Genomic DNA, 95,605 nt, shown 5'->3' with positions numbered 1-95,605 from the left:
GGAAGCGAACAGACCGAAGTTTTGTTTGATAAAAAAACAAAACTCCGGAAACCCGAGCGGAAGCGAACAGACCGAAGTTTTGTTTGATAAAAAAAACAAAACTCCGGAAACCCGAGCGGAAGCGAACAGACCGAAGTTTTGTTTGATAAAAAAACAAAACTCCGGAAACCCGAGCGGAAGCGAACAGACCGAAGTTTTGTTTGATAAAAAAACAAAACTCCGGTAATCAGCCGGAGTTTCAATCATCAATCAAAAAACGAACAGTTTTGAACTGTTGTTGCGTTAAATATTATAATATAAGGGTGTCAATTTTTTGGGAAAACAAGATACAAATAAAATTTAATAATCAAAATGATTTTAAAATTTTTGCAATTTGTTATCCTAAATAGGTCTTCAAGATTTTACTTCTCGAAGTGTGTTTCAGCCTGCGGATTGCTTTTTCCTTGATTTGGCGTACACGCTCACGAGTTAAATCAAAAGTTTCACCTATTTCTTCCAAAGTCATTGGGTGCTGGTCGCCCAATCCGAAATACAAACGAACTACATCTGCTTCTCTAGGAGTCAGGGTTTCTAATGAACGTTCAATTTCAGTACGTAAAGATTCATGGATCAGCTCTCTGTCCGGATTTGGAGATTCTCCTGAACGTAAAACGTCATAAAGGTTAGAATCTTCTCCTTCAACAAGAGGAGCATCCATTGAAAGGTGACGTCCAGAATTTTTCATAGATTCCTTAACGTCGTTTACAGTCATGTCAAGCTCTTTTGCAATTTCTTCAGCAGATGGTGGGCGTTCATTGGATTGTTCCAACAAAGCATACATCTTGTTGATTTTATTGATAGAACCAATCTTATTCAATGGCAGACGAACAATACGAGATTGTTCAGCCAAAGCCTGCAAAATGGATTGACGAATCCACCAAACAGCATAAGAGATAAATTTAAAACCACGCGTTTCATCGAAACGTTGCGCAGCTTTGATAAGACCTAAATTTCCTTCGTTAATTAAGTCAGGAAGTGTTAGTCCTTGGTTTTGATATTGTTTCGCTACCGAAACCACGAAACGCAAATTGGCTTTCGTCAATTTTTCTAATGCTCTCTGGTCTCCGGCTTTTATTCTTTGAGCTAATTCTACCTCTTCATCGGCTGTAATAAGATCAACTTTTCCAATTTCTTGTAGGTATTTGTCTAAGGAAGCAGTTTCACGGTTTGTTACCTGCTTGGTAATTTTGAGCTGTCTCATTTAGTTTTCCTTAATTTAGGTATTCAGGTTGTTATACGTATTGAGTTGCAAAAAAGTTACAAAAAGGTAAATAAAATATTTTTATTTTTAGCGGTATGTTATATTTCTAAGTCTAACTTGTTGATTTTCTGTAAATAAAAATCAATTTTTTGATGTCCTTTTCCAAAGAAAATTTTTCGGTCACGGGTTCCGGAGAGATTAAGAGACTTTGAATTTTTGATTTGGTGCAAGAAATATTCAGACGCATTCAGACAAGTCGATTCATCTTCGGTAATAAAATATCCGAGCATGGTATAAGGGATAAATAATGATTTTTTCTCCGCATTCGATAAAAGCACGTTGTTGTTCAGGATTAATAGCTCGTTATAATAAAGATGGTATCCTGAAGAATTTTTGCTGGATTTTTCTTCTGCCTTCTGCAAAATCTTTCTCACATCTTCATACAGCAGCTGTGCATTAGTCTGTGACAGTAATCTCGATTCAAAAAAATATAAGATTTGCTGTAACGTACTGTTGATGGTTGTGTCATTCCATATCTCATGAACTTCGGTATTGTCATATACATTCTGGAGCTGTGAACTGTATGCTAAAAGCGACTGGTCTAAAACAAACTTTTCAAAATGTTCCTGATTCTCGATACCTATAAGCAGGTTGAGCCAAACATATAGTTTAAATTTTGAAAGTAATGTTCCTCCAATAGTATAAAAAAGAGGAATATCCTTGGAAGAATAATACATTTTTGAGCCGGTTGCATACGATTTCAGGTTTTGTGCCGACTGTTTAAAATAGAGTGCTAAATCTTCTGACGAGCGTATTTCTTTTGTCTTTTCTGCAATGACCTGGTTTTCTTTTCCGCCAAATATCTTATCCATAGAAATGGAGAAATGCTGGCAGAGTTTTACCGTTTCCTCAATTGAAAATTTACTTTTTGAAGAAACTCTTCGGTGTGAAGCGTCATAACTTATTTGTAAAACGGCTGCTATTTCCTCAATTAGAGAAGAATTCTTGTCCAGACGCTTCCTTATATTTCCTAATAAAATCGTTTGGTTGTCCATTTTTTTTGCGATTATCACAAATACGAAAGTACGAAATATTGTTTAGCACAATAATATTTGCGATAAACAAAAGAATTTTGGGTCATTAAAAACATAAATCATGAAAAAAAGAATTGAAAATTTTTACGGCTTCCAAAAACACCTCGCTAGGCGTTTGAAGCAAAATTGGCCAGTTTTATTTGTGTTTTGTATCACTTCCTGTACGATTCAAAACAAGATTAATCGAGATGGTTATAAAAGTATTCCTCCAAAATTTTCGGGTAAATTCTATGGCCAATTGGATACGCTCCGGGTTCAGTATGATAATCGGATTTTTACCACAAGTTTGATGAAGAAAATATCCAATATTGATAATGTGGATTATTTAAAGCCGATCCAGATCGATATAAAAGATAAGGAACTGTTTTTGAGTTATGATGATGCCCAGGCAAAACGACATGTCTTGAAATTTTATGGAAAGCGGTATAAAAACAAATTTGTTTTTTATACCAACTATGAAACGATTTCATTTCCAATCATTTTTATATCCAAAGAGATGACCAGGTTTTCTATTTATTTGCCTAGTGACAAAGAAATAATTTTTGAAATGCACAGTGTAAATGAAGCAGCATTGCTGTTTTTTGGAGGAGACACTTCTCACAGGTCAGATAATAAATTTAAACTTTTGCCAAATGAATAAAATGCTTTTTTTGGTTTTGATCGCATTCCAGATGAATGCGCAAGACACTATTGTTTTTCCAAAGGTAGATCTGTATACAAGAAATATTGTGGAAGTAAGTTACGGAACTCCGCTAGGTGCTTTAGCAGATAAATATGAAAGTTCGATTAATACGGCGTATTATATGAGAACAAAAATTGCAAGACGCCAGTTTATCGATTTTGGTGCTGAACTTAGCGGCATTGTAAAAGGGAAAAGTGTTTCGTATAAATGGAATAATGAAAATATAACGTTGTCAGGAAGCAAATCTTCTTTTTTGTTGGGTTTCAGGTACACATGGTTTTTATACCAATCTCCAAATGAAAATTTCCACATTGAATCAAACTCCGGAATCGGTTGGAAATACCTGCATTACAGCAAACCTGAAGGAGAAGATTTTGATCAAAAGGATATTAAGCCAACGCTTCACACAATTGCCTTCTCGCAAGGCGTGAAAATTATGTTTTACGGATTCGGCGTTCATTGCAATTATAATTACGCGCCTTATGGCTTATTCAATTCAAAAGCGGAGCGAAATTTTGGAGCATCTTCCTTAAATATTGGTTTGTCGGGAAGTTGGAATTTTTAGATAGAGAATAAAATATTTATTTAAAAAAGTGGCTGCTTATTAAGCAGCCGCTTTTTTAATTTAATTATAGTGATGGTTCAATATAATTGAATGGTTCTGAAGAACTTTTTAATGTGCCGCTTTTTGCAGGAACAAATTTTCCGCTTTCCGAATCATAAGCTATGGAAATATCAGTTATGTTGCCTCCAAATTTTAATTCGGTTATAGGTGATGTTATATTGGTAACAACTGAATTACCGACAACTTGAGATTGTAACCAGATCTGAATAGTCGTATTTGGATTCATTATCGCGTTACTTTGCATTAACACAGGAGTTGCGGAAACAGCATTATTGGTAATATTGATTCCGTTAATAATAGCGTCTTGAAAAAGACCGGCTACCATATAGTGCATGCCGGAATATTGATTTGACAACATAAATGCATTTGGAAAACCTCCACCATGAGGTCCTATTATTGCTCCGCTGCTTTGCAATATATATTGTTTTCCTGTTTCGATTCCTATAAGGGTGTTGGCTAACTGGCTTAAAACCGCACCATTTCTAATTTCAGCAGTTGATGCATAAATTCCATATTCTTCTTTCCATGACACACTGTTAGTTTGCATAGGTCTGATAACCTGCCAGGCGACAGAAGGAGAACGTCCGTCAGATTGTTTTGCGATGATAACGTTTGTCCCTGTTGTATATAGGATTCTTAATTGCTCTGTTGTAAATGCGATTTTTAAATTGAATTGTGACATGATAGTATGATTTAGTGGTTGTTCCTACTCATATGGCTTTTCGGTGTCCGCCGTTGTTGCTTATTTTTCTTAGTAAAAGTAAAGGCAATGCGGTTTTTTGCAGAAGAAAAAGACACGAGCAGGAGAATTCATGTCATGGGAGCAAGAAAAAGGAGGTATGGGTTATAAAAATAAACCCGACACTCAGGAATGCAGGCTTTTGTTGTGTAAGATATCTGATACAAAATGCCTATAATTTAAAAGCCCCATTTCAAGTAAATGAAACGGGGCTTCAGTTGAATTAACCTTATATAAGAATTAATTATTTCTTATCCTCTTCTCTAGGAGGTCTTTTTGTCTCGTCTCTAGGAGGTCTTGGCAATAAAGCTTTTTTCGAAACTTTTTCTTTTCTGGTTTTTGGATCAACTCCAAGGTATTTCACCTCGAATACATCACCCATTTTTACCACATCAGCAACATTTTCGGTTCTTTCCCAGGCTAGTTCAGATACGTGAAGCAATACTTCATTGCCCGGAGCGGCAGTATATTCTACTACTGCACCAAAATCAAGCATTTTGATAACTTTTACTTCGTATGTTCCGCCCATTTCCGGTTTGAAAATGATAGAGTCGATCTTTGCCATTACTGCTGCCATTCCGTCTGGATCTGTTCCAAGGATTTCTACAACGCCTTGTTCGTCAACTTCGTTAATAACGATAGTTGTACCCGTAGCTTTTTGTAATTCCTGGATTACTTTACCACCAGGTCCGATCAATGCTCCAATGAAGTTGCCAGGAATAATTCTGGTAACAATTTTTGGTGCATGTTTCTTCACTTCTAATTTTGGTGTCGCAATAACTTCAGTTAATTTTCCTAGAATGTGCAAACGTCCATCGCGAGCCTGCTCAAGAGCTTTCTCCATGATGTCATAAGCAAGACCTTCGATTTTGATGTCCATTTGGCAAGCTGTGATTCCGTCAGCAGTTCCTGTAACTTTAAAGTCCATATCACCCAAGTGATCTTCATCACCTAAGATGTCAGACAATACAGCCCATCTTCCTGTTTTATCATCAGAAATCAATCCCATTGCAATACCTGAAACCGGTTTTGTCATTTGGATACCAGCATCCATCAAAGCTAAAGTTCCGGCACATACTGTAGCCATAGAAGAAGAACCGTTAGATTCTAAAACTTCTGAAACAACTCTTACTGTATATGGACAATCTGCAGGAATCATGTTTTTCAAAGCACGTTGTGCTAAGTTTCCGTGTCCTACTTCTCTTCTTGAAGTTCCTCTTAGCGGTTTTGCTTCACCTGTAGAGAAAGGAGGGAAGTTGTAGTGTAGGTAGAATTTTTCTTCGCCTTGTTCTGATGGAGTGTCAATTTGGTTGGCTTCTCTTGAAGTTCCCAAAGTTACAGTCGCCAAAGCTTGAGTTTCACCTCTTGTGAATAAAGAAGATCCGTGAACAGATGGAAGATAATCGATTTCACACCAGATTGGTCTGATTTCGGTAGTTTTTCTTCCGTCAAGACGTAGTCCTAATTGAAGGATAACTTCTCTTACCGCTTCTTTGTTAACTTTTGAATAGTATTTTGAGATCAGATCTCCGTTTTCTAGCAATTCTTCTTCAGTAAAAGCAGCTTTTACATCTTCTTTTACTTCGGCAAATTTTTCAGAACGTTCTTGCTTAGCTGTTCCTTCCTGAGCGATAGCGAAACATCTGTCGTAAGCCAATTCTCTTACTTTGTTGTAGATAGTTTCATCATTTCGTTCTTCTTCGTAAGTACGAATCTCTTTTTTGCCAACAAGGTTTTGCAATCTTTCTTGTGCTGCAATCTGGATTTTGATAGCCTCATGCGCAAATTTGATAGCTTCAACCATTTCTTTCTCTGAAATCTCTTTCATTTCACCCTCTACCATTGCGATAGAGTCTTTTGAAGCTCCAATCATCATGTCGATGTCAGATAATTCCAATTGTGCACGACTTGGGTTGATTACGAGTTTTCCGTCAATTCTGGCAACACGTACTTCCGAAATCAAAGTTGAGAAAGGTACATCAGAAACTGCTAATGCTGCTGATGCAGCCAAACCAGCCAATGCATCCGGCATTACAGTTTCGTCGTGAGACATCAACTGAATCATTACTTGTGTTTCAGCGTGATAGTCATCTGGGAAAAGTGGACGTAAAACACGGTCAACTAATCTCATAGTAAGGATTTCACTGTCGCTTGGACGAGCCTCACGTTTGAAAAATCCGCCAGGAAAACGTCCTGCAGCTGCAAATTTTTCACGATAGTCAACTGTTAAAGGTAAAAAGTCAACTCCAGGAGTTGCTTTTTTTGCAGATACTACGGTAGCAAGCAACATTGTATCTCCCATTCTTACTACTACAGATCCATCGGCTTGCTTTGCCAGTTTTCCTGTTTCGATTGAGATGCTTCTTCCATCTCCTAAATCGATAATTTCTTTTGAAACTTGTGGAATCATAAAATTTTCCTCTTTTGATTAAACAATGGGTTTTAGTTGTGTTGTAGTTGTTGTTGTGTGTAGTTGTCTAAAACCCAATGAAAAACCAAACTTTTTTTCAGCAATATGTAAAAACAAAAAGAGGCGCGTGAGCACCTCTTTTCTATTGAATTATTTTCTAATATTCAATTCTTTGATAATCTCACGATATCTGTTGATCTCTTTTTTCTTTAGATAATCAAGCAAGCTTCTTCTTTTACCTACTAGTAGTACAAGTGAACGCTCAGTGTTGTAATCGTGACGATTTTTCTTCAGGTGCTCAGTTAAGTGACCAATTCTGTGCGTGAATAACGCGATTTGTCCTTCAGCTGATCCTGTGTTTGTAGCAGATCCTCCGTGCTTAGCGAAAATTTGCTCTTTAACTTCTTTAGTTAAGTACATGCCAATATTTGTTTAAATGATTATTATGTAATGAATAAGTTTTTCTTATTCGAGTGCAAAGGTAATATTTATTTTCAGAAAAAATAATTTTCAGAAAAAAGATTTTAAAAAATACGGTATGTAGATTTTCTTTGGTTTAAACTGCTGTCAACTAGCTTTTTTGGATTTGAGCGCTTAAAATAATTTGGCTACTTCAGCATTCACAGATTCTAAGAAGCGTTCGTCCATTTCTGTAAAAGGATCGAGTACATTGGAATCAATATCAATCTGGCCAATATTTTTCCCTTCTACAAAAAGAGGAATCACGATTTCAGATTTTACCGTAAAGCTGCAAGCAATATAGTTGTCCTGAGCTTTTACATCCGGCACTACAAAGTTTTGGTTGGAAACGGCAACCTGTCCGCAAATTCCTTTTCCAAATGGAATGACCGTGTGGTCGGTCGGTTCGCCGGCATAAGGCCCTAGAATAAGTTCTTCTTTGTCGCCATTCCTGAAATAGAATCCAACCCAGTCGTAATAGTCAATATTATCTCTTAAGAGATGGCAAATTTGCATTAATTTGTCTTCTCTTAAAATGTCTTTATGGTGGAGTATGTCCTGAACCTTCGGTCTCAATTCTTCAAAAGTCATAATGATGGTTTTTACTATACAAAAGTATTTAATTACGGAAAGCTAAAATTGTATAGTTTTGTTAAAAATATTTTTTTGAAAAGCTACTTCGTTCAATATCGGCCATTTTTTATATTCCTACTCAAGTTCTTTCTGACTTATGGAGTGCTGATGTTTGTATATCAGCTGTATCTCAATAGTTTTGATGCTGATAAATTTGAAGCAGACAGTTTTACAGAACTTGTCGCTTCCCAAACTAATACCGTGCTCCATCTCTTTGGGCAGGATGCATCTATAGCGCCACATGAATCGCAGCCTTCCGTAAAACTTTTTTTAAACGGTAAATTTATCGCAAGAGTAGTAGAAGGCTGTAATGCAATGAGTGTTATGATTCTTTTTGTGGCCTTTGTAGTTGCTTTTAAAGGAAAGACAAAGCAGACGATAGTGTTTGTGCTGGCTGGAATTCTAATTATCCATTTATTGAATATTCTTAGAATTGCACTGCTTGCTATTGCACTGTATCATTATCCGGAATACGAGCATATTTTACATGGCGTTGTTTTTCCATTGTTTATTTATGGGGTAGTATTTGGATTGTGGGTTTTATGGGTTCAAAAATTTTCATTACATGCAAAAGTTTCTTAAATATAAAAAAGAAATTGTCTTATCGGTATTGCTGGTTTTCCTGCTGGCATTGGTTCGGCTTTTTGAAGAAGATTTTTATGATCCGTTTATGGACTATTTCAGAAGTGATTATTTGAAAATGCCTTTTCCGGAATATGACTCCCTTAAATTGTTTTTCAGTCTTTTTTTGAGATATGCCCTGAATAGTCTGATTTCAATTGCTATCATTCAGGTTCTGTTTAAAGATTTTGGATTGTCAAAGTTTGCAGCTATTCTATATCTGGCCTTTTTCTTTATTTTAATAGTAGCCTTTTTTTCTATTCTTAATTTTTCCGACCAGGAAAACAACCTTTTACTTTTTTATGTGCGAAGGTTTTTAATTCAGCCACTATTTTTATTGTTATTTGTCCCGGCCTTTTTTTACCAGAACAAGATTTCTAAAAAAAATAACAATTCTTAAATAGTTTTGTGTTGGCAATTTTAATAGTTTTGCACCTGACAATATATAAGTTGATGAATTTAAGAAAGAGCACAAGTTTGATTTTAGCACTTTTCCTGTTGGTTTCCAACATGGGATTTGCTTTCAATGTGCATTTCTGTGGAGGAAAGGTTTCTTCTATTTCTGCTGCTTATAAAACTTCGGAAGTATGTGCCCTGCCTAAAAAGGAAACTACTGAAAAGAAGTGTTGTGCTAAAAAAGCAGAAGAAGGAAAAAAATGCTGCTCCGATAAAAAAGTTGAACTTAAGAAGAAATCGGAACAGGTTGTTGTAAAAACCTTTTCATTCCATTCAGCGCCTGCTGTTATATTTCAGGATTGGAAACCTATCGTTTTTGGAAAGCCACTTCAGACTCCAAAACAAGAAAACATTGAATATTATTGCGATGCCAATGCACCGCCCTTATTCAAACTTTATTCCCAGTATATTTTCTACGCGTGATTTGATAGATAATTCCGGAAAGCCTTCGATGGCTTAACTACAATTATACTATTAAATCATTTTTTATGCAAAAACAATTCATACTGCTGTTATGTCTTATCGTTTCTGCCACCTCTTTTTCACAGGAGTTGAAAGGGAAAATAACAGAAGCATCTGCTACAGGACAGCCAATCATAGGAGCCAGCGTACAATGGCTCGACACCAAAATAGGTACAACTACAGACGAGAATGGAAACTTTTCCATTTCTTATAAGCCTGAATTTACAAAACTCGTAATCAGTTATGTAGGATTCACGACTGATACGATTGCAGTAAGTTCATCAAACTTCATCAATCACGTTCTGGTTCAGAATAATGATCTGGAAGAAGTTACAATCAGCAAAGAGCGAAAAAGTCTTCAAAAATCGTATATGAAGACGGCGAATGTTACCACAATGTCCAGTAAGGAATTACTGAAAGCGGCTTGTTGTAACCTGGCAGAGAGCTTTGAAACGAATCCGTCTATTGACGTTAACTTTTCAGATGCTTTAACAGGAACAAAACAGATTAAAATGTTAGGTCTTACAAGTCCTTACTTAATGATTACGGAAGAAAACATTCCTTCGGTAAGAGGTGCTTCACAGGCTTACGGACTTTCTTTCACGCCTGGAACCTGGGTAGAAAGCATACAGATTACAAAAGGTGCAGGGTCAGTTGTCAACGGTTTTGAAAGTATTTCGGGACAGATCAATACAGAATTGATCAAGCCTGTAAATGACATTCCTTTTTTTCTGAATGCTTACGGTTCTACCGACAGCCGTTTTGAGCTTAATACCCACTTCAATAAAAAAGTTTCCGACAAATGGAGTACAAGTTTGTTTCTTCACGGTAATGCCAGATTGGGTAAGAATGATATGAATGACGACGGCTTTTTAGATAATCCGCTTTCAAAACAAATCAACGTATTGAACAGATGGCAGTATACAGACCTTGAAAAAGGCTGGGTGAGCTTTTTGAATTTCAGGTATATGAATGATGCAAAACAGACTGGAGAGCTTGATTTTGATAAAAACCGAGATAAATTCACAACCAATTATTGGGGTTCTGAAATCAAAACACAACGTTATGATGTTTCGGCAAAATTGGGCTATGTTTTCCCGGATATGCCATATCAGAGTATTGGATTCCAGACTGCTTTTAATGGACATGACCAAGAATCCTATTTCGGGTTAAACAAGTACGATATCAATCAGAAAAGTTTTTATTCGAACCTGATCTTTAATTCCATTATCAACAATACGTTGAACAAATTTGCGACAGGATTGAATTTTACGTATGATAAATACGATGAGTTTGTTGGCGTTCCAAATATTTCAAGAGATTTCAACCGAATCGATAATTCTGTGGGTGCATTTTTTGAATATACGTATGACAATACTACAAATTTCAGTTTGGTTGCCGGTGCCAGAGTTGATAACCACAACCGTTTAGGAACTTTTATTACACCAAGAATCCATGCAAGATACAATCCGTGGGAAAGAGCCGTATTGAGAGCTTCAGCGGGAAGAGGAAAACGTTCGGCTAATATTTTTGCAGAAAACCAGCAGCTTTTTGCCAGTTCAAGAGTTTTTGATATTCTGAATACTGGAGGCAAAATCTACGGATTGGATGCAGAAATAGCATGGAATTACGGAGTCAGCTTTATGCAGGGCTTTACACTTTTCAACAGGCCGGCAGAAGTTACTTTTGATTTTTACAGAACCGATTTCCAAAATCAGGCAGTTGTAGATTTGTATGCCAGTCCGCAGCAGGCTTTATTCTATAACCTGGACGGAAAATCATTTGCCAACAGCTTACAGCTTGATTTTAATTATGAATTGGCAACACATTTCAATTTAAGAACGGCTTATAAGTTTTATGAAATAGAAACCGATTACTTAAGCGGGAGCGCACAAAGACCATTACAGGCTAAACATCGTTTCTTTGGTAACTTAGAGTATGAGACACATATCACGGATAAAGGACAGCAATGGAAATTTGATTTTACGTATAACTGGCTTGGAAAACAACAGTTGCCAAATACTGCGTCAAATCCAGCATCTGACAGGCTTCCGGATTATTCGCCATCTTTTTCTCTGATGAACGCACAGATCACCAGAACTTTTTCTTCTACCTTTGAAGTATATGTTGGTGGTGAAAACATAGGAAATTATAAACAAGACAAGGCAATTTTGGGTAGCGATAACCCTTTTGGACCTAATTTTGATAGTTCCATAATTTATGCGCCAATTTTTGGACAGATGTATTATGCCGGATTGCGATTCAAGATAAAATAAGTTTAAAGTAAATAACTATAAAAAATAGAAGTATGAGAAAAATAATGATAATGCTTTTCATTTCCATAATCGGATTTGCAGCACAAGCACAGGAGAAAAAGAGTAAAAATGCAAAACACACTGTTGAAGTTAAAGGTAACTGTGAGATGTGCAAAAAGCGAATCGAAAAAGCTGCTTTTTCAGTTCCAGGCGTAAAATCGGCTAGTTGGGATATTGGAGACAAGCAGTTGCATCTTATCCTGAATGAAGAAAAAACATCGGATATGGAAGTGCAGAAAGCTATTGCAAAAGTTGGGCATGATACTGAAAAAGTAAAGGCAACTAATGAAGATTACGAAAAACTTCATACTTGCTGCGCTTACGAAAGAGACTAAAAATGACAAAAATACCTTGAATTTTTTCAAGGTATTTTTTACATCAGTTGTCTGATGAAATAGGGTAATAGATATTGAACTGATAGGAGAAATCCTGTCAGGATTTAGATATTGGGATTGAAATAAATAATTATACAGGATGAAATCATTGAAGTACACACTGGCCTTTTGCGGACTAACGGCTTTTTTTCCGTTGCAAAAAACTCAGGCACAGGAGCAACAGCCAACAGAAGAAAAACCAAAACATGAATTTTGGCACGATAAGAAATTGTACCTGAATGAGGACGGTTCCAATTATCTGAAGTTTGCAATGCTTTCTCAGGTTTGGATTAGAAACCAGGAATACAATCCGGGAACTACAATTTTTGATTCTCCAAAAACTGCCGGAACTGATATCGGTATTCGAAGATTCAGGATTCAGATGTACGGACAGATTGCTGATCGTGTTTTTATTTATGGGCAAATAGGACAGAACAACTTCAATAATATTTCTGACAGAAAACAAGGTTTTTTTATCCATGATGCGCTGGGAGAATATGCTGTCGATAAGGAAAAATTGTCTTTGGGAGCCGGTTTGTCTTCATGGACAGGCTTGTCCCGATTTTCTGCTTCGTCTGTAGGCTCCATTATGGGTGTCGATATTCCTTTGTTCTTAGAGTCGACAAATGATGTTACAGATCAATTCGTAAGAAAGCTTTCATTTTACGCTAAAGGTAAGTTGGGCAAATTGGACTATAGGGTAGCTTTTGCACAACCATTGGCAATACAGAAAAGTTCTAGCTATATTGCTGCAATTAGTGAAAGGTCAAATTTTTCTCCAAAGCCGCCCCAAATGCAATTCAATGGTTATTTTCAATACCAGTTTAAAGATCAGGAATCCAATCTGACGCCGTATGCTACCGGAAGTTATTTAGGAAAGAAGAAAGTATTGAATGTAGGAGCGGGGATTGTGTACCAGCAAGATGCAATGTGGCATAGAAATGCTGTTAATGACACTATTTATACCGACATGCTTCATTTGGCAGCAGATGTTTTCTATGACGCGCCAATTGGCTCAAGAGGTGAGGCCATAAGTTTCTACGGGAATTTCACACATTATAATTTCGGGACGAATTATATCCGAAATGCGGCGCCAATGAATCCTGCCAATGGGAACAGTGATCCTACTGTTTTAAATGGCAGCGGAAATGGTTTTCCGGCCTATGGAACAGGAAATGTTTTGTATGCTCAATTGGGTTATAAACTTAAAGATAATCTGATAGGGACAACGACTCTAATGCCCTATGTTGCGATTCAACATGCTAATTATGAAAGATTGAACAAAAATATGAGTTTTTATGATATTGGCGTAAACTGGCTGTTAAACGGACAGACTTCGAAGTTTACGATTTCCTATCAGAATCGCCCGATATATACTACTTCGGGCAATCTGACAGACCATAAAGGAGCTTTTATTGCACAATACCAGGTTTCTATTTAATTAGTTAGTTGGTTGGTTTTAGTTGGGAAAATCCGAAGTTTAGGCTTCGGATTTTTTATTCCAGACTGATGGTTCGGATTTCTGAAATTAATTGTCCTTCGGCAGAAAAACCTTCAATAAGCAATTTCACTTTCTTTTGTCCCATGTTTGGAATCTGGAACCTGAATTGCTTGCTTTCATGGCTGTAGATGTTAGGAATCCAATGGATTAAACCGAAATTTTGAAAACCTTTATTTTCAGTCGATGCATACAGTTTGTTTTTAAAAGGCTCAATCTTAGAAAAAGCATTTTTTATTTCATAAGGAACAGCATTGCTTTTTTGTGGTGAACTGCTACCGCCTTTTTTCATATAAATTTTTATTACTCCGATATTGTTATTCACAGACGGTACTATAGCGTGCGCATTGATGTAAATTTCATCTACTTCATTCATTCTCATATTCAGAAGCAAATCAAAACTCATTTGTTGGAGACAGTCAATAAAAAGTATAGGAGTGCTTCTTGCTCCATTTATGGTGGTTATGGAACGGCTATAAATTTCTACCGTATTAGAAAAACCGTTAATTGTAGGAACTTCAAAACCGTTATTTCGGATAAAGTTCAATACATCTGTCTGATCATTTTCATCCACTTTATGACCTCTGAGATTTCCGTTTCCTAAGCTATTGGAATATTTTAGCTTCTTTTTTTTCTCAACCGCGATTTCAACATCTTCAAGCATAATGGTTCCATTTACAAAGCTAGGAGTTTCATATTCTATCTTTTCGCCAATTAGGGCACATTGTTTTTTTTCTGCTTTAAAAGGTTTGTTGAATGTTCTTCGTCCGTTTAAAATCTGAGGATATAATTTTAAAACAGTTGGTTTGTTCTTATCATCCGTCAATGTAAAGTTTACCCAGGTTGAATCGGCCAGAACCATATTGTTAAAATAAAATTCATTCTTATCATTGATTTCTGCTGATTCGCTGATGCTGGATTGCAATGAAAATAATTTTACCCTGAATTTTTTCCGATTATTTAATTCCTGATTTATCGTTCCTTTTATTGTAAGTCCAAAATCAAAAGTATTATTGTCTTTGGGAGGTGTAGTAATGATGTTTTCCCATTTGTATTTTCCGGTACCTTGAGTCAAGAGAAGAAGGTCAAGCTCAAACTCTTTGGCTTTTGATATTCCTTCGAAATAATAATTTGCGTTGGCTACATTTTTAGTCAAATAAGGGTTTAGTAGAAAAGAGGCCCGAATTGAATAGTCCTGATTTGTGGCGATCGATTGCTCAGGGACAACTGCAATACTAAGGCTACTGTTGATTGAGTTTAGATTTCCTGAAAAATGGATAGAGTCTTTCCCTTTTTTAAAAAGTTTTATATCAAGGTTTAAGGTCTCTTCGGGATATTTAAAAATAAATCGTTCAGCAAGTTGTTTCATATCAGAATCAATTATTCTAATGGTATTGACACCTTCAGAGAGATTGTCTTTGGAAAAAGCGATATTCTGTTCTAAAGTATTCTTGAAGTCAATATTGAAGATTATGGATTTGTTATCCTGATGTACTACCAGATAGTGTTTTTTTGATTTAAAAGAAGCAACACTTTTTTCATTGGTCCTGATTTTGACAATCGCTTTATCTTTTAAAGCAAAGTTGTTGATTTCAATCGTTAGGCCATTTGGTATGGCAAAAGGCAGGTTTTCTTCTACTTTTTTGTCATGGATTAAAAATGATATTTTTGAAGTTCTAATATCGCCAAAAACTTGAAATTTCCCCAAACCGAATTTGTTTAGTGTCACTTTTTGAATACTCTTCCCTTCCGGGCTGATAATATCACCAACAATCGAAGGCAAAGGATTGCCATAACAATCACTTACTTTTATAGCAACGGTATTTTGGATGCCTTGAATGATAGAGCCTCCTTCGGGATAAAACTCAATGTTTATTTTGGAATAATCCAATGTGCTTGTGATAGAAGCCGTTTTGTCATTTTTGTTGACGACGCTGAATTCAAAAACAGAAGATTCATCTTCTTTGAAGTTGTTCATCCAGTTGGTAAAAACCTGAATGTAATACTTGCCGCTTTTAAACGAATCTCCCAATTCAAATTTTCCGGAAAAACTGCCCATACTGCTGAATAATAGCTTGTCTTGCATCTTGGTTCCGTTTTCGTCATAGAGCGTAGCATACACATTGGTAGTGGTAAAGAAAGGAACTTCTTCTTTTCGATGGTATACATAACCTTTAAACCAAACGTCTTCATCGGAGATAAATACGGATTTGTCAAGCTGTAGATGGATGTTTTCTCTTTCCAGAAAGAAATAGTCTTCAAGGTTTTTAGAGATGGAAGTTTTTTGAGGGTCAGTCTCTTGAGAATAGGAAGAAAATACGGCTGTGAAAAAAATTAAAATTACATGGAAACGAAAGATAGGTTGCATAATGTTATAGTATAGGTGAATAATTCATGCAATATATGTATTAAATTAAATATTTTACTGTTTGCCTAAAATAAAAAAAGGACGCCATTATGGCGTCCTTTTTGAAAATATAAACTGATTTTTACATCATTCCTGGCATACCGCCACCCATTGGGCTAGCTCCGGCATTTTCTTCTTTGATTTCAACCAAAGCGCATTCTGTAGTTAGGATCATTCCTGAAACAGAAGCTGCATTTTCTAAAGCAACACGTGTTACTTTTTTAGGGTCGATGATTCCTGCTTTCAACATATCAACATATTCGTCTGTTTTAGCATTGTAACCAAAATCTCCAGAACCTTCAGCAACTTTAGCAACAACTACAGAACCTTCAAGTCCGGCATTTTCAACAATTGTTCTCAAAGGAGATTCAATTGCGCGAGAAACAATCTGGATTCCTGTAGCTTCATCTGCATTGTCAGCTTTGATGTCTTTCAATACACTTTTAGCTCTTAACAAGGCAACACCACCACCAGCAACGATTCCTTCTTCAACAGCTGCACGAGTAGCATGCAAGGCATCATCCACTCTGTCTTTTTTCTCTTTCATTTCTACTTCTGAAGCAGCACCAACATAAAGAACGGCAACACCACCGGCTAATTTAGCCAAACGTTCCTGTAATTTTTCTCTATCGTAGTCAGAAGTTGTAGTTTCCATTTGGCTCTTAATCTGGTTGACACGATTTTTAATCATTTCGATGTCGCCAGCTCCGCTAACCAACGTAGTATTGTCTTTATTGATTGTTGCACGTTTTGCTGTTCCAAGCATTTCAAGCGTTGCATTTTCTAAAGTATAACCTTGCTCTTCAGCGATAACTGTACCTCCGGTTAAGATTGCGATATCTTCTAACAATGCTTTTCTTCTGTCTCCAAAACCAGGAGCCTTTACAGCTGCAATTCTAAGAGCACCTCTTAGTTTGTTTACAACCAAAGTTGACAAAGCTTCTCCGTCAACATCTTCAGCAATAATCAATAATGGTTTTCCGGATTGTGCTACTGGTTCCAGGATTGGAAGTAATTCTTTTAATGAAGAAACTTTTTTGTCGTATAACAAGATGTAAGGGTTTTCTAATTCTGCCTCCATCTTTTCTGAATTAGTCACAAAATAAGGGGAAAGGTAACCTCTGTCAAATTGCATACCTTCAACTACATCAACATACGTATCTGTTCCTTTTGCTTCTTCAACGGTAATTACACCTTCTTTTCCAACTTTTCCGAATGCTGTAGCGATCAATTCACCAATTACATCGTCGTTGTTTGCTGAAATAGAAGCAACTTGTTTGATTTTGTCAGTATTTGTTCCAACTTCTGTTGCTTGTTTTGCCAAGTTGGCTACGATAGCTTCTACAGCTTTATCGATACCTCTTTTCAAGTCCATTGGATTTGCACCGGCAGCAACGTTTTTCAGACCTTCTTTTACGATAGCCTGTGCTAAAACAGTGGCAGTTGTAGTACCGTCACCGGCAAGGTCATTGGTTTTAGAAGCTACTTCTTTTACCATTTGTGCCCCCATATTTTCAAGCGTATCCTGCAATTCGATTTCTTTTGCGACAGAAACACCATCTTTTGTGACAGTTGGGCCACCAAATGATTTTCCTATAATTACATTACGTCCTTTAGGGCCTAGGGTAACTTTTACTGCATTTGCTAAAGCGTCAACACCACGTTTTAAACCGTCGCGTGCTTCAATATCAAATTTTATTTCTTTTGCCATTTTTATTTGTATTTGTTATGGGCTTTAAGCCGTTGGTAAAATTAATTTTTGTTTTAAATTGTAAATTTTGCTTTTTATAGAATTGATTTTATCAAGAAGGTCTGCCGCAATCTCACTATATGATATAATGCAAATCTCTGGATAAGATCAAAAGATATTCGGTTTCATTAGCTGATCCCAATGCAATGTTGAGAAATTGGTTGAATTCTTTATCACTATTTCTTCCACAACCTTCACTGATATTAGTCGGAATAGAAGAAGAAGCTCTTCGGATTTGGCTTGTCAAATTATAAGTTTCTTCTTTCGGAAAATGTGAAGTGATTTTATAGACTTCTAAGGTGAAAGAATGACTTGATTGCCAAATGTCATACTTTTAAAATCTCTCATGTTTTTTGGCGTATATTAAATGTACTTCTTAAGACTTATCACTTTTAGCTTTTTAGATTATCGCAAGAATATCATCTTCTCTCATAATCAGGTAATCTTTTCCTTCCAATTTTAGTTCTGTTCCGGCATATTTTCCGTAAAGTACAGAGTCACCAACTTTTACAGTCATATTGTGGTCTTTTGTTCCGTTTCCTACAGCTACAACGGTTCCTTTTTGAGGTTTTTCTTTTGCTGTGTCAGGAATAAAAATTCCAGAAGCAGTTTTTGTTTCTGCTGCTGCCGGTTCAACCAATACACGGTCTGAAAGAGGTCTAATGTTTAAAGCCATAATTATAAAATTTATATTTATATGTATTTTTTAGGTTTTCTTCTAGTAGTCAGAAATTGTGCCAATCACTATTTATGACATTTTGGTCAAAAAAAAATGCCAACACGTCAGATGTTGGCATTTTAACTATATTTTTTCAGAAAAATTATTTTGCTGTGTCTTGTGTAGTAGCTGCTGGCTGTGCTGTTGTTGCGGGAGTTTCAGCTGCATTTGTTTTTGCCGGAGCGGCAGCCGTTTTAGGAGCCGGAGCAGCATTTTGGTCAATTGTTTTTAATGAATTACCACCAAAAGTTCCAGTAAAGCTCAGACTTGATAATAAAATCAAAATAATTAGCAATCCCGCCAATGTCCAAGTACTTTTATCTAAGAAATCAGTAGTTTTCTGAACTCCGCCCATTTGTCCGCCGCCACCTAATGTAGATGACAAACCGCCACCTTTAGGGTTTTGTACCATAATAACTACGATTAGTAGAAAACAAACGATTGTGATTAAAACCAAAAAAATTGTAAATGTGCTCATTGTTTTAATTATTGTTATTTTGTTGTAATGTCTTAATATCCAAAATTCGGTCTGCAAAGAAATGACTTTTTTCTGGATATTTCAAAATTAATATTTCATAAGCTTGAATTGCTTTTTGATATTTCTTTTGTTCCAGATAAACTTTTGCCAGGGTTTCTGTCATCAGATATGAATTATCTTGGGAGTTTCGCTCGGAAATCAATGAAATTGTCGAGGTGTTTTTGACAGGAGAAATTTTTGGATTGGCTTCAATAAATCGATCAATTATTTCTAATTTTTTCTTTTTTTCTGAATCTGTTTCTGAAATTTCTTCCGAATTAGTTGTTTTTTCAGATACAATTGGAGCTTCTTCTCTTTCGATTGGCTTAAAGGTTGACAATTGAAGCCATTCTTGAAAGGAGTGTTTCTCTTCTCTTGAAAAATCTAATGGTTTTCCAATTTCCAGTTTTTCTTCAATACTTTCTTCCTGAATTTCCAGTTTTCCTTCTTCTTGCGGAATTTCTGCACTTTTTTCTTCTTCGTGTTGAAGTTGTGAGGCAGAGGCTTCACGTATAGAAGTAAGTATTGATTGCTCCAGAGGATTAACTTTTACTACAGGTTCTTCCTCCTTTTTCTCTGGATTAAGGATTTCAATTTCATGAACTTTAATTGCATTAATTCGGGCTTCTTTTTCTGCAAAAAAGGCTTTATTAATAGCCATAAAATTTTCTGAGGTAATATATTCGAATAAAACGCTTCTGTCTGTCGTATGGGCAGCGGTGATTTTTAGTTCGCTATTGTATTTGAAACTGTCCTGATTGTATAATCCTTTTAGGCGCAACGCTCTTGCACTTTGGAAATAAGGAAATTCTTCCACTATTTTTTCCAAAGCAAATACCTGTCTTTCACTGACGGCATTAGGGTGGCTTAGCAAGGATGTAAATTCAGTCAGATTCAATTATGAATGTATTATTTGGTTACCATTTGGCTAATGACTCGTTGAAGATGTCTTGCGTAATTCTTTCAAAAATCACATCCAATGCACTAGTCAGTTGAGATCCTACGAGCTGGCTGGTTCCTGGAAAATCATAAAAGAAAGAAAATCTTTTTTCAAAATCGTCTTCTTCTTTGTTTTTGTTCGTAAAACGCACCATTACTGAAACTGTAAGACGGTTCTGAGCAGCTCTTTGATCGGCTGTGGCCGTCATTGGAGAAATCCTGTAATCTACAATCTCACCTTCATAAACCAAATCGCCTCCTGAATTTGTCAAGCTGAGGTTTGTCTGGTTCTGAATCAGGTTTTGCAAATCCTGTGTAAATTTACGTTCAATTCCCGGCTCGATAAGATCAGCGTTATTTTGAAAATAATTTACCTGAAATGTTTTGGCATTGATAGGCTTTGCTCCTGTAAAATTATATACGGAACAGCCGTTGATGGCAAAGAATAGGACCGGAAGGATTATGTATTTAATGTGTTTCATGCTTTATCTTGTCAAATATAGGCAGTTTTTATAAATCAAACTGTTTGATTTTTCGGTATAATGTCCTTTCGGAAATTCCAAGCTCGTCTGCTGCAGCTTTTCTTTTTCCTTTATTTTTTTCCAAAGATTTTTTGATTAGCTCAATTTCCTTTTCTTCCAGTTTTAAGATTTCTTCTTCTTCAACGGTTTCTGCAAAGGTGAAGTTGTCATCGTTTTCTTCAAAATGCTCTTCAACCTTAGGTTTGGTAATCAAGGCTACACTTGGTTGTTCTTCAAAAGAAATTTCGCTATCAGAAGGGTTGCTTCCGTAAATTTTCTGGATCAGATTTTTGTTGTTTTCCTGAACTTTCGTGTTTCCATTTTGCATCAATTCTAACGTCAGCTTTTTCAGGTCATTAAGGTCGCTTTTCATATCAAAAAGCACTTTGTATAAAATCTCCCTTTCGTTACTGAAATCGCTTTCGCTTTTCTTATCCTTGATTACAGATGGCAGTTGACTGCCTTCTGACGGAAGATACGATTGCAATGTTGCTGCTGAAATGTCTCTGTTAGTTTCTAAAACAGAAATCTGTTCGGCTACGTTTCGAAGTTGTCGGATGTTACCGCTCCAGCGAAACTGTAGCAAGAAATGGACAGCATTGTCATCGAGCTTGATTGGTGGCATTTTATATTTGTGTGCAAAATCTGCTGCAAATTTTCGGAACAACAGGTGGATGTCGTCTTTTCTTTCTCTCAAAGGGGGAAGGTTGATATCGACAGTGCTTAATCTGTAATAAAGATCTTCTCTGAATTTTCCTTTTTCGATAGCATCAAACATATTAACGTTGGTTGCTGCTACAATTCTGACATCTGTTTTTTGGACTTGTGAAGAGCCCACTTTTATAAACTCTCCATTTTCTAAAACACGGAGTAGGCGCACTTGTGTTGTCAAAGGAAGTTCTCCTACTTCATCTAAGAAAATAGTGCCTCCGTCAGCTACTTCAAAATAACCTTCACGAGTTGAAGTTGCTCCGGTAAAAGCGCCTTTTTCATGGCCAAACAATTCACTGTCAATGGTTCCTTCGGGAATTGCACCGCAGTTTACGGCTATATATTTTCCATGTTTTCTGTGCGAAAGCGAATGGATGATTTTTGGAATGCTTTCTTTCCCGACGCCACTTTCTCCTGCTACCAAGACGGAAATGTCTGTCGGTGCAACCTGGATTGCTTTTTCTATTGCGCGATTCAATTTCGGGTCATTTCCGATAATCTCAAATCGCTGTTTTATGGCTTGAACTGATTCCATTTAAATTATTTTAAATGATGATTTTTCTTTAAACTCTATCTTTTTTGCCGCAGATTACACAGATTACACAGATTACACAGATTTTTTCTCTCAACGTCTTCCTAAAATCCCAAATCTTAAATCCTAAATCCTAAATCTGCAATCTAAAATCTCAAATTAATTCATGTCGCTATACCCAACAGCTTCTCCAATCAAGGTGCCGCTAGTACAACTGTTGATTTTTACATTTACAAAGTCGCCTATCTTATAATTCTCTCTAGGAAAGACAACGGTTATGCTTTGTGAATTTCTGCCGGATAATTGTTCTTCAGATTTTTTTGAAGTTTTTTCTATCAGGACTTCAACAGTTTGACCTAAGAATTCCTGAGTTCTGAAAGCACTGTGTTTTCTTTGCAAGTCAACTATTTCCTGAAGCCTTCTTAGTTTTGTTTCTTCCGGCACGTCATCTTCCATTTTTCTTCCGGCCAATGTTCCCGGACGTTCGGAATAAGCATACATATACCCGAAACTATATTTCACATGTTCCATCAAGCTCAAGGTATCTTGGTGATCTTCTTCTGTTTCTGTAGGAAATCCGGAAATCATATCTTGAGTAACACTACAGCCTGGAATAATACTGTTTATTGTGTTAATCAGCTGGATATATTCTTCTCTGGTATGCAGACGATTCATTGCTGCCAATATCCTGTCACTTCCAGATTGTACGGGAAGGTGGATGTGTTTGCAAACATTTGGATATTTTGCAATGACATGCAATGCGCTTTCATGCATATCCTGAGGATTTGAAGTTGAAAAACGGATACGCATTTTTGGGAATCCTACAGCGACCATTTCCAGCAACTGTGTAAAATCAACTGCTGTTGCTTTTTCGAATTCACTAGCCTTGACAAAATCTTTTTTCAAACCTCCACCATACCAAAGATAGCTGTCAACATTCTGTCCTAATAGCGTAATTTCTTTAAAACCTCTGTTTGACAAATCTGTGATTTCTTCCATGATACTTTGCGGTTCACGGCTTCTTTCACGACCACGGGTAAAAGGAACTACACAAAAGGTACACATATTGTCGCATCCTCTTGTTATAGATACAAAGGCAGTAACGCCATTGCTGTTCAGACGAACAGGAGAAACATCACCATAGGTTTCATCTTTGGAAAGAATCACGTTGATGGCATCATTTCCAGCTTCAACTTCTTGTAAAAGGTTTGGCAGGTCTTTATAAGCATCTGGTCCAACAACCAAATCCACAATTTTTTCTTCTTCTAAAAACTGACTTTTGAGACGTTCCGCCATACAGCCCAATACACCAACCTTCATCTTTGGATTGACACTGCGTTTTACGGCATTGTACTTTTCCAATCTTTTTCGTACGGTTTGTTCTGCTTTGTCGCGGATGGAACAGGTATTGACTAGTACCAAATCAGCTTCTTCCAATATCTGAGTGGTATTGAAGCCGTTTTGAGATAGGATGGAGGCAACGACTTCGCTGTCTGAAAAGTTCATTGCGCAACCGTAACTTTCAATAAAAAGTTTTTTAGTATTCCCCGTTTTATGTTCTAGCACAAGGCTTTCTCCTTGTTTGTTTTCTTCTATTATCTTTTCCATAGTCTCCAAAAGAGAAATTTAATCAGTTTGCAAAGATACAATTATTTAGGGCAATATGACAAGATGTCATATTTAGATTTAACAATGTTTTTGGAATGTTTTTCCCCGTTTTTTAGGATCTGCGAAATAAATCTCTAAACTGATAAAGCAGCCTTTCTATTAATCGCAAATCTTGTGTGATAATGTCGGCAGTTCCGCTCATTTCCTGACGGAATGCAATTTTTTTATGGTACGAAGTTTCCAGTTTGTTTGGAAGCGATACGTCAATAAGCAGATTTCCATCTTTATCAGGAGTCAATGACATGGATTGTATTTTTCCCCTGATGACACCAAATTCCCGATCCGGATAGTTTGCCAGGCGAATATTTACGTTTTGCCCAACCTTGATTTTTCCAGAATTTTGAGCTTTGGCTTTTATTTTTCCGATATAATTGTCAGCTTCTTTTGGGATAATAGAAAAAACATTATCACCGGCCGTAATGGTTTGGTTTTCTGTCCATACTTGCATGAAAGAGACTTCACCTGCAATCGAAGACCGAAGTACATAAGCTAATTCCCAATCGGCAATTGCTTTTTTCAACTGGTTATACGATTGTATGACATTTCTGAAAAGACTAACATCATCTTTAGTTTCGTTAATTTTAGTCGATTTGCTGTTTTTATTCAAATCATTCAGCGATGATTTCATTTGTGAAATAGACGAACTGAGTCCTCGTAAGGTTTTTTCTGACTGAAGGTAATCCATGTTTTTGGTTTCCCATTCCTGCGTAGATATGATGCCTTTTTCGTAAAGTTTCTTATAACGGTCAAGCTCTTTCTTTTTAAGTTGAATCTCGGTTTCACTAATCTGCTTTTGCTGTTGTAAAAGATTTAGTCTTTCCTTGATTTCAATGACTTCATAATTTTGGGCAGCACCTTCCACTTTATAAGGTTGCAGATTCTTGTTGAGACTGTAAGCAATAAAGTCTTTTTCAAATACGGCAAAAGAGCCTTCTATTTCACCCAATTGCATTGAAGGAAGCGATTCAAACGGGAATTTGATAAAGTTTTTATTTATTTTCAGTGTGTCAATGATACTTTTTAGCAAGAACACATCCTGATAATGTGCCGTATTTTCAATCACAGCCAATGCTGTATTTGCGGAAACAGTTTCACCGTTTTTGATAAAAATTTTTTCGATACGTCCAGAACTTTTAGTAATGAGTCTCTGCGGTGGAATTTGCGTAGTTATGGTAATTTCTGATGTGATGATGTCGGGATATCGTACAACCCATGACATTATAAGTAAGGATAATAATACGGTCAGAATAACAACATTTCCCCATCGGATCATCCAATGAGGTACTTTGGTCAGGATTTCCTGAACGTCTTCGCTTCGCAGTTCTATGTGTTTATTGTCTGGCATATTATGTTCCGAGTTGCAGTTGGTTTTTAACAAGCTGGTAATAGCTTCCTTTCAGTTTTACTAATGCTTCGTGATTGCCTTGTTCGATTATTTTTCCATTGTCGAGTACTACTATCTGGTCGGCATTCATTACAGTACTTAGTCGGTGTGCGATGACTACAACGGTTTTGTTTTTAAAGAAAACATCTAGTTTTTCCATGATTTCTTTTTCATTGTTGGCATCAAGTGCCGAGGTAGCCTCGTCAAAAAATAACATTTCCGGGTTTTTATAAACGGCTCTGGCAATCAATAGTCGCTGTTTTTGCCCGGTGCTCATACCAATGCCTTCCATGCCTATTTTGGTATTGTATCCCAAAGGTAATCCGGAAACATAATCTTTGATATTTGCTACGTCCGTAGCGTATGCCAGTCTTTCTTTGTTTATAATATCAGCCCCAATAGCAATATTATTGGCTATGGTATCATTAAAAATATAACCTTCCTGCATTACGGCTCCAATGTTGGCACGCCATGTTTTTTGGGCAATATTTTTAAGTTGGGTATTTCCTACCAAGATTTCTCCTTTATCGCAATCATAAAACTTCAATAGTAGCTTCATCAACGTTGTTTTCCCGCTACCGCTGGTTCCTACAATTGCCGTTATTTTATGGGCTGGAATGACAAGATTTAAATTTTCGAGCACAGGCACATCTGTACCCGTATATCTGAAACCGACATCTTTTAACGTGATGTCAGCATCAGTAGGAAATTCGTGTGACTGATGTTCTTCCTGTTGGCTTTCGTCCTCTTTTTCATGGATTTCCGATAAACGGGAAAGTGAGATTTTTGCATCTTGTACTTCGCGGATGAATTGGATGAGTTGTGTGATTGGACCATCCAGACTACCTACGATACTGGTAATCGCCATCATCATACCTAAAGTAATTTCTCCGTCAATGACTAATTTGGCAGACAGGAAAATAATAAAGATGTTTTTAAGCTGATTGATGGTTGAAGAACCAATGTTTTGTGTCTGTTCCAGCACTAATCCTTTCATAGAAACTTTGAAAAGCCGTGCCTGAATATATTCCCAACTCCAACGTTTTTGTTTTTCGGCATTGTGGAGTTTGATTTCCTGCATTCCGTTTATAAGCTCGATGACTTTGCTTTGTTCCTGGCTTATTTCTGAAAAACGTTTGTAATCTAACGCTTCTCTTCGTTTAAGAAATAAGATAATCCAAAGAAAATAGAGCAGGCTTCCTATGAAGAAAACAAAAAAGATTTTCAGGTTGTAATACGCTAGGACTCCGCCCATTATAATCATGTTGATTATTGAAAAAAGCACATCCAGTGATGAGGTTGTAAGCAGTCGTTCAATCCTGTTGTGGTCATTGATTCGCTGCATAATATCTCCGGTCATTCTGACATCAAAGAAGGAGATAGGCAGGTTCATCAATTTGATAAAGAAATCAGAAATGAGGGAGATGTTTATCCTGGCAGAAAGATGGAGCGATATCCAACTTCTGATGAGTTCAAGTGCTGTTTTTCCGGCAAACAGAAATAATTGGGCAAATAAGACCAGATATACAAAGTGAATATTTTGGTTCTGGATACCAATATCAACGATACTTTGTGTAAGAAAAGGGAAAATCAGCTGTAACAAGCTGCTTGCCAAAAGGCCTATTCCCAATTGGATGATAAAAGATTTGTATCGGAAGACATATCTTGAAAGCAGTCCGAATCCAAAAACGCTTTTTCCTTCTTTCTCGTATTCGTTTTGGTAGAATTTAGGCGTCGTATCAAAAAGAAGAGCAATTCCTTCCTGAGTTGAATCATTGGCGTTATTCCCAATCCAAAGTTTTAAAAAATCTTCCTTGTTGTATTGGAGCAGACCAAAAGCAGGATCCGAAACATAATAGGTTCCTTTTTTGATTTTATACAGTACAACATAGTGATTGTTGTTCCAGTGCAATATGCATGGCAATGGTGCTTCTTCCAGCTTTTCAAGGCTTAATCGTACGCCAAGCGTCCGAAATCCTATTTTTTCTGCGGCTTCGCTTAATGACAGTAAATTGCTTCCCTCACGGGTAGTTTCGCTAAGACTACGTAGCTTTTGGATGTTGATGTTTTTGCCATGATATTTGGCAATAATCTTCAAGCTGGTAGGTCCGCAGTCTTTTTGGTCGGCTTGTTTGAAAAAAGGGAATTTCTGCATTAATTTTCAGAATATTAGTCAAATATATTTCTTATTTCTTTAGGATGGAACAGGCATTCAATAATTTATAGCTAAATGGTGGCTGTCTTTTGATCTTCCAATTCTGACAAGAAATATTTTATTTCTTCCAATTCATATTCTTTAGGTAGTAGTTTGTTGTCAATTATTTTTACAGGTGTATAATTAAATTCATTTTTTATGCACCATTCGTATTGTTTATTGAGTTCTGCTTCTGCTTCCTGGCCGATAATTTCCTGTTTCCATTTTTTTAACCATTCTTCTATACTCAGATTCCTGATATGCCAATCGTCAATAGCTTGCCTGATATTGCCCTTGCTAAGATGTATCTGTTGTAGGTTTTTTGCAATGGGGACATAAGGATTTTCCAAATTTTCAATATTCAGATTGAAATAAATTGCCAGCCTGATTTTTTCAGGATATTTTTCTATAAAATCTTTAGCTTTTTGATAAGCCATATGGCAATGGCCACAACTAGGACTAAGAAATAGCCGTAAAGTCAGGGAGGCTTCCGGATTCCCAAAATGAATTGGTTTCAGACTTGCTAATTGCAGAGGCTCCTGAACCTCTGAAGAAAGAAATTCAAATAGGTTGAAATCTCGTTTGAATCGGTAGAGTTCTTTGTTTTTATCAGCGAGGTCTTTTCGTTCTGACATGATTTTTTTTAAAGGAAACCAAATAGCAGAGCAAATCATGGCTATAATAAGATAATGGACGATTGCCATAAGAGTTATACCCAAACTGCCGATGTTGAAAATATACAAAAGTGATTGTGCTAAAACCAAAGACGAAATAATTAGGCAGAGCATACACCATTTTTTGAGCTTTGTCTTTTGAAGATATATCGAATACAGGCAAATTGGCAATGAGACTAAACTGAGCAATCCGATGATACCAAATGAAAGATTGGTTAATGAGCCGGCAATAAAGTTTATAGAAAAAAATAAAATAGGCAGGTCTGTAAAGTCAAGCCATTTGGTAATTCGGCTGTCTTTTGATTTTATTACGGAGTCACAAGAGGTTTTAGGATTAAAACTACAGATTTTCGAAACTAACTCATTTCCGCTTTCATTTTTTTCTAAAAGAATAAAGATGCCGATAAGCAATCCTATAAATGAAATTGTTCGGAAGAAGAATTCGTAAATGTCAAATTCGTATGCAAAATTAGAAATCAGCAAAATGGCTGTCAGCAGTCCAAAAATAACAGTTGATTTTATTCCTGATTTTTTTATGTCGGTCGTTTTCTCATTTTTTTCAACTGCTAAAATCAATCCGTTCCATAATTCTCTAAATTCTTCTATAGTTAAGGTATGCTTTTTATCATTTTCGGTATCATAAACAATAGTGTCATGACTTTTGTTGGCAAAGACAAAAATTTCTCCATCCTTATGTTGAATGGCAGCTATAAAATGTTCGGGAAGATTTTCAAGCTGATTTTTTGGAACATTTGCGGCCATGTTTTCAATGCGCAACACGTCTAAAGTATCAGTAACAGAAAATAAACTTGGATAGTTGGGGTGAGAGAGGTAAATATCTTTAAACTCCTCAATTAGAGCTCCATGTCGATTGTGTTCTAGGTATTTTTTTAGGACTGAAATCACGCTGTTTTTCGTTTTAGTTCAAATTCATAGTAGGAAAAATCTGCTGTTGTTTTAGTATAAATTTATAAATAAGAAATGAAAATGCGCTATGAAATCGGATTGTTTAACATAAAAAGAAAAGAAAATGACAATCAAGGCGAGTGTTGGTAAGGCTTGGTTATTGAAAATTATATAGTATTTGCAATCTTTTAAAAATCAGTGCTTTTCTTTTTTAAAAAAGTCGCTTGTGAGTTAATAATTTTACTTTTAAAATTTTCTAAAATGCAATATTTAAAAAATTCATATACTTTTGCGACACAAACAAAAGCATTATGGCAAAGAATTTAGTGATCGTTGAGTCGCCTGCAAAGGCAAAAACCATTGAAAAGTTTTTAGGAAGTGAATATCAGGTAGAGTCCAGCTACGGACATATAGCAGATTTGCCTTCTAAAGAAATAGGGGTAGATGTTGAAAATGGCTTCCTTCCAAAATATGAAGTTTCTCCTGATAAAAAAGCATTGGTGAAAAAACTCAAAGATCTTTCTAAAAAAGCCGAAACGGTTTGGTTGGCGAGTGATGAGGATCGTGAAGGAGAGGCCATTTCGTGGCATTTGTCTGAAGAATTGAAATTAGAGCCATCTAAAACAAAAAGAATCGTTTTTCATGAAATCACCAAATCGGCAATTCAAAAAGCGATTGAAAATCCGAGGGGAATTAATTACGATCTTGTAAATGCACAGCAAGCGAGAAGAGTACTGGACAGATTGGTGGGTTATGAGCTTTCTCCGGTTTTATGGAGAAAAGTAAAAGGCGGACTTTCTGCCGGAAGAGTTCAGTCGGTTTCTGTACGATTGATTGTAGAAAGAGAAAGAGAAATCCAAAACTTCAAAGCTGTAGCTTCTTATTCTGTTGTAGCAGAATTTTCGAATGAAGCCGGAAAAACATTTAAGGCAAAACTGCCAAAGAATTTCAATACAAAAAAAGAAGCCGAAGATTTTCTGAGTAAAAATATTGGCTCTATATATAAGGTATCGGATTTAGAAACGAAGCCTACAAAAAAATCACCGGCAGCACCTTTTACTACTTCTACTTTACAGCAGGAAGCAGCCAGGAAATTATATCTTCCGGTTGGGATAACGATGCAGCTGGCGCAAAGGCTTTATGAAGCGGGATTGATTACTTATATGAGAACGGATAGTGTCAATCTTTCAAATGAGGCGATAAATGCAGCTGAGGCTGAAATTATCAAATCATACGGTAAGGAATTCTCGAAACCAAGAACCTTTACCAATAAGAGCAAAGGTGCGCAAGAGGCTCACGAAGCAATTCGTCCAACGGATATGTCAAGACATACGGTAAATATTGATAGAGATCAGGCACGTCTTTATGACCTGATTTGGAAAAGGACACTGGCTTCACAGATGAGCGATGCTGAATTGGAAAGAACCAATGTAAAAATTGAAGCCAATAACCATTCAGAAATATTTGCAGCAACTGGAGAAGTTTTGCTTTTTGAGGGATTCCTTAAAGTATACTTGGAAGGACATGATGATGAAGATGAAGAGCAAGAAGGAATGCTTCCTGCTTTAAAAGTGAATGAAAGACTTCAAAATAATTATATAACCGCAACGGAGCGCTATTCCAGACCGCCGGCAAGATACACAGAAGCTTCTCTGGTTAAAAAACTGGAAGAATTGGGGATTGGTCGTCCGTCGACATACGCGCCTACGATTTCAACAATTATTAATAGAAATTATGTTGAAAAAGGAAATCTTGAAGGACAGGAAAGAAAATATACTCAATTGACCCTGCAGTCCGGAAAAGTTGATGAAAAACTACTGAAAGAGAATACAGGTTCTGACAAAGGAAAACTCGTTCCAACCGATATTGGCGCAATCGTAACGGATTTCTTAGTGAAGAATTTTGAAAGAATATTAGATTACAATTTTACGGCAAAAGTTGAGCAGGATTTTGACGAGATTGCAGAAGGGAATGTAAACTGGGCAAAGATGATGCAGGAGTTTTATGACCAGTTCCATCCAAATGTAAAAGATGTTGAAGCAAATGCGGAGAGAGAATCAGGAGAAAGAATCCTGGGAACAGACCCAAAAACAGGAAAGCCGGTAAGTGTCCGTTTAGGTAAATTTGGACCAATGGCACAAATAGGCGATGCAGATGATGATGAAAAGCAGTTTGCAAGTCTTATGGCTGACCAAAATATTGGGAATATCACCTTAGAAGAAGCATTGAATTTATTTTTATTGCCTAAAAAATTAGGTAATTATAACGGAGAAGAAGTAGAAGTGAACAATGGCCGTTTCGGACCGTATGTGCGATTTGGAAAAATGTTTATTTCACTTCCAAAAGGAGAAGATCCTTTGGATGTTACTCTTGACCGTGCCAAAGAGCTAATCGCTGAAAAAGAACAAGCCGATGCTCCAATCGGAACGTATAAAAATGAACCGGTACAAAAAGGAGTGGGACGTTTTGGACCGTTTATCAAATGGAACGGGATGTTTATCAATGTCAGCAAAAAATACAATTTTGACAATCTTTCACAGTCGGATATCACAGAATTGATAGAAGACAAACTTCAAAAGGAAATCGATAAGGTGATCCATAATTGGGAAGAAGATGGAATACGTGTTGAAAAAGCACGTTGGGGACGTTCGGTTATTACCAAAGGAAAAGTCAAAATTGAATTGAGTAAGGATGTCGATGCAACCAAACTTACCTTGGATGAGGTAAAGGATATGATTGAAAAGAAAGCTCCTGCAAAAAAGACCGCGGCAAAGAAAACAACAGCTGCTAAAAAGCCAGCCGCTAAAAAAACTACTGCAAAAAAGAAATAAGATATGGAATTTGATTTTCTGTCTCCTTTAGACGAAGAGATACTGGAGTTTATTAATGGATTGTCTTCCCAGAATTTAGGAAGCAAGATAGTACTGCATACTAGAGAAGACTTTCCTGATTTAAGCAAAATCAGGCTCGCGATTGTGGGAGTGAAGGAAAACAGAGGCGCTCATATTGAAATTGAAAATACAAAGCTGTCACATATTCGAAAAGAACTGTATGGATTGTTTCCGGGTAACTGGGAGGCATCAATTGCAGACTTAGGGAATATTTTAGCGGGAAACGATATTGAGGATACTTATTTTGCTTTACGAAAAGTGGCTGCCTATCTGTTGAAAAACAAAATCATTCCGATAATTATTGGCGGTTCGCAAGATTTGACCTATCCGTTGTACAGAGCTTTTGATGAACTGGAACAGATGGTGAATGTCGCGTCTATAGATAGCAGATTTGATTTCGGTGCTGCGGATAAGCCGCTTTCGGCGAATTCCTATCTTACTAAAATGATAGTTGAAGAACCAAACAATCTTTTTAATTATAGCAATCTGGGTTATCAGACGTATTTTAACTCTCAGGAGGAGATCGATTTGGTTGAAAAATTGTTCTTCGATGCCTACCGTTTGGGTGAAGTTTCTAACAACATCTCAATAGCCGAGCCGGTTTTCAGAGATGCAGATATTGTGAGCGTAGATTTAACATGTGTGAAATCTTCTGATTCCGGTAATTTTATTACTTTTACACCCAACGGATTTAACGGGAAAGAAATCTGTTCTTTATCAAGATATGCAGGAATCAGCGATAAAGTTTCAATATTTGGCATTTTTAATCACAATAATTCAAAACAAGAAGCAGTTCTGATTGCCCAAATCGTGTGGTATTTTATTGAAGGTTATCATTACCGTTCTAACGAATATCCGTTCGGAAGCCGTGATAATTATTTAAAATATATTGTGCCTTTAGAAGACGAGGAACTGGTATTCTTTAAAAGCCACAAAACAGAGCGTTGGTGGATAGAAATACCTTTTATTTCAAATGTTAATAATAAATTAAAAAGAAATACGTTATTACCTTGCACTTATGAGGATTATCTGGGTGCTTGTGCCAACGAAATCCCTGAAAGATGGTGGAAGGCACAAAGGAAAAATATAGTATAGTCGGCACGTTCCTATTTTTTTTAACACATCCTTAGGTCAATGTTATACTTTATTTAAGGATTTTTAATAAAAAAATTGTTTTTTAGAAAAATAATAAATAGGTTTACGCCCTTAAAAAATAAGAATATATCATAACCCAAATTTATATGAAGAAGTTCATTGCATTAGCAGCATTAGCATCAATATTGACAAGCTGTGGTTCGAGCGATAAAGGGGAGTTAGTAGGTGTGAAAGGCAGGAAATGGCATCCGGAGAAACCATACGGTATGACTCTGGTTCCAGGAGGTGCTTATATCATGGGTAAATCAGATGATGATTTAGCCAACGTACAGGACGCTCCAACAAAAACGGTTACCGTTCGATCCTTTTATATGGATGAAACAGAAATTACGAATAGCGAGTACAAGCAATTTGTGAATTGGGTTAAAGACTCAACGATCAGAATGCGTTTGGCTATTCTTGCTGAAGAAGTAGGTCAGACTAAAGGAACTGGTGGTATCGGTGAGTTTGCGTTTGATGATACAGATCCGGCAACAATGTCTCCATATGACAAATATATGTATGAGAATTACTATAGTGTTGGTACAGGAGATGATCCGTATGCAGGAAGAAAGCTGAATAAAAAAGTAAAATTAATTACAGATCCTCAAAAATATCCTGATGAATATTATGTTGAGGTTATGGATTCAATGTACTTGCCAGCTGCTGAATCATACAACGGATTGAGAACCATGGATGTTTCAAAACTAAAATTCCGTTACTCTGAAGCGAACCTGAATGAGGCGGTTAAGAAAAAAGGAAGAAAAGACTTCTATAAAAAGACTGAGCCAATCGGAATTTATCCTGATACAACAGTATGGATTAAAGATTTTGCTTACTCTTATAATGAGCCAATGCATAATGATTATTTCTGGCACCAGGCTTATGATGATTATCCGGTAGTAGGTGTTACCTGGAAACAGGCTAAAGCTTTCTGTGCTTGGAGAACATTATACAAAAACGCATTTATCAAGGCGAAGAAAAAAGGAAGAAACCAAATCAACTCTTTCCGTCTTCCAACAGAAGCAGAGTGGGAATACGCTGCTAGAGGTGGTCTTGAGTCAGGAACTTTCCCATGGGGAGGTCCTTATGCTAAAAATGACAGAGGATGTTTCTTGGCTAACTTCAAGCCTAACCGTGGAGATTACGCTGCTGACGGAGCTTTATATACTGTAGAAGCTAAATCTTACGAGCCTAATGATTATAACCTTTATAATATGTCAGGTAACGTAGCGGAATGGACAAACTCTTCTTATGATGCATCATCTTATGAATATGTTTCTACAATGAACCCTAACGTGCCAGATGCTAAAAATGAACGTAAAGTAACACGCGGTGGTTCTTGGAAAGATGTTGCCTATTTCTTGCAAGTAAGTACAAGAGACTTTGAATACGCTGATTCAGCAAGAAGTTTTATCGGTTTCAGAACCGTTCAAGATTACATGGGTGTTCAAAATACAGGGAACAGACCTAAATAAGAAAATTTAACCAACTTTATAATTATTATATTTACTTAACTAACTAAAAACTATTTATTATTATGGCAATTTTAAGCAAAAAAGCAATGAATTTCGCTTACGGTATGGGAGCGGCAGTTGTAATCGTAGGGGCATTATTTAAGATTATTCACTTCGAAATAGGACCGTTAACAGGAAACGTGATGTTGACTATCGGTCTTGTAACAGAAGCGGTTATCTTTGCTTTGTCTGCGTTCGAGCCTGTAGATAACGAAATTGATTGGACTCTTGTATATCCTGAATTAGCAGGAGGAGAAGCTAAAAAGAAAGAAGCTAAAAAAGAAAACCCAACTGAAGCTCAAGGATTACTATCTCAAAAATTAGATAACCTATTGAAAGAAGCTAAAATTGATGGTGAATTAATGGCTAGCTTAGGAAACAGCATCAAAAATTTCGAATCTGCTGCTAAAGGAATTTCTCCAGCTGCTGACGGAATTGCGGCTACTAAAAAATACAGTGAAGAATTATCTATGGCTGCAGCTCAAATGGAATCACTAAACAGCTTGTACAAAGTACAATTGGAAAGTGCTTCTAGAAATGCTGAGGCTAACAAAGAAATCGCTGATAATGCTTCTAAATTAAAAGAACAAATGCAATCTATGACTGCAAACATTGCTTCATTGAACAATGTTTACGGAGGTATGCTTTCTGCAATGAGTAACAAAGGATAATTAGTTTAAGACTATTTCATTAACAAAATAAAAATAAACTAATTAGAAAAAATGGCAGGAGGAAAATTAACCCCTAGACAGAAGATGATTAACCTGATGTATCTGGTTTTCATCGCGATGTTGGCACTAAATATGTCCAAAGAAGTTTTATCTGCTTTTGGACTAATGAATGAAAAATTTGAAGCAGCAAACGAAGCAGCAAAATTGACTAACGAGCAAATGATGCAATCGTTAGATACTAAAGCTGCTGAAGCTAAAGGTGAATTTGCTGTTGCTGCAGAAACAGCACATAAAGTTCAAGCTGCTACGAAGAAATTTTACGATTTTATCGGTACTTTGAAAGCAGAGACTTTAAAGCATGTTAAGCCAGAAAATGGTAAATTACCATACGAGTCAATGGATAAAGGTGATAACCTTGATAACAGCTGGTTTATTGGTGATGGCTACACAAAGAGAGGTAAAGAAGTTATGAGTGCTATCGAAACTTACAAGGCAGATATGAAAAATGCTCTTGGTAGTGAGAAAAAATACTCAGCAATCTTAAACCAAGTGAATAAATCATTTGATGTTTCTGATGTTACTACTAAAGATGGTTTGAAAGATAAATTCTTGAACTACCACTTTAAAGGTTTCCCAGCAATTGCTTCTTTGGCTAAATTATCAGCTTGGCAAAGTGATGTTAAAAAAGCAGAATCTGATGTAATCAGTGCTGCTTTAGGAAAAGCGGCTGTACAAGCGGCTTCATACAGTAACTACCAAGCAATTGTAGTTTTAGAGAAAAATGCTTATTTCCAAGGTGAAAACGTAAAAGGTAAAGTAGTATTAGGTCGTTATGACGAAAACACTAAGCCTACATCTTTCCAAGGTCCTGGTAAATTAGAAAACGGACAAGCTGTTATTTCCTTAACTGCTGGTGGAGTTGGTGAGCAATCAATCAACGGTCAATTTACTTTCTTGGAAGACGGAAAATCGATTCCTTTGAAATTTGAAGGAAAATATGTTGTAGTTCCAAAACCAAATGAAGCTACTATTTCTGCTGATAAAATGAATGTTGTTTACCGTGGTGTTGTAAACCCGATATCAATTTCGTTTGCAGGAGTAGCTGATAACAATGTTACAGCTTCTGCTCCTGGTTTAGTAAAAGCAGGTAGGGCTGGTGCTTATAACATGAGCCCAGGTGCCGGACGTGAGGTAGTTATTAATGTTGTAGGAAAATTGCCTGACGGAACATCAGTAAATTCTAAAAAACTTTTCAGAATCAAGAACATTCCTGGACCAACAGGAGCTTTGAGAGGAAGAGAAACAGGTACTGTTAAAGGTCCTAAATCTAACTTGGAAGTTCAAACTGTTAATGCAATCCTTGAAGATTTTGATTTCGATGTTACATTGAATGTAGTTGGTTTCAACATCAAAGTTCCTGGACAACCAACAATCGTTGTTTCTGGTAACAAAATGGATGCAAGAGCGAAATCTGCAATTCAAAAAGCCAGTAGAGGTGATGTAGTCATTATTTCTGAAATCAAGACTAAATTAGAAGGTAGCGCAATCATGCTTCCTAAAACAGCACCGGTTGCTTACGAAATAACACAATAATTATTGAAAGTTTGAGTTTTTAACTTAACAAACTAATAAATTACAAGAAAATGAATTGGAGAAATTTTTCATTAGTAGTAGCATTAAGCTTAGTTTCTAGTGTGTCTTTTGCACAGTCTAATCTTTTGAATGCGAAAACTCCTCAAGAAATCGGAAAGAAAACAGAAGCTCAGCTTAAGTCCGATAATGATAAGCCACTACCGTATGGATATGTTCACGATCGTGACGTATTGATGGGTAAAATGGTTTGGGAATTTATTGATCTTGATGAGAGAATCAATTTTCCAATGTATTTTCCAGTTGAGGGTAACCTTGGTCCAGACAGAAAATCGTTGTATGCAGTTCTTGTAGAGAATATGAAGTCAGGAAAAATTGCTGAAGTATATGACGACAGTTATTTTACTACTAAAAAATCACTTAAAGACATTGAATCATCATTGTCAAAAATTGATACAACAGATGCTGGTCGTGAGCAATACAACGCAGGTGAGAAAATCACAGAAGATAATATCGTTAAAACTGATATTACACCAGCTGATGTAATGGGTTACAAAATCAAAGGTTACTGGTATTTTGACAAACGCCAAGGCGAATTAAAATACCGTTTGCAAGGTATCTGTCCTGTAGTTCCAGACGTTTATACAATGGGAACTGAGCAAGAAGATCCAATCGAATTGTTCTGGGTATATTTCCCAGCAGTGCGTGATGTTCTTCATGAAGCAAAAGCTTTCAACGACAAAAACTCTGCACTTCCAATTACGTTTGACCACCTTTTAAATTCGCGCCGCTTTAATGGTGTGATTTACCAAGAAGAAAACGTGATGGGTGATAGAAAGATTGAAGAATACATGAAAGACAATGCACAGATGCAATTGTTAGAATCAGAAAGAGTAAAAGATAAGATCCGCAACTTCGAACAAGATATGTGGAATTATTAATAAAAATTTCTCCAATACAAATAAAACTCTTGCCTTTCAAAGGCAAGAGTTTTTTATTTTTGCATTATGATTGATTATTTGATTGTCGGTTGCGGATTGGCTGGAATTGCATTTGGTGAAACAGCCTCACAGCACAATAAATCCATTTTGTTTTTTGAAAATAATTCACAACGCTCTTCTAAAGTTGCAGGCGGATTGTATAATCCTGTAATTCTTAAAAGATATAGTGGAGTATGGAGAGCACAGGAACAGCTCGATCTATTGCAATCTTTTTATACAAATCTGGAAACAAAGTTGAATGCCAAATTCAACTTCAATACTCCAGTCTACAGAAAGTTATTTTCTGTCGAAGAGCAAAATGATTGGTTCTTGGCAACAGATAGAGTTGGATTAGCTCCTTTTCTTTCTTCAAAATTAGTTTCTAAGAAATACAAAGCAATTGATTCACCATTTAATTTTGGTGAAGTTTTGCAGTCTGGTTATGTTGATACTGATGTTTTATTGTTTGGTTATCGCAATTATCTGAAAGAAAACAACCTGCTGCTGGAAGATACTTTTGACTATTCAGCTATAGAGTTTAAAGAGAATTACATCCAATATAAAGATGTTCAGGCTCGGAATATTGTTTTTGCGGAAGGCTATGGCATGGTTGATAATCCTTATTTTGGACAATTACCTCTAAAGGGAACCAAAGGAGAACTGCTGATTATTAGAGCTAAAGATTTAGATTTAGACGCCATAATCAAAGCATCTGTATTTGTACTGCCTTTGGGCAATGATTTATATAAGGTAGGAGCAACATACAGTTGGGAGGATAAGACCAATCAGCCTACAGAAGAAGGTAAAAAAGAACTTTTAGAGAAAAGCAAAGAAGTACTTCAGTGTGATTTTGAAATTGTTGAACATCTGGCAGGAATCAGACCAACAGTAGCTGATAGGAAGCCATTAGTAGGGACACATCCAAAACACCCAAACCTTCATTTGCTCAATGGACTTGGTACAAGAGGAGTGATGATTGGCCCAGATATGGCAAAACAATTATTTGAAAGTATCGAATTGGGGAAACCGATAGATATTTCTGCAGATATTATGCGATTCAAAAAAATAAAGTGGTAGCCTATTTTTTATCCCAGTCTTTGTCGTAATCTACAAACATGTTGATCCAGATATTTCGGGAAATCCTCATAATAATAGGCATGAAAATAACGAGTGTGGCAATAATAGCTATAAAAGAAACTTTAAGATTAGTGCCCAGGAATAAATAGGAGATAACAAAAGCGGCTACTCCAAAAGCAATTCCTACGCCATAGCTAACATACATTGCCCCATAAAAAAAGGAAGGTTCTATTTTATATTTTAAACCACAGTGACTGCATTTTTCATGCATTTTGAAAACGCCAGGCAGATTATATGGGTTTCTATCCACATACATCTTATCATTCTGACATTTAGGACAAGTTCCTGTTAAAATACTATATAATTTGGATCCTTTTTTTAACATTTGCAAAAAATTTTGGTTGCCATATTCGACACCACAAATTTACACATACAATTACAAAAAAAATATAATAAATGCTTAATATACATAATTTATCAGTTTCTTTTGGTGGAACCTATCTCTTTGAAGAAATTACTTTCAGACTAGGCGCTGGCGACAGGGTAGGTCTTGTTGGTAAAAACGGAGCAGGGAAGTCTACCATGCTGAAAATTCTTGCACGTGATATTGCTCCGGATACAGGAAGTATAGCGACAGAAAAAGAAGTAAGAATAGGTTTTCTTCGTCAGGATATCGACTTTGAGCAAGGACGAACTGTCTTGGAAGAAGCGTATGAGGCATTTACAGAAATAAAGATTGTAGAAAAAAAGCTGGAAGAAATCAATGAGCAATTGGTTACACGAACCGATTACGAAAGCGAAGAATACAATCAGATCATTGAAGATCTATCCGATTATACGCATCGCTTTGATCTGCTAGGCGGATATAATTATGTGGGCGATACCGAAAAGATTTTATTAGGACTTGGTTTTAAGAGAGAAGATTTCAATAACCAGACCGAAACTTTTTCAGGTGGTTGGAGAATGCGTATAGAATTGGCGAAATTGCTTTTGCAGTCTAACGATATCTTGTTGCTGGATGAGCCTACGAACCACCTGGATATTGAATCGATTATTTGGTTGGAAAATTTCTTGCGTAATTTCCCGGGTGTTGTAGTAATCGTTTCGCACGATAAGATGTTTTTAGATAACGTCACCAACAGAACCATCGAAATTTCTCTGGGTAAAGCCTATGATTTTAATAAGCCTTACTCACAATATTTGCAATTGCGTCAGGAAATTCGTGAGAAGCAATTAGCGACACAAAAAAATCAAGCCAAGAAGATAGAAGAAACGGAAAAGCTGATTGAAAAGTTCCGTGCCAAAGCTTCAAAAGCCTCGATGGCACAGTCGCTTATCAAAAAACTGGATAAGGTTGAAAGAATTGAAGTGGACGAAGATGATAATTCTGTAATGAACATTTCGTTTCCGGTTTCTGTAACTCCCGGAAAAGTAGTCATCGAAGCAGAAGACGTAACCAAAAGTTATGGCGATAAGACTATCTTAAAAGATATTTCACTTTTGGTAGAGAGAGGAAGCAAGATTGCTTTTGTAGGTCAGAACGGCCAGGGAAAATCAACTTTTATCAAGGCTATAGTAAACGATATTGATTATACTGGTACTATAAAATTAGGACACAACGTACAATTGGGTTATTTTGCCCAAAATCAGGCAGAATATCTTGATGGTGAAATAACGCTGCTTCAGACAATGCAGGACGCTGCAAATGACACCAACCGCTCAAAAGTACGCGATATGCTGGGTTCTTTTCTGTTTAGGGGAGATGATGTCGAAAAAAAGGTAAAAGTGCTCTCAGGAGGCGAAAGAAACCGTCTGGCGCTTTGTAAATTGCTATTGCAGCCTATAAACGTGCTTGTAATGGATGAACCTACGAACCACTTAGATATCAAATCAAAAAATGTTTTGAAAGCCGCATTGCAGCAATACGAAGGAACTTTGCTTTTGGTTTCTCACGACAGGGATTTCCTGCAAGGAATGTCGAATATTGTATATGAGTTCAAAAACCAAAAGATAAAAGAATATTTAGGCGATATTAATTTCTTTTTAGAGCAGCGTAATCTTGAAAACATGCGTGAGGTTGAAAAGAAAGATGCTGTCAAGAAAGAAGCACCGAAAGATAAATCGCTGTCTTACGATGAGCAGAAAAAAAATAAATCGCTTCAGAATAAATTGAGTAAAGTCGAGAGCCAGATCAAACAGCTTGAAATAGACATTCAGAAAGATGACAAGCTTTTGGAATCAGAATATGATAAACATATAGAAGATGCTTCTTTTTTTATTGCCTATAATAAAAAGAAAAAGGATCTCGATAATCTGTTGGAAGAATGGGAAGCCGTTCAGATGGAAATTGAAAACTCTTAAAAGTAAAAAGCCGGAAGTTGTTTCCTGCTTTTTTATAAACGCTCATGAAAATCTTGTGAGGTAATGCCTATTCGTTCAGAATGCTCAATGGCTTCTTTGCTGTTTTTAAAATAACAGGTATCTACTCCCATCGATTCCATGTTTGCCATAGCTTCTTCAGCTTTGTTCTTTTTGCTTTTGCCAGTCTGCCTGATATAAACGGCTTTTACCGTAACCGGAAAAATTTTGCAGATGTTCTCATATAAAAAAGGGTCATGCTGAGAATCGTCTCCAAGCAGTACATATTTCAAATGCGGGTAAAATTCCAAAACATGTTTAATCTTTTCAAATTTATGATTGTGACTGCCTCTACCGGTAAAGAAAAAATCAGTCAGACTGGTTTTAATGTCTTTTAAGAGCAATACGGCTTTGGGAAGCCCATGCAGTTCCGTAAATTGAGTAATAAGCCTGTAGAGGTTCCATTCGCTGCTGGAAACATAAAAAAAAGCATTCTTCTCTGCGTTGCTATCTCTGCCGGCAGAACTTAAAGCCTGGTAATGTGGTACCACGTCTTCAAATATCTTACGGTCATTCACATTCCTAAAAAGAAGTATGTACAGTTTTTTGAAAGGATTTCGGGTATGAGAAACCAGAAAAGTATCATCAATATCCGATATAAAGCCCCAGTTTCCTTCATGAGGTCGGATATAGCTGCCTTTACTTGAAATTTCTTTATTATTGTGGTAGGTGCTGACTTTGTATTCGTTCCAGCCATAAGCCAAATCTCGTGACAGCGGAATGCAAAATTTGAAATAACCATCATCCATACTTTTCGTATGGATTTTCATTCCGTGATGTTCCAGATAAACAGAAGCATTCTTTTGTGTCTTGATCCGAAACATACGGATAACAGATTTGGCATTTTTGAAATTTTTCTTCTGGAAATCGTAATCTTCTTTCGTTGTCGGCTTAAAAATATGCCCCATCACAATCAGTTCCTGATCATTTGCATAACCTCGGTATAACTTTAGGATTGGCTTCATAAATGTTTTATATTTATATAACGAAATAACAAATTACAAAAATTATAGCATACATAAGCCATGAACACGCAAAAGAATTATATACTGGTAGTTAACCCAATATCCGGTGATGTTGATAAAACTGAAATTATTGACGAAGCTAAAAAATTTGCGGCAAAGGGAAACATACATCTGGTTATTTATGAAACAACCGGTAAAAATGACGAGTCCGAAATCCAAAAACTCCAGGAAAAAAACAAGGCAGAAAGAATTATAATTGCGGGTGGTGATGGTACAATTAAAATGGTTGCTGAAGCAGTAGAGAATTATGAAGTCATTTTGGGGATACTGCCTGCGGGTTCTGCTAACGGACTTTCGGTAGATCTTAATCTTCCGGATAGCCTGGATGAAAATCTGGAAATTGCATTCAATAGCAATTATATGGAAATGGACATGATTTCCATTAACGGTAAAAAAAGCCTGCACCTGAGCGATATTGGAATCAATGCCGAGTTGATTAAAAATTATGAAAATAGCAGTATTCGTGGCAAATTAGGATATGCTTTGCAGGCCATCAATACGCTAGCAGGACTTAAAGCTCCTTTTCAAGCCGTTATAGAAACGCATCTGGGGCGTATTGAAACGGAAGCCAGGATGGTAGTAGTCGCCAATTCTCAGAAATATGGCACTGGCGTTGCAATTAATCCGAATGGCATAATGAATGATGGCAAATTTGAAATAGTAATCCTAAAAAACCTTGATCTGATTGTTTTTAGTAAAATATTGTCAGGAAATATGCCTGTAGAAAATGGCGACGTAGAAATCATATCGACAGATAAAGCAACGATTACAACGAATTCGCCGGTAAGTTTTCAGATTGATGGCGAATATTGCGACGAAGTGACTCGTTTGGAAGTGGAAATTCTTCCTAATCAGATGTGGGTGGCGGTTCCTTAAAAGAGGTTCTGAGAGGCTAAGTTTTGTGTTTTATATGTAAGAGAGGGAGTTGATGAAAATGGACTTTTTTGTGTTCGTTTTCTTTGGTATCAGCTTCTCAATAATTATTTAAAAGGATTTCGTTCTTTCCAGGCGAGTTCAGGTTCTAAATAGCCAAAAACACGAGAGATAAAAAGATTGATAAAAGAATTGTGGTGTTTGATAAACCCGTACATTTTTTCAGGGATGGCGCCCACAGAACTTTTGATTTCCAATGCTGTCCTTGCAAAAATAATTTGCTTGAATCCTTTGTTTATGGAATGGCAAACCATATCATACAGCATATTGAGATAGAGCATCTTTTCTTTTTGGTGATTCTCATCATACCCTAAAAAGTAAGTATCCACGGCGTCACCATTTTTAATAAGAGTATTGAAACCAATCATCTTTTCGTTTTCAAAATAGCCATAAAACAGAAAATTATCTTTAAGATGCATTTTGAAGTTGGAAAAATGATGCTCAGGAAGATAGAAAGTATTGAACGGTGCATTTTTAGCCACGCAGTAATACAGGTCATAAATAGTTCTTTCCTGTTTTTGAATTTCTTCCAAAGAGAGTTTCTTTTTGGTCAGGCTTTCCGATTTTTTTCGTGCCCTTTTATACTGGTCGCGGTATTTTTTATTTAGTGCGTTTATGTAATCAGCTGCATCTTTCCAGTTTTCCCTAATAGAAAATACCATATTGGGTTGTGTGCTGAATTGGTAAAACTCGTCAAATTCAGCCAGCTTAAAATATTTGGTGTCTTCTTTTTCAAAATCTTTGAATACCGTGATATGGGTGCTGATTCCTTTCTCACGTAATCTCTTTTCAATGGCTACGGATGCTTTTTTTAGCAACTTTAAGCCGTCAGTATAGGGAAGATCAGGGCTGAATACCAAAGCATTTTGTCCTGTGAACATATTATTCCCAATAATCAATACCTTAGAACTGAAGTTCTTGAAAATGAATTTTCGAATTGACGTTTTTGCGCAATTGTCTCTTTCTCCATAAGAATTGACCTGACTCAGATCTAAAAATTGCGAAAGCGCAATTCCTAAAAGTTTTTCTTCCTTAAAAAGGCCGATAAAATGACAAGTCATATTATTTGGTGCTGCCGTCTCCAGTATGTTTAAATATGATTTTGAAAGAAAAATGTTGGCTGATGCGAGACTATCCCAATCATTAGGAAGTTCAGAAGTTGAAGTAAAAAGCCTGAAGATTAAAGTTGTTTCCAATTGCAAAAAAATAATAAATCTCGCCCTAAATAGAAATAAGGCGAGATTTTATGATGATATTAAATTTAAATCCAGGCGCAGATAATTCCGCCCATGATCGTCAGGTTCACAATCCAATAACCGGAATTGATAAAAATAAATTTCCAGCTTTTTCTTTCAAACATAGCATTGATGGCAACCAGTGGGAATGTGAAAAATAATCCGGTCATAAAACCATGCAAGGCTCCATGTTTGAATGTTCGGAAGTTTGTTCCGTATTGAGCCATGAATGCATCATAGGCCGGGCCAGCTTTATCAGGATCTCCACCTGTAGCTCCTAAAACTCCCCATTGGTGGATAACCAGAAATTGTAAAATAAAAGCCATAAAAAAGGCAAATAAGATACTGAGCCCAAAAATTTTAGCCATGTTGGCACCTTTTAATTTTTCTTCTGTAAGTCCGGCTGAATTCATCCAGGCGGTTCCAAAGACTTTTGGATTATACCAGATAAAACCGACAACCAGTGTCGATAATGCTGCAACGAGCAATGCTAAAAAATTTACTTCCATGATTGATTTGTTTAAGAGTTTGTCATTCAAAGATAAGTAAATAACTTAACATTAAATTAAGAATATGTTGGTTAAAAGGCTTAATTCTGAGAAAGTGATAAATTTCCTGCCAATTCTTTTAGATTAATTTCGGATACTTTAGCGGCGTATTGTGCATTGCTGTTTCTAACTTTTGCGTTGACATAATTGAGTTGCGCTTCACGGAATTCCAATGGTGCAATTGTACCGATTTTGAACTTAGCCAAAGTGATGTCAAGGTTCTCTTTTGCAATTTCTTCGTTTTTAGATTCAAGCTTGGTCAATTCCAGATTGGTCAGGTAAGTTTGGTAGGCAGAAGACAGTTGAGATCGTAAGGTTTGTAATTGTTGCTCGATAACAATATTGGAGTTTTCCACTTGAATTTTGGCCGCTTTTTCATTCCGATTTTGTAGCCCACCATTAAAAATATTCATACTTGCATTAAAGCCATAGGTAAATCCTTGTCCGGTAGACTGCGTGATAAAGCCCAAAGAAGCTTCGGTTCGTGAAAAATTGTAACCCGATGTAATGTTTACAGTTGGATAGCGGCTCGCCTTGACTTGTTTGAGCTGTAATTCGCTAATCCGTTTATTAATAATCTGGGTTTGCAGCTGCGGATTCTGTTTTTCTGCTAATGTCATTAGTTCTGGAAGTAGGAGCGTTTCGTCAATTGCAATTTCATCTTCTACAGTAAATTCTGTTTTTACGTCCCTGCCTAAAATTTCGTTCAGATAGATTTTAGTATTGGCATACAATTCTTTTTGTCGAAGCAAAGTAGTGGTATCGGTATTCAGGTCAACCTTGGCATTCAATACTTCCAGTTTCGAAGCTTTTCCAATCTTATAACGATTGTCGGCTGTAGTAACCCTTAAGTTGGAAATTACGATAGTCGTATCAAGCGCCTTTAGTTGCTGTTGCTGTTGTACCAGATTATAGTAAGTTGTAATAACATCAGAAACTTTAGTAAAGATGGCAAGTTTAAGCTCGGCATCGCCTAATTTTTCTAATTCTTTAAGCTGATCATAACGGGCAAACATACGTAGTCCGTCAAAAATAGTCCAGTTTAACGCAACACCATAAGTAAGGTTCATATTTCTGGCGTTGTTAAGCTTGCGTTCTGAACCGTCAGATTGTGTCTGTGTAGTATTCTGGATGCTGTTATTATCTGTTACGTTGGCATTCAATTGCGGCATTACACCTGCATTGGCAAGGCTAACGTTCTGCTGATCGATTTTTAGCTCGTTGCTGGCAATTTTTATCTCGTAATTGTTTTCGAGGGCAATCTTTACCGCATCTTCGACTGTTAAGATTTGCTGGGCTTTAGCTGTCATTGAAATGACAAAAAAGAAAGCAATCTGGAAAAATATCTTAGTATTCATGCGATTATTCTTTTTCATATTCTTTTATGTTGTCAAATTCTGGTCTGTGTTTCTTTTCTCTAGACCACATAAAATAGATAGCAGGAATAACAAATAATGTCAGTACCAACGAGAATAAAGTTCCTCCTACAATAACAACTCCCATTCCGATACGGCTCGTTGAAGCTGCTCCTAATGATAATGCAATTGGAAGAGCACCTAGAGCAATCGCCAAACTGGTCATCAGAATAGGGCGCAAACGAGATTCTGCCGCTTCCATGATGGCTTCCATTTTGTTTTTGCCCTGTTCCCGGAGCTGATTCGCAAATTCTACAATCAGAATTCCGTTCTTCGTCACCAGTCCGATAAGCATAATGGTTCCAATCTGGCTGAAAATATTCCACGTCTGCCCAAATAACCAAAGTGAGAATAAAGCTCCGGCAACCGCCATAGGAACTGTTAGGATAATAATAAACGGATCAATAAAACTTTCGAACTGTGCGGCCAAAATCAGATAAATAAGCAATAATGCCAATCCAAAAGCAAAAGCGGTGTTTGAATTACTTTCTACGAAATCGCGCGATTCGCCTCCAAGATCAGTTGTAAAGGTTTCGTCCAGAACTTTTGCTTTGATACGCTCCATGGCATCAATACCGTCGCTGATACTTTTTCCGGGAGCAAGTCCTGCGGAAACCGTAGCAGACATATAACGGTTGTTATGGTACAATTGTGGCGGGCTGCTTTCTTCTTTAATAGTTACAAGGTTATCCAACTGGATTAATTCTCCGGCAGAATTCTTAACAAAAATAGAAGTAAGGTCGATAGGCGCCTCACGGTCTTTTTTATCAAATTGTCCCATAACCTGATACTGTTTTCCGTTCATCATATAATAACCAAAACGCTGGCCACTCAAAGAAAGCTGTAACGTTTGTGCGATATCAATTACGGAAACACCTAAACTCTGTGCCTTTTCCCTGTCGATAGTCACATAGATTTCAGGCTTATTGAATTTCAGGTTGACATCAGTAATAGAAAAAGTAGGGTCTTGGGCTGCTTCATCCATAAACTGCGGAATCTTTTCCCTTAGTTTTTCAAAATTTTGTGCCTGGATGATGTATTGTATTGGCAGACCACCACGTCGGTTTACGGCAATTGTTGGCTGCTCTGATACTGAAACCTTGGCTTCAGCATATTTTTTTGTCCATTTGGTAAGATCTTCGGCTATTTCTTTTTGCGAACGTTTTCTTTCGTCCGGTTCTACTAAAGCAATCCTGGCCCGTCCGCTGTTTACGGATGCTGATCCAAATCCGGGAGAAGTAATAACCAAACTCACTTTTTTCTCAGGAATTGAATCATTGATCAGATTAGACAACTCGGTCATAAAACGATCCATATAGTCGTATGATGCTCCTTCCGGTGCGGTAACGTTGACACCAATAAAACTTCTGTCGTCATAAGGAGCGGTTTCTTTTTGCAGCGTACTGAAAAACAAAGCAATCAAACCTATACAGATAATAAGAATTGGGAAACTCAACCATTTACGTTTCATAAATCGGCCTAAAGCTCCTGCATAACCCGAGTTGAGTCTTAAAAAGTAAGTTTCGCTCCAATTGTAGAATTTAGATCTTTTCTGTTCGCCGCCTTTCATCAAATAAGCATTCAACATTGGAGTCAAAGTCAGTGATACGAAAGCTGAAATTAAAACGGCAGCGCCAATTACCACGCCAAATTCCCGGAAAAGCCGCCCTACGAAACCTTCGAGAAATATTACAGGAAGAAATACAGCAGCAAGTGTAATCGAGATGGAGATAACGGCAAAGAAAATCTCATTAGATCCTTTGATAGCCGCTTCAATTGGCGACATTCCTTCTTCGACCTTCTTAAAAATGTTTTCAGTAACCACAATACCATCGTCAACTACCAGACCTGTAGCAAGAACAATTGCAAGTAGGGTAAGTACATTTACCGAAAATCCAAAAAGCCACATGATGAAAAAAGTTGCAATCAAGGAAACCGGAATATCAATCAGCGGACGGAAAGCAATTGCCCAATTTCTGAAAAACAGATAGATAATAAGGACTACCAGTATGATAGCTATCAATAAGGTTTCTGCTACTTCTACAACCGCTTTTTTAACAAATACAGTATTGTCAATAGCGATGTTTAATTTGAAATCTTTCGGAAGATCTCTTTTTAGCTGGTCGTATTGTATGTAAAATGCTTTTGCAATGTCAAGATAATTGGTTCCTGGTTGTGGAATAATTGCCATCCCGACCATCTCCTGTCCGGAATCGCTCATTTTAGTTTCCAGGTTTTCAGCTTCTAATGAAGCATTTCCAATATCGCTGAAACGCACTATTTTTTCTCCTTGGGCAAGGATAATAATATTGTTGAATTCTTCTTCCGTAGAAAGATTTCCTACCGTTTTAACGGTTAATTCTGTATTGGCGCCGGTTAATTTTCCGGATGGTAATTCTACGTTTTGGCTTCCCAGCGCAGTCCTTACATCAGAAACGGTTACTCCATAAGATGCCATCTTAACCGGATCCATCCACAAACGCATTGCATATTTTCGCTGTCCCCAGATTTGTACACTACTGACACCCGGAATGGTTTGTAGTCGTTGGGCAATGACGTTATCTGCATAATCCGAGAGTTCTAAAACGTTTTTGTTATCACTCTGTACCGTCATCGTAATGATAGGTTCAGAATCGGCATCAGCTTTTGAAACTACCGGCGGGGCATCAATATCCTGCGGAAGGCTTCGTATAGCCTGCGATACTTTATCACGTACGTCATTGGCTGCTTCTTCTAAATTTTTATCAAGATTAAACTCAATCGTAATATTACTGCTTCCCTGGTTACTCGAAGAAGTAATGTTTCGGATACCGTCAATTGAGTTGATGGCTTTTTCTAACGGTTCTGTAATCTGCGACTCAATAATATCGGCATTTGCTCCCGTATAACTCGTTCTAACGGAAATTTGTGCCGGATCAATGGAAGGGAATTCTCGTACGCCCAGATAAGTATAGCCAATGATTCCAAAAAGAATCAGCATCAGGTTCAAGACAATCGTCAGAACCGGTCTTTTTATGCTAGTGGTGGATAAACTCATCGGGTATTAGTTTTTTATTTGGACTTTGACAGGCATTCCGTCTTTCAAGGTCATTACACCAGTAGTAAGTATCGTATCTCCAGCTTTAATACCAGAAGTAATCAGTATGTCTTTATCTGTTCGTGCTCCAGTTTTTACAATTATTTCTTTTGCTTTTCCATTTTGGGATGTAAACAATTTTTTTCCGTTCTGAATCGGAATCAATGCCTGGGTAGGAACCAGTAAGGCATCAGGAATGTTTTCTAAAGGAAGTATTACATTGGCAAAAGTTCCCGGAAATAGCTTGCCTTCAGGATTATCTGCAATCGCTCGAAGTCTTAGTGTTCGGGTTGCTACTTCAATTTCAGGTTCAATAGCGTAAATCTTAGCCTTGAATTTTTCTTGTGAACCGGCAGTCGTAAATGTAAACTCGCCATTGACTTTCATCTGCGAGGCATATTTTTCAGGAATTGAAAAAGTAATTTTCAATCGGCTTGTATTTACCAGTTTTGCAATTACTGTAGTTGGCGTAACATAGGTTCCTTCAGAAATAGAGCGAAGTCCTATTTTTCCAGAGAAAGGAGCGCGTACCGTAGTTTTTGCAATTTGGGCACTTATAAGTTGGGATTGCGCTTTTGCTGATTTAAAATCGGCACTGGCAATGTCATATTCTTCCTGGCTGATCGCTTCTTTTTGCAAAAGCAATTTTGCTCTTCGTTCGTTTTCAGAAGCCAATCCTTGTGCGGTTTTGGCTTGTGCCAATTGCGCTCTTAATTCGATATCGTTTACTTTAAAAAGAACTTGTCCTTTTGTGACTGGCGTGCCTTCGTTAAAATTGATGCTTTCAACAATTCCAGAAACTTCACTGCGTATATCGACTTGCTCATTGGCTTCAATAGAGCCGGAAAGTGAAAGTACGTCTGCAAAATTTTGAGGCTGAACAACTACGCCGCTTACTATTGATGGCTTTTTATTTCCTGGCCCTTTTCCGTTTTCTGATTCTGATTTTTTATTATTGATAATCCGATAGGCAATCATACCGCCAATACCAAGAAGTAGGATCGCATAAACTAGATGTTTTATTTTCATGAGAAACGGGAGTTTATAATTTTATAAGTTAAGAAAAGGCCGTAATACGGCACCGAACAAAACTAAATTTTATTCTTTAATCGGATGGCTTTCTTTGCTATACTTTAACATTTTTTACACATTCTTAAAGTTAGACTGTAAAACAGGTCGAAAGTTAAATTAAGATGCCTTTTGTCGATTTTATTTTTTTTTAGCTAATTACTTTTCTATATTAGCTAAGTAGTAAATTTAAAACCGAATCTCAAAAAACAGTTCGCTGTTTTTCAAAATAAATAGTATTTAGTTTTTAGATTTTTATTTGAGAAAGCTGTCATTTTTAATGATGGCTTTTTTGTTTTCTTTTGGATTTGCGAATCTTTTATTTTCGTAAATTTGCATTCAATTTGAATCTTCAAAATATGAACCATATTCACGATAATCTCAGTCCTTTTAAAGTCAAGATTTCTTTTGCGAAAGTTATTGAGGTTTTGGAAGAAATAGCAGGTTCAGACGTGGATTATCGAGCGGCTTATGCAAAGGGACTTTTGAAAGAAATTGAACCTTTCCCTGAGCTAAGAGATGGCATCGAATCCTATCAGCAGATTGAAAAGCATTACTTGCGCATCAAATATCTTTTGTCAGACTTGTTTCCAACAGCTTTAACAAATAACGAAATTAAGGCAGTAACTATTCCGTTTGACAATTATATTTTTAATACTACAGAAAGGCTTAACACGATTATAAAAGAAGCCGGTGAAGATTTTGAGATTATCATCAGAGATTTTGATGAGCACCAGTTCTATGTTATGAACTGTTTGATTATACTGAACTATTATTACGGCTCTAAAATTGATTTCAGCACTCCAATTTTTTATGATATTCCAAATGCGGATGGAATTATAAAACATTACAGGATTCTCTATAATGCTGATTTTTTAGAAGTATTTCCTACTGAAAAATCAATTGCACTTACTCAGGAAGATATTAATCTGTTGATTGATAATTATGATGACCTGGCACTTTGGAAAGAAAAATTTCCGCCGGGAAGCTGGATACTTAAAGGTTTCGGGATTATGACGCTTTATGATAATTCAGTAGAGAGCGCCATTTCGAATCTGAAGAGTAATCTTTTAAGCAATAACCAAGGAAGTGAACTAAAAAAAGAGACAATCGAAACTATATTCAGGTCTATATATAAAATTCCTGATTTGCGAACCGGTTTTGCTGCATTCAGTAGTGACGGCACCCGATTGAGAAAAGCTGATTTTGAAGAAGAAATGCATAGCTTTTTGCTGACAGGTCTGGAAGAAGATTGCCGAAATGCTTTGGGCGAATGTTCGTTGGAAACTTTGGTAGGACAGAAAAAGTATTTTATCATTTCAGATGTAAAAGAATTCCTGCTTGCCAATCCGGGAGAAAAAGGACTTGCGGAACACTTGCTTTCGCAGAATGTGCAAAGCTGTATTTTTGCTCCGGTCATCAAAGATGAAAAGTTTCTTGGAATTGTTGAATTGGTTTCGTCCGAACCAAAACAGCTGAATAGTGTAAATGCAAACAAGCTGGATTTGGTCATGCCTTTTCTGGTAGATACTATTGATAGGTATTTTTCAGACATGCAAAACCAGATTGATGCAATAATCCAGAAGGAATATACGGCTATTCATCCAAGCGTCTACTGGAAATTCAGGGAAGAAGCTTCCTTGCATACTACCGACAAAAATGCCAGGGATTTGCCTTTTAAAGAAATTGTATTTAAAGAAGTATATCCGTTATACGGACAGATTGATATCAAAGGATCTTCTGTGGCCCGAAATGAGGCTATTGAAAAAGACCTTACGGCCCAGATTGAAAGGCTTCTTAGGTTGCTTCGTTTTGTGAGCGATAACCTAAAACTTCCGGTAATCTACCAGAATGTTTTTGAACTGGAAGATTTGGAAAAACAACTGAAAGAAACTTTAAAAGCAGATACGGAGTCGCTTATCCAAAGTTATGTGCTAAACGAAGTACACCCGATGTTGCGTCATTTTAAAGATTCTAATGAAGTGGTTCGTGCAAAAGTAGAAACCTATTTTAAGTCGCTCGATCCTAAAATAATGATGGTTTATGACGCCAGGAAAGATTTTGACCAGACGCTTTCACTAATCAATAAAAAAATGGCCTTTTTGCTTGATAAAAAGCAAGAAGAAGCCCAGTCGTTTTTTCCACATTATTACGAACGGTTTAAGACGGATGGAGTTGAGCACAATCTTTACATAGGTGCTTCTATTGCGCCACAACTTTCGTTTAGCCATGTTTATTTAAGCAATTTGCGTTTATGGCAGCTTCAGGCATTGTGCGAGCTGGAAAACGAATATTACCATATGCGACCTTCGCTTCCGTATGATCTGGATGTGACTTCGCTTATCCTTGTTTTCAGTACGCCAATTTCAATACGATTCAGAATGGATGAAAAACGTTTTGATGTTGACGGCACCTATAATGCCCGCTATGAAGTTGTGAAAAAAAGAATTGACAAGTCGAACATAAAAGGAACGGAAGAAAGAATTACCCAAAAAGGGAAAATTACGATTGTCTATTCGCAACATCAGGAAGAAGTTGAATACAGAAGATATATTAGCCTGTTGCAACATAAAAACAAGCTGGGGGCTATCGAAACTTTTGAGGTTGAAGACCTTCAAGGTGTTACCGGACTAAAAGCCTTGCGAGTTGAAATTCTGTATAGTAAGTCTGACGAATCAGAAAATGGTTATACCTATCAGGATTTGGTAAAAGAGCTGTCTCTTAAGAACTAAACCGTCTTAAAAGCCCATACAAAAGCAATCACGGAAGTAATAATGCCAAACATAAATACGGTATAAGTAATACGCAACAGCTTATATTTTCGGTTTAAGACTAATCCGAGATAATACAAATCCTTAATCATAGAATTGTAAAGATATTCACGATCTTTCATCAGTACATTCATAGCCCATTGGTACTCGTCCAAAGGCATTTTGTGGAAATTTCCGAAAAACAGAAGATTGACTTTTTTCTCTTCAATATCTTTTCGCGTAAAAAGGCCGCTTGTTACTTTTGGTCGCGTTGAAAGTATGGCAAAAATGATGGAAATAACGCTAAACATCAGCATTACAAAGGTAGGAATGATCAAGTGTGCGTTAGTCGGACTGTCCAGCTTAGGGATTAAAGTTGACAAAGCAATCGAAATGATAATTGCATTAACAGAAAGAAGGATGTTTGCTTTACTATCTGCAATCTGGCTGAGTTTGGTGTGGTTGTTCAGCGTCACACGAAACATCGTGTCGATTCCTCTTTCGGGAGTTTCAAACCTTTCCAGCTTTTTTTTGTTCAGGGCATCTTTTGTTTTTTCCTTTTTTCCTTTTTCCCAATCCGTAATCTTATCCTGCAATTCAGAAAGATTTAGGTCTTTTTGAGGTTGCCAGTTCGCCTTGGCTGAATCGGTATAAAAACGATGGTATTTCAGGAGTACGGTCCTGTTTTCTTTTGCCCATTCTAAATTGGAATATTCTTTATGGGCTACAATTTTCCATTCCTGACGCAACAGTTCTGCAAAATTTGAATATTCTTTGTGCCCAAAATGAGAACAGTCAGCATCACGGATTATCATTTCCAGGTGGTTTTCTGGACTGCGCTTGAGTTCGGTAGCAAGTATCAATGCCTTAACTTTAGAAGTCTTGTCATCCGGATACCCATTTTCTTTTAGAAAATCTGCTGCAATCTGAGCTCCTTTTTCTTCATGTTGTTCCGCTCCGCTAATATATCCTGCATCGTGAAACCAGGCCGAAATTTCAAGAATTTCTGCCTCTTCTTCAGAAACTTTTTCCCATTTAATCAATAGCCGTACGCTATCAACAACCCTTAAAGTATGATTAAAATTATGGTAAATATAATTGGAAGATAAGTTATCTTTGAATAATTGAAATATAAAATTTTCAGCCTTTTGAAGAATATTCATATCAAATAAATTGAATTAAATCCACTACCAAATTATGAAATTATTTTGGCTTAATGTAACACGTAAACGAAATATAACACCTTTCAAGTATATCTGCTTGGTAATTTTTTTACAGTCTTGTGCCACGAATCATTCCCAGTTTGGTAGTAAGACGCCGGTTAAGATAAAAGACAATTTTGATAATCCCAAAACAATTTCACATACGTTCTATCTTGTGGGCGATGCAGGCAATGCCGATGAGATCAAAGCACAGCAAATCCTTAAGCTGTTTGAAGAGCGGTTAAAAAAAGCAGATACAAACAGTACATTGCTTTTTTTGGGCGATAATATTTATCCGCTTGGGATGCCTCCAAAAGACAGTCCTGACCGAAAAACAGCCGAAGAAAAGCTGAATATCCAGCTGGAATTGTCAAAAGGTTTTAAAGGAAAAACAATATTTATTCCGGGAAATCATGATTGGTATAATGGAGTAGAAGGTCTGAAAGAACAGGAAAGACTGGTTAACGAATATCTTAAAGAAAAAAAATCATTCCTTCCCAGAAAGAATTGCGGAATCGACCATTTGAATATCAATGATAATGTAGCGTTGATTGTAGTAGACAGTGAATGGTTTTTAGAAGATTGGGACAAACATCCTACCATTAATAACGACTGCGATATCAAGACGCGCGAACAGTTTTTTGATGAATTGGAAAGCAGACTGAATGACAATCAGAAAAAAATGACGATTCTGGCTATCCATCATCCGCTTATGAGTAATGGAACGCATGGCGGAGAATTTTCTTTAGAAAAACATCTTTTTCCGTTAGAGAAAAAAATACCGATGCCCGTACTTGGAACCATCATCAATTTGTTGCGTAAAACTTCGGGTATCAGTCCACAAGACTTGCAGAACAAGAAATACAATGCTTTTGTCAAAAGAGTCAAGACATTGATACAGAATCGTAATAATGTGGTTGTAGTCTCAGGTCACGATCATAATTTGCAATATATCGATAAGGATAATATCAAACAGATTATTAGTGGGGCGGGATCAAAACACGAAGCCGCAAGAGCAATCAATGAGAACGATTTCTCATTTGGACACAACGGTTATGCTGTATTGGAAGTGTTAGAAAACGGAGCTTCAAAAGTGTCTTATTATGGAGCCGATTCAAAAGGAAAAGAAGGGCTTTTATACAAGCAACAGCCAACTTTTCCAAGACCAAAGCCAAATTTGAGAGAATATCCAAACAATTTTCCAACCTCTAAAGACACATCCGTTTACACGACAAAAATGACGACAAAAGGCGGTGCTTACCGTTTTCTTTGGGGCAAACATTACAGAAAAATCTACAGTACTCCAATAAAAGCCAGAAGCGTAAGCCTTGATACCTTATATGGCGGGCTAACACCTACAATTTCAGGCGGAGGTCACCAATCCAAATCACTTAGATTGGTGGATAAAGACGGTAAGGAATATGTGATGAGAGCCCTAAAGAAAAGTGCCACAAGATTCCTGCAGTCGGTTGCTTTTAAAGATCAGTCTGTAGAAAAAGATTTCCGCGATACCTATGCAGAAGACTTTATCATGGATTTTTATACTACTGCCCATCCCTATACGCCATTTGTTGTTTCTGAACTGGCGGACAAGGTTGGTATAAGTCATTCCAATCCAAAATTATTTTATGTGCCAAAGCAAAACAGGCTGGCATTGTTTAATGAAGAATATGGTGATGAGCTTTATATGATTGAAGAGCGCCCTATGAGTGCATTTAAAGATTTAAAGAGTTTTGGAAAACCTGATAAAATTATCAGCACAGATGATGTTTTGGCGAATATCAGAGCTGATGAAAAATACCAAATAGATGAACCAAGTTATATCAGGGCGAGATTATTCGACATGCTGATTGGCGATTGGGACAGGCATTCCGACCAATGGAGATGGGGCGAATATAAAGAAAAGGGCAAAGTGATTTATCGTCCGATTCCACGCGACAGAGATCAGGCATTTTCCAGATATGATGGCGCCCTGTTATCAATTTTGATGAACTTTCCGGCCTTGCGTCACATGAGATCATTTGATGATAAGCTCGATAATGTAAAATGGTTCAATCGCGAAGCCTATGCGTTGGATTTGGCCTTTATTACAAAATCAGATGAAAGCGTATGGAAAGAACAGGCCAAGTACATAACAGATAATCTTTCCAATGCAGAAATTGACAAGGCTTTTGAAATACTGCCAAATGAAGTTAAGGATGCTTCGATAGAAAAAATAAAATCAGACCTAAAAGCCAGAAAAAAACATCTGGAAAAATACGCACATCAGTATTATAAAGTGTTGCAGAAAACCGTGCTTATAGTCGGGACTGATAAAAAAGACCGATTTGTAATCACAAGAGAAGGAAATGAGACTAAGGTTGAGGTATATCGTATCAAAAAAGACAAGGAAGAACTGATCCGCCAGAGAACTTACCATACTCCGGAAACCAGAGAATTGTGGGTGTATGGTTTGGATGACGATGATATTTTTGAAGTAAAAGGCGAAGGCAGAAAAAAACTCAAGATACGACTACTTGGAGGACAAAACCACGATACGTATGATGTGGAAAGCAGCCGTAAAATAAGAATCTATGATTCTTCAACAAAAGACAATACGGTTGTCAACACCGGAAAAGGAGAGAAAATGCTTTCGGATTCCTATCAGATCAATACCTATGATTATGAGAAGCCAAAATACAATGTAATGGCTGGTTATCCGCTATTAGGATTCAACCCTGATGACGGTGTCAAAATAGGTGCAAGGGTCAATTATACTGTAAACGGCTTTAACAGATTTCCATACTCGCAAAGGCATGTCGTTGGAGGTAACTATTATTTTGCAACCAGCGGTTTTGAATTGTTCTACAAAGGAGTTTTTCCACATCAAATTGGGAAATGGAATTTAGTAGTTGATGCGCTTTATACCAGTCCTAACTTTAGTGTGAATTATTTTGGTATTGGAAACGAAACCGAAAATCCGGATGATGATATCAATATGGATTATAATCGTGTGAAGATAAGAAGACTGAAAGCTACACCGTCATTGCAATGGACAGGAGAAATGGGCGGTTCGGCAATCGTTCAGGCGAGTTTTGAGAGAGTAAGTGTAGACCGAACTCCTGGCCGATTTGTAAGTCAGCCGGGAATTGTAAATCCTGATGTTTTTGACTATAAAAATTTTGTTGATCTGAGTGCCAAATATACTTTTGAAAACTATGACAATCCGTCGAATGCAACTTTGGGAATGATTTTCTCATTAATGGGAGGTTATACCATAAATGTAAACGAAACCGAAAGGAAATTCCCGTATGCAGAAAGTTCACTGGGATTCACCTATAAAATTTCAACCAGCGGTAACTGGGTATTGGCTACGTTATTAAAAGGAAAAGCATTATTTGATGATGATTTCGAGTTCTATCAGGCAGCAACTGTTGGTGGCGATACGGATTTGCGCGGTTTCAGAAACCAGCGTTTCTCAGGAAAGCAATCTTTTTACCAAAGTACAGACCTTCGTTGGAATCTTGGAAAAATAGACAATGGTGTTGCGCCTCTGCGTTATGGTGTATTTGGAGGTTTTGATTATGGACGTGTATGGGTACCAAATGAAGAATCAGACAAATGGCACCAGGCTTATGGTGGTGGAGTTTGGATTAATGGTGTAAACCTGATTACGGGCAAACTATCGCTTTTTAATTCGGCAGACGGGCTAAGAGTTTCAGCAGGATTAGGATTTGGATTTTAAATCAGATAATTTAATCTCATAAAGATTACCTCCTGTTTTTTTGCTCTTTTCGTCCACGATAAGCAAAGTTTGATTGTCTTTAAAGCAGATGCCTTCTTTTTGGGTCACATCATTCAGCTCAAACATTTCAGTCTTTCCATTTAGGAAATCGTCTGCTTTAAAATCAGAAAGTATCCACACTTTGCTGGCACTGAGCAAGGCTATCTTTTTTCCATCAGGACTAATATCTGCACTGGTGATGGCACATTTATGATAGTTGTTACAGGCTTTAAATTTGCCTAACAATTGGGCTTTGTGATTGCCGCTTTGGTTTGGTACTTTATACAGCATGACCGTTCCGTCAAATCCTTTGCTTCTGTTTTTGGTGAAAATGTAAAAATTTCCCTTGTAGATAAAGAAAGATTCGGCATCATAAAAAAGTTCTGATTTTTTAGGTGGGAATTGCGTTTGTTCAGGATAATAGAATTCTATTTTAGAAGGTGAAACAGCAGTCTCGTTTTTCAGATCGGAAGCATTGATTTTGTAGATGCATAAATCTTTACGGATATTGTCATTATTGCCAAAATCACCTACATATAAATTTCCTTCCTCATCAGCGGTCAGATCTTCCCAATCTACATTTTTTGCATTTTCGAGCGTCACAGTATGCGTAATCTTTCCATCGGCAGCAAGGCCATAAATTTTATTCTTATTGCCACTGTCTTCAGCTACCCAAATAAGATTAGAAACTTTTGAAACTGCTACGGCAGACGCTTCTTTTAAAGACAACTTCTTAGTATTGGTAGGTATTTCTTGTGATGTTCCCGAACAAGAGTACAGCATTGAAGAGATTAGGAGAAATGATAGTGATTTCATAAGCAGATTTTAATACGTAAATATATGAAATCGAGGACAAGAAACATAAGTTACGTATTCTTAAGATTTACTTAAGACTGGCTTAACAATCCAATTTGATATTCTGTTCGCCGTTACCTTTGCAATACCAAACACTATGAATATGGAAGCCCCTAAGTCAAGGTTTAAATTCGCATTTTCCTCATCGCGATTTTCGCTGCTATGGAATTTTTTCAAAGGATTTTTGTTGCTATCGTTATTACTTCGCATTGCATTTATGCTATGGCAGATGGATGAAGTATCCTGGAGTCCGATAGCGGTAATAAGAACTTTGGCAACCGGAATGTTTTTTGACATAGGAGTAGTTGGCTTTGTAGCCTTGCCGGGAATACTTTATTTGTTATTGTTTCCAAACCGGTATGTAGGCTCCAGGCTCGATCGAATTCTTGTTTATTTTTTCTTTTCGCTGACAGTACTGCTGTTGGTGTTTGTGTTTTTTGCAGAAATTACTTTCTGGGAAGAATTTCGTACCCGTTTTAATTTTATTGCTGTCGATTACCTCATTTATACGCATGAAGTTGTCAGTAACATACAAGAATCGTATCCGCTGCCTTACCTTATCTCGGGTGTGGCGCTGATTACCTTTTTGATTGTGTTTTTATTCCAAAAAAGAGGTGTTTTTGCCTGGACATTTGCAGCAAAGGCTACTGTAAAAGAAAAAATTTCTGTATTTGCCATTACTGCTGTATTGTTGTTGTGTTACATCGGATTCGTAAAAAATACTCAGGCAGAATGGTCATCGAACCGTTATAATAACGAAATATCTAAGGCCGGAATCTATTCTTTTTTTGCAGAGTTTCGCAATAATCAGATGGAATATACTAGGTTTTATACTTCCATAGATTCAAAAAAAGCCTTTGAAATTGCCAGAGAACAAGTCAAACAATCTGACAGTCGTTTTTTGAAAGATGGCACCTCTATCCGAAGAGATATAACAGATGCACAGCCTTCTGATGGAAAACCTAATGTGGTTTTTATACTGATGGAAAGCATGAGCGGTAGCTTTATGAAAGAATTCGGCAATGAAAAAGGCATAACGCCAAATATGGACAAACTGGCACAAGAAAGTATTTTCTTTAGTAATCTTTATGCAACCGGAACCCGCACAGTACGCGGAATGGAAGCCGTAACATTATGCATACCGCCTACTCCCGGACAGAGTATCGTAAAGCGACCAGACAATCAGGGACTTTATACGGTTTCTAATGTTTTTAAAGAAAAAGGATATCAGAGCAGTTTCTTTTACGGTGGCGATGGTTATTTTGATAATATGAACAGTTATTTTGGTGGTAACGGTTTTACCATATACGACCGAGGCAGAGGAAGTGTACTGAGTGACAAAATCAAAACCCAACGACATAATATTGATGATAGCGAAGTGACTTTTGAAAATGCCTGGGGAATCTGTGATGAAAATATATATGACAAGATGCTAAAAGTGGCAGACGAACATTATGCTGACAAGAAACCGTTTTTCAATTTTGTCATGACCACTTCTAACCATAGACCTTATACCTATCCTGAAAATAAAATTGATATTCCTTCAGGAACAAATAGGGACGGTGCTGTTAAATATGCAGATTTTGCGTTAGGAGAGATGTTGGAAAAAGCAAAAAATAAGCCATGGTTTAAGAATACCGTTTTTGTAATTATAGCAGATCATTGCGCCAGCAGTGCAGGAAAAGACGAAATTGATGTCGCAAATTATCATATTCCGGCTTTTATTTATAATTTGCCGGCCCAAACGCCGGAAAAAATTCAGCAACAATGCTCACAGATTGACTTGTTTCCAACTTTATTTTCAAAATTACATTGGAATTACCGTTCTAATTTTTTTGGAAAAAATGTTTATGATAAGGAATATACAGAACGTGCTTATGTAGGAACCTACAGAAAGCTGGTTTACATGAAAAAGGAAAAAGCCATGATTCTATCCGATCAGAAAAAACAGGCTTTTTATGATTGGAATAAAAAAACCAATGAACTTAAGTCGATTCCGATGGACAAAAAGTTTTTGGAAGAAACCATTGCGGGTTATCAGGCCGCCGATTATTTATTTACAAACAAATTGCTTAAAGAATGACATACATTCATTTTATAGTTAACCCTATTTCAGGGAAAGGAAAACACAGCATCACTAAAGAATTTCTGAAAGGCTATTTTCCGGAAACAGATTATAGGGTTGAAATTGACTATTCCAACTATAAAAAACATGCAATTGCATTGACAGAAAAAGCCATAAGCCAACAGCCTGACATTATTGTAGCCTGTGGTGGTGACGGTACTATTAGCGAAATAGCTTCGCAGTTGGTCAATACCAATATAAAACTTGGAATTATTCCTGTAGGTTCTGGAAATGGCCTGGCTTCAAATCTTGACATTCCAAAAAATATAACACAGGCAATCGAAATCATCAAGAAGCAAAAATCGGTAGCAATTGATTCAGGCAGAGTCAACCAACACTGTTTTTTTAGCAACATGGGACTTGGTATTGATGCCATGATTATCAAAAAATACGAAAGCACGAACAAACGCACACTCACGGCTTATGTGAATGCTTCTCTTAAAGCCAGTTCACAGTACAAGCCGCAAAAGGCAATATTGCGCTACAATGGTAAAGAACATTTAGTAGATCCGTTTTTGCTTTTTATTTCTAATTCTAACGAAATGGGTTATAACATGAGCCTCACTCCAAAAGCCAGCCTTTCTGACGGATTTTTAGATATGCTGTACGTGCCTCGTATCGGTTTTTTCGAAAAAATGTTTTTTGGCGGATTGGTAGTAGCCAAAAAAAGCGAAAAATTCAAAAAGGCAGAACATGTTATGATTCAGAGTTTGAATGCTGAATTGCCAGATAGAATTTTTACTGATGTGCAGATTGATGGCGAATATCACAGGTTGGAAACCAATAAGGTTCAGGTGGATATTTTACCGAAATCGCTAAACGTATTGGTGGCATAATATTTTGACTGTTTTTATATTAAATTGTTGGTTATGAACATTCTGGTAGCTGAAGACGAAATAGGGATTTCCAACTTCCTCAAGCAAGGACTTGAAGAAGAAAATTATATGGTGACTGTAGCCTCTGATGGAGAAAAAGCATTACGATTGGCTCTTTCACAACCTTTTGACTTGCTGTTGCTGGATTGGATGCTTCCCAAATTATCAGGAATAGAAGTTTGCAAGTCATTCCGAAAATCCGGGAGAACAGCGCCTGTATTATTTCTAACAGCCAAAGATACGGTACAGGAAACTATTGAAGGACTTAAGGCGGGAGCCAATGATTATATCAAAAAACCATTCAGTTTTGAAGAACTTTTAGAACGCATAAAAGTACAGTTTCGCTCTGCTGTTGCAGAAAATGCAAGCTATGTGCTTGGACCTATTCATTTGGATAAAGAGAAACATCAGGTTTTTATCAATGATATTGAAGTTTACCTCACACAGAAAGAATTTTCTCTTTTAGAATACCTCATAAAAAATAAAGGCACCGTATGTAGCAGAAGCCAGATCATCAAAGAAGTGTGGAATATTCATTTTGATTATGAATCCGGAGTTATAGATGTATTTATCAATTCTATACGAAAAAAGCTCGGGCTTCGAAAAGAAGAAGACTATATCAAAACTGTCCGTGGAATTGGCTATATTGCAAATGAAATTTAGCCTATTATGTCTTTATCTTTCAAAAACAGAATTGCTGTATACAACCTTATTAGTGCGGCAGCGTTAATCGCTATTGTTTTTGGAGTTGTCTATTCTGTAGTTAGGTTTTCTGTTAATTATGACGTTAACCATGATCTCGATACAGAAATCCGTTACCATCAGGAATTTGTAGAAAAACAGCCAATCAACCATCTCATGTTGGTTGAACCAAGTGAATGGGAGGAAAGCGAACATAACGAAATTAATGTCAACCCTGTATTTGTACAGATTTTTGACAGCAACGGCCGGTTTTATGAAAAATCCAGAAACCTCAAAGACGAAACCCTGAAATTTAAATATGGTGAAAAAGAGACCTATACAGAAGATACTTTTCTGGCAGGCATTCCTGTAAGACAAGTACAGGCACCATTGATAAGCGATGAACATATAGTAGGTTATGTCATTATAGCCATGTCAATGGAACAGGAAATCCGACTTCTTGATAATTTAAGCCAGGTACTTATTATTGCTTTTTTTACAGTATTGTTGGCATTGTTTTTTATTACACGTTTTATTGCAGGTAAAAGTATCAGACCCGCTGTCGATATTATCAATACGACAAGTAAAATAACAAACAACAATTTGGGAGAAAGAATAGAACTTCCCAAAAATAAAGACGAGCTTTTTGAACTGTCAACTTCCATAAACCAATTGCTGGATCGTATTGAAGACGCAGTCGTACGGGAACGCAAATTTACTTCAGACGCTTCTCATGAACTTCGAACACCTTTAGCCGTTATCCAGGGAACACTTGAAGTGCTAATCAGGAAGCCTCGAAAAAGTGCGGAATATGAAGAAAAGATACGGTATTGTATCAGCGAAGTAAATCGGTTAAACGATTTGGCAGATCAGTTACTGCTGCTCGCACGATTCGAAAATCAGAAAGCAGCTGTTCAGATAGAAAACGTTGAATTGGACGAAATCATCCTTCAGGTTTTAGAGCGTTATTCCTCGAGAATTGCGGCTAAGGATATTGCCTTAAGTTTTGAATTCAGCGATCATTATAAGATATGCTCGGATGCTTATCTGGTATCTGTTATTCTTGAAAACCTGATTTCTAATGCCGTAAAATATACCAAAGAAAAAGGCAAGATTGTGATTACCCTTGACGAATCAGATGGTAAAATTTCCTGTAAGATTGCTGACAGCGGTGTAGGTATCGATCCCGAGGATCTGCAAAAAATCTATAACGAATTTTTCCGGGCAGAAAGCCAGCGTCAATCCATCAAAGGCACGGGACTTGGCTTGTCAATTGTTAAGAGATTATGCATTCTGCTCAATGCTGAATTAAATATCCAAAGTGATTTAGGTAAAGGCACGACAGCCATAGTTTTATTTAAAGCGGCAGATTATCGGGAAACGATATAAAAGTCGCGCTGTAATCTTTTTTTATAGCTCTTTTTTGATTTTGGAACCGGATTCATATCAACCGTAAGCAGCTTTTCTATTTTATAGCCGCCAAATACTTCCATAAGTTTAGTTTTTTCGTCAATATTGACCAACAAGCCAAACCGGTTTTCCTTAGGAATTCTGATTTTGCCGTTATCAGCTACTAAAGGAATTGATTCTCCATACTCCCAGATCATTTCAGGGCAATAGTTTTGCAGGTCATAAATTTCAATGTTCTCTTTAGCTTTTACAACATGGAGTTCTTTGGGTGAATAATAATCTGGATTTTCTAAGAATGCTCCTATCAAAGGCAGGCCGAAAGTAACAATGCAAATCTCAAAGGCTATGATACTGTAAAAAGCCCTGCCAAAATTATTTTTTAACAGGGACCGTATGATAATGATGCCACAAATTAAAGAAGCAATAGCAACCAATACATACCATAACCAGAATCCATTTAGGTTTTTTAAGACAAAAGGTAAAATAAAAGGTATTGCAAGAGCTATAATCCCCAATAGGCCAAAAGCAAAATAGGCAAGCCATTTCTCATTTTTGGCTAACGTTTTGAATTTTTCAAAAAGATACTCTACATAAAATCCCGTATTCAATGCCATAGGAATTAGTACTGGAAGAAGATATCTTGATTTTTTTTCTGGAATAAGAGATAACAATACTACTGATGCCAACGTCCAGAATAAAGTAAATCGATATGCTTTGAGGTTTGTAACCCGGGTTTTCATATAAGGGTAGAGCAGGGCGATAAGACTAGGAATAGCCCAAATACCACTTTGTGTAAAAAAGCTCCAATAATAAAAAAACGGACGGGTATTGTAACTGGCCCAACGGGTGGCTTCTCTTGTAGTTGTTTCTATAAACGATTGTGGATCGGCAAAGCGAACATACAATGGCCAGGAAAGACCAAGAACTATACCTAATACGACTACCAAAATACCATAATGCCATCGGCTTTTTAGTTTAAATCCATACGTAAATCCATAGGCAATAAGAAAAGGAAGAAATAATGCATATAATGAAATAGGTCCTTTGCTAAGGAATGATAAGCCAAAGAATAGCCCGGATAGTAGTGCGTTTTTGGCTTTTGCAGTATCTTCTTGTAACAGCTTCCACAGAAAATAAAGAGAAGCCATCATAAAGCTGTGCGTATACATATCCCATTGGTTGTCCCTGCCTCCAAAAAAAATATAAAAAGAAGTAATCAGCAGTAGTCCGTTATGAAAACTCTGTTTTTCAGACAGGCCAAGCTTTTTTGAAAATTGATAAGCCATTAAAACTAAAAATGCCGTAATCAATACTACGGGCAACCGCAAACCATACAGATTGTCAAATCCGAATAAAACTCCGGCTAAGGCTGTCAGCCAGGTTGGTAATGGTGGTTTTTCATAACGTGGCAAACTGTTGATTGTAGTAAGTAGCCAATTGTCATTGACAACCATTTCCCGGGCAGTAATAAAGTTTCGGGCTTCCATTATATTAACATAAATAACATCAAGATGCGGAAGGAGCAATACCAGACTAACGAGCACTAAAAGGAGCGGATATTTATGAGACAGCAGTTCTTTCATTTTTCAGGATAATTAGAATACTTCTGGAATAAATAACAATACCGAGCAGATGTCCGGCAAAAAGGACTGGATCTTTGCGGATAATCGCATAAGTAAGAATCAACAGTGACCCGAAAAAACTAATCGTCCAGAAACCTAAAGGCAAAGACGATTCCTTTCTTTTTTCAGAATAGAGCCATTGGTAGATAAACCGAAATGTAAAAAGTATTTGGGAAAAGATACCAAGCCATAGCAGCCAAACCGGAATATTTTCGTTTTTCAACAGTCGGTCCAGATCATAAGAATTATTGTTGTAACCATAAACAATAAGCAATGCAGGGAAGAGAAGAATAAAAACACGGAAAACCTTGTGTAGTTTTTTCCATTCGCCTTGAAGCTGAAGGTTTCGGATATAAATGTAATACGTAATAGCCTGACCCAGCATAATTGAAAAATCATCTCTCAGATAACCATACACAAAAAGCAGGAAAGCTGCCAATAAGCTGATTTGCCAGAACAATATAGGCGTAAGGATACGTTTGTGTTTTTCAGAAAGAAGCCATTGCAAAACCAGTCGGCTCGAAAAAAGAATCTGAGCCGTAAACCCAATAGCATATATCAGCCACGAACTCATCCTTTATGCTTTATAGTGTAGTTGATGTATTTTTTCTTCATCCACAGATAGGCAAAACAATCTTGCAGCGGCCCAATTAGCCTGTTCCAAAGATGGAATTTGGAAACGCCTGCTATTCTGGGAAAATGTTTTACCGGTACCTGTTTGATTCTGCCTTCTTGTAACAGAACCATAGCGGGCAGGAAGCGATGAAGACCATTGAACATCGGTATTTTTTTGGCTACATCGGTACGGATAATCTTTAACGGACAGCCCGTGTCGTCCATACCATCATGTGTAAAAGCACGTCGAATACCGTTGGCTATTTTAGACGAAAGATTTTTGACAAAAGAATCCTTGCGATTAGAACGTACGCCTGTCACAAGCTCGTGAGTGTCTGCATATTCCAAAAGAATATTGAAATCCATAGGGTCAGTCTGCAAGTCGGCATCGATATAACCAACCCATGGAGTGTCGGCAGTATCAAATCCTGCTTTTATAGCTGCACTGAGACCGTAGTTTTTGTCAAAAGAAATAAATTCGAAAGCGGTTGTATCAGAGCAGATTTCTTCTATTATTTTTTGGCTATTGTCTTTTGATCCGTCATTAATGAAAAGCACTTTTGTTTTTTTTCGGGCATGGAGCATGAAACCGGACAATTCCTGTTGTACTCTCAGGAGATTGTCTTCTTCATTATAAACAGGGATTATAATGGTAAGCTCAAAGTTCATCTGTAGTAGTTTTGTTCCTCAAAATTAATTCAAAATCAATGAAATAACCGCCTACTTAACACAAATTTCCCTTAAAGTTAATCTAAGAAGGAAAGCATTTCGCGATAGGTTTCTTAAATTTATAGAAACTATTAAAACATCCAAATCATGCGAATGCTCATAACAGGAGCCGCAGGCTTCATCGGATCACATTTGGCCGAAAGATTACAAGATCTAGGTCATGAAACAGTAGGTTTTGATAATTTTTCAAGCTATTATGCTCTCGAACTTAAAGAGCTAAATGCGACAATACTTCAAGACAAAGACATAGTTGTGCATACGCTAGATCTGAGAGATAGCGACGCATTGGCTAGTATGACACCAGATTTTGATTACATTTTCCATCTGGCTGCACAACCGGGTATTTCGACCGATTGTACTTTTGAGGATTATCTTTCCAATAATTTTGTTGCAACCAAAAATCTGATTGATTTTGCTCTCCGTTGCAAGAACCTGAAGCTTTTTGTGAATATAGCAACTTCCTCTATCTACGGATTGCAGGCTTCTTATGATGAAGAAAAAGTGCCGGAACCCATTTCTTTTTATGGTGTTACAAAACTGGCAGCAGAAGAACTGGTGCTGGCAGCAAGCAGAGAACACAAGATTAAGGCCTGTTCCTTACGGCTTTATTCTGTATATGGGCCAAGAGAAAGACCGGAAAAATTGTATAGTAAACTTATAGCAGCCGCTTTTTCAGGAGAAGTGTTTCCACTTTATAAAGGTAGCGGGACGCATTTGAGGAGTTTTACGTATGTACAGGATATTATTGATGGCATTGTCAGCGTAATTGGAAAAGAAGAAGCTGTGAATAGTCAGATTATCAATATCGGTACGGAGAAAGAACATACTACACAGCAAGGCATAGATGCTATAGAAAAAATTACTGGGAAAAAAATCAGGATTGAATCGGTAGCTCCACGTCCTGGAGACCAAATCCGCACGCATGCTGTAATAGGAAAAGCAAGAAAATTGCTAGGCTATAATCCCAAAACTTCTTTTGAAGATGGACTAAGGGCTCAGGTAGAATGGTATACAACCTATTTTGCCTGTGAAGAAACATTTTGAATTGGAACAGCCTAATATAAATTGAAATAAAAAAGCTCTTGAATTCCAAGAGCTTTTTGTTTGTATGTAGTATTTGAAGATTAATCTTCAGCCATAACGCCCGCTTTTCTGTAGATAAAGCTGCCATAAATATGTCTTCTTGCAAAACGGCTTGGCGATTCAGCATTTACCATCTTGATATAAGTGTTTCTAGGTACGCCAATATATTCATATGAATTTCCATCCAAATGCTGGATTACCAAAATCTGCTTCTCATAATAAAAATCATGGATATTGGATTTGGAAGTAGTTTCCTCATATTCCGAACGGTAGCGCTCCTGGGTTTCCGGATTGATACTTACCAAAAAGTGATAGGCTTCAATAACCGATTTGCTCTTTTCCTCAGCGTCCAATCTTCCTGCTTCATCATCTACAAACTTATCCGGATGTGAATCCTTCATAGTATTTCTGTAGATTGTTTTTAATTCTTTTAGCGTTACGGTTTTGTCAACTCCCAAAAGCTTTCTGTGCTCAACAATTCTTTTCATAGTAATAGTACTTCCTTTTTTATCGGGTGCAAAAGTAGGTAAATTAGGTTGTAAAATCCTAACCTATTCATTATTAATTTGTTTGATCGTTATATTGTTGAGAGTAACGGTTTTATGAGCGAGCTAATTCAGACTTTCCAAAAAACTCTTCACAGCGGTAATCGTTACTTCAGGTGCTTCTTTATGCGGTGTATGCCCAATGTCAGGAATACTAAAAACAGAAGCGGTACCATTTACCTGGCTGACTGTTTTTTCAGCCTGTTCCATAGTGCCATATTCGTCTGCTTCTCCCTGAATGAATAAAAGCGGACAGGTAATGGCGGGCAAAAAATGTTCAATATTCCAATTTCTGAAATCATCACGTGTCCAGGTTTCTGTCCAGGCCTTAAATAGTGTCTCAACTTTATCACCATGATATTTTTGAAGACGTTGTGGAAGGTCAGTCGTTTTATAAGCTCCCATAGCTTCACGGATACCTTTGAGTGTTACTTCTTCAACAAAGATATGGGCTGCTTCGCAAATTATGGTCTTGATTCTTTTTCCATATCGGCTGGCAGTAATCAGGGCGACTGAACCACCGTCACTATGGCCGAACAAAATAGCATTGTCTATTTCTAAAGTGGCAAGTAGGCTATCCAAAATATTGGCTTCCGCTTCCAAATAATTTACTGGTCTTTCGTGAGTTGGCATAGGATCAGATTTTCCATAGCCCAAACGGTCATATACCAAAACATTACACTGTACTACTTCTGCCAGTTTTTGAGGAAAATCGCGCCATAGGGCAGTGCAGCCTAAAGAATCGTGCAAGAAAACAAGTGTCGGTTGATTTTCGTAGGTTTTTTGAAATTCAATATAAAATTTGTTTCCATTGATGGCTACCCATCTGCCATTGTTTTGTGCCATAAGGTTTCGGCTCTCTTTTTTTGCCTTTTCAAAAATATAAATAACTTTCAAAAAGTTTACACCAAATGAAAGAACATGGTAAAGTTTATTTCAATAGAACTTTGCGGATCTGCGATTTTGCGAGCGATTATTTTTACGCCAAGCCGCAGAGTCGCAAAAGTATTAAACGTATATGTTTTGTCTCAAAGTTCTCTGGAACCAGATTATAAATATAACCAAGCATAAATATCAATGAAAAGAAATGAAATCGGTTACTCGGCTTTTCCATTTTTACAATTTTTGAATCGGCTGGTGTTTTAATTTTGTTGGAATTAATGCAACAACATTATGATCAAAGCGATTCTTTACCTAGCATTTTTAATAGTCCAGCAATGTGCTATTCACAGCTAAAATATGCTACAACTAATACAATTGTAAGGATGCCACCAATATCCTTTGGAAATCATATATCAGAAATATGAAAAATAAACTTATCATAGCGGCATTTTGCTGCTTTATAAATACATACGGACAGAAGATAGAAAAAGTATCTCTCGATAAAAATGACCCATCGCATGATTGTTATACCGCAATTCTTCCTGAAAAACAACCAGTGTCAGGATATCTGGTTCTTATTCCGGGTTTTGGAGAAACTCCGGAAAGAACAATGCAGCAAACCGACCTGCCAATTCGTTGTGCAGAAAAAGGCATACTGACCATCATTCCAACGCTCTCGGATGGCGTGATGTCTTTTGGAGTTGATGCTGACAGCCAGAAATCATTGGCAGCAATTATTGAAGACGCAACAAAAAAGTTTAATCTTACGACTCAGCGATTTTATATTGGAGGTTTTTCAATTGGAGGAAGTGCTGCCGTCAAATATGCAGAAATGGCCTTGTCCGGAAATTTTAAAAACAAACCGGTAGCTATTTTTGCGGTCGATCCGCCTCTTGATTTTGAACGGTTTTATAATTCTAGTAAGCGTGATCTCAGGCTCTCGGCAGGATCGCAGCCTAACCAGGAAAATGTGTATATGGTTGGAAGAATTGAACAGATTATGGGAGGCACTCCTGATGATGCATTGAAAAACTATTTTGCGGTTTCGCCTTATTCCTATTCAGATACAGAACAAAAAGCCATTAAAAGCCTGATAAAAATCCCAATACGGTTGTATTCGGAACCAGATGTTAACTGGTGGATTGAAAACAGAAATTCTGATTTCTCAGGCATGAACGTTTTAGACTGCTCGGCTATGATTAATGAACTGAAAAGACTTGGCAATAAGCAGGCTGAACTTATAGTAACAGAAAACAAAGGTTACAGAAAACCAGATAACAAAAGACATCCGCACTCATGGAGCATTGTTGATAATGATAAGCTGATTGCCTGGTTGCTGGAGAAAAAAGGATAAAAGAATTAGGAGCTGTAGGGGCTTTTTAATAAATTCGTATTGAAAAGTGCTGCATAAAATAATACTAATGATAAAATCTTTTAACCCTGGCGTTTATTTTGAAATTCCGGTAGCCGATCTGGAAAGAGCAGTACAATTCTATACTTCCGTTTTTGGTTTTGAGTTTGAAAGAGAGACCATTCATGATAATGAAATGGCACTTTTCCCTTTGGATGAAAAAGCTCAGGGTATTTCAGGAGCGTTGGCAAAAGGCGAAATCTATAAACCTACGAAAGAGGGGACGCTTATTTATCTAAAGAGTAAAGATATTGACAAAACACTGGAACAGGCACTAAATAGTGGAGGTGCGGTGTTATTTCCCAAAACTTTAAATGGCGAATGGGGCTTTGTAGCAGAGTTGGAAGACAGCGAAGGAAACCGTATCGGACTTTTACAGGCATTGGACTAATCACAAAAATGCTATGAAAATACATACTACCAATTATAAAAATGCTTTTATCGAAGTGGCAGAAGATTGCCCTGCTGTAGAAGGAGAGATCCCACCAGTTAAAGGCGAAGCAAAAACTGTGGCAAACCTCCAATTCGAAATGCTAAGCAAAAATCCTTACACATTTACATCTGATGAAGTGGTGTTTCAAACCTATGCCATCAAAAATGATTTGGCAGAAAGTGAATTGGCAACAGCAAGAGAAAAATTTTTCTCCAAAGGACAGGCTTGCCTGAGAACTTCACCGTTGGCGAAACGATATGGCTGGGGCATTCATCACAATAATGAAGGTAAAATAGCGCTTTTTGGATGTGAAACGGATCAATATGAGAAGTTTCAGAAAGATAAAAAGCTGCAAGTAGTGAAAGCGATGAGATCAAGCAGAAAATAAGCATGATAAAAAAGTTGTAATTTCAATCTGTTTAATTGTTTGTTAATTCTATATGAGTAGGTTGTCTTAAGCAAATCTTAAGATGTTTTTAGAGTATTGGCATCATTTTGGCGTAAACAAAGTAATTTCTATACCATTGATTCGATTGGCTTTAAATATTTTTTCTACATTTACAACATGAAATCAACAAGGCATTTTCTTACTTCTTTTTTATCAGTCTACCTACTGGTGCTGATGATCTTGCCTTGTAATGATGTGCACGCACAATTGCAAACAACTTCTTCTACGCAAATTTCTCAATTTCAGAACGAGCAACACCATGAAGATTTTTGTTCGCCATTTTGTATCTGTGCTTGTTGTACTACTCCAATAGTGATGCAATCGGCAATTGTTTTTGAAGTGCCGCATTTTGATAATTCATATACAAAAACACCAAGTTTTTACAAGCCCGTCATATCCAGTTTCTTCGGATCTATTTGGCAGCCACCTCAATTAGTATAATGTTGCGCCGATGAAAGTCGGCCGATTTCTCGCGGAATTTCCGCAAATACACCCGTATTACGGATAAAATCAACATTTATACTAATTCATAATCTATGTTAGATAAGATTATTCATTTCAGCATCCATAATAAATTTATTATCGGGCTGTTTACATTGGCACTCATAATTGTAGGGAGCTATTCACTTTATAAGCTTCCGATTGATGCCCTGCCGGATATTACCAATAACCAGGTACAGATTATCACCAGTTCACCAACCTTGTCGACACAGGATGTGGAACAATTTATAACCTATCCGATTGAACAGGCGGTAAAACCCATTCCAAAAATTGTAGAATTACGTTCTATCAGCCGATTTGGACTAAGTGTGGTCACTGTAGTTTTTGAAGAAAGTGCAGATATCTACTGGGCACGTGCGCAAATTTCCGAACGCATAAAAGAAGCGGAAAATATGATTCCTAAAAATGTCGGTACGCCAGAAATGGCACCTGTCAGTACCGGATTGGGAGAAATATACCAATATGTTGTATTTCCTGAAAAGGGCTATGAAGACAAATACAATGCGACAGAGCTGCGTACGATTCAGGACTGGATTATTAAGCCGCAACTTCTTGGAACAAAAGGTGTTGCAGAAGTTAATACTCTGGGAGGTTATCTCAAGCAGTATGAAATTGCCGTACAGCCAGACAAGCTGAAAAGTATGGGAATAACCATTCCGGAAATATTCACAGCATTGGAATCCAATAACGAAAATACGGGCGGAGCTTATATTGACAAAAAACCATATGCCTATTTTATCAGGGGAATCGGTATGGTCAATAATATTGAAGACATCAGCAAGATTGTTGTCAAAAACCAGAATGGAATTCCTATTCTTATTCGTGATATTGCCAAGGTACAGATAGGAAGCAGTATTCGTTACGGAGCCGTAACCAAAGACGGTAAAGGCGAAGAAGTGAGCGGTATGGTCATGATGCTTAAAGGCGAAAACAGTGGCGAGGTCGTAAAAAGAGTAAAGGAAAAGATGGAGCAGATTAAAAAATCGCTTCCTGAAGGCGTTTCCATCGAACCATTTATAGACCGAACTAAATTGGTAGACAAAGCTATAAATACGGTGCAGACCAACCTGATTGAAGGTGCGCTTATCGTAATTTTTATACTCGTATTGTTGCTTGGAAATTGGCGTGCCGGACTGGTCGTTGCTTCTGTAATTCCATTGGCATTGCTTTTTGCCATTACGATGATGCGGATTTTTGGAGTCAGCGGGAACCTGATGAGCCTTGGCGCGATTGATTTCGGGATTATAGTCGACGGAGCCGTCATTATAGTCGAAGCCATAATCCACAGATTGCAAGTCCGGAAAAAAGAGAATCTTACGGCGGCTCAAATGGATGAGCAAGTCTATCAGGCATCTGTGAAAATCAGGAGCAGTGCTGCTTTTGGAGAAATTATAATCCTGATCGTTTACCTTCCAATTCTCGCTTTGGTTGGAATTGAAGGAAAAATGTTTGGCCCTATGGCACAGACTGTCTCTTTTGCCATTTTAGGAGCTTTTATCCTTTCACTTACTTATGTTCCAATGATGAGTGCATTGGTGCTGAAAAAACAGACCGGGCATAAAAAAAATATAAGCGATAGGATTATTGATGGCATTAATAATTTTTATAGCCCACTACTTCAAAAAGCATTGCAGGCAAAAAGAGTCGTTATTATTTCGGCTGTTGGTTTATTCGCAGCTGCACTATTCTTGTTCAGCTCTTTAGGTGGCGAGTTTATCCCTACATTGGATGAAGGCGATATTGCGACCCATCTTATTATTGCTTCGGGAAGTTCGCTATCGCAAGAAATAGAAGCGACTACAAAAGCCGAAAAAATATTAAAGGCCAAATTTCCGGAAGTCAAGATGATCGTTACAAAAATAGGAAGTGCGGAAATACCAACCGATCCGATGCCTATCGAAGCCGGAGATATGATTATCCTTCTGAAAGATAAAAAAGAATGGACTTCGGCTAAAACTAAAGAAGAACTTATGGAAAAGATGGAAGAAGCATTGCAGGAAATTCCGGGTGCTGCTACTGAATTTTCCCAGCCAATACAGATGCGTTTCAACGAGCTGATGACAGGTGTGCGAAGTGACGTAGCCATTAAGATTTTTGGAGACGATATCGATATGCTTGTAAGCAAAGGTGATGAAGTGCTACAGCTCATTCAAGGAGTAGAGGGCGTTTCGGATGCCAAACTGGAACGTGTGGCAGGATTGCCGCAGATTACTGTGCGTTACAATAAAGACAAACTGGCACTTTACGGATTAAATATAGGCGACCTGAACAGGGTTATTCGTATCGGTTTTGCTGGTGAAGCTGCCGGATTGATTTATGAAAAAGAAAAAAGATTTGAGCTTGTCGTAAGATTGGAAGCAGATAGCAGACAGGATATTTCCAATCTAAAGTCTTTGTTTGTCACTTTGCCTTCCGGAAACCAGATTCCGCTGGAACAGGTAGCCGATATTCAATATGAAGACGGGCCAATGCAGATTAGCCGCGAAGATGGAAGACGAAGAATCGTTGTAGGTTTTAACGTTAGAGGCAAGGATGTCAAAAGAGTTGTAGAAGAAATTCAGGCAAAATTAGACAAGCAATTAAAACTTCCGGAAGGTTATTATACAACGTATGGCGGACAGTTCGAAAACCTCATTGACGCAAACAAACGTTTGATGGTAGCCGTTCCAATTGCCTTGGGACTGATTTTTATCTTATTGTATTTTACATTTAATTCTGTAAAACAGTCGCTATTAATCTTTACTGCAATTCCATTGTCTGCAATTGGAGGAGTATTTGCCCTTTGGATTCGTGGCATGCCTTTCAGTATTTCTGCGGGTGTTGGATTTATTGCATTATTTGGAGTTGCCGTATTAAACGGAATCGTACTGATAGCTTATTTCAATCAATTAAAAAAAGAAGGTATGGATGATATTTATGAACGCATAAAAGAAGGAACCAAAGTAAGATTGCGACCGGTTATCCTTACCGCGTCTGTTGCATCACTGGGCTTCCTGCCTATGGCAATCAGCAGCAGTGCAGGAGCAGAAGTACAGAAACCTTTGGCAACTGTGGTAATTGGCGGATTGCTGACTGCGACTATCTTGACACTGATTGTACTTCCGATTCTGTACTATTATTTTGAAAAAGGTTTTACCAAAAGCAAAAATACGGCTATAGCATCTATTCTTGTTCTGGCTCTTTTTTCAACTACTGCCAATGCTCAGGAAGTTCCTAAAACCTTAGGATTGAAACAAGCCGTTGAATTGGGATTGAAAAACAATACGTTGATACAGTCTTCAGAATTGGAAAGCAAGATGCAGTCGCAATTGAAAGGCACAGCATTCGATCTTCCAAAGACAGAAATTACAGGAACATTTGGTCAGTTAAATACCAATGCCCAGGATAAAAATTTCAGCGTTTCTCAAAGCTTTAGCCCATTCCGATATGGAGCCAGAAGAAAATTGCTGCTTGAAAACAGTAATTTGAGCCAGCTAAAGGCGGGAGTCACAAAACAGGAAATAACGTTTAATATCCGACAGTCGTGGAATGCGATGTTGTATTATTCTGAACTAAACAAAATGCTGTCCAGACAGAATAAGCTGATGCAAAAATTTGTCCGTTCGGCTTCCCTTCGTTTTGATACGGGAGAAACCAATTCGCTTGAAAAAACAACAGCTTTGGCAAAACAGCAAGAACTGGAGCAAAAAATCAAGCAGAACGACGCCATGATTCTTGTAGAAAAATCCAAAATCAGAACTTTCCTCAATAGGAAAGAAGAATTTACAGTGAGCGATACGTCTTTTACCGCATTGCCTTCATTGGCGGTTTTGGATAGTGCCCTAGTAAAGCAGAATCCAAATTACAAATTGGCGCAGCAGCAGGTAGCCGTTGCCGAAGCGGGCAGAAAAGTTGAAAAAGCCATAATGATGCCGGACATCACTGCGGGTTATTTCATCCAATCTTTCAAAGGAAGCCAGGAAGTAAATGGAGAAACGGTTTCTTATGATGGGACACCTCGATTTCAGGGATTTACGGTAGGAATTTCACTCCCGATTTTTGCAGGCAGCAGCGTTTCAAAAATTCAGGCAGCAAAAACAAATATTGAAGTTCAGCAAAAAAATGCAGCCTATATGGAAACGCAGCTTGTGAATCAGCATGAACAGCAGCTGCAACAGCTAAAAACATTCCAATCGCTAATAGACTATTATAAAGGAACAGCGCTTCCAAATGCGGACCTGATTAGTAAAAATGCGGAAAAGGCTTATATGAATGGCGATATTTCATACGTGGAATATGTCCAGGGAGTAGAAACCGCTTTAGACATCAGAACAAATTATATCAATGCAGTAAATAACTTTAACCAGACTGTAATCAACTTGCAGTTTTTGGCGAATCAATAATAATATCATGAACAGAAAAAACATAGTATACGGAAGCCTTGCGGCAATTGCTATCGCTTTAATTCTCTATTTTTCACTTCGACATACCGAAAATGACGGACATAATCACGATGATAAAGCCGCTAAAGCCGAACCAAAAGAAACCGTTTCCGCCAAAGAAGTCGAATTGAATGAAGCACAATACAAAGCCGCTGGAGTTGAGTTAGGGACTTTTGCAATGAAAAATTTGAGTGATGTCGTTAATGCTAACGGCTATACCAAGTTACCGCCACAAAATCAGGCAGACGTTTCAGTGCATCTTACAGGAATTGTCAAGTCCATAAATGTTATTGAAGGACAGGCGGTGAAAAAAGGTCAGGTATTGGCAACGATAGAAAGCCCGGAATTTGCTAAATTGCAGGAAGCCTATCAGACTTCAAAAAGCAATCTGGAATTTCTGACACTGGAGTATGATCGCCAGAAAACATTGAGCGAAGAAAATGTCAATTCCAAAAAAATCTTCCAAAAGACAAAAGCAGATTTTGAGACAGAAAAGGCAAGATTAAGTTCCTTGAAGCAACAGTTGAGTTTGCTCAATTTGAATGGAAGTTCTAGTGCAGGCTCGATAATGCCTATTGTGGCGCCAATTTCAGGCTTTATTACTGAAATAAATATCAAAATAGGTAGTAATGCCGAAGTAGGGAAGCCGCTATTAAGCATAGTTGACAATTCGCAATTGCACGTAGACCTTTTGGTATATGAAAAAGATTTGCAGAAAGTAAAACCGGGACAGAATATCCGATTTGTACTGACCAATCAGGACAATACGGAAATTAAAGGAAAAGTTTTTAACGTAGGTAAAGCTTTTGAAAACGAAACCAAATCCGTCGCAGTTCATGCCGATATTATCAACAAAAGCCAAACATTGATTCCGGGAATGTATGTTAATGCCTTGATTGATGTTGGAGCTAAAGACGTACAGGTACTTCCATTAGATGCCATTGTTAAGGCAGAAGGAAGAGAATTTATCTTCATCCTTGAAGAAGGACACGAAGAAGAGGCACACGATTCAGAAGAAGGCCATTCGCATGAGGATGGACACAAACACGAAGAAGCTGGCAAGATGTATCATTTTCAAAGAATAGAAGTAAAAACAGGAACATCACAATTGGGATATGTTCAGGTTTCTGTACTCCAAAAAATCGATGCTAATGCCAAGATTGTCTTGAAAGGAGCATATTATATCCAAAGCCATCTGCTAAAAAGTGAAGGCGGTGGCGGACACGAACATTAATCAAAAACAAGATTATGGCACACGATCATAGCGAAGCAGGACATTCGCACAGCCACGATAGTAATTGGAAAGCCTACTTTCCTGTCATAAGCAGTTTTCTGCTTTTGATTTTGGGAATCTGGTTTGAACAATCTGAAATGGGATTTTTTAAATATCCTGTAGATTTGATATGGTATATTGTCGCTTACCTTTTGGTAGGATTAAAAGTCAATTACCATGCTTTAAAAGAAATCCGAAACGGGAATATTTTTTCTGAATTTTTCCTGATGTCTATTGCTACCATCGGGGCATTTTTTATCGGAGAATATTCTGAAGGCGTTGCGGTTATGCTATTTTATGCCGTAGGAGAATTGTTTCAGGATGCTGCCGTCCAAAGAGCACAGCGCAGTATTAAAGCATTGCTTGATATACGTCCCGATACGGTAACCGTAATCCGAAATGGGGAACCGGCGGTAGTCAATCCTTCCGAAGTCCAAATAGGAGAAATTATCCAGATGAAACCCGGAGAAAAAGTAGCATTAGATGGAGAATTGATATCAGAGAACGCTTCGTTTAACACAGCGGCTCTTACGGGCGAAAGCAAACCCGACACAAAAATAAAAGGTGAAGCAGTTTTAGCAGGAATGATTAACCTTCAAACTCTAATAGACGTTAAAGTTACAGCATTATTCAGAGACAGCAAACTTTCCAGAATCCTCGAAATGGTACAGGAAGCTACGGCACGAAAGTCAAAGACGCAGCTTTTTATTTCCAGATTTGCCAAAATTTATACGCCAATAGTAGTGTTTTTTGCCATTGCCATAGTTTCGTTACCTTATCTGTTTGTAGAAAACTATGTCTTTAATGACTGGTTGTATCGCGGACTGGTTTTCTTGGTAATTTCCTGTCCTTGTGCTTTGGTAATATCAATTCCATTAGGTTATTTTGGTGGTATAGGACTGGCTTCACGCAACGGAATTCTTTTTAAAGGCAGCAATTATCTGGATGTAATGACAAAAACAGATGTTGTAGTAATGGACAAAACGGGTACGCTAACCAAAGGTATTTTTGAAGTACAGGAAGTCGTATCGGTTATAGACCAAAAAGAATTATTGCTTTTGACAGCAGCCTTGGAGAGCAAATCAACACACCCTATTGCCAATGCAATTGTCAGATATTCCAGCGGAAGCTATAAAAATGCTGCCGTTTCTGAAGTAGAAGAAATTGCCGGACATGGATTGGAGGGAATTGTTAACGGTAAGACAGTATTGGCAGGAAATCTGAAATTGCTTAAAAAGTTTAACGTTGCATACGACAAAATAATTGAAACCAAAGTGGAAACGATTGTGGCCGTAGCTGTAGATGGAGTTTACGCCGGTTATTTTGTAATTGCTGATGAACTAAAAGAAGATGCCAAAGCTGCGATTTCGAGCCTGCATGCGTTAAACGTACAAACAGTAATGCTCAGCGGCGATAAGCAGAGCATCGTAGATAAGGTTGCAAAAGAATTAGGCATCGATACTGCTTTTGGAAATTTGCTTCCCGAAAACAAAGTAGAAAAAGTTCAGGAGCTAAAAAATCAGGGAAAAACCATCGTGTTTGTTGGCGATGGAGTAAATGATGCTCCTGTAATTGCACTTGCTGATGCCGGAATAGCAATGGGAGGTTTGGGAAGCGATGCGACAATCGAAACTGCCGATGTCGTAATCCAGAACGATCAGCCGAGCAAAATTCCGACCTCTATAAAAATAGGAAAAGTGACACGAAGAATTGTCATGCAAAATATCAGCTTGGCATTTGGCGTAAAAGTAATCGTGCTTATTTTAGGAGCCGGAGGTCTGGCTACCTTATGGGAAGCAGTATTTGCGGACGTAGGAGTGGCGCTTCTGGCTATATTAAATGCAGTCCGGATTCAAAGAATGAAAATCCAATAAATGAAGAAACCATCAATTGTTATTGATGGTTTCTCTTTTTTATGCGGTTGCTGGCTCAGTAAGCCGGCATAAAGCAAAAGCTTATTTTACAGCAACTTTTTTAGTAGCTGTAGTATTTCCAGATTTGATTTGGATGATATAGATTCCTTTTTGTACGTTTCCTAAATCAATTACTTCTTGTGAAGCTACTTTTTTAGAAAGGATATTTTTTCCTAAAGAATCAAATACTGTAATGTCAGCATTCTCACCGGCAAAATCCAATTGGAATTGTCCGCTGTTTGGATTTGGATATAGTTTTATTTCGCTATCCAAAGCTGTAGTGCTTTTTTTGTTTGATACGGCAGCTCTTGGAGAAGCACTGTAGCAAGTCCAAGCCACATCATCAATAATTACTCTGTTTACACTGTTTCTGATTTCGATAGTAGCGTTTCCAGATACGTTTATAACTTGAGAGTAAACAGTTGTAGCAGTTGAAGTAACAGCTATATCACCACCATATTGTACTCCGTTTACGAATACTTTCAAAACAGAATCACCAGTGAAAACTCTTTGATAGTTGAAAGTCAAAGTACCAATACCTGTAGTAATAAAAGATGTGTTAGTCAAAGTTCCTGTTCTTAGAGCGATAGCATCACCGTTCAAATCCTGATCAGTTCTGGCATCAGTAGCAGACCAAGTAATACCGTTGTTTCCTGTCCATGTTCTTGTAGCATAAGAATTTGAGTTGCTTCCAAGATTAGAGAAAGTTTCTGTACCTCCAACACATGGAGCACCAGTAGTCAAGATTTCATCATAAGCTGGAAGTGTAGCATAGAAAGGACTTCCAATACACTCAGCATTATATGGGTAAATTGCAATAGAATAATTTGTATTAGCAGTAAGACCTGAAACGTTAAAAGTAGCGTTAGTACCAGCATAAACTACTTTTCCAGCTCCTAGAGTATCATTTACTTGGTAAACAGTTCCGTTAACCGGAGCATTTATTACACCAGCACTTGGGCTCATGATTGCAAGGTATCCTGAAGCAGTAACACCTGAAACAGCAACAGAAGCAGAAGTATCAGTTATGTTAGAGCTTGTAATTACAGCTGTTCCAGTTGGAGCAACACAGTTTTCCTGAACGCTAGCCTTAAGAGTGATTTGGCAAGAACCTTCATTCGCATCATTATTTACAACAGTAAGAGTTGCAGGCTTGTTTCCAAGAGTAGCACCGTTGAATTGTACTTCAACTTCAATAGCACTTGAAGGAACTACTGTGAAAGGAGCAGCTGGAGAAACGATAGTGTAATTAACAGCATCGCTCAATGTAAGAGCGCTTACTTCTAAATCTTGATTACCTAAATTCTCAACAGTAAAGATGATGCTTTTGTTTGTGTTTGGAAGAACAGCTCCAAAATCCATAGTAAAGCTACCACATTCTTTTAAGATTAGGTCACTGTCAGAAAGTTGTAATTCTGGACCGTTTGGTACAGTATAGCAATTCCAAGATAAATCGTCAATGATAGTTCTGTTACCGCTGTTTCTGATTTCGATAGTTATTGGACCGGCAACATTAATAGCTTGAGAAAATGCAGTAGTAGTGTCAGATGAAACAGTAATGTCTCCACCATATTGTACTCCGTTTACGAATACTTTTAGAGTTGAGTCACCAGTAAATACTCTTTTGTAGTTGAAATTCAATGTTCCGATACCACCAGCAACAGCAGTCGTGTTTTTAAGGATTCCAGTTCTCAATGCAATAGCATCACCAGTCAAATCCTGGTCATTTCTTGAGTCAGTTGCAGACCAAGTTACACCATTGTCACCTGTCCAGGTTCTTGAAGTATAAGTACTAGAAGCAGTTCCTAAGTTAGAGAACGTCTCATTTCCACCAATACATGGTGCTACTGGAGTTGAAAATGCTTTGTTGATTGAAGTTTCAGTAAAGTATAATGGACCTCCTGTGCAATTAGTATTATTATAAGGGAATACAAAAATATAGTATGGCGTATTTTCTATAAGTCCAGAAAGAGAGAAAGTAGCATTAGTTCCTTTGTAAGCAACTGTTCCACCACCTAAGCTATCTCCAACATTATAACTTGTAGCATTTGCAGGAGCTGCAGATAAAGTGCTTGATGTTGAAATAACAGCAAGGTAAGCATCAGCAATAGCGCTAGTTACAGCAACATTTGCAGAAGAATGTGTAATGCCTGAAACAGTAACATCAGCACCAGTAATAACTGGAGCAACGCATGGCTGTAGAGCAGTTCCTACTAGGTTAACTACACAAGAAGCCTCGTCAGCGTCGTTGCTTACAACAGTCAATGTAGAATTTTTAACTCCTGCAGTTGTACCTTGGAAACGAACTAAAACTAATCCGGAAGCAGAAGGAGCAACTGTAAAAGGAACAGAAGGAGAAATAATTGTGAAATCTGTTGAATTGCTTAAAGTCAAAGCGCTAACATTCAAAGCAGCAGTTCCAAGGTTTTTAACTGTGAATACAGCATCATTATACTGATTTACAGCGTGTGATCCGAAATCGATAGAAAGATTTCCACACTCACGGTTAGTGCCTGAACCATCAGCTAATTGGATCTCTGGACCAGCAACAGTAGAATAGCAGCTCCAAGTCAAATCATCAACAATAGTTCTGTTACCACTGTTTCTGATTTCGATAACAGCATTTCCTGATACATTTACAGCAAAAGAAAAAGTAGCAGATACATCAGAAGTAACAGCGATATCTCCACCATACTGAACACCGTTTACAAACAGTTTCAAAGTAGAGTTTCCAGTGAATACTCTTTTATATTTAAAGCTAAGTGTTCCAACACCGTTAGCAATAGTACTGGTGTTTTTTAAGGTGCTCGTTCGTAAAGCAATTGCTTTACCAGTAAGTTCCTGATCCGTTCTTGCGTCTGTAGCAGACCAAGCTACGCCATTGTCACCTGTCCATGTTCTTGTAGCATAAGCGGTAGAAGCTGTCCCAATGTTTGAGAATGTTTCTGAACCTCCAGTGCAATCGAACATGTTCAATGCCAAAGTACGGTATGGGTTTTCAAAAATAGTTGATCCATCTATAGGATTTACTAATATTCCAGCATTAAATGCTGTAGATTTAGATACGCTAATCGATGAGGACGATTTCCCGAAAGAAAGTCCCGATATGCTTGCGAATACTAAAGCAGCTAAAAATCGTTTTTTAAACATAATTGTAAAATTTAAGATTGGAAGGAAATAGTGTTTTTTAAAGGATAAAATATACCTGCAGGGTTTATCGCTTTATCATTCCAAATTTAATTTTAATAATTTTTTAAGAACAAATTTTTAGAATAAGGATTTATTAAAAAATGGTTATTAACTATTTGGTATATAGTGTTTTATATTACAAATTGGTAACAAGTAAAAGTAGGATTTTTATTATTTTTTATTTATATTTACTAGGCAAAAATCAAAAGATTCTAGGCTGGGACTGGCTTTGAGAACTAAATGAGTAATATAAATCTCAATTTGTGAGTTTATTTTTGGTTATCCTAAATTTTACAAATCGTAAATAACCTGGAAAATAAAAAAGTAGGCTGTAAATGACAAATTGTTAGTTGTTTAAGAATAGAAACTAAGCAAATGCCAGATGCCTGGAGGAGCAGTGCAATTAAAACGCGGATTGACCAACTTAAATTGTAAATTTGTTTTGAAAATCTATAAGATGACACAATACTATGGACACACTTTTTATTAAAAATATGGTTTGCAATCGCTGTATTATGGTAGTGCAAAATGAATTGGATAAATTGGGATTAGACGTAAAAAGCATTAAGCTGGGTGAAGTAGTAGTAGGAAAGGAACTTACAACCGAAGAGAAAAAGAAATTAGATGCCGTTTTTACTCCATTGGGATTTGAAGTGATCGATGACAAAAAAAGCAGGATTATCGAAAAAATAAAAAATACAATCATTGAACTTGTCCACCATCAGGATAATGGTGCTAAAACGAACCTTTCAGAAGTGTTAAGCAGCAAGCTGAATCATGACTATAATTATTTGTCGAACCTGTTTTCCGAAGTGGAGGGCACAACAATTGAAAAGTACTTTATCGCTCAAAAGATAGAAAAGGTAAAAGAACTATTAGTATATGACGAATTGTCTTTAAGCGAAATTGCTTTTCGCATGAATTATTCAAGCGTTGCCTACTTAAGCAATCAATTTAAAAAAGTGACCGGACTAACGCCTAGCCATTTCAAACAAATTCGGGAAGAGAAAAGAAAACCTTTGGATAAAGTATAAAGCTGAATGTTTGCACTGCGGCTTAGCGTCTTTGCGTGAAAATATTGCTCGCAAAGACGCTGAGCCGCAAAGATCTTAAAGAGAAATCAAGAACTTCTTCCCTAAATCTTACAAATCAATTCCAAAATTCCACAATAGCCCCCGTTGAAATTATACCCAATTTTGTATTGTAAACTAAAGCAAACGAAATATGGCAACAAATAGCAATAAAGAAATCATCTATCTTCCCCTGGAAGATGTTGAAAGCGAACATTGTGCATTAATAGTTGAAAAAGGATTGGCTCAAGTAAAAGGTATAGAAACCCATAAAGTGGAGCTAAACAATCGCCGTGCAGCTATTACAGTAGGCAAAAACGAAGTTGTTGGCGAGGCGGTTAATGCCATCCGAGAATTGGGTTATGGTGTTTCAACTGTAAAACATACATTTCCGGTATTGGGAATGACTTGTGCTTCCTGCGCAAGTAGTGCCGAAAGCATTGTTTCATTTCAAGAAGGCGTAATTAATGCTTCTGTAAACTTTGCAACCGGCAATCTTACGGTAGAATACCTTCCTAATATGACAGATGCGTCAAAACTGCAAAAAGCAGTACAATCTATTGGATATGATTTATTGATAGAAAACGAAAATAAACAGCAGGAAACATTAGAAGCCATCCATGCCCAAAAATTCCAAAAACTAAAAAGCAAGACCATTTGGGCTATTATATTATCACTTCCGGTGGTAACCATAGGAATGTTTTTTATGGATATTCCCTATGCCAACCAAATCATGTGGCTTTTCTCAACTCCGGTAGTTTTGTGGCTGGGTAAGGACTTTTTTATCAATGCATGGAAACAGGCAAAACACCGTTCTGCTAACATGGATACCTTAGTAGCGTTGAGCACAGGTATTGCTTACCTTTTCAGCGTTTTCAATATGCTGTTTGAAGATTTTTGGCACCAAAGAGGACTGCATGCTCACGTTTATTTTGAAGCAGCGGCCGTTATTGTTGCATTCATCTTGTTAGGAAAACTGTTAGAAGAAAAAGCCAAAGGCAATACATCGACAGCCATAAAAAAACTGATGGGCTTACAGCCAAAAACTGTAATCATTATACAACCAGATGGTACTGAAAAACAAATAGCCATTGAAGATGTACATGAAGGTGATGTCATTCTTGTAAAACCAGGAGAGAAAATAGCAGTAGACGGTATGGTCGTTTCAGGCAGTTCGTATGTAGATGAAAGTATGCTAAGCGGTGAACCGGTTCCGGTACTGAAAAAAGAAAGTGAAAAAGTATTTGCCGGTACGATCAACCAAAAAGGAAGTTTCCGCTTTGAAGCCGTGAAAGTAGGCAAAGAAACAATGCTTGCCCAAATTATTAAAATGGTGCAGGACGCACAAGGTAGTAAAGCGCCAGTGCAGAAATTGGTAGACAAGATTGCAGGCATCTTTGTTCCGGTTGTTATCGGAATTGCGATCTTCACTTTTATCTTATGGCTGATTCTTGGCGGGGATAATGGTTGGGTACAAGGATTGTTAGCAGCGGTTACAGTTTTGGTTATTGCTTGTCCTTGCGCGTTAGGCCTGGCTACTCCAACGGCCATTATGGTTGGTGTGGGTAAAGGCGCAGAAAAAGGAATTCTGATTAAAGATGCTGAAAGCCTGGAGCTTGCAAAAAAAGTAACGGCTATCGTATTGGATAAAACAGGAACCATAACCGAAGGCAGACCACAAGTAACGGGTATCCAATGGCTAAATAATAACGACACGGCCAAAACGATTTTGCTAAGCATCGAAAAACAATCCGAACACCCATTAGCAGAAGCCGTGGTAAAACACTTGGAAGGAGTTCCAACAATAGCTTTGTCTCTATTTGACAGTATTACGGGTAAAGGTGCAAAAGCTAATTATGAGAATGAAACCTATTTTGTAGGCAATAAAAAACTTTTGGCTGAAAACAATATTACCATTGCGTCACCATTGCAAAAGCAAGCCGATGAGTGGGGCAGTCAATCCAAAACTGTTATCTGGTTTTCAGACAGCAAACAAGCCCTTTCTGTTATCGCTATTTCCGATAAAATAAAAGAAACATCAGTAGAAGCTATCAAAGAAATACAGGAAATGGGGATTGACTTATATATGCTTACCGGTGATAATGAAGCTACGGCAAAAGCCATCGCCCAACAAACAGGCATCGGACATTATAAGGCAGAAGTAATGCCGCAGCATAAAGCAGATTTTATAAAAGAACTGCAAAAGCAAGGCAAAGTCGTAGCGATGGTAGGTGATGGTATTAACGACAGTACAGCCTTAGCAACAGCAGACGTAAGTATTGCGATGGGCAAGGGAAGTGATATTGCTATGGACGTTGCTAAAATGACCATTATTTCATCAGACCTTACCAAAATACCACAAGCCATAAGACTTTCAAAACAGACCGTAGCTACCATCAAGCAAAACCTGTTTTGGGCATTTATCTACAATCTTATTGGGATTCCAATTGCAGCTGGTATTCTTTATCCTATCAACGGTTTCTTACTAAACCCGATGATTGCCGGTGCAGCTATGGCATTGAGTAGCGTGAGCGTGGTAACAAATAGCTTGCGATTGAAATGGAAAAAGTAAATCAGTAAATCTCACAAATCAAACAGAAAATTACACAACAGTTGCCCTTAAAAGAATAGCCAACTTTGTATTATAAAAATTAAATAAAATGAAACAGATGATAATCAATATACCTGATATGCAAAGCGCGCATTGTCAGGTAAGAGTTAACAATGCGGTAAAAGATATTGAAGGCGTTCAGATTCAAAATGTGGAAGCAGGCAAAATAACGGTTACTGTTGCGTCTGATACTACTAAAAGTGAAATTGTAAATGCTATTGAAAAAGCAGGCTATAGTGTCTCTCCAGAAAACAGCAATAGCGAATCAGATTGCGCTACAGGATGTTGCAATAATTAATTCTAATTACAAACGATCAATAAAATGGAAAATAAAAAATTTCAATTCAAGACCAATATTAATTGCGGTGGCTGCGTTGCTTCTGTAAAACCACATTTAGATAAAGCAGAAGGTGTTAATGAATGGAATGTGGATACTGACAATAAAGATAAAATTCTAACTGTAAAAACAGAAGGAATTACCGAAGAACAAATGTTGGATATTATCAAAAAAACAGGTTTTAAAGCAGAACCGGTGTGAATTTAATTGTTTAATATGGTGAGGCCGTATTTTCTATCGATGAAAATACGGCCTTGTTTTTTTATAAATTTACAGAAGAATTAAAATTACCATAAAACGACTATGAATTTATATTTGTCTTCATTTCAGTTTGGAAATGAATCGGATCAACTTTCTGAATTATTGCCCCATGGAGCAAAAATCGGACATATTACTAATGCTACGGATTGGCAAGGCGCAGATGAAGTAAGAAGAAAAGTAGATTTGGAAAGAGACATGGCTTTCCTGCAAGGCTTAGGATTTAAAAATGAACATTTAGATTTAAAAGACTATTTTAATAGGGAAGAAGCTTTGGATAAAAAGATTGCAGAACTTGATGGAATATGGGTGTCTGGAGGTAATACTTTTATTTTGCGGCAGGCTATGCGATTAAGCGGATTTGACGCAATTTTCGAAAAACTACGCCAACGTAATGATTTTTTATATGGAGGTTACAGTGCCGGTATTTGTGTCTTATGCGATTCACTGAAATATATTGAAAAAGTAGACGACCCGACTCAATTTCCTTATGAGCGAATTAAAGATCCTATTTATGAAGGTTTGGGCTATTTTAATCATGGTATTTTACCGCACTACAAATCAGATCATTTTGAATCGGCCGCTATGTCGGAAGAAGTGCAAAGATGTATCGATAATAAATGGCTGTTTAAAACTCTAAGAGATGGAGAAGTTATTATTATAAAAGAATAATTGATTACCTGAAACTTTACCTCAAAAACAAATTCCCTTTCTTACTTTGCGGCTCTGCGCCTTTGCGTGAAATAGTTGCTCGCTAAGGCGCAGAGCCGCAAAGTTTATACACAGAAATCATTGAAGTCTAATTTTTCATGCTTCTAGAAACTTTAAATCTGGGCAATCCTTTAAATCTGTGGCTGGAATAAAAACATTACTTTTTTAGCCTGGGTTTTGTTTTCATTATAGCATAATAGGAAGAAGTAAAAGCCGGCAAACTTTTATAGCCAACCATAAGAGCAATCTGGCTTAATGTATATTGTTTGGTATCAATCAGCTCTATACTTTTCAATATACGGATTAACTGCATGTATTTTTGTACCGTGATTCCTGTTTCCTGCTTAAAGATACGTTGCAGGCTGCGCACGGACATTTTTGCTATGTCAGTAAATACGTCAATATCAAAATTATATCCATAATTGGCATTGATATAATTACAAACGGGCAGCAGACGATTGTCGGCAGGAACCGGAATTTGTAAAAACTCATTCTCATTACAAAAATAAGGCAGGCTGCTTAGCATGGCTTTCAAAAAAAGTGTCTGTTCTTCATCCTCATTTAGAAACTGGTTCCATTTTTCGGCATACAAAAGCATTTCCTTTAATACAGATGGAGCTGCGAAAACATGTATATGCTCATAGAATTCATGCTCTGGCACTGATTTAAACAGGACAATCATCAAATTGACCGTCTTGGCATCGGAAGTTGTGCGGTGCTCTTTACCTGATGGTATCCAAATAACATGGTTTTGAGGAACGAGGTAGGTTTTTTGCCCTATGTGAAAATACTGATAGCCATCTTCCACATAGGTCAGCTGATAACGCTGATGGGCATGCTCATACTCATCATGTTGCCAGTTTTTTTCATACCAAACATAAGCATCAGTCGATACATCATCTACATATCGGCCTCTGCTTTTTTCAGTCAGTCCACATTTTATATTGTCGTTTTGCATATACTTTATGGCAAATTTAATAAAAATGCCATTATTAACTTTGTTATTGAATTTAATACATAAGAAAAAATGAAAAAATCGTATTCTTTCCTGATAGGGATTTTAGTACTATTCATAATAAATACAGCTATGGCACAGAAACAAACGGCAAAGGTTTTAGTTCTCATTTATTCTGATAATGGCGGAACTTACGAGTTGGCAAAAGAAATAGCCAAAGGAATTGAAAGCGGACAAAATGTTCAGGCAACCATCAAACAGGTAAAGGCATCTGATAATCCCAAACTTAAAAATATTCCTGTAGCTACAGTCGACGAATTGGCTAACTATGACGGCATTGCTTTTGGATCGCCTGTATATTTCGGCAACATCAGTACGGGAATGAGTGAGTTTTTGTCAAAAACAATCGGTTTATGGACAAGCCACGCTTTGGAAGGCAAACCGGCTACGGTTTTTATGTCGGCAGGAAGCGGAGCAGGAAAAGAGCTGGCTTTACAGTCGTTTTGGAACAGTCTGGCTGTTCACGGAATGGTTTTGGTACCTAACGGCATTAGCGGTTATGAAAATATTGACAAGACCATTCCGCAAGGAAATTCTGTTTTAGGAACCACAAGCCTTGCTTCATTAAATACGGTTGAAAGACCGTCCAAAAGTGAACGCTATCTGGCAGAAGTGCAAGGTAAAAACTTTGCAAAAGTAGCTTATGCCCTTAGAGGAGACGAAAAGGCCAAAAATGTAAATAAGGCTGAGGTGACAGAAAACAAAATTGATGTCAATCAGATTTTAAAGGATAAGAATATTGTGTTGCCATCACTTCCTAAACCGGTTGGGAATTATGAGCTTTATGCACGTTCCGGAAATCTGATATTTATCAATCAGGTAGCTCTGAAAAATGGAAAAATAGTCAATCCAGGTAAAGTGGGAATAAATGTCACAGAAGAACAAGTAAAAGAAGCTACCACAGTAACAATGCTGAATGTTCTGGCGATACTAAAAGATGCTGTTGGAGGAGATTTAAATCGCGTAAAAAGATGCGTACAACTGATTGGCATATTCAATACGCCAGACACCTATACCAAACATGCAGAACTTATGAATCCTGCTTCAGATCTTACTGTTGAAATATTTGGAGATAAAGGCAAGCATACGCGAAACACATCAGGAGCCAATTCACTACCCGTAGGTTCTTCTGTTTCAATCCAGGCCATTTTTGAAGTCGAATAAATACGTATAAATTGAAATGAAAAATAAAATTAGTTTGTCGCTGCTCAGTGTAATAGTGATTATACTGATTGGCGGCGGCCTGCGTTCGCCTATTACTGCTGTCAGTCCTGTATTAAGCGAAATAATAGCCGTATTGCATCTGAATAATCTGCAAGGAAGTCTACTGACGTCCATTCCGTTGATTGTATTTGCCAGCTGTTCCGTTTTGGTAAGCAAAATTGCGGTTAAAGCCAATATACATTACAGTTTGATTTATTCGCTTATTTTCCTGATCATGGGACTCTATCTTAGGGTTTATGGAAACGTACCGATGTTATACATCGGCTCATTTCTGATTGGCTTGGGAATTTGTATCGGTAATGTAACGACACCAGCCTATATAAAAAATCGGTTTCCAGAAAAAATCGGAATCATGACCGGCGTGTTTTCGGTAGCGATGAATTTGGTGGCCGCATTAGCGTCGGGTTTTAGCATCGCTGTTGGAAAATGGACAAATTTAGGCTGGAAAGGTTCTTTGGGTATTTGGATAATATGGACGTTGCTGGCTCTTTTTGCAGTAGGCATAGAGGCTTTTTCAAGTAAACGCACCTCTGTAAAGAAACCTGCCACACAAACAACTAAAAACGAATTCAATATATTCCGTTCCAAACAAGCCTGGAACATTAGTGTCTTTATGGGGATTCAGTCATTGGTGTACTATTGCTTAGTGGCTTTATTGCCAATCGTATTGGTTGATTATGGAATGGAAAAAGAAGAAACCGGATTGGTGCTTTTGGTTATCCAATTATCGATGCTGCCAATAATGTTTATCAGTCCTATTATTGCCAGCAAAATGAAAGACCAGAAACAAATGATTTATGGTGCCGGTATTTTAATGTTTGTCGGAATAAGCCTGATAGCCCTGTTCAAAACCCAATATATTTATTTGGCGGCTGTCCTTATCGGAACGGCAAGTGGTTGGACATTCAGTCTTTCCATCCTGTTTTTCTCACTCAAAAGCAAAACAATGGACGGTACGATTAAAGTTTCTGGAAAAGCACAATCGGTAGGCTATCTAATTGCAGCTTTCGGCCCGCCTGTTTTTGGAATGCTGCACGATTGGGATACGTCCTGGCAAAGCTCATTTTACTTCGTGATGCTGATGATCGTTATCATGATCTTTTTTGGAAGAAAGGCTGCTAAACCACGTTTTGTTGAGGAGCATTAAGCCCGTAAGAATAAGTGTGAATATGCGTAGCACAACAATTCTCTCAAATGGACTTTGCGTATCTGCGCCATTGCGAGCAATTATTTTCACGCAAAGAAGCAGAGACGCAAAGCATAAAAAGGTATAAGAAAAACAAAAACAGGCAAAATGATTAAATCACTTTGCCTGTTTAATAATGGGAAGCATTAAAATAGCTAACCAGTTTATTGGAGATTTGTTGTAAGGCTACTAGAAAAAGAAATAACCAACAGACACTTGAAGTACTCCGTTTTTATTTTTACCGGAATAATTATCCAAATTATTAATGTCAGTTAATCCCAGGTTATATCGTACACCAAAATTAATTCCGTTTTCAAGCTTATAGCCCAAGCCAAAATTAACGCCAAAATCAAAAGTTTTAAACGAGTCTTTTACATCTTTCTTCTCATCTTTCGCAGAAAGTAAAAAACCTAGTTGCGGTCCGGCTTCAATACTCAATCCTTTTGTTATATAATATTTTCCCATTAAAGGAACGTTCAGATAATTTAAGGCAACTAGATTATCCTTATCCTTGAAACTATATCCCTGACCAGAAAACATTACTTCAGGTTGAAAAGAAAATTTATCTGAAATGGGAATTTCTGATAAAAGACCAAAATTAAATGCTGTTACAGGATCAATCTCTTTGGTATTATCTCCGCTAATAGATGCGAAGTTTAGACCTCCTTTAGCTCCAAATTTAATTTTTTGTGCATTAACATTTGTAACTCCTAAAACTGCAACAACAGCTAGTAATAAAATTTTTTTCATAAAAAGTGATTTGAATTATTCAGGTCCAAAATTCACATAAGAAAAAATAGCAAAGGTTTCAAAAGCTTAAAAATGTATAAAATGGCACCTATTTACTGGTGTTTTTGTACTCATTGGGTGTCTGACCCGTAACTTTTTTAAAGGCTTTGTAAAAAGTCGTTTTTGAAGTAAACCCGGATTCTAATCCCATAGCCAGTAAATTGTAGTTTTCATATTCAGAATTTGAAATCATTTCCTTGACGGCTTCAACCCGATAGTTGTTTATATAATTGGCAAAGTTGTCTCCTGTTATCGTGTTTACAATCTGTGAAACATATCCCGCGCTTATGCCGAGGCTTTCAGCGACTTTTTCTCTGTTTAATGTACTGTCAGTATAAATGTGCTCCTCTTTGCAAAGAAGTTCTAGTTTTTGGAAATAAAGATTATCTGCCGTGATAGATTCCCTATATTCTTCTGTTGTAGGTGTGCTATTTTCTACAATTTGCAAATTGCTATACGAAATAGCTAAATCTTTATTCAGGAAATTATGGATGGCATCTTTGTTTTTGGCCAATCTGTATTTGTAAATGCCCATATAAGCTGTCCAATGAATTATGAAAGTTCCAAATAAAGCCACGGCACGCATAGTAGAAGAAATGTCATAGTTGAGAAATATGCCGGTTAGCGCGGTAATAAGCCAGGAGAATAACAAGAAAGAAACGAGGGTTGATATGGTAATTACCCATTTTTTTTCCTGTGAATCTTTTAAATGTCTTATCATAAAACAAGAGTAAATCAGCAAGGAAGGGATGAATATAACAACTAAAATAAAATGAATCAGACCAAGTATTTGGATTAGAAAGGTAGCTGACTCAGGAATAGTATAAATTCCTGCAATACTATCAAGATCGCATGTGATATGAAAGATCGCAGAATAGGTAAATGGAATAAAACACAAATAAATTTTTTGCTTGTTTTTTACAGTATCATCAATCCGGTTTATAATAAACAGAAACATGAAAACAGGTAATAAAAGCGCCCACTCAACATCGTCAATAAAGTGTAGGAAAGGATAGGGTGTATAGGTGCCTTCAATCTCAAAAACATAATTCAGTAAAAGAATTGAAAGTGTAAATAGTAAGTAGGCCAGGTATTTATTTGAATTGCTATTGAATAACGAAGACTTTAAAATAAGCAAGCCTAAGACCATTCCTTGAAAAATCGCAATGTTTAAAAGTGTAGTATACATCAATTTTTTAATGTAAAAGTTGTTTTTAAGATTTGTTTTAGGCTATTATGCAATTTTTAAAACATAGCTTATTTCGTGCGAATTGATGAGGCGAATTTATAGTAATACAGATGACTTTCTTAATGGATTAATAAATGATTAACTAAAATGATTTTATTGATTTGTATAAAAATGATCCCGGCTCTCCGAAGAGTTTTTTGTGGAAAGCTGCGTAAAGGTTTTTTTGGATTTGCGAAATAGGGTTTAGGCAAAGGTAAATTAAACAAAAAAAGCTCCAGATTTCTCTGAAGCTTTTCCTTGTAGCGGGAACTGGACTCGAACCAGTGACCTTCGGGTTATGAGCCCGACGAGCTACCTACTGCTCTATCCCGCGATGTGCGTTTGTATTCTCAGTATGTCTTTCTTATTGGAGTTCCAATAAATCTTAGTAGCGGGAACTGGACTCGAACCAGTGACCTTCGGGTTATGAGCCCGACGAGCTACCTACTGCTCTATCCCGCGATGTTTCGGGTGCAAATTTACAACGATTATCTTAAATAACAAGCTTTTTTACGAAAAATGTTTTATTTCTTCTATTGAGCTGTTATGACTACCTTTGCAGCATAAATTAATTTTGAAATGTCACATAAAGCAGGTTTTGTAAATATTATTGGAAATCCGAATGTAGGTAAATCTACGCTGATGAATGCATTTGTAGGCGAACGTTTGTCTATCATTACATCAAAAGCGCAGACCACACGCCATAGGATTTTGGGAATTGTGAATGGGGAAGATTTTCAGGTCGTGCTTTCAGATACGCCGGGAATCATCAAACCTGCCTACGAATTGCAGTCTTCCATGATGGATTTCGTTAAATTGGCCTTTGAAGATGCTGATGTACTGATCTATATGGTCGAGGTTGGAGAAAAAGAACTAAAAGATGAATCTTTCTTCAATAAGATCATTCATGCTAAAATTCCCGTATTGCTGCTTTTAAACAAAATCGACAAGTCAAATCAGGAACAACTGGAAGAACAAATCGCGCTTTGGAAAGAAAAAGTTCCAAATGCTGAAATATATCCGATTTCTGCGCTGGAAAATTTCAACGTCAAAGAAGTATTCGCCAGAATTATAGAACTTTTGCCGGAATCACCACCATTTTATCCTAAAGATGCCTTGACAGACAAACCGGAACGTTTTTTTGTGAATGAAATTATCCGTGAAAAAATCCTGATCAACTACGAAAAGGAAATTCCATATTCTGTAGAAATTGAAACGGAAGAGTTTATAGAAGATGAAAATATCATCCGCATCCGTTCTGTTATTATGGTAGAACGCGATACGCAAAAAGGAATCATCATCGGGCATAAAGGACTGGCATTGAAAAAAGTAGGTGTTCAATCTCGTGAAGACCTCGAAAAATTCTTCGGAAAGCAAATCCATATCGAACTTTTTGTAAAAGTCAATAAAGATTGGAGAAGCAATGCTTACCAATTAAGAAGATTCGGCTATAACAACAAATAATCAGGCAATGATTTTATTGGCTAAGGAAAAGAGCTCCCGCATTTGGGCAGCTCCTTTTTTTCTATTCATACGAGCTACAAAATAGAGTAGGAGCCAAATGATAGAAAGGACCGACATTACAAATATGTCGAAATCGTAAGGCTGCGAAAGTGTCCATTTGGAGTAAGCGATAATCCCGAAAACGATAAACAATCCGCCTACGATAAAATGCATTGCCAGGAAAATAAACCATAAAAAAGGGTCAGGCCCAAAAATTCCTTTTACATAAGTCCTGCCATCTTCATAAGAATCAAGCTCAATGTGCAGTGAAGGTGACCAGAATTCCCTTCTAAACAATCCCACGCCAATCCAGATATGGTTGCCGGCGTTTTGCAGCTTAAAATCTTCCGCTTCAAAAGTTTTTACTTTTTCAAACGTAGATTTTATCTCACCAATTGTTTTTGGTGAAAATTGCTCAAATTTGGGACGAAGCTGTATGTTGTTGTCAAGTTCCATAATAAACCCTATAACAGTAAAACGATTATTTTTATTTTGATAAAAATGCTAAATTGTCGTTAAAGATTTAAAGTCAGAAAGACTACCAAAACGACAACGCTTGAACTTTACGCTTTTTACTTGAAACAAAAACCGTACCTTTGCGCAATATTTTAAGAATAGTATGAACAATATCGTTGCCATTGTCGGAAGGCCAAATGTAGGAAAGTCAACACTTTTTAATAGGTTGATTCAAAGAAGAGAAGCTATCGTAGATTCAGTATCGGGTGTAACCCGTGACAGAAATTACGGAAAAAGTGAATGGAATGGAAAAGAATTTTCGGTAATTGACACGGGTGGTTACGTTCGTGGTTCTGATGACGTTTTTGAAGGCGAAATCAGAAA

Annotated in this window: 78 protein-coding genes and 2 tRNA genes (1 of these 80 running past the window's edge); 41 read left to right on the top strand and 39 right to left on the bottom strand. The window is 37.2% G+C overall.

The genetic code is table 11. From position 1 onward, the window contains the following. The coding region (locus tag ABH942_RS06365) for a hypothetical protein (RefSeq protein WP_370030266.1) at positions 1–226 on the top strand (226 nt) is incomplete at its 5' end. Positions 227–376: 150 nt separating this feature from the next. Here the strand turns inward: ABH942_RS06365 and ABH942_RS06360 are convergent. Then, positions 377–1,240 (bottom strand): RNA polymerase sigma factor RpoD/SigA, encoded by an 864-nt coding sequence (locus ABH942_RS06360; protein ID WP_007804760.1) that lies wholly within the window; start codon positions 1,238–1,240, stop codon positions 377–379. Positions 1,241–1,338: 98 nt separating this feature from the next. Then, a complete protein-coding gene (locus ABH942_RS06355) occupies positions 1,339–2,295 on the bottom strand; it encodes a hypothetical protein (RefSeq protein WP_370030264.1) in 957 nt (318 codons plus the stop codon). A gap of 100 nt (positions 2,296–2,395) precedes the next feature. On the opposite strand from ABH942_RS06355, the gene ABH942_RS06350 reads away from it, so the two are divergent. Then, positions 2,396–2,974 carry a hypothetical protein gene (locus ABH942_RS06350; RefSeq protein WP_370030262.1) on the top strand — a complete coding sequence of 193 codons (579 nt, stop codon included), beginning with the start codon at positions 2,396–2,398 and terminating at the stop codon, positions 2,972–2,974. Further along, positions 2,967–3,581, top strand: a complete 615-nt coding sequence (locus ABH942_RS06345; RefSeq protein ID WP_370030260.1) for a hypothetical protein — start codon at positions 2,967–2,969, stop codon at positions 3,579–3,581. Before ABH942_RS06350 ends, ABH942_RS06345 begins: the two co-directional genes overlap by 8 nt. 64 nt (positions 3,582–3,645) lie before the next feature. On the opposite strand, the gene ABH942_RS06340 is transcribed toward ABH942_RS06345, so the two are convergent. The 4 genes from ABH942_RS06340 to ABH942_RS06325 form a co-directional block, all read right to left on the bottom strand. Next, entirely contained in the window at positions 3,646–4,323 is a 678-nt protein-coding gene (locus ABH942_RS06340; protein ID WP_370030258.1) for a hypothetical protein, read from the bottom strand. A gap of 301 nt (positions 4,324–4,624) precedes the next feature. Next, entirely contained in the window at positions 4,625–6,790 is a 2,166-nt protein-coding gene (locus ABH942_RS06335; protein WP_370030256.1) for a polyribonucleotide nucleotidyltransferase, read from the bottom strand. A 150-nt stretch (positions 6,791–6,940) separates the two neighbouring features. Next, entirely contained in the window at positions 6,941–7,210 is a 270-nt protein-coding gene (gene rpsO / locus ABH942_RS06330; protein ID WP_140002018.1) for a 30S ribosomal protein S15, read from the bottom strand. 174 nt (positions 7,211–7,384) lie between these two features. After that, positions 7,385–7,840 (bottom strand): GAF domain-containing protein, encoded by a 456-nt coding sequence (locus tag ABH942_RS06325; RefSeq protein WP_370030254.1) that lies wholly within the window; start codon positions 7,838–7,840, stop codon positions 7,385–7,387. Positions 7,841–7,915: 75 nt separating this feature from the next. Here ABH942_RS06325 and xrtF point away from each other — a divergent pair, with 75 nt between their 5' ends. The 6 genes from xrtF to ABH942_RS06295 all read left to right on the top strand — a co-directional run bounded on the left by xrtF (position 7,916) and on the right by ABH942_RS06295 (position 13,551). Next, complete coding sequence (gene xrtF, locus ABH942_RS06320; protein ID WP_370030252.1) at positions 7,916–8,464, top strand: exosortase family protein XrtF; 549 nt, start codon at positions 7,916–7,918, stop codon at positions 8,462–8,464. Beyond that, the gene (locus ABH942_RS06315; RefSeq protein ID WP_370030250.1) at positions 8,448–8,903 is read left to right on the top strand and encodes an exosortase F system-associated protein; all 456 of its coding nucleotides are present in this window, start codon (positions 8,448–8,450) and stop codon (positions 8,901–8,903) included. Before xrtF ends, ABH942_RS06315 begins: the two co-directional genes overlap by 17 nt. A 53-nt stretch (positions 8,904–8,956) precedes the next feature. Next, positions 8,957–9,382 (top strand): hypothetical protein, encoded by a 426-nt coding sequence (locus tag ABH942_RS06310; protein ID WP_370030248.1) that lies wholly within the window; start codon positions 8,957–8,959, stop codon positions 9,380–9,382. Positions 9,383–9,447: 65 nt separating this feature from the next. Further along, a complete protein-coding gene (locus tag ABH942_RS06305) occupies positions 9,448–11,697 on the top strand; it encodes a carboxypeptidase-like regulatory domain-containing protein (protein ID WP_370030246.1) in 2,250 nt (749 codons plus the stop codon). Between the two features lie 32 nt (positions 11,698–11,729). Beyond that, positions 11,730–12,071 carry a heavy-metal-associated domain-containing protein gene (locus tag ABH942_RS06300; protein WP_370030244.1) on the top strand — a complete coding sequence of 114 codons (342 nt, stop codon included), beginning with the start codon at positions 11,730–11,732 and terminating at the stop codon, positions 12,069–12,071. A gap of 139 nt (positions 12,072–12,210) precedes the next feature. Beyond that, complete coding sequence (locus ABH942_RS06295; RefSeq protein ID WP_370030242.1) at positions 12,211–13,551, top strand: hypothetical protein; 1,341 nt, start codon at positions 12,211–12,213, stop codon at positions 13,549–13,551. A 55-nt stretch (positions 13,552–13,606) separates the two neighbouring features. Here the strand turns inward: ABH942_RS06295 and ABH942_RS06290 are convergent, their stop codons facing one another. From ABH942_RS06290 to ABH942_RS06235, 12 genes are all read right to left on the bottom strand, one after another. Then, the gene (locus tag ABH942_RS06290; protein WP_370030240.1) at positions 13,607–15,976 is read right to left on the bottom strand and encodes a hypothetical protein; all 2,370 of its coding nucleotides are present in this window, start codon (positions 15,974–15,976) and stop codon (positions 13,607–13,609) included. A 121-nt stretch (positions 15,977–16,097) separates the two neighbouring features. Continuing rightward, positions 16,098–17,726, bottom strand: coding sequence for a chaperonin GroEL (gene groL / locus ABH942_RS06285; RefSeq protein WP_370030238.1), 1,629 nt, complete (start codon positions 17,724–17,726; stop codon positions 16,098–16,100). Between the two features lie 115 nt (positions 17,727–17,841). Then, complete coding sequence (locus ABH942_RS06280; RefSeq protein ID WP_370030274.1) at positions 17,842–18,048, bottom strand: four helix bundle protein; 207 nt, start codon at positions 18,046–18,048, stop codon at positions 17,842–17,844. 117 nt (positions 18,049–18,165) lie between these two features. Continuing rightward, complete coding sequence (groES, locus tag ABH942_RS06275; protein ID WP_370030236.1) at positions 18,166–18,441, bottom strand: co-chaperone GroES; 276 nt, start codon at positions 18,439–18,441, stop codon at positions 18,166–18,168. Between the two features lie 145 nt (positions 18,442–18,586). Beyond that, complete coding sequence (gene secG / locus ABH942_RS06270) at positions 18,587–18,961, bottom strand: preprotein translocase subunit SecG (protein WP_370030234.1); 375 nt, start codon at positions 18,959–18,961, stop codon at positions 18,587–18,589. 4 nt (positions 18,962–18,965) lie between these two features. After that, the gene (locus ABH942_RS06265) at positions 18,966–19,898 is read right to left on the bottom strand and encodes a tetratricopeptide repeat protein (RefSeq protein WP_370030232.1); all 933 of its coding nucleotides are present in this window, start codon (positions 19,896–19,898) and stop codon (positions 18,966–18,968) included. A gap of 19 nt (positions 19,899–19,917) precedes the next feature. Continuing rightward, positions 19,918–20,421, bottom strand: a complete 504-nt coding sequence (locus ABH942_RS06260; protein ID WP_370030231.1) for an LptE family protein — start codon at positions 20,419–20,421, stop codon at positions 19,918–19,920. Positions 20,422–20,449: 28 nt separating this feature from the next. Continuing rightward, entirely contained in the window at positions 20,450–21,706 is a 1,257-nt protein-coding gene (locus tag ABH942_RS06255) for a sigma-54 interaction domain-containing protein (protein WP_370030229.1), read from the bottom strand. 156 nt (positions 21,707–21,862) lie between these two features. Next, on the bottom strand, positions 21,863–23,311 hold the full coding sequence (gene miaB / locus ABH942_RS06250; protein ID WP_370030227.1) for a tRNA (N6-isopentenyl adenosine(37)-C2)-methylthiotransferase MiaB: 1,449 nt from the start codon (positions 23,309–23,311) through the stop codon (positions 21,863–21,865). A 112-nt stretch (positions 23,312–23,423) separates the two neighbouring features. Beyond that, on the bottom strand, positions 23,424–24,716 hold the full coding sequence (locus ABH942_RS06245) for an HlyD family secretion protein (protein WP_370030225.1): 1,293 nt from the start codon (positions 24,714–24,716) through the stop codon (positions 23,424–23,426). Between the two features lies 1 nt (position 24,717). Continuing rightward, entirely contained in the window at positions 24,718–26,910 is a 2,193-nt protein-coding gene (locus ABH942_RS06240; protein ID WP_370030222.1) for a peptidase domain-containing ABC transporter, read from the bottom strand. A 71-nt stretch (positions 26,911–26,981) separates the two neighbouring features. Next, positions 26,982–28,529, bottom strand: coding sequence for a vitamin K epoxide reductase family protein (locus ABH942_RS06235; protein WP_370030220.1), 1,548 nt, complete (start codon positions 28,527–28,529; stop codon positions 26,982–26,984). 311 nt (positions 28,530–28,840) lie between these two features. Between ABH942_RS06235 and topA the strand changes: the two genes are divergently transcribed. From topA to ABH942_RS06200, 7 genes are all read left to right on the top strand, one after another. After that, the gene (topA, locus tag ABH942_RS06230; protein ID WP_370030218.1) at positions 28,841–31,360 is read left to right on the top strand and encodes a type I DNA topoisomerase; all 2,520 of its coding nucleotides are present in this window, start codon (positions 28,841–28,843) and stop codon (positions 31,358–31,360) included. 3 nt (positions 31,361–31,363) lie between these two features. Beyond that, positions 31,364–32,515: a formimidoylglutamase gene (locus tag ABH942_RS06225; protein WP_370030216.1), complete on the top strand. Its 1,152-nt coding sequence runs from the start codon at positions 31,364–31,366 to the stop codon at positions 32,513–32,515. A 146-nt stretch (positions 32,516–32,661) separates the two neighbouring features. Next, on the top strand, positions 32,662–34,032 hold the full coding sequence (gene gldK / locus ABH942_RS06220; protein ID WP_370030213.1) for a gliding motility lipoprotein GldK: 1,371 nt from the start codon (positions 32,662–32,664) through the stop codon (positions 34,030–34,032). 62 nt (positions 34,033–34,094) lie between these two features. Next, entirely contained in the window at positions 34,095–34,742 is a 648-nt protein-coding gene (gene gldL / locus ABH942_RS06215; RefSeq protein ID WP_140002064.1) for a gliding motility protein GldL, read from the top strand. Between the two features lie 51 nt (positions 34,743–34,793). After that, positions 34,794–36,335, top strand: coding sequence for a gliding motility protein GldM (gene gldM, locus ABH942_RS06210; RefSeq protein ID WP_370030211.1), 1,542 nt, complete (start codon positions 34,794–34,796; stop codon positions 36,333–36,335). A gap of 50 nt (positions 36,336–36,385) precedes the next feature. Further along, positions 36,386–37,273 carry a gliding motility protein GldN gene (gldN, locus tag ABH942_RS06205; protein WP_370030209.1) on the top strand — a complete coding sequence of 296 codons (888 nt, stop codon included), beginning with the start codon at positions 36,386–36,388 and terminating at the stop codon, positions 37,271–37,273. Positions 37,274–37,339: 66 nt separating this feature from the next. Next, positions 37,340–38,389, top strand: coding sequence for an NAD(P)/FAD-dependent oxidoreductase (locus ABH942_RS06200; RefSeq protein WP_370030207.1), 1,050 nt, complete (start codon positions 37,340–37,342; stop codon positions 38,387–38,389). Between the two features lies 1 nt (position 38,390). Here ABH942_RS06200 and ABH942_RS06195 read toward each other — a convergent pair whose 3' ends face one another. Continuing rightward, positions 38,391–38,774: a DUF983 domain-containing protein gene (locus ABH942_RS06195; protein ID WP_370030204.1), complete on the bottom strand. Its 384-nt coding sequence runs from the start codon at positions 38,772–38,774 to the stop codon at positions 38,391–38,393. Between the two features lie 71 nt (positions 38,775–38,845). Between ABH942_RS06195 and ABH942_RS06190 the strand changes: the two genes are divergently transcribed. Further along, entirely contained in the window at positions 38,846–40,750 is a 1,905-nt protein-coding gene (locus tag ABH942_RS06190; protein ID WP_370030202.1) for an ABC-F family ATP-binding cassette domain-containing protein, read from the top strand. A gap of 32 nt (positions 40,751–40,782) precedes the next feature. Here the strand turns inward: ABH942_RS06190 and ABH942_RS06185 are convergent, their stop codons facing one another. Then, positions 40,783–41,772: an App1 family protein gene (locus ABH942_RS06185; RefSeq protein WP_370030200.1), complete on the bottom strand. Its 990-nt coding sequence runs from the start codon at positions 41,770–41,772 to the stop codon at positions 40,783–40,785. Between the two features lie 60 nt (positions 41,773–41,832). Between ABH942_RS06185 and ABH942_RS06180 the strand changes: the two genes are divergently transcribed. Beyond that, complete coding sequence (locus ABH942_RS06180) at positions 41,833–42,708, top strand: diacylglycerol kinase family protein (RefSeq protein ID WP_370030198.1); 876 nt, start codon at positions 41,833–41,835, stop codon at positions 42,706–42,708. Between the two features lie 104 nt (positions 42,709–42,812). Here ABH942_RS06180 and ABH942_RS06175 read toward each other — a convergent pair whose 3' ends face one another. The 5 genes from ABH942_RS06175 to ABH942_RS06155 form a co-directional block, all read right to left on the bottom strand. Next, the gene (locus ABH942_RS06175) at positions 42,813–43,961 is read right to left on the bottom strand and encodes an 8-amino-7-oxononanoate synthase (protein ID WP_370030196.1); all 1,149 of its coding nucleotides are present in this window, start codon (positions 43,959–43,961) and stop codon (positions 42,813–42,815) included. A gap of 65 nt (positions 43,962–44,026) precedes the next feature. Then, entirely contained in the window at positions 44,027–44,509 is a 483-nt protein-coding gene (locus ABH942_RS06170; protein ID WP_370030194.1) for a DUF1761 domain-containing protein, read from the bottom strand. 80 nt (positions 44,510–44,589) lie between these two features. Next, positions 44,590–45,924 (bottom strand): TolC family protein, encoded by a 1,335-nt coding sequence (locus tag ABH942_RS06165; RefSeq protein ID WP_370030192.1) that lies wholly within the window; start codon positions 45,922–45,924, stop codon positions 44,590–44,592. Then, positions 45,911–49,000 (bottom strand): efflux RND transporter permease subunit, encoded by a 3,090-nt coding sequence (locus ABH942_RS06160; RefSeq protein WP_370030190.1) that lies wholly within the window; start codon positions 48,998–49,000, stop codon positions 45,911–45,913. The genes ABH942_RS06165 and ABH942_RS06160 overlap by 14 nt, the downstream gene beginning before the upstream one ends. Before the next feature lie 6 nt (positions 49,001–49,006). Continuing rightward, positions 49,007–50,068, bottom strand: a complete 1,062-nt coding sequence (locus ABH942_RS06155) for an efflux RND transporter periplasmic adaptor subunit (protein ID WP_370030188.1) — start codon at positions 50,066–50,068, stop codon at positions 49,007–49,009. A 398-nt stretch (positions 50,069–50,466) separates the two neighbouring features. Between ABH942_RS06155 and ABH942_RS06150 the strand changes: the two genes are divergently transcribed. After that, positions 50,467–52,839: a GAF domain-containing protein gene (locus ABH942_RS06150; protein WP_370030186.1), complete on the top strand. Its 2,373-nt coding sequence runs from the start codon at positions 50,467–50,469 to the stop codon at positions 52,837–52,839. On the opposite strand, the gene ABH942_RS06145 is transcribed toward ABH942_RS06150, so the two are convergent. After that, positions 52,836–54,020: a Pycsar system effector family protein gene (locus ABH942_RS06145; protein ID WP_370030184.1), complete on the bottom strand. Its 1,185-nt coding sequence runs from the start codon at positions 54,018–54,020 to the stop codon at positions 52,836–52,838. The two genes, ABH942_RS06150 and ABH942_RS06145, sit on opposite strands and share 4 nt — an antisense overlap. A 34-nt stretch (positions 54,021–54,054) precedes the next feature. Between ABH942_RS06145 and ABH942_RS06140 the strand changes: the two genes are divergently transcribed. After that, positions 54,055–57,783 carry a metallophosphoesterase gene (locus ABH942_RS06140; protein WP_370030182.1) on the top strand — a complete coding sequence of 1,243 codons (3,729 nt, stop codon included), beginning with the start codon at positions 54,055–54,057 and terminating at the stop codon, positions 57,781–57,783. On the opposite strand, the gene ABH942_RS06135 is transcribed toward ABH942_RS06140, so the two are convergent. After that, on the bottom strand, positions 57,766–58,638 hold the full coding sequence (locus tag ABH942_RS06135) for a hypothetical protein (RefSeq protein ID WP_370030178.1): 873 nt from the start codon (positions 58,636–58,638) through the stop codon (positions 57,766–57,768). The two genes, ABH942_RS06140 and ABH942_RS06135, sit on opposite strands and share 18 nt — an antisense overlap. Before the next feature lie 142 nt (positions 58,639–58,780). Here ABH942_RS06135 and ABH942_RS06130 point away from each other — a divergent pair, with 142 nt between their 5' ends. The 4 genes from ABH942_RS06130 to ABH942_RS06115 are packed head-to-tail and all read left to right on the top strand — an operon-like array spanning position 58,781 to position 63,747. After that, on the top strand, positions 58,781–60,760 hold the full coding sequence (locus tag ABH942_RS06130) for an LTA synthase family protein (RefSeq protein ID WP_370030176.1): 1,980 nt from the start codon (positions 58,781–58,783) through the stop codon (positions 60,758–60,760). Further along, the gene (locus ABH942_RS06125) at positions 60,757–61,638 is read left to right on the top strand and encodes a diacylglycerol kinase family protein (protein ID WP_370030173.1); all 882 of its coding nucleotides are present in this window, start codon (positions 60,757–60,759) and stop codon (positions 61,636–61,638) included. The genes ABH942_RS06130 and ABH942_RS06125 overlap by 4 nt, the downstream gene beginning before the upstream one ends. A gap of 33 nt (positions 61,639–61,671) precedes the next feature. Next, positions 61,672–62,340, top strand: a complete 669-nt coding sequence (locus ABH942_RS06120; RefSeq protein WP_370030171.1) for a response regulator transcription factor — start codon at positions 61,672–61,674, stop codon at positions 62,338–62,340. A gap of 6 nt (positions 62,341–62,346) precedes the next feature. After that, positions 62,347–63,747: a sensor histidine kinase gene (locus tag ABH942_RS06115; RefSeq protein ID WP_370030169.1), complete on the top strand. Its 1,401-nt coding sequence runs from the start codon at positions 62,347–62,349 to the stop codon at positions 63,745–63,747. On the opposite strand, the gene ABH942_RS06110 is transcribed toward ABH942_RS06115, so the two are convergent. The 3 genes from ABH942_RS06110 to ABH942_RS06100 are packed head-to-tail and all read right to left on the bottom strand — an operon-like array spanning position 63,729 to position 66,674. Beyond that, a complete protein-coding gene (locus ABH942_RS06110) occupies positions 63,729–65,351 on the bottom strand; it encodes an ArnT family glycosyltransferase (protein ID WP_370030167.1) in 1,623 nt (540 codons plus the stop codon). The genes ABH942_RS06115 and ABH942_RS06110 overlap by 19 nt on opposite strands. Then, entirely contained in the window at positions 65,329–65,964 is a 636-nt protein-coding gene (locus tag ABH942_RS06105; RefSeq protein ID WP_370030165.1) for a lipid-A-disaccharide synthase N-terminal domain-containing protein, read from the bottom strand. The genes ABH942_RS06110 and ABH942_RS06105 overlap by 23 nt, the downstream gene beginning before the upstream one ends. Beyond that, the gene (locus ABH942_RS06100) at positions 65,961–66,674 is read right to left on the bottom strand and encodes a glycosyltransferase (RefSeq protein WP_370030163.1); all 714 of its coding nucleotides are present in this window, start codon (positions 66,672–66,674) and stop codon (positions 65,961–65,963) included. Before ABH942_RS06100 ends, ABH942_RS06105 begins: the two co-directional genes overlap by 4 nt. Before the next feature lie 147 nt (positions 66,675–66,821). Here ABH942_RS06100 and ABH942_RS06095 point away from each other — a divergent pair, with 147 nt between their 5' ends. Next, positions 66,822–67,778: an NAD-dependent epimerase/dehydratase family protein gene (locus ABH942_RS06095; RefSeq protein ID WP_370030161.1), complete on the top strand. Its 957-nt coding sequence runs from the start codon at positions 66,822–66,824 to the stop codon at positions 67,776–67,778. A gap of 80 nt (positions 67,779–67,858) precedes the next feature. On the opposite strand, the gene ABH942_RS06090 is transcribed toward ABH942_RS06095, so the two are convergent. Continuing rightward, on the bottom strand, positions 67,859–68,305 hold the full coding sequence (locus ABH942_RS06090; protein ID WP_370030159.1) for a KTSC domain-containing protein: 447 nt from the start codon (positions 68,303–68,305) through the stop codon (positions 67,859–67,861). Between the two features lie 123 nt (positions 68,306–68,428). Then, positions 68,429–69,259, bottom strand: a complete 831-nt coding sequence (locus tag ABH942_RS06085) for an alpha/beta fold hydrolase (protein ID WP_370030156.1) — start codon at positions 69,257–69,259, stop codon at positions 68,429–68,431. 406 nt (positions 69,260–69,665) lie between these two features. Between ABH942_RS06085 and ABH942_RS06080 the strand changes: the two genes are divergently transcribed. From ABH942_RS06080 to ABH942_RS06050, 7 genes are all read left to right on the top strand, one after another. After that, positions 69,666–70,598 carry an alpha/beta hydrolase gene (locus ABH942_RS06080; RefSeq protein ID WP_370030154.1) on the top strand — a complete coding sequence of 311 codons (933 nt, stop codon included), beginning with the start codon at positions 69,666–69,668 and terminating at the stop codon, positions 70,596–70,598. A gap of 67 nt (positions 70,599–70,665) precedes the next feature. Continuing rightward, positions 70,666–71,046 carry a VOC family protein gene (locus tag ABH942_RS06075; protein ID WP_370030152.1) on the top strand — a complete coding sequence of 127 codons (381 nt, stop codon included), beginning with the start codon at positions 70,666–70,668 and terminating at the stop codon, positions 71,044–71,046. Between the two features lie 13 nt (positions 71,047–71,059). Continuing rightward, entirely contained in the window at positions 71,060–71,476 is a 417-nt protein-coding gene (locus ABH942_RS06070; RefSeq protein ID WP_370030150.1) for a DUF6157 family protein, read from the top strand. A 177-nt stretch (positions 71,477–71,653) separates the two neighbouring features. Continuing rightward, complete coding sequence (locus ABH942_RS06065) at positions 71,654–71,977, top strand: DUF6660 family protein (protein WP_370030148.1); 324 nt, start codon at positions 71,654–71,656, stop codon at positions 71,975–71,977. A gap of 95 nt (positions 71,978–72,072) precedes the next feature. Continuing rightward, positions 72,073–76,419 carry a CusA/CzcA family heavy metal efflux RND transporter gene (locus ABH942_RS06060; RefSeq protein WP_370030146.1) on the top strand — a complete coding sequence of 1,449 codons (4,347 nt, stop codon included), beginning with the start codon at positions 72,073–72,075 and terminating at the stop codon, positions 76,417–76,419. Positions 76,420–76,426: 7 nt separating this feature from the next. After that, positions 76,427–77,692: an efflux RND transporter periplasmic adaptor subunit gene (locus ABH942_RS06055; RefSeq protein WP_370030144.1), complete on the top strand. Its 1,266-nt coding sequence runs from the start codon at positions 76,427–76,429 to the stop codon at positions 77,690–77,692. A 14-nt stretch (positions 77,693–77,706) separates the two neighbouring features. Then, positions 77,707–79,605 (top strand): heavy metal translocating P-type ATPase, encoded by a 1,899-nt coding sequence (locus ABH942_RS06050; protein WP_370030142.1) that lies wholly within the window; start codon positions 77,707–77,709, stop codon positions 79,603–79,605. 81 nt (positions 79,606–79,686) lie between these two features. On the opposite strand, the gene ABH942_RS06045 is transcribed toward ABH942_RS06050, so the two are convergent. Then, positions 79,687–82,794, bottom strand: coding sequence for a choice-of-anchor D domain-containing protein (locus ABH942_RS06045; RefSeq protein ID WP_370030140.1), 3,108 nt, complete (start codon positions 82,792–82,794; stop codon positions 79,687–79,689). Between the two features lie 509 nt (positions 82,795–83,303). Between ABH942_RS06045 and ABH942_RS06040 the strand changes: the two genes are divergently transcribed. The 5 genes from ABH942_RS06040 to ABH942_RS06020 all read left to right on the top strand — a co-directional run bounded on the left by ABH942_RS06040 (position 83,304) and on the right by ABH942_RS06020 (position 87,781). Further along, on the top strand, positions 83,304–83,867 hold the full coding sequence (locus ABH942_RS06040; protein WP_370030139.1) for a helix-turn-helix domain-containing protein: 564 nt from the start codon (positions 83,304–83,306) through the stop codon (positions 83,865–83,867). 190 nt (positions 83,868–84,057) lie between these two features. Then, positions 84,058–86,475, top strand: a complete 2,418-nt coding sequence (locus ABH942_RS06035) for a heavy metal translocating P-type ATPase (protein ID WP_370030138.1) — start codon at positions 84,058–84,060, stop codon at positions 86,473–86,475. A gap of 88 nt (positions 86,476–86,563) precedes the next feature. Continuing rightward, positions 86,564–86,812 (top strand): heavy-metal-associated domain-containing protein, encoded by a 249-nt coding sequence (locus ABH942_RS06030; protein WP_370030136.1) that lies wholly within the window; start codon positions 86,564–86,566, stop codon positions 86,810–86,812. Positions 86,813–86,836: 24 nt separating this feature from the next. Continuing rightward, the gene (locus ABH942_RS06025) at positions 86,837–87,052 is read left to right on the top strand and encodes a heavy-metal-associated domain-containing protein (protein ID WP_370030134.1); all 216 of its coding nucleotides are present in this window, start codon (positions 86,837–86,839) and stop codon (positions 87,050–87,052) included. Positions 87,053–87,154: 102 nt separating this feature from the next. After that, complete coding sequence (locus ABH942_RS06020; protein ID WP_370030132.1) at positions 87,155–87,781, top strand: Type 1 glutamine amidotransferase-like domain-containing protein; 627 nt, start codon at positions 87,155–87,157, stop codon at positions 87,779–87,781. A gap of 196 nt (positions 87,782–87,977) precedes the next feature. Here the strand turns inward: ABH942_RS06020 and ABH942_RS06015 are convergent, their stop codons facing one another. Continuing rightward, on the bottom strand, positions 87,978–88,778 hold the full coding sequence (locus ABH942_RS06015; RefSeq protein ID WP_370030130.1) for a helix-turn-helix domain-containing protein: 801 nt from the start codon (positions 88,776–88,778) through the stop codon (positions 87,978–87,980). A 69-nt stretch (positions 88,779–88,847) separates the two neighbouring features. Between ABH942_RS06015 and ABH942_RS06010 the strand changes: the two genes are divergently transcribed. Together ABH942_RS06010 and ABH942_RS06005 are read left to right on the top strand one after the other, a co-directional pair. Further along, positions 88,848–89,999, top strand: a complete 1,152-nt coding sequence (locus ABH942_RS06010; RefSeq protein WP_370030128.1) for an Atu1372/SO_1960 family protein — start codon at positions 88,848–88,850, stop codon at positions 89,997–89,999. Between the two features lie 16 nt (positions 90,000–90,015). After that, positions 90,016–91,206 carry a CynX/NimT family MFS transporter gene (locus tag ABH942_RS06005; RefSeq protein WP_370030126.1) on the top strand — a complete coding sequence of 397 codons (1,191 nt, stop codon included), beginning with the start codon at positions 90,016–90,018 and terminating at the stop codon, positions 91,204–91,206. Positions 91,207–91,434: 228 nt separating this feature from the next. On the opposite strand, the gene ABH942_RS06000 is transcribed toward ABH942_RS06005, so the two are convergent. From ABH942_RS06000 to ABH942_RS05985, 4 genes are all read right to left on the bottom strand, one after another. Beyond that, entirely contained in the window at positions 91,435–91,995 is a 561-nt protein-coding gene (locus tag ABH942_RS06000) for a porin family protein (protein WP_370030124.1), read from the bottom strand. An 88-nt stretch (positions 91,996–92,083) separates the two neighbouring features. Then, positions 92,084–93,223, bottom strand: coding sequence for a helix-turn-helix domain-containing protein (locus ABH942_RS05995; RefSeq protein WP_370030122.1), 1,140 nt, complete (start codon positions 93,221–93,223; stop codon positions 92,084–92,086). 300 nt (positions 93,224–93,523) lie between these two features. Beyond that, positions 93,524–93,596: transfer RNA gene (locus ABH942_RS05990), tRNA-Met, on the bottom strand. Positions 93,597–93,651: 55 nt separating this feature from the next. Then, positions 93,652–93,724: transfer RNA gene (locus ABH942_RS05985), tRNA-Met, on the bottom strand. Positions 93,725–93,841: 117 nt separating this feature from the next. On the opposite strand from ABH942_RS05985, the gene era reads away from it, so the two are divergent. Next, positions 93,842–94,726, top strand: a complete 885-nt coding sequence (gene era, locus ABH942_RS05980; RefSeq protein WP_370030120.1) for a GTPase Era — start codon at positions 93,842–93,844, stop codon at positions 94,724–94,726. On the opposite strand, the gene ABH942_RS05975 is transcribed toward era, so the two are convergent. Continuing rightward, a complete protein-coding gene (locus ABH942_RS05975; protein WP_370030117.1) occupies positions 94,727–95,221 on the bottom strand; it encodes a hypothetical protein in 495 nt (164 codons plus the stop codon). A gap of 163 nt (positions 95,222–95,384) precedes the next feature. Here ABH942_RS05975 and der point away from each other — a divergent pair, with 163 nt between their 5' ends. Further along, positions 95,385–95,605: the 5' portion of a ribosome biogenesis GTPase Der gene (gene der / locus ABH942_RS05970; RefSeq protein WP_370030115.1), read on the top strand. Its footprint extends 1,090 nt past the window's final position; 221 of the gene's 1,311 nt are visible here — the first part of the coding sequence; it begins with the start codon at positions 95,385–95,387; the stop codon falls past the right edge of the window.

It is taken from the genome of Flavobacterium sp. 28YEA47A (assembly GCF_041262125.1).
Lineage (GTDB): Bacteria > Bacteroidota > Bacteroidia > Flavobacteriales > Flavobacteriaceae > Flavobacterium.
Note: the sequence above shows the minus strand (reverse complement) of the source record. Positions and strands in the feature narration are given on the sequence as shown.

Bases quoted from the DNA above. Each gene is read 5' to 3' on its own strand.
- ABH942_RS06135 (WP_370030178.1), bottom strand. From the start codon at position 58,638: ATGAAATCACTATCATTTCTCCTAATCTCTTCAATGCTGTACTCTTGT.
- gldL (WP_140002064.1), top strand. From the start codon at position 34,095: ATGGCAATTTTAAGCAAAAAAGCAATGAATTTCGCTTACGGTATGGGA.
- ABH942_RS06195 (WP_370030204.1), bottom strand. From the start codon at position 38,774: ATGTTAAAAAAAGGATCCAAATTATATAGTATTTTAACAGGAACTTGT.
- ABH942_RS06065 (WP_370030148.1), top strand. From the start codon at position 71,654: ATGAAATCAACAAGGCATTTTCTTACTTCTTTTTTATCAGTCTACCTA.
- ABH942_RS06080 (WP_370030154.1), top strand. From the start codon at position 69,666: ATGAAAAATAAACTTATCATAGCGGCATTTTGCTGCTTTATAAATACA.
- ABH942_RS06020 (WP_370030132.1), top strand. From the start codon at position 87,155: ATGAATTTATATTTGTCTTCATTTCAGTTTGGAAATGAATCGGATCAA.
- ABH942_RS06340 (WP_370030258.1), bottom strand. From the start codon at position 4,323: ATGTCACAATTCAATTTAAAAATCGCATTTACAACAGAGCAATTAAGA.
- ABH942_RS06120 (WP_370030171.1), top strand. From the start codon at position 61,672: ATGAACATTCTGGTAGCTGAAGACGAAATAGGGATTTCCAACTTCCTC.
- gldK (WP_370030213.1), top strand. From the start codon at position 32,662: ATGAAGAAGTTCATTGCATTAGCAGCATTAGCATCAATATTGACAAGC.
- ABH942_RS06315 (WP_370030250.1), top strand. From the start codon at position 8,448: ATGCAAAAGTTTCTTAAATATAAAAAAGAAATTGTCTTATCGGTATTG.
- ABH942_RS06070 (WP_370030150.1), top strand. From the start codon at position 71,060: ATGAAAATACATACTACCAATTATAAAAATGCTTTTATCGAAGTGGCA.
- ABH942_RS06115 (WP_370030169.1), top strand. From the start codon at position 62,347: ATGTCTTTATCTTTCAAAAACAGAATTGCTGTATACAACCTTATTAGT.
- ABH942_RS06355 (WP_370030264.1), bottom strand. From the start codon at position 2,295: ATGGACAACCAAACGATTTTATTAGGAAATATAAGGAAGCGTCTGGAC.
- ABH942_RS06260 (WP_370030231.1), bottom strand. From the start codon at position 20,421: ATGAAACACATTAAATACATAATCCTTCCGGTCCTATTCTTTGCCATC.
- ABH942_RS06015 (WP_370030130.1), bottom strand. From the start codon at position 88,778: ATGCAAAACGACAATATAAAATGTGGACTGACTGAAAAAAGCAGAGGC.
- ABH942_RS05975 (WP_370030117.1), bottom strand. From the start codon at position 95,221: ATGGAACTTGACAACAACATACAGCTTCGTCCCAAATTTGAGCAATTT.
- groES (WP_370030236.1), bottom strand. From the start codon at position 18,441: ATGGCTTTAAACATTAGACCTCTTTCAGACCGTGTATTGGTTGAACCG.
- era (WP_370030120.1), top strand. From the start codon at position 93,842: ATGTCACATAAAGCAGGTTTTGTAAATATTATTGGAAATCCGAATGTA.
- gldN (WP_370030209.1), top strand. From the start codon at position 36,386: ATGAATTGGAGAAATTTTTCATTAGTAGTAGCATTAAGCTTAGTTTCT.
- ABH942_RS06010 (WP_370030128.1), top strand. From the start codon at position 88,848: ATGAAAAAATCGTATTCTTTCCTGATAGGGATTTTAGTACTATTCATA.
- ABH942_RS06295 (WP_370030242.1), top strand. From the start codon at position 12,211: ATGAAATCATTGAAGTACACACTGGCCTTTTGCGGACTAACGGCTTTT.
- ABH942_RS06310 (WP_370030248.1), top strand. From the start codon at position 8,957: ATGAATTTAAGAAAGAGCACAAGTTTGATTTTAGCACTTTTCCTGTTG.
- ABH942_RS06055 (WP_370030144.1), top strand. From the start codon at position 76,427: ATGAACAGAAAAAACATAGTATACGGAAGCCTTGCGGCAATTGCTATC.
- ABH942_RS06140 (WP_370030182.1), top strand. From the start codon at position 54,055: ATGAAATTATTTTGGCTTAATGTAACACGTAAACGAAATATAACACCT.
- miaB (WP_370030227.1), bottom strand. From the start codon at position 23,311: ATGGAAAAGATAATAGAAGAAAACAAACAAGGAGAAAGCCTTGTGCTA.
- ABH942_RS06155 (WP_370030188.1), bottom strand. From the start codon at position 50,068: ATGAAAATAAAACATCTAGTTTATGCGATCCTACTTCTTGGTATTGGC.
- ABH942_RS06240 (WP_370030222.1), bottom strand. From the start codon at position 26,910: ATGCAGAAATTCCCTTTTTTCAAACAAGCCGACCAAAAAGACTGCGGA.
- ABH942_RS06125 (WP_370030173.1), top strand. From the start codon at position 60,757: ATGACATACATTCATTTTATAGTTAACCCTATTTCAGGGAAAGGAAAA.
- ABH942_RS06005 (WP_370030126.1), top strand. From the start codon at position 90,016: ATGAAAAATAAAATTAGTTTGTCGCTGCTCAGTGTAATAGTGATTATA.
- ABH942_RS06345 (WP_370030260.1), top strand. From the start codon at position 2,967: ATGAATAAAATGCTTTTTTTGGTTTTGATCGCATTCCAGATGAATGCG.
- ABH942_RS06040 (WP_370030139.1), top strand. From the start codon at position 83,304: ATGGACACACTTTTTATTAAAAATATGGTTTGCAATCGCTGTATTATG.
- ABH942_RS06150 (WP_370030186.1), top strand. From the start codon at position 50,467: ATGAACCATATTCACGATAATCTCAGTCCTTTTAAAGTCAAGATTTCT.
- ABH942_RS06000 (WP_370030124.1), bottom strand. From the start codon at position 91,995: ATGAAAAAAATTTTATTACTAGCTGTTGTTGCAGTTTTAGGAGTTACA.
- ABH942_RS06060 (WP_370030146.1), top strand. From the start codon at position 72,073: ATGTTAGATAAGATTATTCATTTCAGCATCCATAATAAATTTATTATC.
- ABH942_RS06200 (WP_370030207.1), top strand. From the start codon at position 37,340: ATGATTGATTATTTGATTGTCGGTTGCGGATTGGCTGGAATTGCATTT.
- ABH942_RS06165 (WP_370030192.1), bottom strand. From the start codon at position 45,924: ATGAAAAAGAATAATCGCATGAATACTAAGATATTTTTCCAGATTGCT.
- ABH942_RS06090 (WP_370030159.1), bottom strand. From the start codon at position 68,305: ATGAAAAGAATTGTTGAGCACAGAAAGCTTTTGGGAGTTGACAAAACC.
- secG (WP_370030234.1), bottom strand. From the start codon at position 18,961: ATGAGCACATTTACAATTTTTTTGGTTTTAATCACAATCGTTTGTTTT.
- ABH942_RS06300 (WP_370030244.1), top strand. From the start codon at position 11,730: ATGAGAAAAATAATGATAATGCTTTTCATTTCCATAATCGGATTTGCA.
- ABH942_RS06325 (WP_370030254.1), bottom strand. From the start codon at position 7,840: ATGACTTTTGAAGAATTGAGACCGAAGGTTCAGGACATACTCCACCAT.
- ABH942_RS06095 (WP_370030161.1), top strand. From the start codon at position 66,822: ATGCGAATGCTCATAACAGGAGCCGCAGGCTTCATCGGATCACATTTG.
- ABH942_RS06030 (WP_370030136.1), top strand. From the start codon at position 86,564: ATGAAACAGATGATAATCAATATACCTGATATGCAAAGCGCGCATTGT.
- ABH942_RS06075 (WP_370030152.1), top strand. From the start codon at position 70,666: ATGATAAAATCTTTTAACCCTGGCGTTTATTTTGAAATTCCGGTAGCC.
- ABH942_RS06305 (WP_370030246.1), top strand. From the start codon at position 9,448: ATGCAAAAACAATTCATACTGCTGTTATGTCTTATCGTTTCTGCCACC.
- ABH942_RS06035 (WP_370030138.1), top strand. From the start codon at position 84,058: ATGGCAACAAATAGCAATAAAGAAATCATCTATCTTCCCCTGGAAGAT.
- ABH942_RS06145 (WP_370030184.1), bottom strand. From the start codon at position 54,020: ATGAATATTCTTCAAAAGGCTGAAAATTTTATATTTCAATTATTCAAA.
- ABH942_RS05995 (WP_370030122.1), bottom strand. From the start codon at position 93,223: ATGTATACTACACTTTTAAACATTGCGATTTTTCAAGGAATGGTCTTA.
- ABH942_RS06185 (WP_370030200.1), bottom strand. From the start codon at position 41,772: ATGAAGCCAATCCTAAAGTTATACCGAGGTTATGCAAATGATCAGGAA.
- ABH942_RS06050 (WP_370030142.1), top strand. From the start codon at position 77,707: ATGGCACACGATCATAGCGAAGCAGGACATTCGCACAGCCACGATAGT.
- ABH942_RS06110 (WP_370030167.1), bottom strand. From the start codon at position 65,351: ATGAAAGAACTGCTGTCTCATAAATATCCGCTCCTTTTAGTGCTCGTT.
- ABH942_RS06225 (WP_370030216.1), top strand. From the start codon at position 31,364: ATGGAATTTGATTTTCTGTCTCCTTTAGACGAAGAGATACTGGAGTTT.
- groL (WP_370030238.1), bottom strand. From the start codon at position 17,726: ATGGCAAAAGAAATAAAATTTGATATTGAAGCACGCGACGGTTTAAAA.
- ABH942_RS06105 (WP_370030165.1), bottom strand. From the start codon at position 65,964: ATGAGTTCGTGGCTGATATATGCTATTGGGTTTACGGCTCAGATTCTT.
- ABH942_RS06255 (WP_370030229.1), bottom strand. From the start codon at position 21,706: ATGGAATCAGTTCAAGCCATAAAACAGCGATTTGAGATTATCGGAAAT.
- gldM (WP_370030211.1), top strand. From the start codon at position 34,794: ATGGCAGGAGGAAAATTAACCCCTAGACAGAAGATGATTAACCTGATG.
- ABH942_RS06335 (WP_370030256.1), bottom strand. From the start codon at position 6,790: ATGATTCCACAAGTTTCAAAAGAAATTATCGATTTAGGAGATGGAAGA.
- ABH942_RS06160 (WP_370030190.1), bottom strand. From the start codon at position 49,000: ATGAGTTTATCCACCACTAGCATAAAAAGACCGGTTCTGACGATTGTC.
- ABH942_RS06045 (WP_370030140.1), bottom strand. From the start codon at position 82,794: ATGTTTAAAAAACGATTTTTAGCTGCTTTAGTATTCGCAAGCATATCG.
- ABH942_RS06190 (WP_370030202.1), top strand. From the start codon at position 38,846: ATGCTTAATATACATAATTTATCAGTTTCTTTTGGTGGAACCTATCTC.
- ABH942_RS06290 (WP_370030240.1), bottom strand. From the start codon at position 15,976: ATGCAACCTATCTTTCGTTTCCATGTAATTTTAATTTTTTTCACAGCC.
- ABH942_RS06360 (WP_007804760.1), bottom strand. From the start codon at position 1,240: ATGAGACAGCTCAAAATTACCAAGCAGGTAACAAACCGTGAAACTGCT.
- ABH942_RS06170 (WP_370030194.1), bottom strand. From the start codon at position 44,509: ATGGAAGTAAATTTTTTAGCATTGCTCGTTGCAGCATTATCGACACTG.
- topA (WP_370030218.1), top strand. From the start codon at position 28,841: ATGGCAAAGAATTTAGTGATCGTTGAGTCGCCTGCAAAGGCAAAAACC.
- ABH942_RS06180 (WP_370030198.1), top strand. From the start codon at position 41,833: ATGAACACGCAAAAGAATTATATACTGGTAGTTAACCCAATATCCGGT.
- ABH942_RS06350 (WP_370030262.1), top strand. From the start codon at position 2,396: ATGAAAAAAAGAATTGAAAATTTTTACGGCTTCCAAAAACACCTCGCT.
- ABH942_RS06100 (WP_370030163.1), bottom strand. From the start codon at position 66,674: ATGAACTTTGAGCTTACCATTATAATCCCTGTTTATAATGAAGAAGAC.
- ABH942_RS06245 (WP_370030225.1), bottom strand. From the start codon at position 24,716: ATGCCAGACAATAAACACATAGAACTGCGAAGCGAAGACGTTCAGGAA.
- ABH942_RS06025 (WP_370030134.1), top strand. From the start codon at position 86,837: ATGGAAAATAAAAAATTTCAATTCAAGACCAATATTAATTGCGGTGGC.
- rpsO (WP_140002018.1), bottom strand. From the start codon at position 7,210: ATGTACTTAACTAAAGAAGTTAAAGAGCAAATTTTCGCTAAGCACGGA.
- ABH942_RS06130 (WP_370030176.1), top strand. From the start codon at position 58,781: ATGGAAGCCCCTAAGTCAAGGTTTAAATTCGCATTTTCCTCATCGCGA.